The 113,722-nt window shown below is 65.3% G+C and carries 104 protein-coding genes, 1 tRNA gene and 1 riboswitch (2 of these 106 cut by a window edge); of the genes, 42 read left to right on the top strand and 63 right to left on the bottom strand.

What is annotated here, in order from left to right:
* Positions 1-1,564 carry the 3' portion of a CocE/NonD family hydrolase gene (locus DX905_RS12070; protein ID WP_116091561.1) on the top strand. Its footprint begins 362 nt before the window's first position, so the window shows 1,564 of its 1,926 coding nt (coding positions 363-1,926); the start codon falls outside the window, past its left edge; it ends in the stop codon at positions 1,562-1,564.
* A 172-nt stretch (positions 1,565-1,736) separates the two neighbouring features.
* Here the strand turns inward: DX905_RS12070 and DX905_RS12065 are convergent, their stop codons facing one another.
* The 3 genes from DX905_RS12065 to DX905_RS12055 all read right to left on the bottom strand — a co-directional run bounded on the left by DX905_RS12065 (position 1,737) and on the right by DX905_RS12055 (position 4,553).
* On the bottom strand, positions 1,737-2,216 hold the full coding sequence (locus tag DX905_RS12065; protein WP_116091560.1) for a metal-dependent hydrolase: 480 nt from the start codon (positions 2,214-2,216) through the stop codon (positions 1,737-1,739).
* Between the two features lie 168 nt (positions 2,217-2,384).
* On the bottom strand, positions 2,385-3,254 hold the full coding sequence (locus DX905_RS12060) for an alpha/beta hydrolase family protein (protein ID WP_116091559.1): 870 nt from the start codon (positions 3,252-3,254) through the stop codon (positions 2,385-2,387).
* 45 nt (positions 3,255-3,299) lie between these two features.
* Entirely contained in the window at positions 3,300-4,553 is a 1,254-nt protein-coding gene (locus DX905_RS12055) for a serine hydrolase domain-containing protein (RefSeq protein WP_116091558.1), read from the bottom strand.
* A 41-nt stretch (positions 4,554-4,594) separates the two neighbouring features.
* On the opposite strand from DX905_RS12055, the gene DX905_RS12050 reads away from it, so the two are divergent.
* The 3 genes from DX905_RS12050 to DX905_RS12040 are packed head-to-tail and all read left to right on the top strand — an operon-like array spanning position 4,595 to position 6,183.
* The gene (locus tag DX905_RS12050; RefSeq protein WP_162875588.1) at positions 4,595-5,086 is read left to right on the top strand and encodes a cupin domain-containing protein; all 492 of its coding nucleotides are present in this window, start codon (positions 4,595-4,597) and stop codon (positions 5,084-5,086) included.
* 49 nt (positions 5,087-5,135) lie between these two features.
* Entirely contained in the window at positions 5,136-5,618 is a 483-nt protein-coding gene (locus DX905_RS12045) for a cupin domain-containing protein (RefSeq protein WP_116091556.1), read from the top strand.
* A gap of 49 nt (positions 5,619-5,667) precedes the next feature.
* Positions 5,668-6,183, top strand: coding sequence for a hypothetical protein (locus DX905_RS12040; RefSeq protein ID WP_116091555.1), 516 nt, complete (start codon positions 5,668-5,670; stop codon positions 6,181-6,183).
* Positions 6,184-6,352: 169 nt separating this feature from the next.
* Here DX905_RS12040 and DX905_RS12035 read toward each other — a convergent pair whose 3' ends face one another.
* The gene (locus DX905_RS12035; protein ID WP_116091554.1) at positions 6,353-6,607 is read right to left on the bottom strand and encodes a hypothetical protein; all 255 of its coding nucleotides are present in this window, start codon (positions 6,605-6,607) and stop codon (positions 6,353-6,355) included.
* Positions 6,608-6,854: 247 nt separating this feature from the next.
* On the opposite strand from DX905_RS12035, the gene DX905_RS12030 reads away from it, so the two are divergent.
* On the top strand, positions 6,855-7,328 hold the full coding sequence (locus DX905_RS12030) for a cupin domain-containing protein (protein WP_116091553.1): 474 nt from the start codon (positions 6,855-6,857) through the stop codon (positions 7,326-7,328).
* Here DX905_RS12030 and DX905_RS12025 read toward each other — a convergent pair.
* Together DX905_RS12025 and DX905_RS12020 are read right to left on the bottom strand one after the other, a co-directional pair.
* On the bottom strand, positions 7,300-7,824 hold the full coding sequence (locus DX905_RS12025) for a rhomboid family intramembrane serine protease (protein WP_162875587.1): 525 nt from the start codon (positions 7,822-7,824) through the stop codon (positions 7,300-7,302). The two genes, DX905_RS12030 and DX905_RS12025, sit on opposite strands and share 29 nt — an antisense overlap.
* Positions 7,825-7,925: 101 nt before the next feature.
* Positions 7,926-9,719, bottom strand: a complete 1,794-nt coding sequence (locus tag DX905_RS12020) for an ABC transporter transmembrane domain-containing protein (RefSeq protein WP_116091552.1) — start codon at positions 9,717-9,719, stop codon at positions 7,926-7,928.
* Positions 9,720-9,827: 108 nt separating this feature from the next.
* Between DX905_RS12020 and DX905_RS12015 the strand changes: the two genes are divergently transcribed.
* Positions 9,828-11,066 (top strand): polyhydroxyalkanoate depolymerase, encoded by a 1,239-nt coding sequence (locus DX905_RS12015; protein ID WP_116091551.1) that lies wholly within the window; start codon positions 9,828-9,830, stop codon positions 11,064-11,066.
* 69 nt (positions 11,067-11,135) lie between these two features.
* Here DX905_RS12015 and DX905_RS12010 read toward each other — a convergent pair whose 3' ends face one another.
* The 4 genes from DX905_RS12010 to DX905_RS11995 are packed head-to-tail and all read right to left on the bottom strand — an operon-like array spanning position 11,136 to position 14,080.
* The gene (locus DX905_RS12010; RefSeq protein ID WP_116091550.1) at positions 11,136-11,621 is read right to left on the bottom strand and encodes a pyridoxamine 5'-phosphate oxidase family protein; all 486 of its coding nucleotides are present in this window, start codon (positions 11,619-11,621) and stop codon (positions 11,136-11,138) included.
* Between the two features lie 34 nt (positions 11,622-11,655).
* Positions 11,656-12,822, bottom strand: coding sequence for a mechanosensitive ion channel family protein (locus DX905_RS12005; RefSeq protein WP_162875586.1), 1,167 nt, complete (start codon positions 12,820-12,822; stop codon positions 11,656-11,658).
* Between the two features lies 1 nt (position 12,823).
* Complete coding sequence (locus DX905_RS12000) at positions 12,824-13,846, bottom strand: DNA topoisomerase IB (RefSeq protein ID WP_116091548.1); 1,023 nt, start codon at positions 13,844-13,846, stop codon at positions 12,824-12,826.
* A 54-nt stretch (positions 13,847-13,900) separates the two neighbouring features.
* The gene (locus DX905_RS11995) at positions 13,901-14,080 is read right to left on the bottom strand and encodes a hypothetical protein (RefSeq protein ID WP_116091547.1); all 180 of its coding nucleotides are present in this window, start codon (positions 14,078-14,080) and stop codon (positions 13,901-13,903) included.
* 210 nt (positions 14,081-14,290) lie between these two features.
* Between DX905_RS11995 and DX905_RS11990 the strand changes: the two genes are divergently transcribed.
* Together DX905_RS11990 and DX905_RS11985 are read left to right on the top strand one after the other, a co-directional pair.
* Positions 14,291-16,180: an autotransporter assembly complex protein TamA gene (locus DX905_RS11990; protein ID WP_240320835.1), complete on the top strand. Its 1,890-nt coding sequence runs from the start codon at positions 14,291-14,293 to the stop codon at positions 16,178-16,180.
* Positions 16,180-20,370, top strand: a complete 4,191-nt coding sequence (locus DX905_RS11985) for a translocation/assembly module TamB domain-containing protein (protein WP_116091545.1) — start codon at positions 16,180-16,182, stop codon at positions 20,368-20,370. The genes DX905_RS11990 and DX905_RS11985 overlap by 1 nt, the downstream gene beginning before the upstream one ends.
* A gap of 136 nt (positions 20,371-20,506) precedes the next feature.
* On the opposite strand, the gene DX905_RS11980 is transcribed toward DX905_RS11985, so the two are convergent.
* Both DX905_RS11980 and DX905_RS11975 read right to left on the bottom strand, forming a co-directional pair.
* A complete protein-coding gene (locus tag DX905_RS11980; protein ID WP_240320834.1) occupies positions 20,507-21,778 on the bottom strand; it encodes a multidrug effflux MFS transporter in 1,272 nt (423 codons plus the stop codon).
* Positions 21,779-21,883: 105 nt separating this feature from the next.
* Complete coding sequence (locus DX905_RS11975) at positions 21,884-22,324, bottom strand: Ros/MucR family transcriptional regulator (protein ID WP_116091543.1); 441 nt, start codon at positions 22,322-22,324, stop codon at positions 21,884-21,886.
* Positions 22,325-22,512: 188 nt separating this feature from the next.
* On the opposite strand from DX905_RS11975, the gene hslV reads away from it, so the two are divergent.
* The 4 genes from hslV to DX905_RS11955 all read left to right on the top strand — a co-directional run bounded on the left by hslV (position 22,513) and on the right by DX905_RS11955 (position 25,785).
* The gene (gene hslV / locus DX905_RS11970) at positions 22,513-23,067 is read left to right on the top strand and encodes an ATP-dependent protease subunit HslV (protein ID WP_116091542.1); all 555 of its coding nucleotides are present in this window, start codon (positions 22,513-22,515) and stop codon (positions 23,065-23,067) included.
* A 66-nt stretch (positions 23,068-23,133) separates the two neighbouring features.
* Positions 23,134-24,432, top strand: coding sequence for an ATP-dependent protease ATPase subunit HslU (hslU, locus tag DX905_RS11965; RefSeq protein ID WP_116091541.1), 1,299 nt, complete (start codon positions 23,134-23,136; stop codon positions 24,430-24,432).
* A 327-nt stretch (positions 24,433-24,759) separates the two neighbouring features.
* On the top strand, positions 24,760-25,107 hold the full coding sequence (locus DX905_RS16085) for a TlpA family protein disulfide reductase (protein ID WP_162875585.1): 348 nt from the start codon (positions 24,760-24,762) through the stop codon (positions 25,105-25,107).
* A 42-nt stretch (positions 25,108-25,149) separates the two neighbouring features.
* On the top strand, positions 25,150-25,785 hold the full coding sequence (locus tag DX905_RS11955; protein ID WP_116091539.1) for a DedA family protein: 636 nt from the start codon (positions 25,150-25,152) through the stop codon (positions 25,783-25,785).
* Here DX905_RS11955 and DX905_RS11950 read toward each other — a convergent pair.
* Complete coding sequence (locus DX905_RS11950) at positions 25,782-26,324, bottom strand: 2'-5' RNA ligase family protein (RefSeq protein WP_116091538.1); 543 nt, start codon at positions 26,322-26,324, stop codon at positions 25,782-25,784. The two genes, DX905_RS11955 and DX905_RS11950, sit on opposite strands and share 4 nt — an antisense overlap.
* Before the next feature lie 168 nt (positions 26,325-26,492).
* Here DX905_RS11950 and ung point away from each other — a divergent pair, with 168 nt between their 5' ends.
* The gene (gene ung / locus DX905_RS11945) at positions 26,493-27,191 is read left to right on the top strand and encodes a uracil-DNA glycosylase (RefSeq protein WP_116092526.1); all 699 of its coding nucleotides are present in this window, start codon (positions 26,493-26,495) and stop codon (positions 27,189-27,191) included.
* Here the strand turns inward: ung and DX905_RS11940 are convergent.
* A complete protein-coding gene (locus tag DX905_RS11940; RefSeq protein WP_116091537.1) occupies positions 27,188-27,370 on the bottom strand; it encodes a hypothetical protein in 183 nt (60 codons plus the stop codon). The two genes, ung and DX905_RS11940, sit on opposite strands and share 4 nt — an antisense overlap.
* A 141-nt stretch (positions 27,371-27,511) precedes the next feature.
* Here DX905_RS11940 and hemC point away from each other — a divergent pair, with 141 nt between their 5' ends.
* The 6 genes from hemC to DX905_RS11915 all read left to right on the top strand — a co-directional run bounded on the left by hemC (position 27,512) and on the right by DX905_RS11915 (position 32,893).
* Complete coding sequence (hemC, locus tag DX905_RS11935) at positions 27,512-28,420, top strand: hydroxymethylbilane synthase (RefSeq protein WP_116091536.1); 909 nt, start codon at positions 27,512-27,514, stop codon at positions 28,418-28,420.
* Positions 28,417-29,094, top strand: a complete 678-nt coding sequence (locus DX905_RS11930) for a uroporphyrinogen-III synthase (RefSeq protein WP_116091535.1) — start codon at positions 28,417-28,419, stop codon at positions 29,092-29,094. The genes hemC and DX905_RS11930 overlap by 4 nt, the downstream gene beginning before the upstream one ends.
* A complete protein-coding gene (locus DX905_RS11925; protein ID WP_116091534.1) occupies positions 29,091-29,918 on the top strand; it encodes a COG4223 family protein in 828 nt (275 codons plus the stop codon). The genes DX905_RS11930 and DX905_RS11925 overlap by 4 nt, the downstream gene beginning before the upstream one ends.
* A gap of 88 nt (positions 29,919-30,006) precedes the next feature.
* Positions 30,007-30,119, top strand: a riboswitch (TPP riboswitch).
* Positions 30,120-30,183: 64 nt separating this feature from the next.
* Entirely contained in the window at positions 30,184-32,145 is a 1,962-nt protein-coding gene (gene thiC / locus DX905_RS11920) for a phosphomethylpyrimidine synthase ThiC (protein WP_116092525.1), read from the top strand.
* Between the two features lie 191 nt (positions 32,146-32,336).
* Positions 32,337-32,498, top strand: coding sequence for a hypothetical protein (locus tag DX905_RS16080; protein ID WP_162875584.1), 162 nt, complete (start codon positions 32,337-32,339; stop codon positions 32,496-32,498).
* A complete protein-coding gene (locus DX905_RS11915) occupies positions 32,495-32,893 on the top strand; it encodes a GFA family protein (protein ID WP_116091533.1) in 399 nt (132 codons plus the stop codon). Before DX905_RS16080 ends, DX905_RS11915 begins: the two co-directional genes overlap by 4 nt.
* 192 nt (positions 32,894-33,085) lie before the next feature.
* On the opposite strand, the gene DX905_RS11910 is transcribed toward DX905_RS11915, so the two are convergent.
* Complete coding sequence (locus tag DX905_RS11910) at positions 33,086-33,811, bottom strand: SDR family NAD(P)-dependent oxidoreductase (protein ID WP_116091532.1); 726 nt, start codon at positions 33,809-33,811, stop codon at positions 33,086-33,088.
* A gap of 96 nt (positions 33,812-33,907) precedes the next feature.
* Between DX905_RS11910 and DX905_RS11905 the strand changes: the two genes are divergently transcribed.
* The 4 genes from DX905_RS11905 to DX905_RS11890 all read left to right on the top strand — a co-directional run bounded on the left by DX905_RS11905 (position 33,908) and on the right by DX905_RS11890 (position 39,381).
* Positions 33,908-34,285 carry a winged helix-turn-helix transcriptional regulator gene (locus DX905_RS11905; protein WP_116091531.1) on the top strand — a complete coding sequence of 126 codons (378 nt, stop codon included), beginning with the start codon at positions 33,908-33,910 and terminating at the stop codon, positions 34,283-34,285.
* A gap of 212 nt (positions 34,286-34,497) precedes the next feature.
* On the top strand, positions 34,498-35,484 hold the full coding sequence (locus DX905_RS11900; protein WP_116091530.1) for an aldo/keto reductase: 987 nt from the start codon (positions 34,498-34,500) through the stop codon (positions 35,482-35,484).
* 907 nt (positions 35,485-36,391) lie between these two features.
* Positions 36,392-37,939, top strand: a complete 1,548-nt coding sequence (locus DX905_RS11895) for an amidase (protein WP_116091529.1) — start codon at positions 36,392-36,394, stop codon at positions 37,937-37,939.
* Positions 37,939-39,381: an amidase gene (locus tag DX905_RS11890; RefSeq protein ID WP_116091528.1), complete on the top strand. Its 1,443-nt coding sequence runs from the start codon at positions 37,939-37,941 to the stop codon at positions 39,379-39,381. Before DX905_RS11895 ends, DX905_RS11890 begins: the two co-directional genes overlap by 1 nt.
* Before the next feature lie 358 nt (positions 39,382-39,739).
* On the opposite strand, the gene DX905_RS11885 is transcribed toward DX905_RS11890, so the two are convergent.
* A complete protein-coding gene (locus tag DX905_RS11885) occupies positions 39,740-40,048 on the bottom strand; it encodes a zinc ribbon domain-containing protein YjdM (protein ID WP_116091527.1) in 309 nt (102 codons plus the stop codon).
* A gap of 295 nt (positions 40,049-40,343) precedes the next feature.
* A complete protein-coding gene (locus tag DX905_RS16295; RefSeq protein WP_116091526.1) occupies positions 40,344-40,931 on the bottom strand; it encodes a YdeI/OmpD-associated family protein in 588 nt (195 codons plus the stop codon).
* 213 nt (positions 40,932-41,144) lie between these two features.
* Between DX905_RS16295 and DX905_RS11875 the strand changes: the two genes are divergently transcribed.
* Positions 41,145-44,183 carry a TonB-dependent receptor domain-containing protein gene (locus DX905_RS11875; protein WP_116091525.1) on the top strand — a complete coding sequence of 1,013 codons (3,039 nt, stop codon included), beginning with the start codon at positions 41,145-41,147 and terminating at the stop codon, positions 44,181-44,183.
* Positions 44,184-44,289: 106 nt separating this feature from the next.
* On the opposite strand, the gene DX905_RS16395 is transcribed toward DX905_RS11875, so the two are convergent.
* Positions 44,290-44,412 carry a hypothetical protein gene (locus DX905_RS16395; RefSeq protein ID WP_275896071.1) on the bottom strand — a complete coding sequence of 41 codons (123 nt, stop codon included), beginning with the start codon at positions 44,410-44,412 and terminating at the stop codon, positions 44,290-44,292.
* A gap of 148 nt (positions 44,413-44,560) precedes the next feature.
* On the opposite strand from DX905_RS16395, the gene DX905_RS11870 reads away from it, so the two are divergent.
* Positions 44,561-44,646: transfer RNA gene (locus DX905_RS11870), tRNA-Tyr, on the top strand.
* A 234-nt stretch (positions 44,647-44,880) separates the two neighbouring features.
* Here the strand turns inward: DX905_RS11870 and DX905_RS11865 are convergent.
* Positions 44,881-45,699, bottom strand: coding sequence for a hypothetical protein (locus DX905_RS11865; RefSeq protein ID WP_116091524.1), 819 nt, complete (start codon positions 45,697-45,699; stop codon positions 44,881-44,883).
* A 229-nt stretch (positions 45,700-45,928) separates the two neighbouring features.
* Here DX905_RS11865 and DX905_RS11860 point away from each other — a divergent pair, with 229 nt between their 5' ends.
* Entirely contained in the window at positions 45,929-46,675 is a 747-nt protein-coding gene (locus DX905_RS11860; protein WP_116091523.1) for a TrmH family RNA methyltransferase, read from the top strand.
* Entirely contained in the window at positions 46,672-47,817 is a 1,146-nt protein-coding gene (locus DX905_RS11855; RefSeq protein WP_162875583.1) for a glycosyltransferase 61 family protein, read from the top strand. The genes DX905_RS11860 and DX905_RS11855 overlap by 4 nt, the downstream gene beginning before the upstream one ends.
* A 4-nt stretch (positions 47,818-47,821) precedes the next feature.
* Here DX905_RS11855 and DX905_RS11850 read toward each other — a convergent pair whose 3' ends face one another.
* The gene (locus DX905_RS11850; RefSeq protein ID WP_116091521.1) at positions 47,822-48,139 is read right to left on the bottom strand and encodes a 2Fe-2S iron-sulfur cluster-binding protein; all 318 of its coding nucleotides are present in this window, start codon (positions 48,137-48,139) and stop codon (positions 47,822-47,824) included.
* A gap of 74 nt (positions 48,140-48,213) precedes the next feature.
* Between DX905_RS11850 and DX905_RS11845 the strand changes: the two genes are divergently transcribed.
* Positions 48,214-48,867 carry a DNA-3-methyladenine glycosylase family protein gene (locus tag DX905_RS11845; RefSeq protein ID WP_116092524.1) on the top strand — a complete coding sequence of 218 codons (654 nt, stop codon included), beginning with the start codon at positions 48,214-48,216 and terminating at the stop codon, positions 48,865-48,867.
* Here the strand turns inward: DX905_RS11845 and mobA are convergent.
* Both mobA and DX905_RS11835 read right to left on the bottom strand, forming a co-directional pair.
* Entirely contained in the window at positions 48,864-49,640 is a 777-nt protein-coding gene (gene mobA, locus DX905_RS11840; RefSeq protein ID WP_240320833.1) for a molybdenum cofactor guanylyltransferase, read from the bottom strand. The two genes, DX905_RS11845 and mobA, sit on opposite strands and share 4 nt — an antisense overlap.
* A gap of 5 nt (positions 49,641-49,645) precedes the next feature.
* Positions 49,646-50,281, bottom strand: a complete 636-nt coding sequence (locus DX905_RS11835) for a TetR/AcrR family transcriptional regulator (protein ID WP_116091520.1) — start codon at positions 50,279-50,281, stop codon at positions 49,646-49,648.
* A 90-nt stretch (positions 50,282-50,371) separates the two neighbouring features.
* Here DX905_RS11835 and DX905_RS11830 point away from each other — a divergent pair, with 90 nt between their 5' ends.
* From DX905_RS11830 to DX905_RS11810, 5 genes are all read left to right on the top strand, one after another.
* Positions 50,372-51,784: an efflux transporter outer membrane subunit gene (locus DX905_RS11830; RefSeq protein WP_116091519.1), complete on the top strand. Its 1,413-nt coding sequence runs from the start codon at positions 50,372-50,374 to the stop codon at positions 51,782-51,784.
* A 17-nt stretch (positions 51,785-51,801) separates the two neighbouring features.
* Positions 51,802-52,956: an HlyD family secretion protein gene (locus DX905_RS11825; RefSeq protein ID WP_116091518.1), complete on the top strand. Its 1,155-nt coding sequence runs from the start codon at positions 51,802-51,804 to the stop codon at positions 52,954-52,956.
* A gap of 19 nt (positions 52,957-52,975) precedes the next feature.
* A complete protein-coding gene (locus DX905_RS11820; protein ID WP_205412318.1) occupies positions 52,976-54,517 on the top strand; it encodes a DHA2 family efflux MFS transporter permease subunit in 1,542 nt (513 codons plus the stop codon).
* Positions 54,518-54,582: 65 nt separating this feature from the next.
* Positions 54,583-55,356, top strand: a complete 774-nt coding sequence (locus DX905_RS11815; RefSeq protein WP_240320959.1) for a sterol desaturase family protein — start codon at positions 54,583-54,585, stop codon at positions 55,354-55,356.
* 7 nt (positions 55,357-55,363) lie between these two features.
* Positions 55,364-56,533 (top strand): N-acetyltransferase, encoded by a 1,170-nt coding sequence (locus DX905_RS11810; protein ID WP_116091516.1) that lies wholly within the window; start codon positions 55,364-55,366, stop codon positions 56,531-56,533.
* 17 nt (positions 56,534-56,550) lie between these two features.
* On the opposite strand, the gene DX905_RS11805 is transcribed toward DX905_RS11810, so the two are convergent.
* The 9 genes from DX905_RS11805 to DX905_RS11765 all read right to left on the bottom strand — a co-directional run bounded on the left by DX905_RS11805 (position 56,551) and on the right by DX905_RS11765 (position 66,449).
* Entirely contained in the window at positions 56,551-58,383 is a 1,833-nt protein-coding gene (locus DX905_RS11805; RefSeq protein WP_116091515.1) for a putative bifunctional diguanylate cyclase/phosphodiesterase, read from the bottom strand.
* Positions 58,384-58,481: 98 nt separating this feature from the next.
* The gene (xth, locus tag DX905_RS11800; protein WP_116091514.1) at positions 58,482-59,264 is read right to left on the bottom strand and encodes an exodeoxyribonuclease III; all 783 of its coding nucleotides are present in this window, start codon (positions 59,262-59,264) and stop codon (positions 58,482-58,484) included.
* 23 nt (positions 59,265-59,287) lie between these two features.
* Complete coding sequence (gene erpA / locus DX905_RS11795; protein WP_116091513.1) at positions 59,288-59,614, bottom strand: iron-sulfur cluster insertion protein ErpA; 327 nt, start codon at positions 59,612-59,614, stop codon at positions 59,288-59,290.
* Between the two features lie 45 nt (positions 59,615-59,659).
* Positions 59,660-60,373: a peptidoglycan DD-metalloendopeptidase family protein gene (locus DX905_RS11790; protein WP_116091512.1), complete on the bottom strand. Its 714-nt coding sequence runs from the start codon at positions 60,371-60,373 to the stop codon at positions 59,660-59,662.
* A gap of 55 nt (positions 60,374-60,428) precedes the next feature.
* Positions 60,429-61,253 carry a ferritin-like domain-containing protein gene (locus tag DX905_RS11785; protein WP_240320832.1) on the bottom strand — a complete coding sequence of 275 codons (825 nt, stop codon included), beginning with the start codon at positions 61,251-61,253 and terminating at the stop codon, positions 60,429-60,431.
* Positions 61,254-61,279: 26 nt separating this feature from the next.
* A complete protein-coding gene (locus tag DX905_RS11780; protein ID WP_116091511.1) occupies positions 61,280-61,756 on the bottom strand; it encodes a peroxiredoxin in 477 nt (158 codons plus the stop codon).
* Positions 61,757-61,787: 31 nt separating this feature from the next.
* The gene (locus DX905_RS11775) at positions 61,788-64,463 is read right to left on the bottom strand and encodes a bifunctional [glutamine synthetase] adenylyltransferase/[glutamine synthetase]-adenylyl-L-tyrosine phosphorylase (RefSeq protein WP_116091510.1); all 2,676 of its coding nucleotides are present in this window, start codon (positions 64,461-64,463) and stop codon (positions 61,788-61,790) included.
* A 254-nt stretch (positions 64,464-64,717) separates the two neighbouring features.
* Entirely contained in the window at positions 64,718-65,359 is a 642-nt protein-coding gene (locus DX905_RS11770) for a sigma-70 family RNA polymerase sigma factor (protein ID WP_116092520.1), read from the bottom strand.
* A gap of 295 nt (positions 65,360-65,654) precedes the next feature.
* On the bottom strand, positions 65,655-66,449 hold the full coding sequence (locus DX905_RS11765; protein WP_116091509.1) for a response regulator: 795 nt from the start codon (positions 66,447-66,449) through the stop codon (positions 65,655-65,657).
* Positions 66,450-66,710: 261 nt separating this feature from the next.
* Here DX905_RS11765 and DX905_RS11760 point away from each other — a divergent pair, with 261 nt between their 5' ends.
* The 3 genes from DX905_RS11760 to DX905_RS11750 all read left to right on the top strand — a co-directional run bounded on the left by DX905_RS11760 (position 66,711) and on the right by DX905_RS11750 (position 68,915).
* Positions 66,711-66,929: a NepR family anti-sigma factor gene (locus tag DX905_RS11760; RefSeq protein ID WP_240320831.1), complete on the top strand. Its 219-nt coding sequence runs from the start codon at positions 66,711-66,713 to the stop codon at positions 66,927-66,929.
* A gap of 14 nt (positions 66,930-66,943) precedes the next feature.
* Positions 66,944-68,533 (top strand): sensor histidine kinase, encoded by a 1,590-nt coding sequence (locus DX905_RS11755; protein ID WP_116091508.1) that lies wholly within the window; start codon positions 66,944-66,946, stop codon positions 68,531-68,533.
* 244 nt (positions 68,534-68,777) lie between these two features.
* Positions 68,778-68,915 (top strand): entericidin A/B family lipoprotein, encoded by a 138-nt coding sequence (locus tag DX905_RS11750; RefSeq protein WP_116091507.1) that lies wholly within the window; start codon positions 68,778-68,780, stop codon positions 68,913-68,915.
* Between the two features lie 51 nt (positions 68,916-68,966).
* On the opposite strand, the gene tatC is transcribed toward DX905_RS11750, so the two are convergent.
* The 5 genes from tatC to DX905_RS11725 are packed head-to-tail and all read right to left on the bottom strand — an operon-like array spanning position 68,967 to position 71,814.
* Positions 68,967-69,752 (bottom strand): twin-arginine translocase subunit TatC, encoded by a 786-nt coding sequence (gene tatC / locus DX905_RS11745; RefSeq protein WP_116091506.1) that lies wholly within the window; start codon positions 69,750-69,752, stop codon positions 68,967-68,969.
* Positions 69,749-70,204, bottom strand: coding sequence for a Sec-independent protein translocase protein TatB (tatB, locus tag DX905_RS16290; RefSeq protein WP_240320830.1), 456 nt, complete (start codon positions 70,202-70,204; stop codon positions 69,749-69,751). Before tatB ends, tatC begins: the two co-directional genes overlap by 4 nt.
* A gap of 11 nt (positions 70,205-70,215) precedes the next feature.
* Complete coding sequence (locus DX905_RS11735) at positions 70,216-70,461, bottom strand: twin-arginine translocase TatA/TatE family subunit (RefSeq protein WP_116091505.1); 246 nt, start codon at positions 70,459-70,461, stop codon at positions 70,216-70,218.
* Positions 70,462-70,492: 31 nt separating this feature from the next.
* Positions 70,493-71,065, bottom strand: coding sequence for an SMC-Scp complex subunit ScpB (scpB, locus tag DX905_RS11730; RefSeq protein ID WP_116091504.1), 573 nt, complete (start codon positions 71,063-71,065; stop codon positions 70,493-70,495).
* Positions 71,062-71,814, bottom strand: a complete 753-nt coding sequence (locus DX905_RS11725; protein WP_116091503.1) for a segregation and condensation protein A — start codon at positions 71,812-71,814, stop codon at positions 71,062-71,064. The genes scpB and DX905_RS11725 overlap by 4 nt, the downstream gene beginning before the upstream one ends.
* Before the next feature lie 129 nt (positions 71,815-71,943).
* On the opposite strand from DX905_RS11725, the gene DX905_RS11720 reads away from it, so the two are divergent.
* Complete coding sequence (locus DX905_RS11720; protein ID WP_240320829.1) at positions 71,944-73,104, top strand: acyltransferase family protein; 1,161 nt, start codon at positions 71,944-71,946, stop codon at positions 73,102-73,104.
* 99 nt (positions 73,105-73,203) lie between these two features.
* Here DX905_RS11720 and DX905_RS11715 read toward each other — a convergent pair whose 3' ends face one another.
* A complete protein-coding gene (locus DX905_RS11715; protein WP_116091501.1) occupies positions 73,204-74,334 on the bottom strand; it encodes an FAD-dependent oxidoreductase in 1,131 nt (376 codons plus the stop codon).
* Positions 74,335-74,388: 54 nt separating this feature from the next.
* On the opposite strand from DX905_RS11715, the gene DX905_RS11710 reads away from it, so the two are divergent.
* A complete protein-coding gene (locus DX905_RS11710) occupies positions 74,389-74,835 on the top strand; it encodes a MarR family winged helix-turn-helix transcriptional regulator (RefSeq protein ID WP_116091500.1) in 447 nt (148 codons plus the stop codon).
* Positions 74,836-74,892: 57 nt separating this feature from the next.
* Here DX905_RS11710 and DX905_RS11705 read toward each other — a convergent pair whose 3' ends face one another.
* The 7 genes from DX905_RS11705 to DX905_RS11670 form a co-directional block, all read right to left on the bottom strand.
* Positions 74,893-76,215, bottom strand: coding sequence for a glycoside hydrolase family 1 protein (locus DX905_RS11705; RefSeq protein ID WP_116091499.1), 1,323 nt, complete (start codon positions 76,213-76,215; stop codon positions 74,893-74,895).
* A gap of 201 nt (positions 76,216-76,416) precedes the next feature.
* Positions 76,417-77,139: a glutathione S-transferase gene (locus DX905_RS11700; protein ID WP_116091498.1), complete on the bottom strand. Its 723-nt coding sequence runs from the start codon at positions 77,137-77,139 to the stop codon at positions 76,417-76,419.
* A gap of 113 nt (positions 77,140-77,252) precedes the next feature.
* A complete protein-coding gene (locus tag DX905_RS11695; RefSeq protein WP_240320828.1) occupies positions 77,253-77,918 on the bottom strand; it encodes a CDP-alcohol phosphatidyltransferase family protein in 666 nt (221 codons plus the stop codon).
* Positions 77,919-78,008: 90 nt separating this feature from the next.
* Positions 78,009-79,064 carry a beta-N-acetylhexosaminidase gene (nagZ, locus tag DX905_RS11690; protein ID WP_116091497.1) on the bottom strand — a complete coding sequence of 352 codons (1,056 nt, stop codon included), beginning with the start codon at positions 79,062-79,064 and terminating at the stop codon, positions 78,009-78,011.
* Positions 79,064-79,903 (bottom strand): SPOR domain-containing protein, encoded by an 840-nt coding sequence (locus DX905_RS11685; protein ID WP_116091496.1) that lies wholly within the window; start codon positions 79,901-79,903, stop codon positions 79,064-79,066. Before DX905_RS11685 ends, nagZ begins: the two co-directional genes overlap by 1 nt.
* Before the next feature lie 3 nt (positions 79,904-79,906).
* Positions 79,907-81,634, bottom strand: a complete 1,728-nt coding sequence (gene argS, locus DX905_RS11680; RefSeq protein ID WP_240320827.1) for an arginine--tRNA ligase — start codon at positions 81,632-81,634, stop codon at positions 79,907-79,909.
* A 695-nt stretch (positions 81,635-82,329) separates the two neighbouring features.
* Positions 82,330-83,565 (bottom strand): DUF3089 domain-containing protein, encoded by a 1,236-nt coding sequence (locus DX905_RS11670; protein ID WP_116091494.1) that lies wholly within the window; start codon positions 83,563-83,565, stop codon positions 82,330-82,332.
* A gap of 356 nt (positions 83,566-83,921) precedes the next feature.
* Between DX905_RS11670 and DX905_RS11665 the strand changes: the two genes are divergently transcribed.
* Positions 83,922-86,741, top strand: a complete 2,820-nt coding sequence (locus DX905_RS11665; protein ID WP_116091493.1) for a TonB-dependent receptor domain-containing protein — start codon at positions 83,922-83,924, stop codon at positions 86,739-86,741.
* Between the two features lie 52 nt (positions 86,742-86,793).
* Here the strand turns inward: DX905_RS11665 and DX905_RS11660 are convergent, their stop codons facing one another.
* The gene (locus tag DX905_RS11660; protein WP_162875581.1) at positions 86,794-87,822 is read right to left on the bottom strand and encodes a hypothetical protein; all 1,029 of its coding nucleotides are present in this window, start codon (positions 87,820-87,822) and stop codon (positions 86,794-86,796) included.
* 277 nt (positions 87,823-88,099) lie between these two features.
* On the opposite strand from DX905_RS11660, the gene DX905_RS11655 reads away from it, so the two are divergent.
* Together DX905_RS11655 and DX905_RS11650 are read left to right on the top strand one after the other, a co-directional pair.
* Positions 88,100-88,615 carry a CcdC protein domain-containing protein gene (locus tag DX905_RS11655; protein ID WP_116091491.1) on the top strand — a complete coding sequence of 172 codons (516 nt, stop codon included), beginning with the start codon at positions 88,100-88,102 and terminating at the stop codon, positions 88,613-88,615.
* 171 nt (positions 88,616-88,786) lie between these two features.
* The gene (locus DX905_RS11650) at positions 88,787-89,863 is read left to right on the top strand and encodes a glycoside hydrolase family 43 protein (protein ID WP_116091490.1); all 1,077 of its coding nucleotides are present in this window, start codon (positions 88,787-88,789) and stop codon (positions 89,861-89,863) included.
* Between the two features lie 91 nt (positions 89,864-89,954).
* On the opposite strand, the gene DX905_RS11645 is transcribed toward DX905_RS11650, so the two are convergent.
* On the bottom strand, positions 89,955-91,571 hold the full coding sequence (locus DX905_RS11645; RefSeq protein ID WP_116092517.1) for a M20/M25/M40 family metallo-hydrolase: 1,617 nt from the start codon (positions 91,569-91,571) through the stop codon (positions 89,955-89,957).
* Between the two features lie 167 nt (positions 91,572-91,738).
* Here DX905_RS11645 and DX905_RS11640 point away from each other — a divergent pair, with 167 nt between their 5' ends.
* The gene (locus DX905_RS11640; protein WP_116091489.1) at positions 91,739-93,229 is read left to right on the top strand and encodes a family 8 glycosyl hydrolase; all 1,491 of its coding nucleotides are present in this window, start codon (positions 91,739-91,741) and stop codon (positions 93,227-93,229) included.
* Here the strand turns inward: DX905_RS11640 and DX905_RS11635 are convergent.
* From DX905_RS11635 to DX905_RS11555, 17 genes are all read right to left on the bottom strand, one after another.
* Positions 93,226-94,212: a hypothetical protein gene (locus DX905_RS11635; RefSeq protein WP_162875580.1), complete on the bottom strand. Its 987-nt coding sequence runs from the start codon at positions 94,210-94,212 to the stop codon at positions 93,226-93,228. The genes DX905_RS11640 and DX905_RS11635 overlap by 4 nt on opposite strands.
* A 54-nt stretch (positions 94,213-94,266) precedes the next feature.
* On the bottom strand, positions 94,267-95,430 hold the full coding sequence (locus tag DX905_RS11630; protein ID WP_116091487.1) for a deoxyguanosinetriphosphate triphosphohydrolase: 1,164 nt from the start codon (positions 95,428-95,430) through the stop codon (positions 94,267-94,269).
* A gap of 37 nt (positions 95,431-95,467) precedes the next feature.
* Positions 95,468-96,967, bottom strand: a complete 1,500-nt coding sequence (locus DX905_RS11625; protein WP_162875579.1) for an SPOR domain-containing protein — start codon at positions 96,965-96,967, stop codon at positions 95,468-95,470.
* A gap of 169 nt (positions 96,968-97,136) precedes the next feature.
* Positions 97,137-98,594 carry a cell division protein FtsZ gene (gene ftsZ, locus DX905_RS11620; RefSeq protein WP_116091485.1) on the bottom strand — a complete coding sequence of 486 codons (1,458 nt, stop codon included), beginning with the start codon at positions 98,592-98,594 and terminating at the stop codon, positions 97,137-97,139.
* 113 nt (positions 98,595-98,707) lie between these two features.
* Positions 98,708-99,955: a cell division protein FtsA gene (ftsA, locus tag DX905_RS11615; protein WP_116091484.1), complete on the bottom strand. Its 1,248-nt coding sequence runs from the start codon at positions 99,953-99,955 to the stop codon at positions 98,708-98,710.
* Positions 99,956-99,964: 9 nt separating this feature from the next.
* The gene (locus DX905_RS11610) at positions 99,965-100,876 is read right to left on the bottom strand and encodes a cell division protein FtsQ/DivIB (protein ID WP_116091483.1); all 912 of its coding nucleotides are present in this window, start codon (positions 100,874-100,876) and stop codon (positions 99,965-99,967) included.
* The gene (locus DX905_RS11605; protein ID WP_116091482.1) at positions 100,873-101,790 is read right to left on the bottom strand and encodes a D-alanine--D-alanine ligase; all 918 of its coding nucleotides are present in this window, start codon (positions 101,788-101,790) and stop codon (positions 100,873-100,875) included. The genes DX905_RS11610 and DX905_RS11605 overlap by 4 nt, the downstream gene beginning before the upstream one ends.
* Before the next feature lie 124 nt (positions 101,791-101,914).
* The gene (gene murB / locus DX905_RS11600) at positions 101,915-102,814 is read right to left on the bottom strand and encodes a UDP-N-acetylmuramate dehydrogenase (RefSeq protein ID WP_116091481.1); all 900 of its coding nucleotides are present in this window, start codon (positions 102,812-102,814) and stop codon (positions 101,915-101,917) included.
* Between the two features lie 106 nt (positions 102,815-102,920).
* Positions 102,921-104,342, bottom strand: coding sequence for a UDP-N-acetylmuramate--L-alanine ligase (murC, locus tag DX905_RS11595; RefSeq protein WP_116091480.1), 1,422 nt, complete (start codon positions 104,340-104,342; stop codon positions 102,921-102,923).
* Positions 104,339-105,517 carry an undecaprenyldiphospho-muramoylpentapeptide beta-N-acetylglucosaminyltransferase gene (gene murG, locus DX905_RS11590; RefSeq protein ID WP_116091479.1) on the bottom strand — a complete coding sequence of 393 codons (1,179 nt, stop codon included), beginning with the start codon at positions 105,515-105,517 and terminating at the stop codon, positions 104,339-104,341. The genes murC and murG overlap by 4 nt, the downstream gene beginning before the upstream one ends.
* Positions 105,514-106,761 carry a peptidoglycan glycosyltransferase FtsW gene (locus DX905_RS11585; protein WP_116092516.1) on the bottom strand — a complete coding sequence of 416 codons (1,248 nt, stop codon included), beginning with the start codon at positions 106,759-106,761 and terminating at the stop codon, positions 105,514-105,516. The genes murG and DX905_RS11585 overlap by 4 nt, the downstream gene beginning before the upstream one ends.
* 9 nt (positions 106,762-106,770) lie before the next feature.
* Positions 106,771-108,084 carry a UDP-N-acetylmuramoyl-L-alanine--D-glutamate ligase gene (gene murD / locus DX905_RS11580; RefSeq protein ID WP_116091478.1) on the bottom strand — a complete coding sequence of 438 codons (1,314 nt, stop codon included), beginning with the start codon at positions 108,082-108,084 and terminating at the stop codon, positions 106,771-106,773.
* Positions 108,081-109,151, bottom strand: a complete 1,071-nt coding sequence (gene mraY / locus DX905_RS11575; RefSeq protein ID WP_116091477.1) for a phospho-N-acetylmuramoyl-pentapeptide-transferase — start codon at positions 109,149-109,151, stop codon at positions 108,081-108,083. Before mraY ends, murD begins: the two co-directional genes overlap by 4 nt.
* 4 nt (positions 109,152-109,155) lie before the next feature.
* A complete protein-coding gene (locus DX905_RS11570) occupies positions 109,156-110,520 on the bottom strand; it encodes a UDP-N-acetylmuramoyl-tripeptide--D-alanyl-D-alanine ligase (protein ID WP_116092515.1) in 1,365 nt (454 codons plus the stop codon).
* Entirely contained in the window at positions 110,517-111,941 is a 1,425-nt protein-coding gene (locus DX905_RS11565) for a UDP-N-acetylmuramoyl-L-alanyl-D-glutamate--2,6-diaminopimelate ligase (protein WP_116091476.1), read from the bottom strand. Before DX905_RS11565 ends, DX905_RS11570 begins: the two co-directional genes overlap by 4 nt.
* Positions 111,928-113,661, bottom strand: coding sequence for a peptidoglycan D,D-transpeptidase FtsI family protein (locus DX905_RS11560; RefSeq protein ID WP_240320826.1), 1,734 nt, complete (start codon positions 113,659-113,661; stop codon positions 111,928-111,930). The genes DX905_RS11565 and DX905_RS11560 overlap by 14 nt, the downstream gene beginning before the upstream one ends.
* Positions 113,658-113,722 carry the end of a hypothetical protein gene (locus DX905_RS11555; RefSeq protein ID WP_116091475.1) on the bottom strand. It continues 622 nt past the right edge of the window, so 65 of the gene's 687 nt are visible here — the last part of the coding sequence; the start codon falls outside the window, past its right edge; it ends in the stop codon at positions 113,658-113,660. The genes DX905_RS11560 and DX905_RS11555 overlap by 4 nt, the downstream gene beginning before the upstream one ends.

Below are 113,722 nucleotides of genomic sequence, written 5' to 3'. Positions count from 1 at the left end.
CCTCCACGGTTCGGAAGGCGGCTATGTCATGACGCGCCCGCCGATCGGCCCGCTCAACCCGACCAAGGTCGACAATACCACCGACGCCTATGACGCGATCGACTGGCTCGTAAAGAATTTGCCGGAGAGCAACGGCCGCGTCGGCATGATCGGCTCCTCCTATGAAGGCCACACCGTCGTGATGGCGCTGCTCGATCCGCATCCCGCGCTCAAGGTCGCCGCGCCGGAAAGCCCGATGGTCGACGGCTGGATGGGCGACGATTGGTTCCACTATGGCGCCTACCGCCAGGGCAGCTTCCCGTACATCGTCGGTCAGGAGAGCCCTAAGAAGCAGAAAGCCAGCCTGATCACGTCGAACGCCGACGAATATGACGCCTATCTGAAGGCGGGCTCCGCCGGCGACTTCGCCAAGGCGCACGGCATCGACCAGTTCGGAATGTGGCGCCGGATGGCCGAGCATCCCGCTTATGACAGCTATTGGCAGGGTCAGGCGCTCGACAAGGCCGTCGTCGCCCGCCCCTCGACCGTGCCGACCATGTGGCTGCAGGGCCTGTGGGATCAGGAGGATATGTGGGGCGCGATCCATAGCTGGGAAGCGCTCAAGGCCGCCGGCCACCTCGACAATAATTATCTGGTGATGGGCCCGTGGATGCACAGCCAGGTCAATCGCGCCGGCTACATGCTCGGGCCGCTAAAATGGGCCGGCGACACCACCACCGATTTCCGCCGCAACGTCATCCTGCCCTTCTTCAACCAATATCTGAAGGATGGCGCGCCCAGGTTCGATATGCCGCGCGTGCAGATCTACAATACCGGCGAAAATCATTGGGACCGCTTCGCCAATTGGCCGCTCGCTTGTCAGCAGGGCTGCGCCAAGCCGCTCACGCCGATCTACCTCACCGGCAATTTCAGCCTGAGCTTCGACAAGCCGTCGGCGGGCAAGGCGGGCGATTCCTATGTGTCCGATCCGGCCCACCCGGTACCGTACGTCCAGCGCCCGACCAGCTTCAGCAATCGCGACCAATGGGGCCCGTGGCTGGTCAGCGACCAGCGCCATGCCAATGCCCGGCCGGACGTGCTGAGCTATACCACGGACGTGCTCGACAAGCCGGTGCGGATCAGCGGCGCGGCCGTGGCGGATTTGTTCGCCTCCACCACGGGTACGGACGGCGATTTCGTGGTCAAGCTGATCGACGTCTATCCCGACGAGATGGCCGACCAGCCCGAGCTCGGCGGCTATCAGCTGGCGGTGGCGATGGACATCTTCCGCGGCCGCTATCGCGAAAGCTTCGAGCATCCGAGCGCGATCCCGGCCAACAAGACGGTCGAATATAAATTCGCGTTGCCGACCACCAACCATGTCTTCCAGCCGGGCCACCGCATCATGGTGCAGGTGCAGTCGAGCCAATTCCCGCTCTACGACCGCAACCCGCAGAAATACGTTCCGAACATCTTCTTCGCCAAGCCCGGCGATTACCAGAAGGCGACGGTCACCTTGTCGCGCTCGGCGAGTCAGCCAAGCGCGGTGTGGCTGCCGCTGGTAGATGTGGCGCAGGGCGGCTGAGAGCCGGCAGCGAGTCGAGCGTTCATGGTCCCCTGACTCCTTCGCCCCGGCCCTGAGCCGGGGCCCCGCTTCGTCTTTCTCAGTCATGCTGAACGCGTTTCAGCATCCATGACGAGGGTGGTGCCGGGCCAAATTGCCTCGGGAACGTCTGCCAACCGTTACCGGTCGGCCCTCAGACGTCGCGTAAAGCGCGCGCGGCGAGAAGGCCGCCGCCCAGCAGACCCGACATCATGCACAGAAGGTGTAGCGCTTCGACGGAGATGAGATGCAGGAGCAGGTTCCCGTCGGCGATCGGCCAGAGCGGGCGCATATCTGCGTGCATCACGGCATCGAGCGCAATGTGGGAATAGGTGCCGACCAACGCGCTGAACAGCGCAACGCGCCAGCCGATCGGGGGAACGACCAAACCCGCGATGCGGATCGCCGCGTTGCCGGACGCTGGACCAACCGCCGCTGCCACAAGCGCCACCACCAACGCCCCGGATATGGTGTGGCTGATGCCGTGAACAACCGCGTCGCCACGGATCATTCGCACCAGGGGCTCGGCGTCCATCAGGATCTGGGAGCCGGCGAAGATAGTGAAGCTGAACCGGTCGCCGCCAAGGGCCTTGAAAAGCGCGCCAGGGCCTAGGTGGAAGGGCGTGAATGGCACCGGTCGTTCCCGCGTGTCTCTGGGTGAGCAGACGTTACGCTATCAGTGAGTTCGGCGGCCTTCCACTATCCCTGCCGGTAGGCAGACCCTCGTTACGAGCATTCCTGCTCGTTCGGTGGCGCGCTCGCTGGGTACCGCTTCCTGCCTCGATCGGGACGAAGCGCTCAGTCAAGGCCGCGCGAAATTCCGCATGAGCCAGTCCAGCACCGTCGTCGCCAGCGCCACGCGCTGGTCGTTGAAACTATGATCGGTCGTCATGTGGACGATCATTGCCTTGGGCCCGCCCGCGGCCGACGCCGCTTGTGCAGCCGCCTCCCCGACCGGCGCCAGCCCGTCGTCGGACGTAAGCACCAGTACCGGCCGACCCTTCATTTGGCCGGCCCGCTTGGCCCAATCCCATTGCGCCCCATGTGTACGAACGTCGGCGGTAACACTGTCCAGTGTTGCATTGATGGAAACCGCGCTCTGCGCAAAGCCGGCGCGCGCCTTTTGCGTGACGGGCGCCGAAAACAATTTGGTCACGTCCGCCGGCGAGATCAGCACATAGCCGGCGAGTTGCGCATCGTCGCCCAGCATCGCTGCGTCGAAGCCGCCCATGCTGTGACCCACCACCACGATCCGCTTGGTATCGACGCCGAACTCGGCCGCCGCCGGCGAGCGTAGCCAGGCGATCGCGGCATGCGCATCCTCGATCGTGTTGCCAAAACTGAATGGGCCGGGCGAACCCCACATGCCACGATAATGGATTGCCAGCACATTCCAGCCGGAGCGCTGCAGGACCCGTGCGAGATCGAGGTTCAGCTCCGTTCCGGGAAAGCCATGCAGCAGCAGCACGGTCGGGTGCGGCCCGGCGCCCGCGGCAATGAACAGGCGCGCCGGCACTTGAACGCCGCCGGTCGGGTAACGGACCTGCTCGAGCCGCGCCGGATGCGCGGCGTCGCGCGGCATATCCGCGACGATCGGATTGGCCGCACTCTGCGCCATGACCGGGGCGGCCATGGCGAACGATGCGCCGATCACGAAAAGGCGACCTAACATAGCAATCCCCTGCCGCAGGATGCCGGGTCGGCACCGTCCTGTCGATCATTCCCGATCTGTGGGATCAATGCCAGCGGTGGATGATCGTCGAGCTGCCGCCGGGTCGACGAGCTGCGGCCGCGAACCAGCCGGCCATGCATGCACATCCAGTGCGATGGCCTTGAGCGCCCCCTCCGTGCCCGCACAGCTGTCATTGCCCAGCAGCACATAGGCCTCGCGCGCATCCGGATAGAGCACCAGCTGGCTGGTCATGCCGAACGTGCCGCCGCCATGCCACAAGAGCCGTGCGCCCCGGTCCACGCCGACATTCCAAATCAGCGCCGCTCCGTCACTGGCGCTGCCCGCCAACCGCCGGTGGGCACGGCGGATGACGGGATCCTGTTCGCTGAGCTGCCAGCGTGCATAGCGCGCCATGTCGCCCGCGGTCGAGTATAGCCCGTAGGCCGCGCCCGCATTGGCGAGATGATAAGGCTGCTCCAAACCGTCGCGCCCATATCCTTTCGCCAGCCGCGCCCGCTTGGTTGTGGGAACGTCGAAGCCTGTGTCTTTCATCTGCAATGGCTGCAGGATGAAGCGCGTCATCAAGGTTGCGAACGGCAGGCGGTAGGCCGTTTCCAGTCCGAAGCCGATCACCTTCATCGCAATGTTGGAATAAACGAACCTGGCGCCGGGCGAGCTACGCAGCGCTATGCTGTGCAGATCGGCCAGATAGCGTTTCCGGTCATAGCCTTTCTCGGCCGCGATCAGATCCCGCGTGATCGTGTCGAAATCGTGCCGGGCGAAGATCGGATCCGTGTCGGGGATGTCGCGCGGCAGCCCCGAGCGATGCGTTGCCAGCGTCCGCAAGGTAATCGGCCGGCCGTGCCACGACAGGTTGGGATAGGCGCCGGGCAGATACGCGCGGAAATCGCCATCGAGCGTGACCTTGCCGTCGGCGATAGCCTTGGCCGCCAGCGCGCCGGTGAAGCTCTTGGTGACTGATGCGATTTCGTAGATCGTATCCGGCCGCGGCAGGCTGGCACCCCCGCGCGACCTCTCGCCGTAATTGTAGAATTGCGCACGGCCGCCCTGCACGACCGCCAGCGACAGCCCCACATGGCACGGGCCGCCGAAAGATTTGGCAAGGGATGCCTCCACCGCCTGGTCCAGCGCCGAACTATGGGGATTGTCGCTTGGAAGCGCCGCCGGGGCCGCACTCGCAAATAGCAGCCCGATCGCCAAGGTCACATGTCGCATGCGTCTTTGTGCCACCATCATCGCGACGCGCCAACGCCACAGCTGGATCGGCAAGGTTTCCATGATTGAACGGCCGGTTTAGCCTGCTGGGAAAGGAGGCACGGATGCGCGTGATCGCACTGGGAATGGCATGGGCTCTGGCAGCGGCGGCACCGGCCATGGCGGAGTTTCCCGCTGACTCTATGACCTTCGCCACGTCCGCCGACGTCCTGGCGCTGATCGCCAAGGCCAAGGCGGCCATGAAACCGGGCCAGGCAAACCTGGTCCAGCCGTTGCTGCGCCTCGCGCCCTACCGCGCCTTGCTGGAGTATCGCGTCGCCGCGACCCCGGCCAACGCCCATATCCACGATGCCGAGCTGGTCTATATCGTTCAGGGCAGCGGCACGGTGATATTGGGCGGCACGCTGGTGGGTGCCAACACGATCGGCAACAATATCGTCGGCACCGGGATCGCGGGCGGCACCGTCCGTCGTCTGATTGCGGGTGACGTCTTCCTCTTGCTGGCCAACACGCCGCATTGGTTCAATCAGATCGATGGCGTGATGGTGACGCTGGCGATGCACCTGCCGCCGTCGTCGGAGGTGCCGCGCTTGTGAGGGGGCGCGGCGGGAGATAACGTCGCTTTCAAATTTCGGGGAGGATGAGATGCGGCTGTTTGTGCTTGGGGTTGCCGGCCTCGCCAGCGTCGCTCAAGCGCAGACGCCGCCCGATCCAACCGCCTTCGCCCGTTCCGCCGAAGTGCGGACGATGATCGCCAGCATGGCGCATGACATCAAACCTGACCAGGAGATGCTCTACCGTCCGCTCCTCGCTTTGCCGCCTTACACGGTCGCGGTCGAATATTGGGTGCGGCCCAAGCAGGCCGCCGCGCACCTCACCGAAGCCGAGTTCGTGATCGTGCTCGCGGGCTCGGGCACGCTGGTTTCGGGCGGCGCGCTCGCCGACGCCAAGCATTGGTATGGCGACACCAATGGCGGTCGGATCGTCGGCGGCACTAGCCGCCCGCTCAAGCCGGGGGACACCTTCTTTGTCCCCGAAGGAACGCCGCACTGGTTCGGCATCGATGGCGGCAAGCTCGTCATGTTGACCATGCACGTCCCCCGCCCATTACCCGCGGCCGCCCGCTAATGCCCCTTCGTCGATCTTCTAGCGCCGGCGCAGATCGAAAGGGACTGACATGCTCTTGACGATCATCGGCGCGCTGCTCGCCGCGGCACCCGCCACCGGCGCCAATCCTATCGCGCCTGCTCTAGCCGGTCAGGTGGAATGCCAGAGGCCGAACGAACAAGCGAAGACCTGCCGGTCGATGGCGACCTATCGGCCGCTCGGCGGCGCACGATACAGCAATAGCGCGCTCATCCTGCTGTCGCCCCAAGGGCCGGTGACATTACGGGTCACGAGCGATGTGGAAGTGAAGCATGGCGCCGTGTGCGGGCTGCTACGCCGCGAGGACCTCGACAAGGGCACTCTGATGGTTGGCGATCATGTGCTCGGTGCCAAGGAAGCCGCCCCCGGCCTGGGCCAGGTCGCGCAGGCGATGGCATCGTTGCTCGGCAAGGAGATATGCACGACCTACGAATCCACGGCTTCGGGACTGGTCGGCCGGCTTGCGGTCGATGGCGTCGCCCGCCCGGAATTCGATGTGCCGGTTAAACTGGTAGGCCCGGGGGATGGATATAAAGTCGCGCCCTGATCGGGCTGCACGACTACCGGCGTAAGATCCGTCGGCCCCTCTTCTCAATGGTGTCCCTTCTTGCCCGGATCTGGACAGAAGGCGGCGTCGTCCACCGATCGTCCGGTTCCGAACGGAAACCGGACGATCGGGGGCCGCCCGCGGGCCCCCGGCCGCGGGCGTGGCGCGGTCACTTTTGCGCCAGCGTCGTGTCCTGCGCCTTCTTGGCGTCGGCGAAGAAAGCGCCCTCTTGGGCCCACTCGGCCTTGGTACGGCAATCACGCACCGGGATGCGCTGGCCGGTGATCTGCTGGGAAACGCAATATTTGTCGCGCTTTGCGTCGTAAGTTGCCTTGAGCTTGGCCGTCTCGCCACCGGCGGCGGCGAAAGCGGGAACGGCGACAGCGCTAAGCATTGCAGCGGCGATGATAGCGGAAATTTTCATGATGAGGTTCCTCCCTCTTAAGCAGTGGCCGGCGCCTTGCCGGTCACGTCGAAGGGAGTTGCAGGAGCCGTGCCAAGTCGTGCTCCTCCCTGAACATGATCGAATTTGCGCAGACTGCCGCTATTTTTCCCAAGATATGGCGGGGCGCGCTCATCAATGGAAAACTACGCGGAAAATGGCGAAGCCGCTTTGATTTGACGGCACCGGCGGGAGATGCTCACTCGGGCTATTCGCTGGAAGGATTCCGATGAAGTTCGCCTCAGCCTTGTTGCTCGCCGCCGCCGCTCCGCTCTCGGCCCAGGTGGCGGAGCCTGCCGGCTTCGCTACCCCCGCCGACGTTCAGGCGCTCGTCGAACGTATCGGTGCCGCGATGAAGCCCGGCCAGCTGTTCGCCATGGCGCCGCTGGTGCGCGCAGGCGTGTCGGTCGCCTCGGTCGAATATTGGAAGGGCCCCGGACGCCCGGCGGTCCACCCCACCGACGCCGAATATGCGGTCGTCGTCGCCGGCGCCGGAACGCTCGTCTCGGGCGGGACGATGACCGATCCGGAAGTCACCAATCCCGGCTTGACCCAGGGCGGTAAAATCGAGGGCGGCATTTCGCGTCCGCTGGCGCCCGGCGATGTCATCATGATCCCCGCCGGCATGCCGCACTGGTTCGGCGTCAGCGGCGGCAAGCTTGCTCTGCTTGGCATCAAGCTGCCTCAGCCCGCACGGCCCTGAACCCGCGCAAGCGGGACAGAAGCAGGCCCAGCACGGCGCCAAGCAGCAACGCCGCGCCATGAATATCGCGGTTCCATGCCAGCACGATGCCGGCGCATAAGCCGATCGCCTGGGCCGCGCGCAGGAGCAACGGCCGCTCGGGCACCCCCGACTTTACTAGCAAGCCGCCGGCCAGTCCGAAGCAGGCGATCGAATTGCCGGCGCCGACTGGCTGCCACCGCAGCGCAAGCGTTTCGATTGCCAGCCCCGGGCCGAAATAGAGGACCAGCCAGCCGCGCCGTGTCCACAGCATCTCCGCGAGCGAGCCCACGATTAGCAGGATCGTCAGGTTGAACGCGGCACCAACCAATCCGCCGTCCTGGAACCACAGCGCGGTGAACAACCGATAATATTCGCCCCGTGCGATCGCCGCCGCGTCACGCTCGAACTGCGGCACAAGCGCGGGTGCGGCGATTTGCGCGGCAAATGCCAAGGCGAGCAAAAGAGTTACACTCACCGTGAGCCAGGGTCGTGCGGACGCTACAGCTGGCAGTTGCAGCCGGCCTGCGAGCGCGGCAGCGGTTACGGCGGTCAGCCAGAAGATCGCCTGAAAAGCGATCAGGCCGCCTCGCCCTCGAACTGGAGCTGCGCCAGCCGCGCATAGAGCCCTGCCTTGGCCACCAGCTCGTCGTGGCGACCCTGCTCGACGATACGGCCGCCATCCATCACGATGATGCGGTCGGCCGCGCGGACGGTGGCAAGGCGGTGGGCGATGACCAAAGTCGTGCGCTTCTTCATCAGCCGCTCGAGCGCATTCTGCACCAGCCGCTCGCTCTCCGCGTCCAGCGCCGAGGTCGCTTCGTCGAGCAGCAGCAAGGGCGCATCGCGGAGCAAGGCGCGTGCGATCGCGATCCGCTGGCGCTGCCCGCCCGACAAGCGCGCCCCTCCCTCGCCCAGGAACGTGTCGAGGCCCTCGGGCAATTCCTGCAGGAACTTGGCGGCATTGGCATTCTCGGCCGCCGCCCACAAAGCCGCGTCGTCCGCCTCCCATCGCCCGTAGCGCAGATTGTCGCGCGCCGAGGCGGCGAAGATCACGGTCTCCTGCGGCACCACCGCGATCCGCGCGCGCACCGCCGCCGGATCGGCTTGGGTCAGCGCGATCCCGTCCATCCGCACCGTGCCGACCTGCGGGTCGTAGAAACGCTGGGCAAGCTGGAAGAGCGTCGTCTTGCCCGCGCCCGAGGGGCCGACGATAGCCACCCGTTCGCCCGGTGACACGGTCAGGCTGAAATCGTGCAGCGCCGCCACTTCGGGCCGCGTGGGGTAGCGGAACTCGACATGGTCGAACGCGATCGTACCGCGCGGCGGCACGGGCAGCGCCTGCGGCTTGGCGGGCGGCGCGATCTCCGGCTTCTCGGCCAGCAATTCGCCCAGCCGTCCGGCTGCGCCCGCGCCGCGCAGCAGATCGCCATACACCTCCGTCAACGCGCCGAACGCCCCCGCGACGAAGCCGCCGGTCAGCACGAATGCCGCGATCGATCCGCCGCTCATCCGTCCTGCGGCGACGTCGGTCGCGCCCTGCCACAGCACCATCGTGATCGAACCAAAGATCAGCCCGATCACGACCGCGGTCATGATCGCGCGCACCGTGAAGCGGCGGCGGCCGACCGCGAACGCATGCTCGACCGCGACGCCGAAGCGCTCCGCCTCACGGCTTTCCTGGCCGAACGCCTGCACGATCTTCATCGCGCCGAGCGTTTCCGCCACCATCGATCCAACCTCGGCGATGCTGTCCTGCGACGAGCGGCTGAAGCCGCGCACGCGGCGCCCAAGCACGATCACCGGCCCCATGATCAACGGGATACCGAGCAACAGCATCCCCGCCAGCTTGGGCGACAGGGTGAACAGATAGACGATGCCGCCGATGCCGGTGAAGCTGTTGCGCAAAGCGATCGAGACGGTCGAGCCGACGATCTGTTCGATGATCGCCGTGTCCGACGTCAGCCGCGACGCAATCTCGGACGGGCGGTTCTCCTCGAAGAAGCGCGGCGCGAGCGTCAGCAGATTGCCCTGCACCCGGCGGCGCAAATCGGCGACCACCCGCTCGCCCAGCCACGACACGAAATAGAAGCGGCAAGCGGTCGCTATCGCCAGCACCACCACGATCATCAGCAAATAGCGGAAGGAGTCGTTCACGCTCGCCGCCGATCCGCCGCCGGCGATGAAGCCCCGATCGATCACGCGCTTGAAGCCATAAGGAATGGCCAGCGTCCCCGCCGATGCCACGACCAGCGCGGCAAGGGCGCTGGCGATCCGCCCCGGATAGCGCGCCGCCATCCCCCAGATCAGGCGCAGCTCGCCGATACGGCGGCGTTCCTTCGGGGAAGGCAATGGTGTCGGAGCTTTGGCCATATATACGCTGTAGCAAGCGATCGACGCTCAACCAATCGCACTTTCGGACGTTTGTTGCATTGCGGGGTCAATGCCTCCATCTAGTTGCTCCCAAGGGAGGCGTGTCGCTTGCTGTACGAAGCTTATGAAATGCAGCGGAGCCTGCTGGCGGGCGCCAGCGCCATGGCCGAAATGGGTTCCGAATGGATGGCCCACCCCGCAAATCCCTTCGCCCGCACCCAATTCGGTTCGATGATGGCGTCAGGGCTCGATGTCTTCGCCCACGCGTCCGCGCCACATGGCAAACCCGAATTCGGCCTGCCCTTCACGCTGATCGACGGCAAGGAAGTGCTGGTCGAGGAAGTGATCGAGGCACGCAAGCCGTTCGGCCAGCTTATTCATTTCACCCGCCCCGACGCGCCCACGGATCAGCCCAAGCTGCTGATCGTCGCACCGATGTCGGGCCATTATGCCACTCTGCTGCGCGGCACGGTCGAGCGGATGCTGCCGGGCCATGACGTGTGGATCACCGACTGGCGCGATGCGCGGCTGGTGCCGCTCGCCGACGGCGAATTCCACCTCGACGATTATATCGACTATCTCATCGGCTGGCTGGAGCATATCGGTCCCGGCGCGCATGTGCTGGCGGTATGCCAGCCGGCCGTTCCCGCCTTCGCCGCCGCCTGTATCATGTCGAGCGACAAGAACCCGGCGCGGCCGCGTTCGCTCACCATGATGGGCGGGCCGATCGACACGCGCGAAGCGCCGACCCAGGTCAACACCACCGCCACCCAGCGCCCCCACAGCTGGTTCGAACAGAACGTGATCGCGACCGTGCCCTTCTATTATCCCGGCAACGGGCGGAAGGTATATCCCGGCTTCCTGCAGCTCACCGGCTTCATGGCGATGAACTGGGGCAATCATCTCGTCAGCCACTGGCAGATGTTCCGCCATCTGGTCGACGGCGACCAGGAAAGCGCCGAGGGCACCAAGGCGTTCTACGACGAATATCGCTCGGTGTGCGACATGACCGCCGAATTCTATCTCGAGACGATCGATGTCGTGTTCCAGCGTCACCTTCTGCCCAAGGGGGAGATGATGTTCCGCGGCCGCAAGGTCGATCCCGGCGCGATCACCGATATCGCCATCCTCGCGATCGAGGGCGAGAAGGACGATATTTCAGGCGTCGGCCAGACCCGTGCCGCGCTCAAGATCACGCCCAACCTGCCGGACAAGCTGAAACATTATCTGCTCGCAAAGTCGGTCGGCCATTACGGCATCTTCAACGGCCGCCGCTGGCGCAACGAGATCGCGCCGGTGCTGGAAGGCTTCATCGCCGACGCGGACAAGCGAGCCGCCCAGGCCTGATCCGCAACCAATGCTCCGTCGTCATGCCGAACATTCCGGCATGACGACGCAAGCGCATGCTTGGCGAGGCTAGAGCGTCACCTCAGCCACATTGTCCTTATAGCTGTCCTTGGGATCCTTCCCCAGCAGCCGCGTCAGCATCGCCCCGATCGAACTCCCGCCGAGCCACAATTCCGCTTTCTCGGTATCGAGCCGCAACAGGGTCAGCTTCGGATCGTTGCGGCCGCCCTCGAACCATGCCTCGACATGCGGGTTCCACAGCCGGTCGATCGTCGCTTCGTCCTGATCGACGTTCAGCGTTCCATGGATACTGGCGAACAAATCGTGGCCTTTGCCCGTATAGGTCGCGATCGCCCGGTGCGACGATCCCCCGAGCCCGGCGATCAGCCCATTGTCCTTGGTCGTGAAGAAATAGAGCGGTCCGCCGTTCCTTTCGAACTGCGCCGTCATCGGTTGCGTATGACCGTCGCGGGCGTCGATCAGGCCGAGCATCACGAACGGCGCGGCTTTCAAGTCTTTCCAGAAACGGGCTTCGATTTCGGCGTCGTCGGCCATGCTGTATCTCCTCAGGTTCGGAGACAGAATGGTGTCAGGCGCGCGCGGTTCCGTCGTCGGGATCGGCCGGACCGCCAGCGGCGCCCGGTGGAGGCGCATTGACCGGCGGGGTGATCGACTTGCCGTCAGGGCCGGCGAATTCGATCGCCGCCTGCTCGAATGCGTCGAGCAGCGCGATCGCAACTTCGTGCCGCGCCTGGAACACCTTGTCCCAATTCTCGCTCTGCACATCGAACTGCACCTGCACTTCGATCACCGGCAGCGCGAGATCCGAAATGCCGCAGCGGACGAGCTTGCACTTGTCCTGCGCCTCGACCACCGCCTTGATCATATCCTGCACGCGGCGAAGCACGTCCGCCGGCGTATGATAGGCGATATGCAGCGTGAGCTCGACGCGGCGGCGTTTGAGCCGCGCCATATTGTGCAATTCCTTGTTGAGCAGGTTGGTGTTGGAGATCACCACCTGCTCGCCCGTGACCGCGCGGATGCGCGTGGTCTTGAGCCCGATCGCTTCGACCGTGCCGCTGGTCTTGTCCCACTTGATCGAATCGCCGCGTTGGAACGGCCGGTCGAAGATGATCGACAAAGCGGAGAACAGATCGTCGAATATGCCCTTGGCGGCGAGACCGATGGCGATGCCGCCGATGCCGAGGCCCGCGATCAGCCCGGTGACGTTCACGCCAAGATTGTCGAGGATCAGCACGATCGCGATCGCGAACAGCGTGATCGTGACAAGCAGGCGGATGATGCCGATCGCCGAGCCGAGCGCGCCGGGCTCCTCTCCGCCCGCGCGATATTCGACCACGCCGAGGATCGCTTCCCGCACCCACAAGGCGCCCTGGAGGGCGGCAGCGACCGTGAACATCACCGTGATCGTCTGCGTGACGAGCGGCGGCGGGAAAGCATAACCCGAAACCAGTTTGGCAGCGAACAGGACGATGAACCAAAGCCGCGTCGCCGCGAACACCCGGCCGATCGTCTGCGGCCAGTGCGCGCCGCCCAGCTGACGGCGGCATAGCCTCTCACCCAGCAGCCGGACGCCGTAGAGAATGGCCGCGATCGCCACGCCCGCGCCAAGCGCGATCGCGATCTGGAGATAATGGCTCAGGATCCAGGCGATGCTCTCGTTCCAGAGCAATTGGATGGTGCTGCCCGAGACGCGCAGCGGCGCTGCGGTCGCGACGTTCGAAGAGACTGGCATATCAGGCCGCCTTTGCCTGCTTTTTGCCTTCCTTCGCAAGCTCGTCGAGGAAAGCGATGAGCGCGCGTTCATGGCTGTCCAGCCATTGCGTCGCCCGGGGCAATTTCAGCGTGCACAATTCGCTCGCGTCCCCGCCGCGGCACAGCTCGATCAGGGCGGGGTGGACATAGGATTTGCGGCTGATCGCCGGCGTATTGCCAAGCGCGGCCGCGACCGCTTCCAACATGGCCTTGAGGCCAGGCCTGCCGTCCTTGGCGGTACTCAGGATATGCTCGAAGGCGAGCAGGCTCGCGCCCCAGGTCCGGAAATGCTTCGCGGTGAAGTCGCCGCCCGTGGCATCGCGGATATAATCGTTGACCTCGGCCGATCCGACCGGCTGGGGCGCGCCGTCATCGTCGAGATATTCGAACAGATGCTGGCCCGGCAGATCCTGCGTACGGCGCACGATCGCTGCCAGCCGCCGATCCTCGATCGTCAGCCGCTGCTTCTTGCCCGACTTGCCGATATATTCCAGCCGCAGCTTGCCGCCCGTGACCTTCGCATGCCGGTTGCGCAGGGTGGTGGCGCCGAAGCTCTTATTCTCCTTGGCATAGGCCTCGTTACCGACGCGGATATGGCCGAGGTCGAGCAACCGCACCACTGCCGCGATGACCGTATCCCGCGCCAGCTTGCGGCCGGCGAGATCGGCGTCGACCTTGGCCCGCAATTTCGGCAGCGCCCGCCCGAAATCGGCGCAGCGTTCATATTTGTCGGCCTCCTGCGCCGCGCGGAAATCGACGTGATAACGATATTGCTTGCGCCCGCGCGCATCGATGCCGGTCGCCTGGATATGCCCGTTGGCGAAAGGGCAATACCACGCGTTGGTATAAGCCGGCGGCAGGGCGATCGCGTTGAGCCGATCGATCTCGTCGCGATTGGTGATGCGCTCGCCCGAGGAGGCGAAATAGGCCCAGCCATGGCCTGCGCGCTTACGAGTTATACCGGCTGTCTTGTCGTCGACATGACGCAATCTGGATGATGACATGAGGCGTGAACGTGATCCGCCTTGCGTCGTTCCGCCTACGGCTGCCGATGTCCCTTAATGGCCGATCCGTCGGCGGTCGCGCAGCCAGATCCACACCGCGCAGGCGATGCCAGTCGCGGCGCCGGCCAGCACGCCGACCGTCGGCTGTCCGCTGAGGGCGCCGGCGATCGCTCCGACAAGGATGGCGAGCGCGATGAAGGCGCCGCCGGCGGCGCTTTGGGGTTCAGTGGCCATGTGGCTTTCCTGCCAGTTCCCCGAACTTTCCGCCAGCTGCGCATGACGGGCGCAAAACAAATCGGGCAAAGGAAGCTGGCGGCACGGCCAGTCAGCCTTTAGGACGAATATATGGTTCCGGTTTTGCCGCGGCACGCTCTGCGTCTATCGGTCGCGGCCGCCCTCCTCCTCCCGCCGAAGGCCGTCCTGGGCCAGGATGCGGCCCCGAGCGTGACGGTGCCCGCTGCACCGGCGCCCCCGCCCGCACCTGTCGCGGACAGCGCGGCGGATCTCGCTCCGATGCCCGATCTGGGCGTCGACTGGCCGGATCCGGCCAAGATCGACGCCGCACCCACGGCCGGCCCGACCGAAGTCAAAGGCATCGCGGCGGACCGGTTGCAGCATTATCGGGTCGTACTCGAAGGCGCCGATGCGCTGGGATCGGACTTCCGAACGCGCTTCGACGAATTGTCCGCGCTCGTCACGAACCAGGGCAAGCCCGCCAATGCGGCGCAGATCAACCGCCGCGCGCGCGACGACGAGGAACTTGTTCGCCAACTGCTTGCCGCCGAGGGTCATTATGATGGCCGCGTTGTCGCGACCGTGAATTCGACGCCGGACAGCGGGCAGACGATCGTCCGGGTCACGGTGACCCCGAGCGATGCCTATCAGTTCAGTTCGGTGACGCTGCCGGGGATCGAGGGCGCAGGTGCCGAAGCGCCGGCGCTGGCCAAGCAATTTGCCATCAAGGAAGGCGACGCGGTCGATGCCGACGCGGTGCTGGCCGCCGTCACCGCTTTCAAGGTCGCGCTCGGCCGCGAAGGCTATCCGTTCGCCAAGGTCGGCGAGCCGCAGGTCGCGATCGATCACCAGCTCAACAAAGCCACGCTCACGCTTGCGGTCACACCCGGCGCCCGCGCCCGCTTCGGCCGGATAATACCCACAGGTCCCAAGCGCACTTTCTCGGCCGAGCATCTGGCGACGATCGCGCGCTTCCACCCCGGGCAGCAATATGATGCCGCCCGGATCGACGATTTCCGCCGCGCCCTGATCGCCACGGGACTCGTGTCGGCGGTGACGATCACGCCGACGCCGACATCCGATCGCAATGTGGTCGATATCGCGGTCCATATCGATCGCGCGCCGCCGCATACGATCGCGGGCGAACTCGGCTACGGCACCGGCGAAGGCGTGCGCGCGGAGGCGTCGTGGCAGCATCGCAACCTGATCAAGCCCGAGGGCGCGGTCACCTTCCGCGGCGTCGCCGGCACGCGCGAGCAATCGCTCGGCGCGGTGCTGCGCCAAAGCAACTTCCACGCCCGCGACCGCATCCTCAATGCGCAGATCGTCGCATCGCACAGCAATTTCGATGCGTATGATGCCAAGACCTTCACGATCGGCGCGAGCATCGAACGCCAGACCAATATCATCTGGCAGAAGACCTGGACCTGGTCGCTCGGGTCCGAATTCGTGGCCACGGACGAGAAAGACACGGTCGTCGCGACCGGCGCTCCTCGCCGCCGCACGTTCCTGGTCGCAGCCGCGCCGACCAGCCTGGGTTATGACGGCTCCGACGATCTGCTCAACCCGACGCGTGGCTTCCGCCTGTCGGGCCGGCTTTCGCCCGAACTTTCGCTGCAGGCGGGCACGCATGCTTATGTGAAGATGCAGATCGACGCGAGCGGCTATCAGCCGTTCGGCGAGCGGGTCGTCGTCGCCGGGCGCGTGCGGTTCGGGTCGATCGATGGCGTGTCGCGCGACAGTATCGCGCCGTCGCGGCGCTTCTATTCCGGCGGTGGCGGATCGGTGCGCGGCTATGGCTATCAGAAGATCGGGCCGGTCGACGTCGATGGCGATCCCGTCGGCGGGCGTTCGCTCAGCGAATTCTCGCTCGAGGCGCGCGTGCGCTTCGGCGCCTTCGGCGTCGTCCCATTCCTCGACGCGGGCAATCTGTATGAGGGGGGCCTGCCGAAGATATCGGGCCTGCGCTACGGCACGGGTCTGGGCGTGCGCTATTATTCCAGCTTCGGTCCGATCCGCGTCGATGTCGGCACGCCGCTCAATCGCCGCTCGGGTGAATCGCGCGTTGCGGTCTACGTCTCGCTCGGTCAGGCCTTCTGATGGCCGACGACGTCACCACCGACGTTGCGGTCGAAACCGAACCGCGCGTGCCGCGCCGCCGTTGGCGCGTCCTGCGCGCGCTCGGAATCGGCTTCCTCGCCCTGGTGGCGCTTTTCCTCATCGCCTTGTGGAGCATCGACACCCAACCGGGCCACCGCCTGATCGCGGATCGCATCGCCGCGATGCGCCCGACGAGCGGGCTGCGCATCAAGATCGGTCGGATCGAAGGCTCGATCTGGCGCCGCGCCACCCTGCGCGACGTGCGGCTTTACGATCTGAAGGGGCAATTCTTCGAGGCTCCGGAGATCCGGCTGGACTGGCACCCCCTGGATTGGGCGCATAACCTGCTCAATATCGAGCAGCTATCGGCGCCATTGGTCATTCTCGACCGCCTGCCCGCGCTCAGGAGTAAACCCGGCAGCCCGATCCTGCCCGGCTTCGACATCCACATCGGCGCGTTGCAGGTCGATCGGCTCAAGCTTGGCCGCGCCGTCGCCGGCCACGCCGAGATCGTGCGCCTGGCAGGCAAGGCCGATATCCACGGCCGCCGTGCCATGATCGGCCTGCGCGCAACGAGCACCGGGCGCGACCGCCTGCTGCTCGATCTCGATGCCGAGCCCGATGGCGACAAGTTCCGGCTGAAAGCGGAACTGGATGGACCCGCCGGCGGGGTGGTCGCTGGGCTTGCCGGCTTGCGTGAAGGGACCACGCTGCGTGTCGGCGGCCATGGCACATGGCACGCCTGGGACGGGGCGATGCGCGGCACGCTTGGCGGTAAGGATGTCGCAGACCTGGGCCTGGGGGTCCGCAATGGGCGCTATAGCCTTGCGGGCACGGTCGCGCCCTCCTTCTTCCTGGCCGGGAAACTCCAGCGGCTGACTGCGCCGAGGATCAAGGTCGCGGGCGCCGCGACGCTCGCCGACCGCAAACTCGACGGCCGCATCAACCTCGCCTCGCCCGCCTTGCAATTCGCCGCGGCCGGCGGGATCGACCTCGGCGGCTCCGCTTTCTCGAACCTCTCGATCGACGCCAGATTGCTCAGGCCGCCAGCGCTGTTCCCGAACATGACCGGGCGCGACGTCCATCTCCATGCGCTACTCGACGGGCCCTTCCGTACGACGGCTTTCCGCTATTCGCTGTCGAGCCCGCACATCGCATTCGATACGACCGGCTTCGACAATATCCGCGCAGTCGGTGAGGGCCGCTGGTCGCACGCGCCGGTATCGGTTCCGATCAGGCTGCAGGCGACGCAGGTCACCGGGCTCGGCACGGTCGCGGGCGGCATATTGCGCAACCTGTCCGTCGCGGGCGTGCTCAAGGTCGATCCCAAGACCGTGGTCGGCAACGATCTTTCCCTCAATTCCGACAAGCTCAAGGGCAAGCTCCAGCTGCGGCTCGACCTTGTCTCCGGTCGCTATGACATCGCCGTCGCCGGCGGGCTCGCGCGCTATCTGATCCCCGGCCTCGGCATCGTCGATGTGCAGACGAAGGTCAGCGTATTGCCCGGACCCAATGGCGTCGGCACGATCGTGTCCGGCACCGGCCAGGCGATCGTGCGGCGCTTCGACAACGCCTTCCTCGCAAGCCTTGCCGGGGGCAATCCGCGCATCGACACGCGGCTCGTGCGGACGCCGGATGGCGTGATGCATTTCTCGAACACGCTGCTGACCGGTCCCGCCATCCGCATCCTTGGCGCCGGCATCCGGCGTCGTGACGGCACGTTCCAGTTTGCCGGAGCAGGCACGCAGACCAGTTACGGGCCCTTCAGGATCCAGCTCGACGGGGCGATCGATCATCCCAAGGTACAATTGCAGCTCGACCGCCCGGTCGAGGCGCTCGGCCTCACCCAGGTTGCTCTCAATCTCGATCCGGTGCCGGAAGGCTTCCAGTTCCGCGCGGCGGGCGGATCGCTGGCCGGTCCGTTCCAGGCACATGGTCTGATCCGCACCGGGCCCAATCAACCGACGATGATCGAGATCGCCGATCTCGCAGTCTCCGGCACCCACGCCAAGGGCGTTCTGACCTCGGGAACCGGGGGCTTCACCGGCCGGCTCGATCTGGCCGGAGGCGGGATTGGCGGCTCGATCAGCTTTGCGCCGCAAGGTGCACTGCAGCGGATCGAACCGCATCTTACATTTGCCGGCGCGTCGATCGCGGCAGCCCAGCCGATCAGGGTGCGGCGCGGCCGCGCCGACGGGGCCGTCCTGCTCGATCCCGCCGGTACCGTCATCGATGGCAGCCTGCGCGCGATCGGGCTTGCGCGCAGCGGCGTTTCGCTGGCCCGTATCGGTGCCGAGGCACATCTCAAGGCAGGACAAGGCACGGTTGCGATTACCGCGGCGGGGACACGCCGCCGCGCCTTCGATATCGCCGCCACCGCGACGCTGACGCCAGGCCACATGTCGGTGACGGGCAAGGGCAATGTCGAAGGCAAGCCGCTGACCCTGGCCGGGCCGGTCGAACTGACCATGACCGACGATGCCTGGACGCTGGCCCCCGCCCGTATCGCTTATGCGGGTGGCGAGGCGACGCTCTCCGGCCGTTTTGGCCGCAATTCGGCCAGTATCGATGCCGGCCTGGAACATATGCCGCTGGCCTTGCTCGACATCTTCAACCCCAATCTCGGTCTGGGCGGCTATGCCAGCGGCAAGTTCAGCTTCCGTCACGACGCCGGCGGCGCCCCGACCGGCCGCATCGACGTCGCGGTGCGCGGTATCACGCGCTCGGGACTGGTACTGAGTTCGCAGCCGGTCGATCTCGGCCTGGCGGCGGTGTTGACTGAGCGGGGCCTGGCGGGCCGCGCGGTCGTCGTCAGCAACGGCAAGACGCTCGGGCGGGGACAAGCGCGCATCGCGCCGCTGCCGCCGGGCAACGACATCCTGGCACGCCTGCTCCACGCACCTTTGTTCGCGCAAATCCGCTATGCCGGTCCCGCCGACACATTGTGGCGGCTGATCGGAGTCGAGACGATCGACCTGTCGGGCCCGCTCTCGGTTGCGGCCGACATCGGCGGCACGCCCGCCGACCCCAAGATCAGCGGGCGGTTGGCCAGCGACGGCGCGCGGATCGAAAGCGCGGTCACCGGCACGGTGATCGATGGCATCAAGGCATCGGGCAGCTTCGACGGCTCGCGCCTCAACATCGATCAGATGACGGGACGGGCGGGCAGCGGCGGCACCGTCAGGGGCCGCGGCAGCTTCGATTTCGGCGCCGGCAAGGGCCTTGGCATAGATCTCGCGATCCAGGCGCAGAATGCCGTGCTGCTCAATCGCGACGATATCGGTGCGACCGTCACCGGCCCGCTCACCCTGAAATCGAACGGCGTCAGCGGCACGATCGCGGGCGATCTGCAGATCGAAAAGGGCCGCTTCAAGATGGGCAGCGCTGCCGCCGCGCAGGTTCCGCGTCTCAAGGTGGTGGAGCTCAATCGTCCCGACGACGATGACGATGACGATTATGCTCCGGTGCCGTGGACGCTCGACCTGAAGGCGCACGCCCCCAGCCGCCTCATGGTGACCGGCATGGGATTGGACAGCGAATGGCGCGCGGATCTGACCATCAAGGGTGCGGTCGACAATCCGGCAATCGGCGGCCGCGCCGATCTCGTGCGCGGCGGTTATCAATTCGCCGGCCGCCGCTTCAATCTCGACCGCGGTTCGATCCGCTTCACCGGCGAGGCGCCCGCCGATCCGGTGCTCGACATCACCGCGCTGGCCGACATTCAGGGGCTGAACGCGACCATCCACGTCACCGGCACCGGGCTCCACCCGGATATCGCCTTCCAGAGCACGCCCGCTTTGCCCGAGGATGAGCTGCTGTCGCGGCTGCTGTTCGGCACTTCGATCACCAACCTGTCCGCACCCGAAGCGCTGCAATTGGCGGCGGCCGTGGCCGGCCTGCGCGGCGGAAGCGGCGGCGGGCTCAATCTCGATCCGATCAACGCGATCCGCAAGGCGGTCCACCTCGATCGGCTGCGCATCCTGCCGGCGGACGTCACCACCGGCCAGAAGAGCGCGATTGCCGCGGGCAAGAATGTCGGGCGGCGCACCTATGTGGAGCTGATCACCGACGGCGCCGGCTATTCAGCCACCAGCGTGGAATTCCGCATCACCCGCTGGCTGTCGGTGCTGTCGACCATCTCGACCATCGGCCGGCAGAGCGTCAATCTGCGCGTTTCGAAGGATTATTGATAGGTTCGCCGATCGCCTTCCGTTCCCAATATCCTGCTCAAGCGGGACACCGCTTCGCCTATGTTACCGAGGGCGACAAAGACGCGGCTTTCCGCCTCAGCGGTAATGACGGGGTAGGTTCAGCGCAGCGACCGCCTTAGTGTAAGGCCGGCTCCGTCGCCCGCGCCGCATGATGCGCCCGGAACAGCTTGCCGCGCTCCGTGATTAGCACTACCCCCAGTGCGGCCAGCCCGAGCAGGAAGAAGCCCAGCGCCAAAGGCACGACGGTGCCGTTGAAAGCCTGGCCGATCGCCAGTCCCAGCAGGGCGCCGCCGCAAGTCGAGACGAAGCCCTGGACCGACGACGCGGTACCGGCGATCTCGCCGACATTCTCCATCGCCATAGATCCGAAGTTCGAACCGATCAGGCCGAAGCAGAACATCGTGGCCCATTGCAGGATCGCGAAGCTCAGCATGGTCTCGTGCCGGGTCATCGCAACGACGACATGGACGGCGCTGACCCCGATCAGGCCCAGCAGCGCCGTGTGCGAGACCTTGCGCGTGCCGAAACGCTCGACGATGCGCGAGTTGATGAAGGCCGACACCGCCATCGACAGGCCTACGCCCGCGAACACCGCCGGAAACCATTTCGGCGCATGGAAAATGTCGGCGAAGATCTGCTGGACGGAATTGATGAAGCCCATCAGCGACCCGAAGATGAGCGTCATCGCGAGCATGTAGCCCAAAGCGGTCCGCTCGCGCAGCGTCTGCGCGATTCCCTGCCCGATCGCGCGTGCCGACAAGGGCCGCCGATATTCGGGATGCAATGTCTCGTGCATCAGAAAGCCCGAGATGATCACGACCACGCCGGCGAAACCCGCCAGGAAGAAGAAGATCAGCCGCCAGCTGCCGAGCAGCATGATCAACTGGCCGATGCTCGGCGCCATGATCGGCACCGCCAGGAAGATCATGAAGGAGATCGACATGACCCGCGCCATCTGGCGTCCGGAGAAGCAATCGCGCACGATCGACACCGTCAAGACGCGCCCCGACGCGCCGGCAATGCCCTGGAACAGGCGCGCCGCCAACAATGCCTCGAAGCTTTGGGACAGGCCGGCGATGATGCTCATCGTGCTGAACAGCAGCAGGCTGACGACGAGGATCGGCTTGCGCCCATAGCTGTCCGACAGCGGCCCGTAGACGATCTGCGCTGCACCGAAACCGAACACGTAAATCGCGATCACCCATTGTTGGTGATTTTCGGTGGCGATATTGAGCGAACGCCCGATCTCGGGCAGCGCCGGCAACATCGAATCGATACCGAGCGGGGTGACCGCCATCAGCGATGCGATCAGCGCGACGAACAGCCCGAACGCCATGCCGGGCCCGGCGCCCTGGGACGCGGGTTTTGGATCGATTTGTGTGGGCATGGAAGCCTCTATGCCGCCTTTGCTGCGGTGCGGCAAGGATCAGGCAAAGAAAAACGGCCGCAAACCAGGTTGGTCTGCGGCCGCCTTTAAGAATGTCGTTGAAGCTTAGACCGTGGCCTTCGGCTTGCGGCCGGGCTTGGCGCCACCCGTGCGCGGCTTGCGGCCGAGCCCGATCTTGTGCGCCAGCGCGCGGCGCTGCTCGGCATAATTGGACGCGACCATCGGATAATCGCGCGCAAGGCCAAAGGCTTCGCGATAGGTTTCCGGGGTGTAGCCATGCTGCGAGATGTGGCGGCGAAGCATCTTATACTGCTTCCCGTCGATCATGCTCACGAGATAATCGGGCTTGACCGATGCGCGGGCGGAAACTGCGCCCTTGGGCTTTTCAGCCTGCGGCTCGGGGGCGCCGGTGCCGACCTGCTGGAGCGCAGTATAAACGCTCTGGATCAGGCTACCCACTTCGGCGGTGGGAACGCTGTTGTTGCTGACGTGAGCTGCAACAATGTCGGCCGTGAGGGTAATCAATTCCTGATTGTCAGTCGCCACTTTAATACTCCTTGGGGAAACGGCGCATATAGGAGGCGATTTCTGCCTCCGCCAGCTATAGCTAAGGCTTAACTGTAATTTATCCCCGATTAATGCACGATTGATCGTGGCGCGGCGATCCTGACGGGCGCGCGTTGCACAAGCCTTTTCGCCTTCCCATATCCCGGCCACAACTTACGGGACGGGCAATGAGCGAAGACAAGATCGGCTGGCATGGAACGACAATCCTGTCGGTGAGAAAGAATGGTAAGGTGATCGTGGCTGGCGACGGCCAGGTCAGCCTCGGCAATACGGTGATCAAGCCCAATGCGCGCAAGGTGCGTAGGCTGGGCAATGGCGAGGTGATCGGCGGTTTCGCCGGCGCCACCGCCGATGCTTTCACCCTGTTCGAACGGCTCGAGCGCAAGCTGGAACAGCATCGCGGTCAATTGCTGCGGGCGGCGGTCGAACTCGCCAAGGATTGGCGCACGGACAAATATCTCCGCAACCTCGAAGCCATGATGATCGTCGCCGACAAGGAAGTTACTTTGATCCTAACCGGTAATGGCGATGTGCTTGAGCCCGAAGCAGGCGTCGCCGCGATCGGATCGGGCGGCAATTATGCGCTCGCCGCGGCCCGCGCGCTGGTCGATTACGAAGACGATGCGGAAACGATCGCGCGCAAGGCGATGCAGATCGCAAGCGAGGTCTGTGTCTTCACTAATGGCAACCTGACGATCGAGACGCTGGACAGCGCGACCTAATTCGCACCGTCCGCTTCGACCCCTCCTTTTCCGCCCTCCCCGCGCGGGAGGAAGATAGAGTATCCAATGAACGACGCACTTACCCCCAAGGCCATTGTTGCTGCGCTCAACGAGCACATTATCGGCCAGGACGACGCCAAGCGCGCGGTCGCGGTCGCGATGCGCAACCGCTGGCGCCGGCAGAAACTCGCGCCGGAACTGCGCGACGAGGTCAGCCCCAAGAACATCCTCATGATCGGGCCCACCGGCTGCGGCAAGACCGAGATCAGCCGCCGCCTCGCCAAGCTTGCCGATGCCCCGTTCGTGAAGGTCGAAGCGACCAAGTTCACCGAGGTCGGCTATGTCGGCCGCGACGTCGAGCAGATCGCCCGCGACCTCGTTGAGGAAGCGATCCGGCTCGAGAAGGAACGCCGCCGCGCCGCGGTGAAGGACAAGGCCGAGGAAGCGGCGATGGCCCGCCTGGTCGACGCCTTGGTTGGCAAGGACGCCTCGGAAGCGACCCGCGCGTCGTTCCGGCAGCGCTTCCAGGACGGCCATCTCGACGACAGGGAAATCGAGATCGAGGTTGAGGATAGCGGCAACGGCACGATGGAGATTCCCGGCGTGCCCGGCCAGGTCAGCATGCTCAATCTGTCCGAGATCATGGGCAAATTGGGCGGCGGTCGCATGAAGAAGCGCAAGCTGCCGGTGCGCTCCGCCTGGACCAAATTGGTCGAGGAAGAAGCCGACAAGCGCCTCGATCAGGAGGACGTCGCTCGGGTGGCGCTGGCGGACGCCGAAGCCAACGGCATCGTCTTCCTCGACGAGATCGACAAGATCGCGGTCAGCGACGTGCGCGGCGGATCGGTCAGCCGCGAAGGCGTGCAGCGCGATCTGCTGCCGCTGATCGAGGGCACGACGGTCGCGACCAAATATGGGCCGATGAAGACCGACCATATCCTGTTCATCGCGTCGGGCGCGTTCCACGTCGCCAAGCCAAGCGATCTGCTGCCCGAGCTGCAGGGTCGCCTGCCGATCCGGGTCGAGCTGAAGCCGCTGACCGAACAGGATTTCGTGCGCATCCTGTCGGATACGCGCGCCAGCCTGACCACCCAATATCGTGCACTGCTCGGCACCGAGCAGGTCGAACTGACCTTCACCGAAGACGGCATCGCCGCGATCGCGCGGACCGCCGCCCAGGTGAATGACAGCGTCGAGAATATCGGCGCCCGCCGCTTGCAGACGATGATGGAGAAGCTGCTCGAGGATGTGAGCTTTCACGCCGAGGATCGCGGCGGCACCACGCTCACGATCGACGGGGCCTATGTGGATTCGCAGCTGGCGGCGGTCGCGCGCGACACCGACCTCAGCAAATATGTCCTGTAGCGTGCAGCGGCCTGCGCGTGGAGAGCGAGGTTAAGGCTCTTCCGCCGCTCGAAGCACGCACGGGACTTGGGTGGGTGCGCTGCCATTCCCCCGATTGACTCGACGGAGGATCGCGGCGACCCTTGCCCAAGGGGGGCGTCGCGTGAGACCATCATTGCCGATTGCAATCGCGGCCGCGGTGCTGGCGACGCCCGCCCTTCATGCCGTGAAGGCGAAGATCGGCCAGTTCGCGCCCGACTTTCGCGTGACGACCGTCAGAAAAGACAAGATCGATCTCGCGTCGCTCCGCGGCAAGGTGGTGATCGTCAATCGTTGGGCGACCTGTGCGTGCCATGCCGCGCCGAATTCATCCTGTTCGAGCAATATACGCCATTACGCGCGAAATATGGCTTCACCGTCATCGCGATCGAGACCGGCGGTGCCGAAGCGAACAAGGCGATGCGCGAGGTCGCCAATATGGTGCATTTCCCCGTGGTGTTGGGTGATCGTGCGCATGCCGACGCCTATCCGATCATCGATAACGGCGTCCCGACCAACTATGTGATCGATCGCGCCGGCGTGGTGCGCTACGCCAAGGCCGGGGCCTTCGAACTGGACGAACTGGAAAAGGTCATCGTCCCGCTGCTCAACCAGCCCGCCCCTGCCGACGCCCCCGCGGCCGCACCGGCCCGGTAACGCCCGCTCGACAGCGGGCGCGGGCCTTGCCACAGCAGCCTGATGTCCCTCACCGAACGCATTCTCGCCCCCATCGCCGCCTGGATCATCGCCGTGATCTCCGCCGGCGGCTATGCCGGCATCGCCTTCCTGATGGCGATCGAGAGCGCCTGTATCCCGCTCCCGTCCGAGATCATCATGCCCTTCTCGGGGTATCTGGTCTCGACCGGCCGCTTCAATCTGTATCTGGTCGCGACCGCCGGCGCGATCGGCTGCAATCTCGGCTCGATTGTCGCCTACGAGGTCGGCAAGCATGGCGGCCGCGCCTTCGTCGCGCGCTGGGGCCGCTACGTGCTGCTCAACATGGACCATCTCGACCAGGCGGAGCGCTTCTTCGCCCGCTGGGGCAGCATCACCGTGCTGGTGTGTCGCCTGCTGCCGTTCGTGCGCTCCTTCATCGCCTTTCCCGCCGGCGTCGCCCGCATGCCGCTGCTCCGCTTTCACATCTATACCTTCATCGGCTCGTGGCCGTGGTGCTTCGCGCTGGCGTGGGTCGGCATGAAGCTGGGCGCCGCCTGGGCGACCGATCCGCGCCTGTCGCACATCCTCCACGGCGCCGATGCCGCCGTCGTCGCCGCTCTCGCCGCCGGCATTGTCTGGTTCGTGTGGCGCGAAATCAAGAAGCGTAAGGCGCGCTAGGCCCGCAACGGCCAACGCCCCACCTCGACATGCTTCGTCTGCCCCACGAAGCTATCGATCAGCACGAAATCCTCCACGGTCCAGACGATCGGGTCGATCTCCGTCTCGAACGTCAGTTCGTTGCCGTAAAGCAATGTGATGTGCGGCCGGAAGCGCCGCTCCAGCCGGACATCCATGCCCGCCCGGATCAGTCGAAGGCCGAGCCGTTCGCGAAACAGGCGAAGGTGATCGAGCGGCTCGCCCGGCAACAGTACGATCGATGTGGCCCCGCCGGCCAGCCGATCGAACATGACCGGGAACGGGCTTGCCTCCATATCTGTGACAGCCTCCGCGGCTTCTTCCCGCAAACCCTCCGGCAAGGCGCCTTCGTGCACCAGGTTCAAAGTACTGATGTGCAGCCGATCGGCACCCACCGGTTTGCCACCCACAGGCAGCAATGCGGTCGCCTTGGCCAGACGCAGGCGAATGTCTTTCGGCGGCTGAATTGCAAAGAACAGATTGTGCACCGCAAGCTGCGGCGACGAAGCCGATCGGGGCATCGCGAACTCCGATAAATGACCAGGATTTGTTCTTCCTATGTTCTTCCTGCAATCGGCTGCAACCGCGATCCGGTCCGGATCGGACCTTCGCCCATGGTCAAGGCTGGAGGAGAGCGGCAGCGATTGACCGTGGTAATCGCCTCGGACATTCGGAGCGGGGAGGAATCGATGGGCGAGATCAGGCTGCATCCAAGCTGGCTCGAACCGCTGAAGGGCGAGTTTGACGATCCCTACATGCAGGCCCTGCGCAGCTTCCTGCTGCGCGAGAAGCAGGCGGGCAAGCGCATCTTCCCGAAACCCGCCGACTGGTTCCGCGCGCTCGATCTGACCCCGCTGGAGGACGTGCGCGTCGTCATCCTCGGCCAGGATCCCTATCACGGCGAAGGCCAGGCGCATGGCCTGTGCTTCTCGGTCCAGCCGGGGGTCCGCACGCCGCCGAGCCTCGTCAACATCTACAAGGAAATGGAACGCGACCTCGGCATCCCGCCCGCGCGCCACGGCTTCCTCGAACATTGGGCCAGGCAGGGCGTGCTGCTGCTCAACGCGGTGCTGACCGTGCAGATGAGCATGGCCGCATCGCATCAAGGCCGCGGCTGGGAACGCTTCACCGACGCCATCATCCGCCTGGTCAATGCGCGGCCCGAGCCGGTCGTGTTCATGCTGTGGGGCAATTACGCGCAGAAGAAGGCGGCGTTCGTGGACAGTATCGACAAGGGCGGGCGCCACCTCGTGCTCAAGGCCGCCCACCCCTCGCCCTTGTCCGCGCATAGCGGCTTCTTCGGCTGCAACCATTTCTCGAAGGCGAATGCCTTCCTCACGGCCCATGGCCGGCAGCCGATCGACTGGCAGCTGCCCGCGCCGGGTTAGGCGTCGCGCTTGGTCGCGGGAATGAAAGCGACCAGCCGATTGTCGCACCACAATTCGCAATCGACTTCATTGGTCTCGGCGCGCGCCGCCTCGATCGCAGCGACGTCATCGGCCGCGTCGAACGTGGCCGTGCTGGAAACGCGGTCATCCCGGAGGCGGTAGAGCCTGTAGCTGATCATCGCCGCTCCCCCGACCCCTCCGCCAAGCGCAACGGATCGTTACGGGGACGTTATAGTCTTTCGTGGGCCGCGCCACCACCCTTTTGCGGCACGATCCGGGCGCCGCATTGGCTTTCGGTTCGGCTTGGCTAGAAGGCGCGCATGACACGCACCCTTCGTCTCGGCACGCGCGGCTCGCCGCTTGCTTTGTGGCAGGCGAATATGGTCGCGGCTGCCCTGCGCGCCGCGCACGATTGGAACGAAGCCGCGATCGAGATCGTGCCGATCCGCACCACCGGGGATCGGGTGCAGGATCGCGCGCTGGCGGACATTGGCGGCAAGGCGCTGTGGACCAAGGAGCTCGACCGCGCCCTGCTCGCCGGCGACATCGATTTCGCGGTCCACTCTATGAAGGATGTCGAGACGATCCGTCCCGCCGAGATCGTTATCGCCGCGATGCCGCCGCGCGCCGACACGCGCGACCGGCTGATCGGGGCGGACAGCATCGCCGCGCTTCCCCAAAACGCGCGCGTCGGCACCTCGTCGCCGCGCCGGGCCGCCCAGATCCGCCGCGCCCGCCCGGACGCACAGATCCTCTTGTTCCGCGGCAACGTCGACACCCGCCTGCGCAAGCTGGCCGAGGGCGAGGCCGACGCCACTCTGCTGGCCGCCGCCGGTCTCGACCGGCTCGGCCGCGGCGATATCGGCACGCCGCTCGACTTCCTCCCCGCGCCTGCTCAGGGGGCGGTGGGCGTCGAGGCGCGGGCGGGCGATGCCGCGACGCGGGCGTTGCTCGCCGCGATCGACGATGCCGCGACCAGCCGCTGCGTGCTGGCCGAGCGCGCCTTGCTTGCCGCATTGGGCGCCGATTGCCGCTCCCCCGTCGCCGCGCTGGCCTGCGTCGAGGGCGACGCGATCCTGCTCCGCGCCGAAATATTGAGCGAAGATGGCGCCCTGTGGGAAAGCGGGGAGGCTCGCTTCGCCATCGCCGACGCCGCCGGGCCGGCTGCATTGGCCCGCACCCTGCTCGATCGCGCGCCGCCGCCGCTGCGCGCTTTGTTCGCCGCATGAGGCCGGTGCTGGTTCTGCGGCCCGAGCCGGGCGCGTCCGCCACCTTCGCGCGCGCCACCGCGGCCGGCCTCCAGGCGATCCCCGCACCGATCTTCACGCTCAAATCGGTGGCGTGGGACGCACCCGCTCCGCGCGAGCATGATGCATTGATGCTGACCAGCGCCAATGCCGTGCGCCACGCCGGCGCCGCGCTCGATCTCTATCGCGCCCTGCCCGCCTACGCCGTCGGCGAAGCCACCGCCGTCGCCGCGAGCGCCGCCGGCTTCGCCGATGTCCGCGTCGGCGCGAGCGATGCCGCCGCGTTGATCGGGCTGATGGCGCGGGATGGCGTGGCCCGCCCGCTTCACCTCGCCGGCCGCGATCGCAAGTCCGGGGCCGCGCCCTTCCCCATCGCGCGGCGGATCGTCTATGCCGCCGATCCGGTCGCGGCCCTCCCCGGCGCCGCCCGCGCCGCGCTGGGCCGTGGCGCAGTCACCCTGGTCCACTCGCCGCGCGCCGGCAGGCTGTTCGCCAGCCTGCTTGCCGCCGCCGAACTAAGCCCCCTCACCGTCTCGATCGCCGCGATCAGCGCGGACGCGGCATCGGGCAGCTGGAAAGAGGCCGCGATCGCCGCCACGCCCGATGATGCGGCACTGTTGGCGGCGGCCCTGTCTCTGTGCGACAAGGCGCCATGACCCAGACCGACTATTACGGGACGACCAGGCGGCGGGGGCGTTATGGCCTCTTGCTGATCGCATTCGTCGCATTCGTGCTCGGCGTCGGTGCCACGATCCTCGCCGTCCGCAATTGGGATCGGCTCGCGGGCCTCATCCGCCCGGCTGCCAAGGTCGCCGCAATCGTGCCCGCGCCGGCCCAGCCGGTCGTCCGCCCGATGCCGCCGCCCAGTGATCCGGCGCTCGATGAGCGGCTCGCCGCGATCGAATCGCGCGTCAACATGCTGGATGCCCGCGCGGCCGAGGCGTCGGGCGACGCCGATCGCGCCGAGGCGTTGCTGATCGCTTTCGCCGCCCGCCGCGCGCTCGATCGCGGCCAGCCGCTCGGCTATATCGAAGGGCTGCTGCGCGACCGCTTCGGTAGCAGCGACGCCCCCTCGGTCGTCCAGATCATCGCCGCCGCGCAGCGCCCGGTCACGCTCGCCCAGCTGCGCGACGGCCTGGAAGCGCTGCGCCCCACGCTCGTGACGCGCGGTTCGGATCAGGCCTGGTGGCCGGGCTTCAAGCATGAGCTGTCCAGCCTGTTCGTGGTGCGCCGCGCCGACCAGCCCTCGACCGTCCCGGCCGATCGCCTGACCCGTGCCGAGCACGCGCTCGAGGAGGGCCAGGTCGACGCCGCCGCCGCCGAGGTCGCGCGCATGCCCGGTGCCGCGCGCGCCAATGACTGGCTGGCCCAGGCGCGCCGTTACGTGCTCGCCCGCAACGCGCTCGACCGGATCGAAAGCGCCGCCTTGCTCAAGCCCAAGGCGAGCCCCGCGGTCGTCCCGGCGGCGATCGTCGACTGACGCCTCAAACCCGAGCCTTGCTCTCCTCGCCCATATTCTGCCGCAGCGCATTGAGCGCTTCCCGGCGCCGGGCGATCGGTCTACGATGCGCGTATCCCCGGGGGGCCGCGAGACTCGTGCGGCTGAGAGGCGAGGCGTTCCTCGCGACCCGTCGAACCTGATCCGGCTGACACCGGCGTAGGGAGGGGCGAAGGCGCGCAAAACCGGTCCGGGGGATTGGCGGGCGCCCAAGCAGGCCTCCCTCGAACATGAGGAAGACCGAAGCATGGCCGACATTCCCGCCCGCACCGAACTCGCCGTCACTACCGGGCCGATCCGCGGCTCGCGCAAGATCCATGTCGGCCCGCTCGGCGTGAAGATGCGCGAAATCGTGCTCGAGCCGAGCGCCAATGAGTCGCCGCTGCGCGTCTACGACACGTCCGGCCCCTATACCGATCCCAATGCCCGCATCGACATCATGGCAGGCCTCACCGAGCTGCGCCGCGACTGGATCCGCGGCCGCGGCGATGTCGAGGAGGTCGATCAGCGCGAGCTCAAGCCCGAGGATAACGGCCAGTTGGGCCCTGACCGCTCCGGCGGCGTCCAGCCCTTCCCCAATGTCCGCCGCCGCGTGCTGCGCGCCAAGCCGGGCATGAACGTCAGCCAGATGCACTATGCCCGCAAAGGCATCATCACGCCCGAGATGGAATATGTCGCTGAGCGCGAGAATCTCGGCCGCGAGCGGATGATCAGCCTGAACCGCGACGGCGAGGATTGGGGCGCGTCCATTCCCGATTTCGTCACCCCCGAATTCGTCCGCGACGAGGTCGCGCGCGGCCGCGCGATCATCCCGAGCAACATCAACCATCCCGAGAGCGAGCCGATGGCGATCGGGCGCAACTTCCTGGTCAAGATCAACGCCAATATCGGCAATTCAGCCGTGGCATCCGACGTCGCCGCCGAGGTCGACAAGATGGTGTGGTCGATCCGCTGGGGCGCGGACACGGTCATGGACCTCTCCACCGGCCGCAACATCCACGACACGCGCGAATGGATCGTGCGCAACTCGCCCGTCCCGATCGGCACCGTGCCGATCTATCAGGCGCTGGAAAAGGTCGGCGGCATCGCCGAGGAGCTGACCTGGGAGATTTTCCGCGACACTTTGATCGAGCAGGCCGAGCAGGGCGTCGATTATTTCACGATCCACGCCGGCGTGCGCCTGCCCTATATCCCCATGACCGCCAAGCGCGTCACCGGCATCGTCAGCCGCGGCGGATCGATCATGGCCAAATGGTGCCTGTCGCATCACCGCGAGAGCTTCCTCTACGAGCGGTTCGACGAGATCACCGAGATCATGAAGGCCTATGACATCGCCTATTCGTTGGGCGACGGCCTGCGCCCGGGCTCGATCGCGGACGCCAATGACGAGGCCCAGTTCGCCGAGCTCTATACGCTGGGCGAGCTCACCAAGCGCGCCTGGGAACAGGACGTGCAGGTGATGATCGAGGGCCCCGGCCACGTGCCGATGCACAAGATTAAGCAGAATATGGAAAAGCAGCTCGAGGCCTGCGGCGAGGCGCCCTTCTACACATTGGGGCCGCTTACCACCGATATCGCGCCGGGCTATGATCATATCACCAGCGGCATCGGCGCGGCGATGATCGGTTGGTACGGCACGGCGATGCTCTGCTACGTCACGCCCAAGGAGCATCTCGGCCTGCCCGACCGAGACGACGTCAAGGTCGGCGTCGTCACCTACAAGCTGGCCGCCCACGCCGCCGATCTCGCCAAGGGCCACCCCGCCGCCAAGCTGCGCGACGACGCCCTGTCGCGCGCCCGCTTCGAATTCCGCTGGCGCGATCAGTTCCATCTGTCGCTGGATCCGGACACGGCCGAGAAATATCACGACCAGACGCTCCCGGCCGAAGGTGCCAAGACCGCGCATTTCTGCTCGATGTGCGGCCCCAAATTCTGCTCGATGAAGATCACGCAGGAAGTGCGTGACTTCGCCGCCGGCAGGGCGGCTAACAGCGATCTGCTGGGAGCAGATCGCGATCCCGAACCTCGGCAGCTTGCCGAGGGGCAAGATGCCGCAAGGGATTTCGCCGCCAAGCAGAATGCCCCGGCCGACACCTTCATCGCCGCCAATGCCGAGGAGGCGGAGGCGGGCATGCAGAAGATGAGCCAGCTCTACAACGAGACCGGCCGCGAGCTCTACATGGGCGCGGGCGACCGCGAGCACGATTGAGCCATCGCCGGCGCGTTGCCCGGACTTGGTGGGTGACGTGCCGACATCTCTATCGTCACCCCGGACTTGATCCGGGGTCCAGCTTGCTTAAGCTCACGGCCGCCAGCGGACATCGCCCGCCGGCAGCGGAGTAACCAGCCATCTCCCGCATCGTCGAAAGCCTGACCGAACGTCAAACCGCCCGCGCCAGCATGCGCATCGGCAGCTTCGAAAGCGAGGCAAGCCTGACGGTGACGCCGGTTGGTCTGCTCGCCGTCGGCGGGCTGATGGCCGCGATCCTGCTTTCGAGCGCTGCCATAGTCCGCGCCGCGCGCCAGCGGATCGCGCCGCCCGATCTGCCGAGGCTGCCATGATCGAAGGCGGCTGCCTGTGCGGCCAGGTCCGCTATCGCGTCGCGGACAAGGCAGTGGCGCAGACCCTGTGCCACTGCATATCCTGCCGCCGCGCCACCGGCGGCGTCAGCGTCGCGTGGGCGGTGTTCGCGGAGGAGGATTTCGCGCTGCTGCAAGGCGAGGTGCGCGAATATTCCTCCTCGCCCGGCATCTTCTGGGGTTCATGCGCGACTTGTGGCAGCCTCGTCACCTACCGCCGTGATTCCCGCCCCGGCCATCGCGACGTCACCACCGCGACGCTGGATGACCCAGAAGCCTTCCCGCCGACGGTGGAGATTTGGACCGGAGAAAGGATCGGCTGGGAAATGCTCAATCCCGATCTGCCGCACAAGCTGCGGAGCAGCCTCAACGAATAGGCCGCGATCCGTGGCGATGGTATTGGGAAGATAGTTTATGACTGATCCACGCCGGGAAGCCGATCCGCTGGACAACGCGATCCCCCGCCCCAGGGCCGGGCATTAAGCCACACGCTTCCAGGCCTGCCTTCCCAAAAACAAACGCCGCCGAGCCTCGCAAGGGTCGCGCAGTCGCCTTGGCGGAAGGCCAGGTCAGACCTGCGCCATGCCGCCGTCCACCGGCAGTTCGGCGCCCGTGATGAAGCTGCTTTCATCGCTGGCGAGGAACAAAGCGGCCGAGGCTACTTCGTCGCCACGCGCCATCCGGCCGAGCGGGATCAGCTTCGTCAGCGTCTCGCGCACCTCGTCGGACGCTGCCGCCATCATGGCGGTGTCGGTCGGTCCCGGTGCCACGACGTTGACGCGGATGTTGCGGGGCGCCAGCTCGTTGGCCCAGGTCCGCGCGAACGAGCGCACCGCGGCCTTGGTGGCCCCATAGACGCCATAGCCCTTGGTTCCGATGGCGTCGGCGATCGAGCCCACCAGCACGACCGAGCCGCCATCCGGCATGATCGCCGTCGCAGCCTTGGCGGCGAACAGCAGCGCGCGCACGTTGAGGTCGAACGTCCGGTCGAAATGATCCTCGCTGATGGCGTCGAGCGTCGCGAATTGGGAGATGCCGGCATTGACGGCGAGCACGTCCACCCGTCCGGCCTCGCTGTGCACCGCCGCGAAGAAGGCGGCGAGCGCCGCCAGATCGGAAGCATCGACGCGGCGCGCGCGCAGCCGGCCGGCGCCCCGCTCGACCTCACCCTCTTCGGCGCCACGGCTGGTTGCGTAAACCGTGGCGCCTTCCGCGGCGAACCGCTCTGCGATCGCGCCACCGATGCCGCCATGGCCACCGATCACGACCGCGATTTTTCCTGAAAGCCTGCTCATACGTCCTCACATCGCTGGTGATGACGACTAGGTATAGTTCCTATATCTAATCACAAGAACGCACCCAGTGGTGCCTAGATATCGAGGCGTATATCCATGACCAAGGACGTGCTCGATCTACCGCTCGATGTCACCGCGGCGCGGCCCATCCTCGAACATATCGCCAACAAGTGGACCGTGCTGATCCTGAGCGTCCTCTGCACGCAGCCGGCGCGGTTCAACGACCTCAAGCGCCGCCTCGACGGTATCACGCACAAGGCTTTGTCCGAAGCGTTGAAGCGTCTCGAACGCAACGGCCTTGTCAGTCGCAAGGTGCTGCCGACGCAGCCGATCGGGGTCGAATATACAATTACCGACCTTGGCTGCTCGCTCCGCGAACCCTTCGCTGCCCTGTATAGCTGGTCGCTCGCCAACGGCCCCGCGATGGAAACAGCACAGCGTGCCTATGACACGTCGAGAAGAAACGAAGAGTAGGAGGAGGAGGTTTAGCCACCGGAGGAACTCCGCCTCGCCGCATCGTCCCACATCACGATCGATTTCGGGACAGCTGCGACATGACGCGCGACACCCCCGGCTGGTCGATGGACCTGCAACCTTGATCGCGCACGGGCATTGGAGGGCGGAACGTCGATCGACAATCACCCGCGCTCGGCTTCTCAGCCAGGCGGCATCAACGGAACCGAAAAATGGAAATGCGCAAGCTCGGCTCGCAAGGCCTCGAAGTCTCCGCCCTCGGCCTCGGCTGCATGGGTATGTCCGAATTCTATGCGGGCCGTGACGACGCGGAGTCGGTCGCCACGATCAACCGCGCGCTCGATCTCGGCGTCACCTTCCTCGACACGGCCGACATGTATGGCGTCGGCGCCAATGAGGAGCTGGTCGGTCGCGTCGTGCGCGAGCGGCGTGAATGGGTGGTGGTCGCCACCAAGTTTGGGAACGTCCGCGGCGCGGACGGCAGCTTCCAGGGTGTCAGCGGCCGGCCCGATTATGTCCGCCAGGCATGCGACGCCAGCTTGAAGCGGCTCGGGATCGACGTGATCGACCTCTATTATCAGCACCGCGTCGATCCGAACGTGCCGATCGAGGAGACGGTCGGCGCGATGGCCGAGCTCGTGACCGCGGGCAAAGTGAAATATCTCGGACTGTCGGAGGCGGCACCCGCCACGATCCGGCGCGCCCATGCAACGCATCCGATCAGCGCGCTCCAGACCGAATATTCGCTCTGGAGCCGCGATCCGGAAGCCGAGATTCTACCGACGATCCGCGAGCTCGGCATCGGCTTTGTGCCCTACAGCCCGCTCGGGCGCGGCTTTCTCACCGGCCAGTTCAAGAGCCCGGACGACCTGCCGGCAGATGATTATCGGCGAAATGCGCCACGCTTCCAGGGCGAAGCCTTCCAGAAGAATCTCGATCTGGTCAGCGAGATCGAGCGGCTAGCCGCCGAGAAGGGCTGCACCCCTGCCCAGCTCGCGCTCGCCTGGGTGCTGGCACAGGGTGAGGACGTGGTCCCGATCCCGGGCACCAAGCGCCGCAAATATCTTGAGGACAATCTTGGCGCACTGGACGTGACGCTGAGTGCAGCGGATCTCGCCCGCATCGACGAGGTGCTGCCGCCCGGCGCCGCCGAGGGCACGCGCTATGCCGCTCCCCAGATGGCGGCGCTGAACCTGTAACGAGGCTCCGTCAGCGGCGCTGCCCCAAGCGCAGCGCGGACCACCGCCCGCGCGACTATAGTGTTGATCGTGAGGATCGGCTGAAGCGCCGGAGGGTAAGATCCGCATATCATTGCGAGCGATAGTCACTCCTGCTACCCCGCACACCATGGAGGGTCAGCATCGAACAATCGGCAGCCGTTAATGCTGGCGTCGGCGTCGGTTTCATCCTGGCACTTCTGCTGGTCTATGGCGGGATAATCGCCATCGGCTTTTTTATCTCGCGATGGCTTACGCGAAAACGCCATGATGGACGCAAGGTGCGATGGCCGTTGTGGATCGCAGTAGCTTTCGTCTTGCTGATCGCGTTGGGGCAATTGGCATCGCTGGCCCAAACCCAACAGCTTTCATCGGCCACCGTGGCCGCTGAAGTCGAGCGAAGGAGCGGAGACTGGCATGACGAGCTCGAGGGTAGAACGGATCGCCCGCCTCCTCTGCCAGCACGATCTGGCCCCCCTGCGCGCGCGTCGAACGTAAGGACTGCCTCGAGCAGGCCCTCAGCTCGACTGGCCTGTGCTTGCAAACACCCGCCGCCTACGGCCCAGTTGCGGACGTTATGCAGCCTAGGAGCGGCTGCCAATCGCAGGAGGGCATGTGCTTCGCCACGTTCTGGAAGAACGCAACTCTCTGATTTTCAGTCCAGAGCGCCTTGAAGCCCAACGATATCACAGTCCCTCGCAAGTGCCGTCCAAAGCCGCTTAGTGAAGCAGCTCCGCTATCAGGGCGCTTTCACCATCCGTTGGACAATCAACTGAGCCGCCATTACTCGTCGTCGCAACGGGCTGTAACCGATTACATTGACGTGTGAGGCCCGGCTGATGATGCGGAGCCGCAGGACTTTAGGGAGAATGAGGTGGGCGCTCGGTGGATGTTGACCGTGATAGCATTCTGCTCGTTCACACATATGCCAGGCGTTCGCACTCAACCGCGGTTTGATCCGGCAGTAGCAACAGTCGCCCAGATCAATGCAGCGTTCCAGGCCGGCAGCCTCTCCTCCGAGCAGCTGGTCCGCCTCTCATTGGCCCGAATCCGGGCATATGATCCCACTCTCCATGCCATGCTGGCGATCAATCCCACGGCGATTGCCGAGGCGAAGGCGCTCGACGCCGAGCGGAGAAGCAAGGGACCCCGCTCCGCTCTGCATGGCGTCCCCATCCTGCTTAAGGACAATATCGACACGCATGATATGCCGACGACGCTTGGCTTTTACGGCTTCAGGGGCGCGCTACCCTATGCCGACGCCACGGTGGTTCGGCGGCTCCGCGCAGCAGGCGCCATCATCCTCGGCAAGACGAACCTCAGCGAACTGGCGTCAGGCCCTCCCCTGAGTTCGATGGGTGGCCAGACCCGCAATCCGAACGCATTGGAGTTCAGCCCAGCGGGATCATCCAACGGAACCGCCGTCGGGGTTGCGGCGGGCTATGCCCCGGTCGGAATAGCTACGGACACGACCGGCTCGGCGCGTTGGCCGGCAGCGACGAACGGTGTCGTCGGCATGCGCCCGACCACCGGCGCGATCAGCTATGCCGGTATCCAGCCCAACGCCCCCACCCTGGACAGCGTAGGCGCGATCTCACGCCACGTCGAAGATGCCGGTCTGGTGCTGGCAGTGCTCGAGGGAGATTCACCGCCGAGGCTCGACCCCGTAGCGCTACGCGGCGCGCGCGTCGGCTTTCCGCGTGTGGAATTCTCGGGCGATGACCCTGCGGTGGACGCGGCGATGACCGCCGCCATTGCGGCGCTGAAGGCCGCGGGCGCTACCGTGATCGACGTCGACCTGCCCGTGGGGCTGATCGACCTGAGTGATCGCCTCCAGGCGACGATCGTTCAGACCGAAGCCGTACCGAGCCTCGACGGATATTTGTCGAGCGCCTTTCCGCCTCGCTTTCCGCGCAGCCATGCCGAGATCACGGCACTCAGCCAGAAGCTCGTCGATGCGCCCATGCCAGGGGCGACGCCGAACCCCGGACGGCTTTCAGGGTACAAATGGGAAGCCGGCGCACCCCCGCTGACCGACGCCGGCTATCAAGCGGCGAAGACAGAGGGGCGGCAGTATCTGCGCGCCGCGCTGCGCTCGGTCTTCCTCGATCATCACCTGGATGCCTTGGTCTATCCAACGCAGACGATCCGCATCAATCGGCTCGGCGAGGACCCACGCCGCGATGCGCGTGGCCGGTTCGGCAACTTCGGACCGGTCCTCGCCAGCCTCGCCGGCTGGCCCGACATCAGCATTCCCGCGGGTGCGACGGCGGACGGGCTGCCATTCGGGATCTCGCTCCTCGGACAGGAGAACAGCGACCGCCAGCTCCTGAACTATGCCTATGCGTTCGAACAGCGTGTGGGTGCATCCAAGCTGCCGGTCGCGGCGCCGGAGCTTTCGGAACGACGGATTGAGCGAAAGCGGGAGACAAAGTGATGAGGCGTGCGCATGTCCTGACGCTATTCTGCGCAGCATCAGCGGCGCTCGTTAGGCTTTCGCCGGCAGCTGCAGCGCCTCGCGGCGAGGCGTTTGGTGCTCCGCTGGTTAAGCCAGCGCAGGCTGCGAAGCACGCGATCATCGCATGGGCACATCCTCGCCGGGTGGTGCGCTGGAATGGCCGCGGCATCGCCGGCATGCCGATCCTGATCAAGGACAATATCGAGACACGCGATATGCCGACCACGGCGGGTTCGCTCGCGTTGCTCCACAACGCGCCCGGCCGCGATGCGCCGCTGGTTGCCGGCCTTCGCCGTGCAGGTGCGGTGATCCTCGGGAAAACCAACCTTACCGAATGGGCAAACTTCAGATCGACGAGTGCAGTGCCCGGCTGGAGCGCCGTCGGCGGGCAGACCTTGAACGCTTATGATCCAGCCCGCACGCCGTGCGGGTCCTCATCGGGGAGTGCGGTGGCGGTGGCCATAGGGTTGGCGCCAGCGGCGGTGGGCACCGAGACCGACGGCTCTATCGTTTGCCCAGCCTCCGTCAACGGCGTGGTCGGCTTCAAGCCCACCGTTGGCCTCGTCAGCCGGACGCATGTCATTCCGATCAGCCACCATTTCGACACGCCAGGGCCGATCGCGAGGAATGTCCGGGATGCGGCGCGGGTGCTAACGGCCATGGCGGGCAGCGATCCTGCGGACCCCGCCACCGCCGACGCCGACGGGCACACCATCGATTTCGCTGCAGCGCTTGACCTTCATGCCCTGCGGGGCGCGCGCATCGGCGTTCTACGCTACTCGCTTCCGTCCTATCCCGCAGAGACCCGGGCCTTGTTCGAGCAGGCCGTACGGCGGATGCGCGCTGCGGGCGCTGAGATCGTTGATATCGACACGCCGCCGCCACAACGCGATCTGATCGGCGGCTGGGAAGGCACGGTGATGGTCACCGACTTCAAGCAGGATCTCAACGCCTATCTCGCCAGCACCCGGCGCAGCCAAGTGCCGTGGCGCACGCTGGCCGCTCTGATCACCTTCAATCAGAGCGAGCCTCGCGAGATGCGCTATTTCAAGCAGGAGTCCTTCGAAAACGCCGAAAGGGCGATCGGACCTGACGATCCGGCCTACGCGACGGCCGCTGTCAACGCAGCCCGCGCCGCCGGGCCGGAGGGCATCGACCGAATGCTGTCCGCGAACCATGTCGACATCCTCGTGGCGCCGACCACCTCCCGCGCAGGCACCCTCGACCGCACCGACGACGATCGGATGCAAGGATCCGCGGGTCAGCTGCCGGCCGTCGCCGGCTACCCGCATTTGACCGTCCCGATGGCGCTTGATCGCGGTATGCCGGTCGGCCTGAGCTTTATCGGCACTAAGTGGGACGATGCTCGCGTGCTCTCGGTGGGCTTTGCCTACGAGCAGCTTGGAAGGCCGCTTCGGTGAACTCGAAGAGCAAACTTGGACTGGCTGTTGGCCTTTGGCGTCCGTCTCGCACCTCTGCGGCGCTCGACGATGCAGGCTATCTCGCAACGCCCGTACTTCTGCGCGGCCTCCACTCCGCCCGGCCGGACCGCCGCCTCCGCCCTTCGGCTATCTGCTCCGGCGCGCGGGCACGGTTCTTGTCAGCCCATTGCCGCCCCGCTTGCGCGGCCTAAGGCGGATCGGCCGGCTCGTCTCGTCTCGTCATCGGGAAGTACCCAAGGATCCAATCGTAGCACGACGTCGCCTCGACCGCCTCGACCCGGGAAGACTAGTAATACCCGATCCTTTTTGGTGCGCCGATGCCGGTGCCGCGTAAGCGCTACCGCTTCTTCACGAACTCCGCCCGGAGCACCAGGCCCTTGATCCCCTCATAGCGGCAGTCGATTTCCTGCGCGTCGCCGGTCAGGCGGATCGACTTGATCACGGTCCCGCGCTTGAGCGTCTGGCCCGCGCCTTTCACCGTCAGATCCTTGATCAACGTCACCTGATCGCCGTCGGCCAAGATGTTGCCGACCGCGTCGCGCACCACGACTGTGTCATCCTCATCCGCGGCGACAGCGCCGTTGCCCGTCGGCACCCACTCACCGCTAGCCTCGTCATAGACATAGTCTTCGTCGTCAGCCGCCATCTGCTTGTCCTTCGTTACGCGCCTCGGGCCATCAAAGCTTGACAGTTGTACGCATTTAACGTACGCCCGTCGCGTTTTGCGCGGCCACGTGCGGCTTTCGGCTCTTTCTCAAGTTTGACAATCTCTCGACGACTTTTCGGATCGAGAAGATCACTGAATGTGCCGGCACCTGCGTCCGCTACGCGCGTGCCAAGGCAACCGCGCATGCCGGATCATCAAGTTCGTTTCTGGTGTTTTTTGTTTTTACCCTCGGCTTTCGCGCGGAGCTGAGAGCGCCCGCTGGTTCGCCGCAGGCTCAGTGCAAGGTCTCGCCGCGCGCCAGCATCGCCACATAATGCGCGATCTTGCGTGCCCGCGTCTCCGCCTTCTTCACCGCGCCGATGCGATAGAGGATGGCATAGCGGTTCGCGCCGGTCAGCGTCGCGAAGAAGGCAGCGGCGGCAGGGTCGGCGTCCAGCGCCGCCTGCAGATCGGGCGGCACTTCCGCCGTGCTCGCCGGCGCATAGGCCGCCTCCCAGCGCCCGTCCTTTTGCGCCGCCTCCACCTCCGCCATGCCGGACGGCTGCATCCGCCCCTGCGCGATCAATTCCAGCGCGCGCGTCCGGTTCTTCTCGGACCATTTGCTGCCCCGCTTGCGCGGCGTGAAGCGGATCAGCCAGCACGCCTCGTCATAGGGATGCAGCTGGCCGTCGATCCAGCCGTGACACAAGGCAACGTGGATCGCCTCGGCTTTCGACAGGCTGGCGATGTTCGATCCCCGTTTGGCCAGCTTCAGCCACAGGCCGGCCGATCCGGCGGGCTGCGCCGCCAGCCAAGCTGCGAAAGCGGACGCATCCGCAAAGCCAAGGATCAGCAGGCCGGCGCGCGTTTCGGCTGTGGTCATCACGGCTTTATGCACAGGCTGTGCAGCCGCGTCAGCCGGTGTTCCGCCGCCCAACGCATCTTACCCTTCACAATAGTGTGGCGAAAAAGCCGCACTTGTGGCGCTTTGCAACAAGCTGCACTTTACCCGCCTAAAGGTTCCGTTACGGTCCCAACATCCACCGAGCGGGGGCTCGGGGTACAATCGGCGCTGCGGCGTCCTGGGGGCTTATCAATGATGAACTTGTCCAGCCGGCTTTGCGCCGGCTCTGCGCTGTCGGCTATCCTGATCGCACTCGCCTCGCCGGCTTCGGCGCAGGTTTCGGGCGCGACGCCCGCCCCGACGCCGCCCGCGGCGACCAATAACGGCCCCAACACGCCCGCCGGCGTGGACGTTGCGGCCGCGACCGATTCCGAGGAAGTGGTCGTCACCGGCTCGCTGTTCCGCCGCACCAACACCGAAACGCCCTCGCCCGTTACCGTGCTGACCGCCGACACCCTCGCCAAAGCCGGCCTCACCACCGCGTCCGAAGCGATCCGCTCGATCTCGGCCGACAGCGGCGGCTCGATCGGCATCGGCTTCCAGAGCGGCTTTTCGGCCGGCGGTTCGGCGGTTTCGCTGCGCGGCCTCGGCGTTTCGTCGACGCTCGTGCTGGTCGACGGCCTGCGCTCCACCAACTTCCCGATCAACGACGACGGCCATAACGCCTATGTCGATCTCAACTCGATCCCGTTCAGCCTGATCGACCGCGTCGAAGTGCTCAAGGACGGCGCCTCGTCGACCTACGGCGCGGACGCGATCGGCGGCGTGGTTAATCTCATCCTCAAGAAGCAGTTCACCGGGGTCGCCGGCACTGTAGAGGGCGGCATCAGCAATCTCGGCGATGCGGCCCGGCAGCGCGGTAACCTGACGATCGGCTACGGCGACTATGCCGAAAAGGGCTTCAACATCTACCTGAACGGCGAATTCCAGCAGGACGGCCGCGTCAGCAATCACAGCCGCGGCTTTCCGTACAATAATCGCGATCTGACCTCGATCGGCGGCAACGATAATAACGGCGCCGACAGTTCGCTCACCACCGCGACGCCGAATGCCGTGGTCGTGCGCACGACCCAGTCCAACCTCAACAACCCGCTGAGCGGCGGCACGAGCTTGTTCAACAACAACTACACCACGCTCAACCTGACCAATTGCGCAAACGGCACCTACACCCAGACCGGCACCGGCGCCCTCGGCGTGGGCTGCAAGCACAATATCGAAGACGAATATTTCCAGATCGCGCCGAAGCAGCGTAAATATTCGTTCAACGGCCGCGTCAGCGTCCGCCTGTCGGATAATGTCGAAGGCTATATCACCGGCAGCTATTCCAATAGCTATGTCAGCATCCTCAACGCCCCGCGCGCGCTGCGCAACACGCAGCCTTATGGCGGTGCCCCGAGCCTGGCATCGAGCAACCCCGGCATCGTCCTGCCGGTCTATGTCTGTTCGGCGGGCATCAACTGCGCCACCGCGGCCGACCGCCGCCTCAACCCGAACAATCCCTATGCAGCGGCGTTCGCGGCGAACCCGACCCAGGGCGCGGCGCGCATCTATTATCTGTTCGGCGACATCAAGGCCGGCAGCGACCGCACCAACGAAGTCTATCGTTTCGCGAGCGGCCTGCACGGGACGATCGGCGACGACTGGACCTGGAAGGTCGACGGCGTCTACGCCCGCGACAATCTCAAGATCGTTCAGCACGGCTTCCTGAACATCGCCAACATCCTGAACGCGATCAACACGGGCGCCTACAACTTCGTCAATCCGTCGCAGAATACGGCAGCGGTGCGTGACTTCGTGGCGCCCGACAAGATCACGCCGTCCCATTCGCAGATGTATTCGCTCGATGGCGCGATCACCAAGCAGCTGTTCGATCTCCCGGGCGGCCCGCTGATGGTCGCGATCGGCGGCCAGGTCCGGCGCGAATCGCTGGTCAACAACAACCAGAATGCGGCCCTCGACACCTATAACCTCACCACCTCGTCGGCGTTCGGCAAGCACACCGTCTCGGCGGGCTATTTCGAAATCCAGGCGCCGATCCTGAACATTCTCGAGGTCAACGGCTCGGGCCGCTACGATCATTATTCGGAAGGCTTCGGCCGCTTCTCGCCGAAGATCGGCGTGAAGTTCACCCCGTTCCGTCAGCTTGCGCTGCGCGGCACCTATTCGCAGGGTTTCCGCGCACCGACCTTCGCCGAATCCGGCCCGCGGTCGCAATATGCGGGCTTCGTCACGACCCAGCCCCCGGGCAATTTCTGCGCGGCCCATGGCGGCTCGGCCACGGCGACCAATACCTGCGTAAACGGCGGCAATCCGTACAATCTGTCCTATTCGGTCGGCCGCGGCTTCGTCGGCAATCCCGATCTGAAGCCGGAAACGTCGCGCAGCTTCACCGGCGGCGTGATCTTCGAGCCGGTCCGCTGGTTCAGCGCGACGGTGGACTATTATAACGTCAAGAAGTCGAACCTGATCGCTAATGGCCCGCTCGCCGGCGATGCGATCGTCGCTTACTACAAGCAGTCGAACCTGGCGGCTGCGACCGCGGCGGTGGCGGCGGTCGGGCCGGGCTATTCGGTCAACACGATCGACGGCGTCGATCCGGCCTTCCCGAATGCGCTGCCCCGGCTGTTGATCATCAATGCGCCGTTCGTCAACGTGAACTCCGACAAGACCTCGGGACTCGATTTCTCGGCGACCGCGCGCATCCCGCTGGGTGACGGCATCCGCTTCACCAGCCGCGTGGAGGCGACCTATATCATTCAATATGATCGCCACACCGCGCAGGGCGTGCAGAAATATGCCGGCACGATGGGGCCGTATGATCTGTCGTCCGGCAACGGCACGCCGAACTGGCGCGGCAACTGGCAGAACACGCTCGACGTGGGCAAGCTGTCGGTGAGCGGTACCGCTTATTATGTCGGCAAGATCAAGGCGGTTGCCACCGACCAGGGCAATTTGAGCACGTCGTGCGCAGCCAGCCTCTACAAGTCGTCGCAGGCCGGCGTCCCGGTCGAGCGGTTCTGCTACGTCAAGAAGTTCATCAACGTCGACCTGAATGCGTCATATGAAGTGAGCGAGCATTTCTCGTTCTTCGGCAATATCGGCAACGCCTTCAACGCGCATGCGCCGATCGCGCCGGCCTCCTATGCCAGCTCGCCCAATTATCTGACCACCTGGCATTATGCCGGTCTGATCGGGCGGACGTTCCGCGCAGGCGCCAACTTCAGCTTCTGATCCTGGGGGGGATCAGCGTAGGAGGGCGGCTTCGGCAACGAAGCCGCCCTCTTATAGTGTGGGAAGCGGCTCGTCGGCGCGCGTGGCCGGCGGTGCCCTATGCCGTTCAGTCTTTGAGATTGACCAGGCCTACCGGTCCCTTGGCGGACGGGTTGGACGCATTCGTCTTCACCTTCTCCGCCTTCGGCTTGCGCGCTTCCTTGTTGGATTTCTTCTGACCCTTGGCCATCTTCGCTTCCTCGTCGGACGAATTGCCCAGCCTTGCTTACCCCATCGAATGCGCAAAGGGACAGACATTCGCGACGGCAGGATCGGCCCACGTTGACAGGCCGCACCCGCTTCGCCAAAGACGCGCCTCCCCGCCGGGGCACGCCTATGGACAGGTGGCCGAGTGGTTAAAGGCAGCAGACTGTAAATCTGCCCGTGCAAGCGTACGCTGGTTCGAATCCAGCCCTGTCCACCATCCCTCCCTGCTAATGCCCAAGGCAAACGAGCGCGCCCTATGGCAGCGCGGCATCGCTCCGTTTCAGAGACATCGGTTTACTTCCGGCCACCGCGCTGCAATGGCGGGAGCGGGCGTCCCATTGCGTCTTGAAGCGTAGTGGGGCGCCTACCGCCGGCCTAAGAGGCGGAGCAGGCTCGTCGCTCCATCCAATCGCGGGCTCAGGCATGATTCCTGTTTGCCGCCCGAAGCTGCCTAGAAGCGCAAGGATGGGCCGAGGATCAGGCCTTCGACGAGGACGATCGCCACCGCCGCTGCGATCCAAACCCAGCTGCGCGCGACCACCAGCGGCGGCGCGGCGGGCGATCCGGCGCGGATATAATTGGGTGCCCACAGCAGGCCCGACGGCCCGCCGAATGATGATGCCACCGCCGATGCCAGCAACACGAACAGGCCGACCGGGTTGATCAGCCCAATGACGAAGGCGCTGCCGCCGATCGTCCAATAGGCAAATGCCGCTAGCCGCCGAGCCTGATGCCGCCCCTCCTCATCCGCGCCCGTCAGCCCGGCAAGCCGCCGGACGCACCACACCGCCCACCGCCAGTAGAGCAGCCCGCCGCCGACCGCGAGCAATGCGCGCCATACCGGCCAATGGTCGACAAGGTGGAAAACCCCCTCCTCGCCCGCACCCCAGTCGCCGATCCCGCTGATGCCCGAGAACAAGAAATAGCCGGCCCACTGCATGCCGCTGACCGCCATCAGCAACCACCAAAAGAAGCGCGCACGCGGCCACGAGACGGGCGTTATCCGCAACGCCGCGAAGGCGAAGATGGCGGTCCACAGGTTCATCGTGCTCCCCGCGGCCGCGACCAGCCGGCCGATGATCGGCGGCGACGAGTGTGTATCGCAATCGAGATAGAAGGCGCCCCATTCGCGCACATGGCGGCCGAGCGCGATGCAGGCGCCACCATGGCCGACCGCTTCGTGCAATTGTGTCGCCACGACGCCCGCCACCGCGGCGATGGCGATCACCGTCGGGATGTCAGTTCGCGCCCGTTCTGCCGCATTCGCCATGTCATTCTCCCCCGATCAGTCTCGAAGAAGCGGGAAGGAGGGTCAAGCTCCCCACGGCCGGAATTGCCGGGCTGGTTGGTCGGTGCCGGCGATGCTGATGGGTCGTCGGCGTCCAATGAAGGGCAGGCCCGTGAGAATGCAGCATTGCTGCGGGCGGCGGGCCTGTTCGGGTTGTGATGGTTGAGCGGCGGTACTGGGCATGGGCGGGCGATCGCATTAGGAGGCGCGGATGCGCAAAGGCCACCGACCCTCCCAAGCTCCTTCGAACCGCCCCCGCTTCTGGGGCCGCCACGCTGTGTCGGCGGCGCTGGCCAATCCGGAGCGCACCGTGCGCCGCGTATGGGGCACGCGGGAAGCGCTTGCTGCCTTCGGCGGCTTTCCCTCCGACCTGCCGGTCACCTATGCCGAAGTCGCCGATCTGGGACGGCTGGTGCCGCAGGATGCGCCTCATCAGGGCGTGGTAATCGAAGTCGATCCGCTGCCGGAAATCTGGCTGGGCGATCTGCTGGACCAGGGCGCGGATGACCAGCGGCCGCTGCTGGTGCTCGATCAGGTGACCGATCCGCATAACGTCGGCGCGGTATTGCGCTCGGCGGCGGCGTTCAACGCACTCGGCCTCGTCACGCAGGATCGCCATGCGCCGCCGGAATCGGGTGCGCTTGCACGATCGGCTTCGGGCGCGCTCGAAATCGTGCCGTGGGTTCGGGTGGTCAATCTTGCCCGCGCGCTGGACGAAATCGGCGAGGCGGGCTTCTGGCGGATCGGCCTCACCGGCAGTGCGCCACGCCTATTGGGTGAAGCAATCGCCGGAGCCCGGATCGCACTTGTTTTGGGTGCGGAAGGCGAGGGCATGCGCCAGAATACCGAGGCGCATTGCGACGAACTCGCCAAGCTACCGATCAGCCCGCGGGTCGAGAGCCTCAACGTCTCGAATGCTGCAGCGATCGCGCTCTACGCGGTCGCGACGCGCGCGTGACTTTGCCTGAGCCGCACCGGGTTTCCGATGCCGTGCTCGGGCCGCTTGTTCCGGCAACGCATCCCTCGGCCATCGGCTGTATCGCGGACACACCCGGCACCACGCTGACCCACATCCGCGCGGACACCCCGGAGGGCCCGGTCAACCGGCTCGAGGTCCATGAAGCCGTCAGAAGCGCGGATATGGCTCAGATCACTGGGCCGACCCTCTACGCCGGGCCGTACCTGGCGCATTTCGGGCACATGATCGCGGAGTGCATTCACCGGCTGTGGGCGGCGCATGCCTTTCCGCACCTCGCCAATGTCCGCATCGCATTCCAGGCAAGCCCACAGGCGCCGCGCCCGCCCTGGTTCGACGCGGTGCTGGATCTTTGCGGTATCGCGCCCGAACGCGTCCTGCTGGTTGAACAGCCCATTGCCTTTCAGACGCTCTACATTCCCGCCCAGGGCCGTGCCCTCGGGGGCGCAGTGCTGCTGCCGGGCTACGTCGATCTGTTTCCGCTGACTGCCATCGCACCGCCGCCCGAACCGGCGCGGCGCCTTTACATTTCCCGCTCGCACCATATCCGCAGCGGAACCTATCTCGGCGAGACCCTGATCGAGCATTTGCTGGCGGAGGCCGGCTTCACCATCGTCCGGCCGGAAGAGATGCCTCTGCGCGTGCTCGCGGGCCTGTTGCGGACGGCGGAGCAGATCGTGTTCGCGGAAGGCAGCGCGATCCATAATCTGGAATTGTGCGGACCGGTCCAGGCGCGGATCCTCGTCATCGGCCGCCGGCCAGGGACCAAGCGGCGTTTCGGCGCCTTGCTCGCTTCACTGTCTCGCGACGTCGAGATCTTTAGCGGAGCACGGGGCGCGGCCTCCCTCGGCTGGGATGCCCTCCACGACATGCCGCGGCTCGGCACCGCCTGCTCGTTCCTGCCAATCGGCAAGCTGGTGGATATGCTCTCGGCCTTCAGCGGCATTGCATTGCCGCAGCCGGATGCAAACACGATTTTGGACGCGGTAAGCCGGGACCTGCTGCGTTACCTGCTCGACCCCCGCAGCGGCGTGGACGCGAGCGATGCCGAGCTGGGCCGCGCCTTACGGGCCTTGCGTACCGATCCCGCCGTGGAAGAAGTTCGAAGCATGTTGACGCGTTAAGGGGTCAGTCTTCCGCGGCGATCGTGACCTTCATCCCGTCCAGCGCGTCCGAAAAGTCGATCTGACAGGACAGGCGCGATGTTTCGTCGCGGTCATCGGAAATGGCGAGCAGCTCATTCTCATCGTCGCTCATTACCGGCAGCCGGTCGGCAAAAGCCGGATCGACGTGAACGTGGCAGGTCGCACATGAGCAGCAACCTCCGCATAAGGCGAGCAACTCGTCGATCCCGGCATCGCGGATTACCTCCATCACCGACAGGCCGACATCGCCCTCAATTTCGCGCTCCTCGCCTTCGCGGGTGACGACGATCAGCTTGGGCATTATCGAACCTTTCGAAAGAGACGCTGACGGGGCCTATGTCGCGGCCCGGCGCCAAGCGCAATTGGGAGCAGCTGGTGGGCTTGAGCGCTGAACAACTGAAACGCAGCCTGGATGCACTGGCGGCGATCGAGCCGGCCTTCGTTGCGGGGCTTGATCGCTACGGCTATCCCGAACCGCGGCTGCGCGACCGCGGCCATGTGACATTGCTGCGTACCATCATCGGCCAACAGGTGAGCGTCTCATCGGCGAACGCGATCTGGAGCCGCCTTGAGCAGACAGTCGGCGCCAATCTCGACCCCCCCGTGCTTGCGGCGGCGCCTGAAGAGGCGCTGCGTGCAGCCGGGCTGTCGCGCCAGAAAATCTCCTACGTGAAGAGCTTAGGCCAATTGATCGCCAGCGGTGAACTCGATCTGCTCGCCTTGCCGGCCGACGATGAGGAGGCGATCGCAGCACTCACGCGGATCAAGGGCATTGGCCGCTGGTCGGCGGAGATTTATCTGCTGTTCGCCGAAGCACGCGGAGACGTGTGGCCCGCAGGCGATCTCGCCGTTCAAGAAGAGGTCGGGCAATTGCTTGGCCTGCCCGAGCGGCCGTCGGAGAAGATGGTACGTAGCCTGGCGGATCGATGGCGACCCCACAGAGGGGCCGCGGCGATCTTCACCTGGCACCATTACACGCGCCGCCTGAATGCAGGGAAAGCCGAAAAAGCCGGGAAGGCGCCCGTCTAGGCCCGTGCGGCCAATATCTGCTCGGCCAGCGCGTGATCGCTCGGCTTGTCGACATCGATGCCGGCCTCCGCAAAAGGCAAGGCGATTGGCCGGACCACCGCGCCCAGCGTCCGACCCGCCTTCGAAAGCGCGCCGGCGAGGGTAATGGTGCGGGTTATCGCACGCACGGCCAACCATGGGCCGAAATGCCAGATCAGCTTCAGCGCTTTCTTACGATCGCGTTCGACCTCGCTCCAGGCGAGCAATGCTGGTCGTGCGCGCTCCGATGCTAGGGCGAAAAGGTTAGCGCCGGTCCAGGCCCCTCGCGCGAACTTCAGCCAGGTGCGGCGATTGTCCGGATAGGCGGTGAGCAGCACGTCGCTGGAGACAACCCCAACGGCTACGTCAGCATCGCCTACGCCCGCGATCATCGCTTCGACCATCGCCGGGGTGAGCAACGGATGATCGGCGGTGGTCACCAACACGGGCCAACTCGCCGCCTTCGTGCCGGCAAGGCCTGCAATGCTGACGGCGATGCCGCTGACCGAAACAGCGGACGAAATACGCGGCTCGTCCGCGAGCCAGGCGCAATCGCCGACGAACAGGTGATCCGGTCGTTGAGCGACAACCACCACATGCGTGATGGACGGACTGGCGAGCAATGTCTTTGCCACGCGTGACAGCATCGCTTCGCCGGCAACCGGAACCAACGATTTCCATTGCTGACCGAACGCCTCTGCCAGCGGATCGACGCCCGGTCGCTGGCCTGCGAGCAACAACGCCGTCCACGGCATTCCGCTCACTTCGCGGTCGGGCCCCAAGCCCGCATGAAGGTCTCGATCGCGGACGCCACATCGCCGTCAATATCGGTGTTAGGCGCGCGCGCGGGACGCCACAGCCGGTCGAGATAGCAGCCGGCCTGCAGCAGGGCGACGAACTGCCGTGCGGCAGTGATCGGCTCTCCTTGGCGCAGGCGCCCCGCTGCCATTTCCTCTTCCATGTAACGGCACAGCCGCGAGCGGACGCGATCCGGACCGCGCGCGGCGAAGGTCTCGCCCATCGCGGGGAAACGTTCGGCCTCTGCGACGATCAGGCGGTGAAGCGCGATCGACGAAGGTGACAATATCTTGTTAAGGAAAACATGCCCGAAGCGCGACAATGCCCCAGTCGTCCCCCCCGTCGGAATGAGCGCTTCGTCGAGTGCAGTTCGAAAACTCTCGATCTTCGAATCGAGCACTGCCGCGAATAGGTCATCCTTGGACGGAAAATAGCTCCACAAGGTAGTCTTGGAACCACCCAGTTCGGCAGCGATTGTGGACATCGACGTATCGGCGAAACCGCGTTCCAGGAACGATCGCTCGGCCACCTCGAGAATGGTGCGCCTACGATCGGCCTTGCGGACCTCGCGCCGGCCGGGGGGCGTGCTCAATTCCATAACGATACTATAGGGTACATTTTGCGGTTGACAAGGCGCCGTCGCCGTCCCATCTCCTTCGCGTACGCAACGGTACGGATTCACGACCTCATGGTTTTTCGGGTAGCAAAGCTGCTGATGCTTGGCGCGTTCGTGCCACTGGCGGCGTGTGTGCCGAACTTGGGCGACAAGCCCGTTCCGCGCGCGGCGTCCAGTCTTGCGGCACAGCGCAGCCTCCCGGATCAAGGTGGCCAATGGCCAGGCGATGGCTGGTGGCAGGCTTATGGCGATCCACAGCTCGACCAGCTGATTGCAGAGGGCGTGGCCGGATCTCCCGACATTGCTGCCGCCGCCGCGCGGCTCGCACGCGCCGAAGGTGTCGCCCGGACGAGCCGCGCGCCTTTGGGACCGACGATCGGGGCCGAAGGCAGCGCCGGTAAGGTAAAGCAGAGCTACAATAACGGCTTTCCAAGGGAATTCCTGCCCAAGGGCTGGAAGGATACGGGCAATGTCGACACCCGTTTCAGCCTCGATCTCGATCTTTGGGGCCGTAACCGCGCGCAACTTCGCGCCGCGCTTGCCGAGCGCGATGCCGCACGGGTCGAGCGCGCCCAGGCGCGGTTGACGATCGCCACCTCGATTGCGGCATCTTATGCCGACCTTGCTCGTCTATTTGCGGAACGCGACGTCGCCGAGGAGGCGCTGCGCATTCAGCAGGATACTGCCAGCCTGGTTGCCGACCGCGTACGCAACGGCGTCGATACGCAGGGCCAGTTGCGCCAGGCGGCGGCCGCCGTTCCCGCGGCGCGGGCCGACCTCGGCGCGATCGACGAGCAGATCGCGCTGACGCGCAATCAGCTTGCTGCTTTGACCGGCGCCGGTCCGGATCGGGGCCTGGCCATCACCCGGCCGAAATCCGCCGCTCTGGCTACGCTTGCCCTGCCCGCGTCGGCCGGCATCGACCTCGTAGGACGTCGGCCGGACATCGTCGCCGCCCGTGCGCGGGTGGAGGCCCAGGCGGAGCGCGTCAAGGCTGCGCGCGCCGCTTTCTATCCCGACATCAGCCTGAGCGGGCTGGTCGGGCTGCAGGCGCTCGGCTTCGGTAACGTGCTAAAGTCGGGATCCACCTACGGTAATTTCGGACCGGCGTTCACCTTGCCGATCTTCGATAGCGGCCGGCGATCAGGCGATTACCGCGTGGCTCGCGCCGATTATGATGCAGCTGTGGCGGACTATGACCGCACGTTGATCAACGCCCTGCAGGATGTCGCCGATGCGGTCGCCAGCCGCAGCGCGCTTGGCCAACAGGCAAGCGATGCCCGCGCCTCGCTTGCCGACAGTCAGAAAGCCTTTGAAATCGCCCGGCTGCGTTACCGCGCCGGCTTGTCGACCTACCTCGATGTGCTTACCGCGGAACAGGCGCTGATTGTCGCCCGCCGCCGCGATGCCGACCTATCCGCAAGAGCTTTCACGCTGGACGTCGCACTCGTGCGCGCGCTTGGCGGCGGCTTTAGCGGCGTCTGATACTCAGGAGCAGCCCGATGGCCGATCAACCCAATCCGCAAATGGCCGCTTCGAGCCCGGCCGCCGACGAAGCGCCGACGCGCACGCTCGCCCAGCGCCGCAGGAAGTGGCTCACGATCCTCGCCGCCGTGGTCGTCGGCATCGCACTTCTCTTCACGCTGTATCACTTCCTCATCGGCGTGCGGCACGTCTCGACCGACAATGCCTATGTTGGCGCCGATACCGCGCAGATAACTCCATTGGTGGCTGGCGCGGTTGAGAGCGTTCGGGTGGCTAACACCCAGATCGTGCACAAGGGCGATATCCTGGTGACGATCGACCCGGCCGACGCGAAGATCGCAGTTGAGCGGGCAGCGGCCGATCTGGCGCAAGCCGAACATGAGTTCGTTCAGAGCCGCGCTACGGGCGGTGCGCTCCAGGCGCAGATCGGCGCGCGCAGCAGCGACATCGACCGCGCTCGGGCCGAGATGATTGCCGCGCAAGCGTCCTACGACAAGGCGCGGGTGGATCTCGCCCGCCGCCAGAGCCTTGCCAGATCGGGCGCCGTCTCCGGCGATGAGCTGACTAGCGCAACCAACGCCTTTGCCGCCGCCCAGGCGCAACTCGCCGTCGCGCGTTCCGGAATTGCCCAGGCACAGGCCAACCGTGTCGCGGCTTCGGAGAATTACAACGCCAATCAGGCGCTGGTGCAGGGCTCGATGGCGAGCAATCCGGACGTCGCTGCCGCCCGCTCGCGGCTCGACGCCGCCAAGCTCGACCTCTCGCGCACAATCATCAAAGCGCCCTTTGACGGAGTAATCGCACAGCGCAACGTCCAGATCGGACAGCGGATCGCGGCGGGCACGCCGATCATGACGGTGGTGCCGGTCACCCGCATGTACGTCGATGCGAATTACAAGGAAGGCCAGCTCAAGAAGGTCAAGGTCGGGCAGAAAGCGCGGCTGACGTCGGATCTCTACGGCGGCAGCGTCGTCTTTCATGGCACGGTAACCGGCCTCGCCGGTGGCACCGGATCCGCCTTCGCGATCATCCCGGCACAGAATGCCACCGGCAATTGGATCAAGGTGGTGCAGCGCTTGCCGGTGCGCATCATGCTCGACCCGGCCGAGCTACAGCAGCATCCGTTGCGCGTCGGGCTGTCGATGGACGCGACGATCGACGTCGGAGGCTAAGGCGGTGGCGAGCAGGGCCATGGCGGCGAACCCCGCCCCGAGCCGGGACGGCTGCGCACTTTCCGGCCCGACGATGTGGCTCGCCGGAGGCGTGCTCGCGCTCAGCAATTTCATGGTGGTGCTCGATACGTCGATCGCCAACGTGTCCGTACCGCATATTGCTGGCAGCCTGGCTATCTCGCCGGATCAGGGTACGTGGGTGATCACGTCCTACTCGGTCGCGGAGGCGATCTGCGTTCCGCTCACCGGCTGGCTTGCGATGCGTTTCGGGACCGTGAAAGTCTATCTGGCCGCGATGGCCGGCTTCGGCCTGTTTTCGATCCTGTGCGGCATGTCCCCGACGCTCGGCGCGCTCGTTGCCGCCCGTATCGGGCAAGGCATTTGCGGCGGCCCGATCATGCCGCTGACGCAGACGTTGTTGCTGCGGGTCTTCCCTTCCGAGAAACGCGGCCAGGCTATGGGATTATGGGCGATGACGACCGTCGTCGCGCCGATCGCCGGGCCGGTGCTCGGCGGCACGATCAGCGACAATTGGTCGTGGCATTGGATCTTCTTCATCAACATTCCGATCGCGATCACCTGCGTGGTCGGCAGCTATATGCTGGTGCGCCGCTGCGAGACCGCACAGGTCCGCGCCCGCATCGATGCCGGCGGCATGGCCCTGCTTGTGCTGTGGGTCGGCGCGCTCCAGATCATGCTCGACCTCGGCCGTGACCGCGACTGGTTTCATTCCACCTTCATCGTTGCGCTCGCGTGCATCGCGGCAGTGGGTTTCGTGACCTTCCTGATCTGGGAATTGACGCAGGACAATCCCGCGGTCGATCTACGCGTGTTCCGACATCGCGGGTTCAGCGCAAGCGTGATCGCTCTCGCGGTGACCTATGGCACATTCTTCTCGGCCGTCGTGGTCACCCCGCAATGGTTGCAGGGAGCAATGGGTTATACAGCCCAATGGTCCGGATATGTCACCGCCTGGCAGGGCCTGCTCGCGGTGGTTTTCTCGCTGATCGTAGGCAAGCTCAGCGGCAAGTTCGATCCGCGGCTGCTGGTATCCTTCGGCATGTGCTGGATGGCCGGCAGCATCTTCGTCCGCTCCGGCTGGACCTCGTCGACTGACTATTGGACGCTCGCCCTGCCCCATCTCGCCATGGGTCTTGGTATGCCCTTCTTCTTCGTACCGCTGACCATCCTGTCGCTCGGCTCGGTCCAGCCCAAGGAGACCGCGTCGGCCGCCGGCCTCTCCAGCTTCATGCGAACTTTGTCGGGCGCCGTGGGAACATCGGTGGCGACCACCATATGGGCGAACGGCGCGGTCCGGACCCATGCCGAACTGGTCGGATCGATCAATCCGTCCCCCGGGTTGGTGGCCCAGCTGGAAAGCAGCGGCTATAGCCCGGCGCAGGTGCGGGCGATGGTCGAAAATCTGCTTACACAGGAAAGCTTGGTCATTTCTCTCGACCATATGTTCGAAATTGCGACCGCCCTGCTGCTGCTCTCGGCGGCCCTGATCTGGCTCGTGCCCAAGCCGCGCAAGGCAGTCGATACATCTCAGGCCCATTAATCGCCCACAAAGCGCCGCATTGCGGGGCCACAGGTGAGCCATTAAATCGGTGCATCATTCCGAGGATTAACAGCGTGACGAGTATTTCGGTCAAACCCAGCTTCTGGCGGCGAGAGCATCATCTTGATCGCATGAACTTGAAGCAATTGGTGGTCGCCTATTTCCAGTATCCGGCGGTGATCGCTTATCTGCTGCTGGCAGCGGCCTCGATCGGCGTGTGGTTTGCCTATCCCGCGTCGGCGCTGGCGACTGTCGCGTCGGCCGCGGTCGCCGTCCTGCTATACCCGCTCGTCTGGTACACGCTGCATCGTTTCGTGCTGCACAGCCGCTGGATGTTCAAGGTTCCGATGCTGGCTGCGACCTGGAAGCGCATCCACTACGATCACCATCAAGATCCCAACCGGCTCGAAATCCTGTTCGGCGCGCTTCACACGACGCTGCCGCCGATCATGCTTGCGACCATGCCGATCGGGTACCTGTTCGGCGGTATCGGCGGAGCGGCGGCGGGCCTTGCCTCAGGCCTGCTTACGACGGCCTTCTATGAATTCTGCCACTGCATTCAGCATCTAGCTTACACGCCGAAACATCCTTTGCTCGTGAAGATGAAGCAGCGTCACATGGCGCATCATTTCCACGACGAGACCGGCAATTTCGGCATCACCAATTTCTTTTGGGATCGCCTGTTCGGCACCAGCTATGCCAAAGTGAGCGAGCGCAAGAAGAGCCCAACCGTCTTCAATCTTGGCTACACGCCTGAGGTAGCGAAGGTCTATCCGAAGGTTGCCGAGCTTTCCGGTGGCGTCGCCACGGGACATCCATCCACCCGTATCAGGGGATAAGGCCTACATGCCGAACGGGATCACGATCCGCCCGGTTCTCACCAAGGCGGACCGCAAGGCTTTCGTCGACCTCCCGTTCCGGCTCTATGCCGACAATCCGGCCTGGGTGCCGCCGCTCAAGGACGAGGCCTACGGGCTGATTACGCCCGGCAAGAATCCCTTTTTCGAGCACGCCGAGGCGCAGCTCTATCTGGCGGAGCGGGCGGGCAAAGTCGTCGGCCGTATCTCTGCCTCGATCGATCATATGTGGACGCCGATGCCGCCGGAAAAAGGCGGCGGCGCCGATAGCGGGAATTGGGGCTATCTCGATGCCGAGGACAAGGCCGTCGCCGACCTGCTGATCGGACAGGCGGAGGAGTGGCTCCGCACGCATGGCGTCAAGCGCTCGATCGGGCCGATTTCGATGTCGATCTGGGAAGAGCCTGGTCTGCTGATCAAAGGTCACGATCATCCACCCACGGTGATGATGGGCTATGACGACGCGCGCTATGAGGCATGGGTGGAGAGCTGGGGCTATGCCAAGGTCAAGGATCTCCACACGTGGGATCTGGACATCACCAAGGACTTCCCGCCCCTCATCGCGCGGATCGTGCAATCCGGTCAGAAAAATTCGCGGATTCGCGTCCGCGACGTCAACAAGAAGAAGTTCGCCGCCGAGGCGGCGATCATCCTCAATATCCTCAACGACGCATGGAGCGGGAATTGGGGCTTCGTACCCTTCACCGAGAGCGAGATCGCGTTCGCGGGGAAGAAAATGAAGCCGATCATCTTCAACGATCTCGTCAAGATCGCCGAATATGACGGCGAGCCGGTCGCCTTCATGATGACCTGGCCCGATCTCAACGAGATGCAGGCCGATCTCAACGGCAATCTGTTTCCGTTCGGCTTCATCAAATTACTATGGCGCCTGAACGGCGGCCTGACCGGCATACCCAAGGTCCGGACTACACGCGTTCCCCTGATGGGCGTCGTGAAGCATCTTCAGGCCAGCCGGCTGGCGAGCCAGCTAGCTTTCATGATGATCGAAGATACGCGTCAGGCCGCACTTAAATTCTATGGCTCGACACATAGCGAGATCGGCTGGATTTTGGAGGACAATCAGGGGATGAATTCCATCGCCTCGACGATCGAGAGCCGGATCAACAAGACGTACCGCATCTACGAAAAGGCGATCTGACGCCGGCGGCACGCGCTTCAGGCGGCGCGCGTCTGCACCCTGCGTCGGATGCCGCGCGAGCGGATCGAAGTAGGAAGCGGTGTCGAAGGCAGCCGCGCCGGCATGGTCCGCATGAGGGTGCCGACCGCCGCGCTGTCGAGCGCCCCGGAATAGAGGTGGCCTTGGCCAAGACGGCAACCAAGGCCTACCAGCCGCTCCCGCTGTTCCACCGTCTCGACGCCTTCCGCCACCACCTCCACGCCAAGCTTTTCCGCGATACGCATCAGGCCGTTGATCACGGCACCGCCGGTCTGCTCGTCATTGTTGAGATGATCGACGAAAGATTTGTCGACCTTGAGCGTATCTACCGGCGTGAACAGAAGATGGGTGAGCGAAGCGTAGCCGGTGCCGAAATCGTCCAGTGCCAATTTGATGCCCAGGCTTCGCAACGCCTCCATCTGACGTTGCACGAGCAGCTCGCGGCGGCCGAGATAAACCGATTCGGTGATCTCGAGCGCGAGCCGGTCGAGCGGCACGCCAGCGGCGACAAAGATTTCCTGAACCTCCTCGACCAAATGTCCATGCGCGAAGTCGGCGGGTGCCAGATTGACCGCCACCCGCCCGACCGCGATGCCCGCATCCAGCCAGGAGCGCAGATCCGCCGAGACCGCGCGCAGCATCGCGCGCGTCGCGTCGGACGCATTGCGGGCGTCGGCAAAGGCATCCTGGAAATCGGCAGCCGCGACGATCCGTCCATCGCGCTCGCGAATGCGCGCCAACGCCTCAAAGCCGGTGACCGCTCCGCTGTCGAGCCGCACGATCGGTTGATAACGTGCTTCGATCCGGCCCTCCGCCAGCGCCCTTCGCAACTGATCGATCGCGCGTAACCGGCGGTTCATGCGGGTGCGCAACTCAGGCGCGTACAGAACCAGGCTGCCGCGTCCGCCGTCATCCTTGCCGTGGTATAAAGCGAGATCGGCATTTTGACGCATGATCATGCCGCTTTTGTCGTCGATCGCCCGGATCGCCGCACCGATGGTCATGCTCGGCACCAACATGTGGCCCGCACAATCGGCAGCTTGTCCCAATCTATCCAGAATGCGGTGGGCCAAAGGCACTACATCCTCTGCCGCCGCCAGGACCGCCAGTTCGTCCCCCCCGATTCGGAAGGCGCGATAGGGAGCCGCCGCCTCGGCGAGGCGCTGGGCAATCGTTCGAATCAAGCTGTCGCCCGTATTGTGGCCAAAGGTATCGTTGACGGTTTTAAGGCCATCGATGTCGACCAGCAGCAATGCGGATCCACCGGTGGAAGGCGGCTCCATCAGCGCCTCTTCGAAGCAGGCCCGATTATGGAGGCCGGTTAGCGAGTCGGTGTAGAGCAGCCGCTGGTTGGCGCGCAGGGCAAAATCGCGTTCGAACGCGATCCGGCAAAGCTCGATACCGACCGCAGCGATTTCTCGCTCGAGATCGGTCGCCACCCGTTGCTCGGGAAAAAAGAATGTCAGCGCCCCGACCAGCTTCCCGGCCGACCGAATCGGAGCCGACCAGCGAGCGCCGACACCAGGCGGCAGCGCTACCGCAGAAAGGAAATCGGCTGCGGGATCGCCTATGGCCTTACTGCCGTCGCCAGGCTCGCCGCCGCCGGGAGCTTCGCTTGGCCTAATGCCCAGACTATCGAAAACTGCCTGGTAATCCTCGGGCAGACTAGGGGCCGCAATCAAGCGCATTGTCGCGTCCGGCTCGCCTCCGACAATCGAGCAGACCACGCCGGGCGCCAGCCGCTCCATCTCGCGGCACAGCCTTTCCGCCGTCGCCGCCAGCACTTCGCCGCGGGCGATCATTTCGAGGATCAGCTTCTGAAGATCAACCACGTCCCTAGGCCCATAACGATCGGCCAAGGTTTCTAGGAATGAAGGGCATTACAACTGCCGATTGGGCCGAAATGCGTATTGCCCTTGAATCCAGCGGGTTAGGATCCCCTGATTTTGATCCAAGTTGGCGCGTGATCGCTCGCCTTTTCCCGTCCACGAAACTGTTTGTCGACACCCGCATCGATCAGACGGTCCGCCGCTGCGGGTGTGAGCATCAGATGATCGATGCGAAAGCCGGCGTCGCGCGTCCAGGCGTTCATGGTATAGTCCCAGAACGTGTACATCTGCTCATCGGCGTGAATGGCGCGGAGCGCGTCGGTCCAGCCGGCATGGTTCAGTCGAAAGAAGCAGGCGCGACTCTCCGGTTGCATCAGGGCATCGGCAGACATGCGGCTGGCTGAGAAGACGTCGAGCTTGCTGTCTGTTGGGATCACGTTCCAGTCGCCCGCTAGCACGACCGGCCGTTCCGTCAGGAACAGCGTGCGGGCATGGGCAAGCAAGGCTTCGAACCAGGCAATCTTATAATCGAACTTTGGGCCCGGAACGGGATTGCCATTGGGCAAATAAAGCCCGCCGACAACGACCCCGCCGACTTCGGCTTCAATATAGCGACTGTGACTGTCATCGGGATCATTGGGCAGACCCTTACGCCTGAGCTCGATGTCCATGCCGCGCGCGAGGATGGCGACGCCGTTCCAGCTCTTCTGTCCATGCCAGACCGCATTATAACCAAGCGCCGAGATTTCCGCCTCGGGGAAACGCTCGTCGGGGGCCTTCAATTCCTGAAGGCAGACGATGTCCGTCTGGGTCTCATCAAGCCATTCCAGCAGCCGCGGCAGCCGCGCACCGATGCCGTTGACGTTGTAAGTCGCGATCCTCATGCGCCTGACTTAGGGCAGGCAGGTCAGATCGAGAAGCTGGTTCCGCACCCGCAGCCGGAGGCTGCGTTGGGATTGGTGACGCGGAATGCCGCGCCTCCCATATTCTCGACATAGTCGACGGCACTGCCGCGGACGAGGTCGAGGCTAATGGCATCGACGACCAGCCGAACGCCATCGCGCTCGGCGACGACGTCGTCGGATCCGACGGCATCGGCCATTTCGAACTTATATTGGAAGCCGGCACAACCGCCGCCGTCGACCGCGAGGCGCAAAATGGCCGGCTTGCCCTGCTTGCCCGCAATCGCCGCAACTCGCGCGGCTGCCGAAGAGGTGATATCGACGTCGCTCATGAGCGAGAGATAGGAGCGCCAAGCGCCGCCGACAATGACCCGGGCTTAATCCTGGTCGTCGTTGGCATCGTTAGGACCACCGAGCGCGAGACCCGCAGCGGTGCGAGCCTCCATCGCGGTCACATAGTCGGCCGACTGCAAGAACGGCACCGGGTTCACCGCATGGCCGTCGATACGAACTTCGTAATGAAGGTGGCTACCGGTCGAGCGGCCGGTCGAGCCCATAAGTGCGATCAACTGGCCGCGTACTACGCGATCCCCGGAATGAACCAGAACGCGCGAGAGGTGGCCGAACCGAGTCTGCAGGCCCTTGCCATGATCGATTTCGACCAGGTTGCCGTAACCGCCCGACCATTCGGCACGATCGACGACACCATCGGCCGTTGCATAGACCGCGGTGCCCATTGGCGCTGCCAGATCGATGCCGGCGTGCATCGCCGCGCTGCCGCGGAAAGGATCGGAGCGGACGCCATAGCCCGACGTATAGGTCGCGGTCTGAACCGGCTTGGAGGACGGCACCGAAATCGCGCCCGGGGAAGAGATCGCATCCGCCTTTTTCCATGACAGGAACAGGCTGTGAAAGCGGCTGTCGCCGGCGGCGCTGGCCGGAAGCAACGGGCCCCCGCTAGGCTGGATCTTGTCGCCTCTCTGGGGAGCGGGGAGCCCGGCTGCCAGCACCGGCTGCGAAAGCATCATGACAGCGGCGGCGGCCAGACCGAAAGCGCGCAGGGCGCGGATGGCGACGGTTGAAGCGATCATTGTCTCTCCGGCGGTATGTGGGCCGCGCGGAATTCCCCCCCGCACGGTTTGAAAATTAACCGGCCGCCTTCGAGAATTGCCCCTCCCGCGACGACGGGAACTTTTGTGGAAGATATGCGTGCGACTCTGCAACAGCTTGATAGAAATCAATCGTCAGACCGGCAGCAGCGCGCGCTGAGTCGTTGAATGGAGGCTTCAACGACCCGCCAAAATGCTGCGCGACCAGCTGCCGCCATGCTTCTTGGGGAGAATCACTACCGCCCATACAGGCTTGCCGGAACCAGCGGACGCCGGCCGACACATGGCGCACCTCATCGTGCAGGATGCGGTCCAGCATTCGCGCCGATCGAACGTCTCCGGCGGCATCGAAACGCGCGATCATCTGTGGCGTGACGTCGAGACCGCGCGCCTCCAGCACCATCGGCACGATCGCCAACCGGGCAAGCGCATCATGCGCGGTCGCCTCGGCCGCTTCCCACAGCCCGTCATGCGCCGGCAAGGCGCCGTAGAAGCTGCCGGAACTGCGCAGGCGCCGCTTGAGCAGCGCAAAATGCATCGCCTCCTCTGCGCCGACCTGCATCCAATCGTCAGCGAAAGCGCGCGGAAACAGGCTGCCGAACCGGCCGACGAGGTCGAAGGCAAGGTCGATCGCGACATATTCGATATGCGCGATCGCATGGAGCAACGCGATCCGGTTGGCTGCATTGCCTCCCTTGCCCCGCCGCGGCATCCGGTTGGCCGGCAGAAGCTCAGGTCGACCCTCCCGCGCGGGCCGGTCGGGCATCATGACGTCGAAGCGCCATTCCAGCCGACCCAGTCGCCAATCGCGCGCAGCTTTGCGTGCTGCCTTGATCTTGGCTGTCGGCTCGGCAGTTTCCAAAACGTGCCGTGCGGCCAGTGCCAGCGTCAGGATGACGGGTCCGCTTTTAGCGAGCGTGCCGCTGCAAGAACGTTCTGGGCATGTCCAGGGACGGCCACCTTGCGCCACGCGCGGATCACCCGATCATCTTGCCCGATCAGGAAGGTCGCGCGCTCGATCCCCATATATTTGCGGCCATACATGCTTTTTTCGACCCACACGCCGAACGCATTGGTAACCGATCCGTCGGGGTCGGTCGCAAGCGGTACCTTCAGATCATATTTGGCAGTGAATTTGGCGTGGTCTTTGGGGCTGTTTTTGGAAACCCCCAATAGCGACGTTCCTTCCGACTGGAACGTGCCGGCAAGGTCGGAAAAGTCCTTGGCCTCGGCGGTGCAGCCGGACGTGTCGTCCTTGGGATAGAAATACAGCACCAACGGCCGCGGAAGCTGTGACAGAGGCATCGCGCTGCCGTCCCCCATCTCCAGCGTCACATCGGGTACGGCATCGCCTTCCCTGACCATTTTCCGTTCTCCAGCTTTAATCGGAGCGGCCCTAGCCCAGGCTCGCCACACGGCGCCACTCCCGTGTGATCAGGGCCCGCGCCTCGCCATATGCGTCGAGCAAGGCCGGCCAATCGTCATACCCGCATCGCTGCGCGACCAGCGCCTGCGAAGCGAGCGGCGGTTCCGTCGATTGCGGCGCGACCAGGCGCAACGTTACGAGCATGCGCGTCAGCAGCGCGAAGGCTTTGGCAAAATCTGGATCGATCAGGCCAGCCGTCGCCAGCACGTTGATCGCGTGCGTGAGGTCCGGATGAAGACCGACCTTTTCCCGCAGTTGCAGGAGGTGGATCGTAAATTCCGCATCGACCAATCCCCCATCGATCAGCTTGACGTCGAGCGGGCCGGCCGGCGGTTTGTGGGTGGCAATGTCGTTGCGCATCTTGGCAACGTCGGCCGCCAAGCCCTCCGGATCGCTTTGCCGGCGCAATGTCCTATCGATAATTGCCTGAACGCTCGCACGGGCCTCATCGCTTCCGAATACGGGCCGCGCGCGCGTGAGAGCCATATGCTCCCACGTCCACGCACTCTCGGCCTGATAGCGAGCGAAGCTGTCGGTAGAGACCGCGAGCAGCCCCTGGTTGCCGGAAGGTCGAAGGCGCGTGTCGAGCTCATAAAGCGGCCCGGCGGCCGTCGGTACCGACAATGCCGCGCTCACCCGCTGGGCGAGGCGATTGAAATAGGTCGTTGCACCAAGGGGCTTCCTACCGTCGGATTCGGCCAGGAAGTCGCCGGTGAAAAGATAGATCAGATCAAGATCGGAAGCGTCCGTCAACACGCCCCCGCCCATCCGGCCGAGAGCCAGGATCACGAGCTCTCCTCCGTAGATCCGGCCGTGGATTGTTTCGAACTCCGTCGCGGTCGCCGCTGCGACGACGTCCAGCGCTGCCTCGGCGACACGCGCATAGCCCCGGCCGACGTCGATCGGGTCGGCCGCACCTATGATCAGTTGCGCGCCAAGTTGAAAACGCCGCTCGCCGACAGCGATCCGCACCCGATCGAGTAACGCCTGATAATCGTCACCGCGCTCTCCTTTCGCCCACGCCTCTGTCAACTCGACGACGGGCGGTGGCGGCTCGAGCGCACTGATGTCGATCAGCCCGTCAAGCAGGCTTGCGCGCCGGGACAGCGCCGCAGCCAATGTCGGCGCGTGGCTCAATATTGCGGCAAGTTGTCCAATCAACGCCGGCCGCGCCTCAAGCAGGCGGAACAGATTCACGGCGCTCGGCAGGCGGGCAACCAGATCGTCGAAGCGGTTCAGGGCGAGGTCCGGATCCGGGGCGTTGCCGAGCGCTGCGATAAGCGCGGGCAGTACCGCCTCGAGCGCGGCGCGGGCGGCGGCGCTGCGGGTGGTACGGGTCCGGCCCTCGCGCCATCCCTCGATCCGCGCCCGAACCGCCTCGCGATCGCCAAAGCCGGCCTGCTGAACGACGCTGTCGAGCGCCGGACCTTCGCCGCTCTCGGGTTGATCGAGCGCGTCATAGCGTTGCCCGACGCTTTCGACCTGAGGCTCCAGAGCGGCGATCAAGGCCTGCCCATCGGCAAGGCCGGCGAGCCTGGCAACATTGTCGAGCCCCTGCGCATCGGGCGGCAAGCGATGGGTTTGCTGGTCATCCACCATCTGCAGGCGATGCTCGATCGTGCGAAGCGCCCGATAGGCATTACCAAGGAGCGTCGCGTCAGTCCGATCGACGATCCCCGCCTCCGCCAAAGCCGAAAGTGCATCGAGCGTCGCCGGCGTGCGCAAAGACGGCAGCCGCCCGCCATGAATGAGCTGGTGTATCTGCGCGAAGAACTCGATCTCGCGTATGCCGCCCCGGCCGCGCTTGACGTCATAGCCGGGGCCGATGCGCTGGCCCTGAGCATGGTAATCGCGGATGCGGCGCGAAAGTGCTCGGATCTCGCGTATCGCGCCAAAATCGAGCGCGCGCCGCCAGACGAAGGGACGGATGTGATCCAGGAAGGCGTTGCCTAAGGCAATATCGCCGCCAGAGGCCCGTGCACGAATGAACGCTGCGCGTTCCCAAGGAAGCGCGCTGGCTTCATAGTGGGCGATCGCAAGGTCGATCGGCACTGCCAGCGGTGTCGCCTCGGCGGCCGGCCGCAACCGCAGATCGACCCGCAGCACATAGCCGTCGGCGGTGCGTTCCTGCAGCAGGGCGACCACGCGCCGTGCGATGCGGACCGCCGCTTCGACCGGCTCCTCGCGCGATCGGTGCGGTAGGGTTCGCGGATCGAACAGCAGGATCGGATCGATGTCGGAGGAGTAGTTGAGCTCTCCGCTGCCCTGCTTGCCGAGGGCGATCGCAACGAAACCTGTCGGCGGTGCATCGGTACGTTCGGAGATTGCCGCTCTGATGGCCCGATCCAATGCGCGGTCGGCAAACGCCGTCAGTGCTTGGGTCACGGCCTCGAACGAAGCGCCGGCAAGGTCGGCGAGTGCCACTCCTAAGCTGACCGCCTGCCGCTCCCGGCGTAACGCGCGCATCGTATCGGTATCGGTCCCAGCGTCCGCCGCGGCGGATGCAAGCAGCGCCGCCAAACCGTCACGCGCGAGCTTCTCCACCAATTCTGGGCGGCGGCGCATCAATTGACGCAAGAAAGGAGAAAAGGTCTCGGCCCGCTCGATTGCCGAGCTTAGTGCTGAAGCTTCAATCTGCTCGGTCATAGATCAATCAGCCCACGAGATATCGTTCGCAACTCTATTAGGGGCTGCGGCGTTCTAACCTATATGAGTATTCTGAGTAATCCATGCGGGCCGGGCCAAGGCAATAAGGAGCATACTCCGGAGGCTGTCGCCGTTCCGCCACCGCATGAGGGGGTCCGTCGCGCATTGCTGGGCAGCTTCGGGTCGTTTCCGGCAATGCCTGAGGATTTCGCCCGGCTGCTCGAACGCCTGCGCTAACCGAAAAGGCTGATACGTCAGCGGCCGCGGCTTAATTCGTCCACTTCGCCCATGATATCATGAAGAGGACTATGCCCGGTATTCTCGTCATCCCGGCGTGACGGCAATTTACCGCCGGCCATGAGCTGTTCGAGCGCTACCCGGCCGCGCGCCACACGACTCTTGATTGTACCAACGGCACAGCCGCAAATTTCGGCCGCCTCTTCGTAAGCGAAGCCGCCCGCCCCGACCAAGATCAACGCTTCGCGCTGCGGCTGAGGCAGATGAAGCAACGCACGTTGCAGGTCGCCGAGGTCAACATGCCGCTCCTGACTGGCCGGCGCGGCGAGGATCTTGCTGGCAGTGAGGTCGTCCCACTCGCCTTTGAAGCGCGCACGCCGCATCTGGCTGAGGAACAGGTTACGCAGAATGATGAAAGTCCACGCGCGCATGTTGGTACCAGCTTGGAAACGCTTGCGCGCCGCCCAGGCCTTCAGCAACGTTTCCTGCACCAGATCGTCGGCTAGGTCGCGATTTCCGGACAATGACCGTCCGAATGCGCGAAGGTGCGGAATTACCCGACCAAGCTCGTCGCGAAACTCGTCGTCCGAGAGCGAGACATGCTCGACCGGCTCGGCGACAACCTCCAAATCGTCATCATCCGCAATCGGATCAGTCAACAAATTTCTCCGTAAGCGGGAATCGCCGGCGCATGCCCCCAAAGATGGGGGCACTCCATCGAGCTACAATAGGACATGATGCCCCGCTGCTCAGTGCCAGACTAAAACGATAACGATGAACAAGATCACAACAATCCCGAGCGATGCGGGAAGAATGTAGCGCGTCATATGGTTAGACTGTCCGGCCCGCGCTTCGGTCCGTGACAGATGTGTCTCTTCTTCGGCCATAGCCCAAGCCCCGTAATCGTTACACTCTGCCAACGGACGCGATGTCGCCGGGTTCCATTAGGGCCGATCAGGCCGGAACGGTTGCCGCATCGAAGAATAACGCCTGGCTGATTGCCGCCTTGACCGTCGAACGCTGAAACGGTTTGGTTATCAGGAACGTCGGTTCGGGACGCTCTCCCGTGAGCAGGCGCTCGGGAAATGCGGTGATAAAGATTACCGGCACCTGGAACTCCGCAAGGATGTCCTTGACTGCGTCGATCCCTGAACTGTCGTCGGCAAGCTGGATGTCCGCAAGGACCAGGCCGGGCCGATGGGCACGCGCCTGCGCGACCGCTTCATCCCGCGTAACCGCGACGCCGGTCACGTTATGGCCAAGATCGCGCACGATCGTTTCGAGATCCATCGCGATGATCGGCTCATCTTCGATAATCAACACGTCGGCGTGCGTCTGGCGTTCGATCTCGGCGATCGCTTCCGCGACCAGCGCCTCAACTTCAGCCGCGGTCGTCTCCATCAGATAGCCGGCATCCTCAGGTGTGAAACCTTCAAGTTGCGTGAGTAGCAAAGCCTGGCGCGACCGCGGCGTGATGCGGGCGAGGCGTGCATCGGCAACATTGGCGGCATCGCCGCCGGCATCGTCGTCGGCGCGCTCGTCCTCATTGGTCGATTGCCAGATCCGCTGGAAGGTACGGTAGAGACCCAGCCGAACGTCTACGTCGCGAGGAAATTCGTGTGGCGCAGCGACGATCGCCTCGAGCGCCGTACGCACATAGGCGTCGCCATGTTTCTGATTGCCGGTAAGCGCGCGGGCATAGCGGCGCAGGAAAGGAAGGTGAGGTGCGAGATCCTGGCCGAGCGACATGAGTTTCAACAGCTCCTGTAAGACTTGTGTATTGTGGGCATGCGCCGCCACCTATGCAACCGAAAGCACTCCGTCTTTGCCGACGAAAACCCCCAGCGCGGGCGGCGCCTGATTCTTTGCCCGGGATAGGGAACAAACATGCGGTGTTTTGGTTTCACGGTTAGCGCGGGACTTTCCGGCGAGACGATTATTCGGATCGCATCCAATGGCTCTTCAAGGGCCTTGGCCTCCCGAGTTTGATGTTGAGGGCAGGCAAATAGAGTGCGGCTGGACGATGATATTCTGCGGGGGGCGTTCGGTTTGACGGCGGACAAAACATCCAAAGTGACCGGGCGCGATAAACAGGCTTCTGGAACGGCTAAACGCGTTGCGCGCGGACCTGATCCGCATGTCGCGCACGCACTTCGTAACGCCTATGAAGAGGCGATCAGCGAAGACGTGCCGCAGGAGTTTCTCGATCTGCTCGGCAAGCTTAACTGACGGGCATTAGCCCGATGGCATCCACCCCCTCGGCGGCTCCATTCTTCGCGCGTCTCGCCCCCGCTCACTTTTCTACCGGCACGAAGATGCTGTTAATCCTGACCGCGGCGTTGCTGCCGCTCGGTCTGATCGCTCTCTTCGCCTCGATCCAATCTGCACATGCCAAACAAACGCAGCGCGAGGCCGACGCCCGCGTCGTTGCGATTGCCGAGGCGCGGCAGATCGATATTCTACTGCTGCGGGGCGCTTCGCTGATCCGCTCCAACCTGGGCGGCGCGATAGTCAATGACCGCGTCTGCCGGTCGATGCTCACACGCGATCAGGCAACGCTTAACGCGCCCCTCAAACTGGCATTATACAATGGCGATGGCTCTCTCGCGTGCGCGACGCCCGGCTTTGCCGCCGCCCGCCTGCCCCGTCCCCGATCCGCCACGCTGACCGCGACCCTACTTCCCGGTGACGACGGACTGCGGTTCACCGTTCCCGCGGCCAATGGCATGTACGGCATCGGCGAGATACCTCGCAACCACCTCCACACCGTGCTCGCGACCGATCGCAGCCAGGGCATCACCCTCATCCAGGGCGATGCCCGGCTCGACATCTCCAGCATCGGGCAGGTGTCGCCCTTTGTCCGGCGCGTCGAAGTGGCGACTCCGGCAGCGTCAGGGCAAATTCGGCTCCTGCTGACGGTCGCTGCCAGCCGCATCAGCGCTGTCGAAATATTGCTGGTGCTGCTGCCATTGCTAATGTGGGCGGCGGCGGCGGCGATCTGCTGGATCGTGCTCGATCAGTTGCTGGTCCGGCCGCTTCGCCAGATGCAAAGTGCGATTGCCCTTTATCAGCCTGGCGACGGCCCACTCATCCTGCCGCGCATCACTACCCCGGCGGAGGAGATACGCTCCCTCGGCGAAGCGTTGGAGTCGACCGCCTCGCAGTTGGTGGCACGCGAATTGGAACTGGAGGAGGGACTGAACCGGCAGGTCCGGCTGACGCGGGAGGTCCATCATCGCGTCAAGAACAACCTTCAGGTGGTCGCAAGCCTCATCAATCTGCATGCACGCGGCACCGAGGGCGACGTCGCCGCAGCTTATGCTTCGATCCAGCGCCGCGTCGACGCATTGGCGGTGGTTCACCGCAATCATTATGCGGAACTCGAAGAGAATCGCGGCGTCGCGCTGCGTTCGATCGTCGCCGAGCTGACGGCCAACCTGCGCGCCACCGCACCGGCCAGCGCCGCACACATGACCATCACGCTCGACATGATTTCGGCTTTCATTACCCAGGACGTCGCGGTTCCCGTCGCATTCCTGGTTACCGAAATCGTGGAAATGGTCATGACTTGCGATCCCACGGGCAGCATCGCACTGACCCTGCTGCCTGGTGATACGCCCGACCGCGCGGTGCTTTCGATGGAGGCGAGCGGCCTGACGGCATCGGCGTGCGCGGGAAATATCGGCCGGGGACGCTTCGAGCGCATCATCACGGGCCTGGCGCGCCAGCTCCGCTCAACGCTTCACTATGATGAGACGCGCGGACGTTACGAAATAGCTATCGCGGTCACGCCGGATCTCGAACGCGAAGACCAAGTTGCAAAAAAAATCTGAAAAATGCCGCGGGTGACGGAACCCATATAATTCAAGGCCGTTTTACACCTCGGATAGCGACCTTTTGCCCCCCCGCTCTCGCTGTCCGAACACATGGGCCCGAACGCGCCGATCCTCCCCCCCGGTGGCGCCTTCGGGCCCAAATTGTATCTGCGCCAGATCGGACCGCTGCCGGAACTATTGTTCGACAGCGGCATTGGTTTCAGGCACCGCGCCGCGGGGCGCACAAACATGGAGCATCATCATGGTTCGCAAGGTACTGGAAGCTACCCTAATCGCCGGCACGCTGCTGCTGGCCGCTTGCAACACCGTTTCGGGTGCAGGCAAGGACGTTTCGTCGGCCGGCAAGGCCGTGAGCAACGCTGCCGACGGCGCCAAGTAAGCGCCTCGTTAAATGATTGAGGGCGTCGCTCCTATGGAGCGGCGCCCTTTCTTATGCCCGGGGAGCTGGCAGCGTTTCTGCGGATTCGCGCTTGCGCTTGCGTTCGGTGAACCAGATGCCGACAATCGCGAGCTCGTAGAGCAGCACCAGCGGCACCGCCATCAGGAACATCGAGCCCGCGTCCGGCGGGCTAAGCACCATCGCGATGCCGAAATTGACGACGATTGCGTAGCGCCGGAACTTGATCAGCTGGCCGCGCGTCACGATGCCGGCCCGCTCGAGCAGCATCAGCAGCACCGGCAGCAAAAATGCCGCGCCGAAGCCAAACAGAAACTGCATCACGAAGCTCAGATAATTGGCTAGCTCAGGCAATGCCTCCTGTTGGACGCCGCCGAGGTCGCCGGAAAAGCCGAGCAGATATTTGAGCGCGAGCGGGATCGCGATGAAATAAGCGAGGCTTGCGCCAAGCAGGAAAAGAACGGGTGTGGCCAGGAGAAATGGCAGCAGCGCCTTTTTCTCTTTGCGGTAGAGGCCGGGCGCGACGAACTGCCAAAGCTGGTTGGCGATGACCGGAAATGAAATCATCAACCCCGCGAAGAAGGCGACCTTTACCTCCGTCAGGAACGCGCCGAACACCTGCGTGTAGATGATCTTGTCCTGCCCCGCCGCCTTGAGCGGGTGGACGAGGAAAGAAAGTATGGGGCGCGCGAAATAAAGGCAGACGGCAAAACACAGCCCGAGTGTAGCAAACGACCAGATCAAGCGCTTTCGCAGCTCGATCAGATGATCCATCAGCGGCGCGCGGCTGTCGTCTATCTCGTCATGCTCTTCGGTCATTGCTTGGGCGGCAGACCGAGAGGGAGTTCAGGACCAAGGTCATCCACGGATGCGGGGTTGCCCGCGGGCACGGACGGCGGCAGCTCCGTGCCGTTTTCCGCTGCAAGCGGCGCGGGAACGTCTTCCGCGATCATGCCGGCGACGGGGTCCGAAGCGGCAGGTGCAGGTAGCGCGGCCAATTCCTCCGGTTCGTCGGGATGCTCAATCGCGTCATGCAGCGGATGCTCACGCATGATACGTTCGTTCTCCTCGCGCCATTTCTTCTCGATCTCGTCGAGCTCCGACTGGCGGATCATCTCGTCGATACCGGAGCGGAAATGGCGCGCCATGCCGCGCGCCTTGCCGATCCACTGTCCGGCAAAGCGCATCGCACGCGGGAGATCCTTGGGCGGAATGACGGCAACCGCCACCGCACCGATCAGCAGCAATTCCGTAGGGGCAACGTCAAACATGCGGGCCTTACTTACTGCGCCGGACGATCGTCCTTCATCGGCTGCAGATTCTGGTCGGGATTGGGATCGACCGGCGGCTGAACGTGAAGGCGCGGGGCGGGTTTGGTGGAGGCGTCGTCATCCTCCGACATGCCCTTCTTGAACTGTTTCACGCCCTTGGCGACATCGCCCATCATGTTGGAGAAGCGGCCGCCCCCCAACAACAGGATCGCGATGACCGCGAAAATGAGGACGTGGACGATCGAAAACGAGCCCATTTGAACTCTCCAAAGACTTACCGGTGCCTCTCTAGTCCTCAACCTCGTCCTTTTCCACCGATAGCTGCGTCTCGAGCGCCAAATCGATCGGATCGAGCAGCCCGGCAGCGCGCAAATCGTCTATTCCGGGCAGATCCTTGCGCGAGGCGAGGCCAAAATGATCGAGGAAGCCGGGGGTGGTGGCGTAGGTCAGCGGCCGCCCCGGCGTCTCGCGACGGCCCGCCGGGCGGACCCATGCCGCTTCGATCAGGGCATCGAGCGTGCCCTTGGAAATCTGCACGCCGCGGATTGCCTCGATCTCGGCGCGGCTGACGGGCTCGTGATACGCGATAATCGCGAGCGTCTCGATCGCGGCGCGACTGAGCTTGCGCGGCTCCTCGCGCTCACGGCGCAATATGTGGGCGAGGTCGGGGGCGGTCTGCAATAGCCAGCGGCCGCCGCGTTCGACCAGTTCGATCCCGCGTCCTTCGTAGAGCGTGGCGAGTTCGGTCAGCGCCGCCCTGGGTTCGTCGATGCCGGTCGCGGCGCTGATATCGGCCGGCGTCATCGGCATGTCCGCCGCGAACAGCGCCGCTTCGAGCGCGCGCAGATGATGGTCGATCATGCCGCCTTCACCATCAAGGGCGCAAACGCGGCATCCTGCGCCAGCTGCAATTTGCCCTGGCGGGCAAGCTCGAGTGCGGCGACGAAGCTTGAAGCGACGGCCGAGCGGCGATGATCGGGGGCGAGGTCTGGCGGCAGGAAGCTTTCGAGGCTCGCCCAATCGAGCTTCTGGCCGATCATGCGCGCGACCAGATCAAGCGCCTCCTCTAGCGTCATCACCGCGCGGCGGGCGACGACGTGGAAAGCAGGCTGGGAGCGAGCCTTGACCACGCCATAAGCGGCGATCAGCTCATAGAGCGATGCCTCCCATCGGGGACGACGGACGACGCGCAGGCCTTCGGGCGCGCCGCGCAGGAAGACATCGCGGCCGATGCGGTCGCGGCCCATCAGCCGCGCACCGGCGTCGCGCATCGCGTCAAGCCTTTGGAGGCGCAGTTGCAGCCGCAGCGCGAGTTCCTCGGGCGAAGGTTCGACCTCCGGGTCGCGCGGTAGCAGCAACGCCGATTTGAGGTAAGCGAGCCAGGCGGCCATCACTAGATAATCGGCGGCAAGTTCCAGCTTGAGCGCGCGGGCTTCGTTGATGAAGGCGATATATTGGTCGACCAGCGCCAGGATCGAGATCTGCTTGAGATCGACCTTCTGCGTGCGCGCCAGCGTTAGCAGCAGATCGAGCGGGCCCTCCCAGCCGTCGATCGCGATCGTCAGCGCCTCGGGCTCGGCAGGGCGGAGATCGAATTCGTCTTCATCCATCACGGCCGAGACTAGCGCCTTCCTGTTCAACAGGGAATCTTTCCTTCTCTGCCCCAATAATGGGGAGGAATTACGCTGAACAACAGACGCGCGAATCCCAGATCGTTGTCGAAACGGATCCGACATGACATGAACTGTGCCAAGCGGCGCAAGCCGGGTGGGGGAGCGAACATGGCGGGCGAGACGACGGCCGAGGCGATCGTGCATCCGGATAGAACCGGAACGGGCAAGCCGCATTTTGAGGTGCTGGATGGACTACGCGGGACCGCCGCCGTGATGGTCGTGCTGTTCCACATCATGGGCATGCCGATCGCTTGGGCGGACCAGGGTCAATATCTGCATCATGCCGCAATGGCGGTGGATTTCTTCTTCGCGCTATCGGGCTTCGTGGTCGCTTATGCTTATGACGCGCGCTGGGATAGAATGTCGGTCTGGCAATTCTGCACGCTCCGCCTGATCCGTTTGCATCCGCTCGTGCTGCTGGGAGCAGTGCTGGGGCTGATCAGCTTTCTGGTCGATCCGTTCGCGCCGAACCAGAAATTGGTGCCGCTCGGCGAGGTGCTGCGCGTTTTCGCCCTCTCCTGCCTATTATTGCCTTCGGCGACGCTACCCAATCGCTGGACCGACACGCACAGCCTCAATAGCCCCGCCTGGTCGCTACTTCAGGAATATATCGGTAACCTCGCCTATGCTCTCGTGCTGCGCCGGCTGCGAACGCGCGCGCTGGGGGTCGTGTTGGCGTTCACAGCGGCTTGGCTGCTGTGGCTGCTATGGCGCCGTAACAGCATCGACATGGGTTCGGATTGGTTGACCTGGTGGGGCGCGCCCGCGCGGATGGCGTTTTCGTTTACGCTGGGCTTGTGGTTGTATCGGGTGCGGGGCCGTGCGCCGAAAGTGCGGCTGGGCTGGGTCGTGCTGAGTGCGATATTGGTGCTCGCCTTCGCGGCGCCGCTCGTGCCGAAGTCCGTTCCGCATGGCAACGGCCTGCTCGAAGCGGTCTTCGCGATGCTGTTATTCCCGGCGATCATCCTCTGCGGGGCGCATTCCGAGATCGGCCGGATCGAGCTCGCTTTATGCAAATTTGCGGGCCGCATTTCCTATCCGCTCTACATCCTGCACTATCCTTTCCTGTTGATTTACATGAACTTCGCCTTGTTCCGCAAACCGCCTGCATCGACGCTTTACCTAGCCGGCGCGGGATCGTTCGTCCTAGTGGTCGCGGCCAGCTGGCTTGCGCTGAAACTGTATGACGAGCCGGTGCGGGCGTGGCTTAGACGGGCATTTGGGTAGCGCCTCCCGTTCAAAGTCCGGTCATTGCGAGCGAAGCGTAGCAATCCAGCGCCGGACTGGCCGCGGCGCTTTCCGCGCTTGGCGATGACGGCGAAGGCTTCAGGCGGCCGCCTGAGCCGCTTCCAGCCGCTCGCGATAATGGCCGAGCACCGGCGCAGCACCGTTTGGCGACAAAGTGACCTTACCACCGATGTGCGCTTCCTCGGCGGCGGGGGCGGCGCGGGCGACAATAGACGCCTCGTAGCGCGCGACCGCGGGCCAGCCCTCGCCTGAGGTAAGCGCATCGGCGAGATCGGCGGCATCGGCCAGCGCGAGGTTGACCCCCTCGCCCGCGAACGGCGCCATCAGATGCGCGGCGTCGCCGAGCAGGGTTACGCCGGGGCGGGTTTGCCAGCTATGGCCGATCGGCAGCGCATAGAGCGAGCGCACCGCGATGAAGTCGCCCACGCCGATCATCCGCGTGAGCGACGGCGCCCAGCCGGCGAAGGCCGCGCCCATTACGGCGCGCACGTCGTCGGGCGCCAGCGTTTCAAGCCGGCGCGCTTCCGCTTCGGGAATGCGTAGCGCGACATAGCCGCGGATATGATCATGACCGTTGCGCTGCGTGACGAGCGCGCGATTGTTGCCGATCGCGAACATCTTGCCGCGCCCGGCGAGCGCGTCGACCTCCGGGTGGCGGCGCGCGTCATAGCCGAGCTCGACGAAAGTGATGCCTTCGTAGATCGGCTGCGCTTCCGACAGCAAAGGCCGCACGCGCGACCAGGCCCCGTCGGCCCCGACGACGATGTCGAATTCGTACGCGCGGCCGTCGGCCATGACGCGCCAGCCGTCATTGTGCGGGACGACCGCCTCGACCTTGCTGCTCCAGCGCACGATCCCCGGCGTCAGCGCATCGAGCAATATGCGGCGGAGCGCGCTGCGATCAATTTCGGGCCGGCCACCGCCCTCCCCGTCATGATCGAACAATAGCCTCCCGTCGGAATCGTAGAGCCGATCGCCCTGGTCCTCGGGCCGAGCATGCGCCAGGAACGCCTCTTCGAGCCCGGCCATGCGGATCGCGCGCAGCCCGGTATCGCCGTGCAGATCCAGCGAGCCGCCCTGCGGCCGCTCGCCGGCATGGGTATCGCGCTCAAAGACGACGGGCGCGAGGCCACGCTCCTGAAGCAATCGGGCCAGCATCAGGCCGCCCGGCCCACCCCCAATGATTGCAACGCGAGAAACGGTTGTCATGGCTGATTCCTCCCTTACATAGGTACCTATACATTAAACATAGGATGCTATGCAATGGCAGTCGACGAATGGCATGCAGACAAGATGCCGGGCCATTATTTCAGCCGGATCGCGCGCGGCATCGCCCGCGTCGGCGACGGGCGGCTGCGCACGCTAGGCTTCGCTACCGCGCAATTGCCGGTGCTGACCGCACTCAAGGACGGCGGGAAATTGTCGCAGGGCGATCTGGCGCGCCGGGCTAAAGTGGAGCAGCCGACCATGGCACAATTGCTGGCGCGGATGGAGCGCGATGGGATCGTCCGGCGCGAGCCCGATCCGGCGGACCGGCGCAGCAGCCTCATCTCCCTGACGGACCAAGCGCGGGCGCGATTACCGGCAGGGCGGCAGATATTGATCGAGGGCAATAAGGAAATCGTGCGGGGCCTGTCGGAGAGCGAGGTGGCGACCTTGCTGGCGCTGTTGGAGCGGGTGCTGGCGAATGTGGAGGCGTTGGAGAGCTGACCCGCTGATGCGGAGAGCTGCTGAAACGAGTTCAGCAGGGCGGAGAAAGATGGCGGATTAGATCCGGTTGGCCTTGGCGATAGCACCGAGATGGAGTGCGCTTGGGCGCAGCGTGCGGGCGAAGGTCTGGCGATCGACCGCGGCCAGGCCGAACGGCACGCCGTAGCCGGAGGTCCACTCGAAATTGTCGAGCAGCGACCAATAAAGGTAGCTGTGCACGGGAATTCCTTCATCGAGGCATTCGCGCAGGCCGGCGAGGGCCTCGTCGATGAAAGCGATGCGGCGGGCATCGTCGCGGGTGGCGATGCCGTTTTCGGTGACGTAGATCGGCTTGGCGATGGTCGCGTGCGCCCAGCGGATCGTGTTGGCGAGCGCGCGCGGATAATATTCATAGCCGGACAACGTCAGCTCCGCGCCCGGTGGCGGGCCGACCGGACCGGTCGCATCGACCAGAATGCGGGTATAGGCCTGCACGCCGATGAAGTCGGCATGGCTGCGCGCCACCTCCACCCAGCTGCCGTAGAGGCGTTCGCGATAGGTGTCGGCCAATGATTCCGGCCCGACCGGCTGGACATCCTGGGTGGTGAGGGTTAGCCCGACCGACAGCGCCGGCCGCGCCGCCTTGATCGCATCGTAGCCCTGGCGGTGCGCCGCCTGCATCAGCGGCGTGGCGATTGCCGGATCGGCATAAGCCAGGCGCGAGAATCTGGAGGAACCCGTCGCCTTGGCCGCCGCCGCGATCATGGGACGCGCAGCGGCCTGCGCCCCGCTCATGCCGGGCATCACCTGGATCAACTGCTGGATATTGGCTTCGTTGAAGGTCGTCGCTAGATGCATCAGCCCGCCGAGCTGCTCGGCCAGCTTGCCGCAATAGCGTGCGAACAGATCGGGCGAGTCGGACATCTCGAAACCGCCGCGGGCGGCGAACCAGATCGGGGTGGTGAAGTGGTTGAAGGTGACAACCGGCTTCAACCCACTGGCGTGACATGCCTCCAGCATGCGCTTGTAATGGTCGAGCTCGGCATAAGAAAAATGGCCGTCGCTCGGCTCGATCCGCGCCCATTCGATCCCGAAGCGATAGCAGTTGAACCCGAGCCGCGCGGCGATCGCGATATCCTGCGGATAGCGGTGATAGCTGTCGCACGCGTCGCCCGATCGTTCCTTGAACAAGGTCGGGCGGACATTCTCCGCGATCCAGGCGTCGCTGTTGGTATTATTGCCCTCGCTTTGGTAGGCAGAGATCGCCGTGCCCCAAAGGAAATCGGGCGGAAGCAGGCGCCGCCGCGGCGGTATGGAGTCCGCGGCGCCGGCATAGCCGATGGTAGCGGCAGCGCCGGCAATCAGAGTGCGGCGAGATATTTCGGATGCCCATTCCGCCATCGAGTGCCTCTCCTCTGCCGGGCCGTCGTTGTGCCGTCACGATGGGGAATGCAATAGCAGTAACTCACTAGATAGTTAGCATTGCAACGTCGGCAGGTGCCTAGCGGCATCCTGACTGCCGGCTCATTGTACGAGCGCATGCATCGGCCAACCGCCGCCACCGTCCGCAAGCGGTGCGCCGATTTGGCCGAGGCCACCTTATCAGCTGCTTTCCGGCGTAAGCGACGCTCCGAGCACCTTACGCAGCGACTCCTCTATCTGGCCGCCGCAATAGGCATCGCCATATTCGGCCCGTGAGCGTCTAGCCAGTTCGGCCAGCGGCGGCAGGCTCGAGACGCTCTGGGTAAGGGCCATGGTCATCGGGGCGGTTTCGCGGAGGATCGTGTCAATCGCCGCGAAGCGGTCTGCCATGGTCGACCATAAGGTGGCGGTGACGATGTCGGCGACGCCCGGGGCATTGCTACCAAGGAGGAAGCCTGACTGTGCCTGGAGCCCATGGCGGCGCCCGGTCTCCTCCCACAGCGAGATCCATTTCTGAAGGCGGGGGATGAATTCCTGCCAGCTCTGCTCGGTCCACATCTCGCGCCCACCGTCGCGCGTGAGTTCGTCGATCACATCGTTGGCGTCGTTGACGATCTTCATGGTGAGCGCCCGCAAGGCGGCCGTGCCCGGCAGCAGACCCAGCGTCTCGCCGAGGTAAAGGATGATCGCCGGCATCTCGGCGACGGCGAAACCGGCGTGATTGTCAACCAGCACCGGCGGGCCCATGAATGGCACCGGCATGTCCGCCACCGGTCCATCCATCAGCTGCGCGATGGCCGCGTCGCCAGGCTCGGTCCAGCTTTTGCCGGCATAGGCAAGCAGTGCGCGGACGAACTGACCCCGGAAGGGCACCGACCAATAATAGAGGTCGTAGTCGGACATAGAGAGCTCCGGTGATGCGGCCGACAACGCCCTGGCCGGCCTTTCGTTCAGGGATCGTCACTGCGAACCTGCTCAGCGCGTCCATGCCGGTGCCGCCCACGAAGGCGCCGCGTCTATTTTCCAGCTCTCGCAAGCTGACGGGCGACTTTCGCAGTGTGGGAAACAAACAGCACGAGCAAGATCGTCGCGACGGCACCGACGAAGATATCGAAGCCGGAAACCGGCCCGAACGCGCCGGGACCGGGCCCCAGCAGCAGCATCGCCACGGTCAGCCCGACCAGCAGCAGCCGCAACTCGGTCGGCCCGGCCGCGAGATAGGTGAGATTGAGTTGATCGGTGACCTTGGCACTGAGAAAAGCGTGCACCGACAGCAGCAAATATCCGACGAGCGCGGTGAGCGCCACATCGAGCCGGATATAGGGGCTCAGGCCCAACCCGCCGAGGATCAGCAGAACGGTGATGCCGTCGCAACTATGATCCAGGAAGTAGCCATAGGAAGGGCGCTCGATATGGCGGAAGCGGGCGAGGCTTCCATCCATCGAATCCCCGAACCATTGCAGGACATAGCCACCCAGCGACAATACGAGCCAACCCGCTGCCCAATTGCTGGCGGCGTAGCCGGCAAAGATCATCAGCGAGCCGACCATGCCCAGCGCGGTCAGCCTGTCTGGATTGATCCAGGACGGCATGGCCGCACATAATTTGTCGAGCAGGCGCCGTTCGCCTGCCGCCAAGACGTTCTGTTGGACGCGCGTCAGCGAGATTGTTGGCGCTTTCATGCCGCTGCCGGCTTGTGCGGGTTCCATGGCGGGACAACGCGTGTGAAGCTCGACGGCTGCAAGGCCGGGCCTCACTATGAGGCCGACCGATCATCGGTCATAGCGCTGCGCCGGAGGGACACTCATCGCTCCGGCCGGCATGCCCTGCGCCAGCAGCGCGTCCCGCTTGGCGGTCAGGGCCTCCAAGGACGCATCTTCGGCATCCCCGGCGATCGTCGCCATCGCGGCCAGCAGGCGCTCGTGTGCGCGCGGGGCGATCTCGCCAACACCGGCCGCGCAGGCCTGCATCTCGGCCATGTCGCCCGAGCAGTGGAGCGCGATGTCGCAGCCTGCGGCGATCACGCCCGCCGCACGATCGGTGAAGCTGCCCTTCAAGGCATGCATGCCGAGATCGTCGGACATAAGCAGATTGTCGAAGCCGATGCGGCCGCGGACGATGTCGCCGATCACCGTCGGCGACAGGCTGGCGGGTCGCTCGGCATCCCAGGCGGTGAAGATCACGTGCGCGGTCATCGCCATCGGCGCCCAGTTGAGGGTGGCGAAGGGGCGCAGATCGGTTTCGAGATCTTCGGCCGATGCATCGACAACGGGTAATTCGATATGGCTGTCGGCAAGCGCGCGGCCATGGCCAGGCACGTGCTTGACCACGCCGACGGCGCCGCCCGCCCTCAGCCCGTCAAGCGTGGCGCGGCCGAGCGCAGCGACGCGGAGCGGCTCCGACCCCAGCGCGCGATCGCCGATAATGTCGTGGGCGCCGGGCTGCCGCACGTCGAGCAAGGGCAGGCAATCGACGTTGATGCCGACCTCGCGCAGCATTACCGCCAGCGCCTGGGCGTTGACGCGCATCGCCTCGATCGCCGACATCGGCGCGGTGTCGTAGAGCGCGTCGAAGGCGCCGCCGGGCGGGAAAGCGGGCCATTGGGGCGGCTGCATGCGGGCGACGCGGCCGCCTTCCTGGTCGATTAGGATCGGCACATCGGCGCGGCCGGAGAGCGCGCGCAGTTCGTCGGTCAGCGCCTTCACCTGCGCGCGATCGATCACGTTGCGCCTGAACAGGATAAAGCCGGCCGGATCGACGTCGCGGAAGAAGGCGCGCTCATCACCGGTCAGGGTCGGGCCGGCGAGCCCGAAGATCAAAGGCGTCATCAGTCGACGACGTTGCAGGATTCGCCGGCGACCTTGAGCTGGGCGCACAATCTGCGCGCGTCCCCACCGCTCGCGCGCAGGCGGTAGAGCGTGTTGTCGCCGACCTTGACCGGCGTGATCGACATGGCGAGCGGCGCCAGTGCGCTGAAGCGGGTGGAAAGGCTTTTCCACACGGCGCGTGCCTTGGCCTCGCTCGCAAGCGCGCCGAGCTGGATCGTGTTGCCGCCCACCGATGGCGGCGGCGGCGTGACGATCGCGGCCGGGGGTGTCTTCACCGGCAGCGGTTTGGGCGGCGCCTTTACCACCGGGGCGGAGGCGACGATCGGCGGCGCGGATGCGGTCGCAGGCTTGGCGGCGACGTTGCCGGCCGGCGCGGGCGCAGCGGCTGGCCGCGCGCCCGGCTGGGTCGCGGCGGGCGCGACCGCAGGCGGTGTGGCGCTCGGATCGCTGCCCGGACCGGTGACCGGCTGCTCGGGCAAGCGCGAGAGATCGATCGGGCTGTCGATATCGTTGCCGGTGCCCATCCGCTCCGCGATCACGCCGCTTTCGTCCACGGCGAGGCCGCCCGGATTGGCCGGCTTTTCCTTATAGGGGCCGGGTGGCGCATGGATGATTTCGCCGAGATCGGCGCGCGCCGCGCGATGGCGCTGCCACACGATAAAGGCGCCGAACAGGATGGCGGCCGCGACCAGCGCGATCACGATCCACAAAGCGGCGCGGCCACCGCCGCCCCCGCCGGCGGTATCCGGATAATCGTCCTCGTCCTCGACCGGCTCGAGCCATGGCAGGCGCTCATTGCCGAACCCTTCACCGCCGAAGCCGCGCCGGATTTCCGCCATCGCCTACATCTCCTCCGCGGCCGCGACGCCCATTACGCCGAGCCCGTTGCGCAATACCTGCCCGATCGCATCGGCCAGCGCCAGACGTGCGGCCGTAATCGCGCCATCCTCGGCCACCAGAAAACGACGTCCCGGATCATCGTTGCCGCGGTGCCACAGTGCGTGGAAGGCGGCGGCAAGATCGTAGAGGTAGAAGGCGATGCGGTGCGGCTCATGCGTGTTGGCGGCGCTTTCGATCACGCGCGGGAACTGGGCCGCCAGTTTCACCAGCGCCAGCTCCTCGCCATGGAGCAGCGACAGGTCCGCAGCCTCGGGCAGCGCGATCCCAGCCTCGATCGCACGGCGATGGAGCGAGGCGATGCGGGCATGGGCATATTGGACGTAGAAGACCGGATTGTCCTTCGACGCCTCGACCACCTTGGCGAAATCGAAATCCATCTGCGCGTCGGCCTTGCGCGCCAGCATGGTGAAGCGGACCGAATCCTTGCCGACCTCCTCGACCATGTCGGCGATGGTGATGAACTTGCCCGAGCGCTTGGACATCTTGACCGGCTCGCCGGCGCGCATCAGGCGGACCATCTGGACGAGCTTCACGTCGAACGGCTTTTTGCCGTGGGTCAGCGCCCTCACCGCCGCCTGGATGCGCTTGACCGTGCCGGCATGGTCCGCGCCCCAGATGTCGATCAGCATGTCGGCGGTTTCCGCCTTCTGCGCATGGTAAGCGAGATCAGTGCCGAAATAGGTGAGCCCGCCGCCGGCCTTGCGCACCGGGCGATCCTGATCGTCGCCGAACTGGGTCGAGCGGAACAGAGTCATCTCGGTCGGCTCCCAATCGTCGGGTAGCTCGCCCTTGGGCGCCTCGAGCACGCCTTCGTAGATCAGGCCTTCCTTGCGGAGCTGCGCGAACGCCTTTTCGACCTTGCCCGCATCCTGCACCGCCGCCTCGGACGCGAACACATCGTGGTGGATGCCGAGAAGTGAGAGATCGGCGCGGATCATGTCCATCATCGCCGCGACCGCGCGCGTGCGGAACAGGTCGAGCCATTCGCTTTCGGGCTTGCCGACATAGGCAGGGCCGAACTCGGCGGCGAGGCTCTGTCCGATCGGGATCAGATAATCGCCGGGGTAGAAGCCTTCGGGGATCTCGATCGTCTCGCCGAGCGCCTCGCGGTAGCGCAGGTGGACCGAGCGGGCGAGCGTCTGCACCTGGGCGCCGGCATCGTTGATATAATATTCGCGGACGACCTTGTGACCGGCATATTCGAGCAAGGTTGCGAGCGCGTCGCCGACAATGGCGCCGCGTGCATGCCCCATGTGCATCGGCCCGGTCGGATTGGCCGAGACATATTCGACGTTGACGGTGATGCCATGGCCCATCGCCGAGCGGCCATAATCGCCGGCTTCGACAAGGATGTTGGCAAGCTCGTCACGCCACGTCTGGTCCGACAGGCGCACGTTGAGGAAGCCCGGCCCGGCGATCGCGACCGAGGTGACGTAGTCCAGCGCCGCCAGCCTGGGCTCGATCAAGGCCGCCAGCGCGCGCGGGTTCGTACCCGCAGGCTTGGCGAGCACCATCGCGGCGTTGGTGGCGAGATCCCCGTGGCTGGTATCGCGCGGCGGCTCGACCGTGACGTTGCGGCGATCGAGCCCGGACGGCAGCGCGCCCTCCCCTTCCAGCGCATCGAGCGCGGCAGCGAGATCGGCGGCGAAACGGGCATGAAGCGTCGGCAAGGTCTGCGGGTCCAATGCTAAGAGAAGCGGCGCTGTTAGCGGATCAATCATCGTGCGTCACGCCCGGGGGCGTGTCCGCTGGCGAGCGGCGGGGAGGCCTCGCGCCGAAGGGAAAAACAAAAAAACACCAGAAACGAACTTGATGATTGCGCTTTGCCTGCCGCGCCGGCGCATCGTGATGCGACCTCGGAAGGACGTCGCTCCGGCACGAACGGCCGACACTTCCTGGAGCATTTGTGCCCTTTGCCAACGGGGAGAGGAAAGGTTCGTAATTCGAAAGGACACAATCTGCATCACCGCACGTGTACGCTTTATACGTACATTTGTCAACTGGGATAAGGCCGACTTGTGGCCTTGCGGCTACAACGAACACGAGGTGGGGTTCAGCGGCCTTCGTCTGCTGCCACAGGCGGACGTCGGCCCCGCCTCGTGGCTGCCCGCGAGAGAAACGACGCTCTCGCATAGCCGCGACGGGGCATCGATCATGCCTTGCGGTCGGCTTCGAGCACGCCCGGCCAATCGGCTCGGTCGTGCGCGTCCATTTGGCGGGCGAGGGCCTTGCCCACGGCGAACGCAAGACGAGCGGCTTTCACCGCCTCGGCATGGTCGGATTGGTCGCTTCCTTGAGGTCCACGAGCGCGTGGTCGGAGCGGCCTTTATGTTTGGAAGCGGCGGTGCTTGTGAACGTGTCGAGATCAGCGGCGATCCGCGAGACGGGCTTGCGTCTGAGCCCGAATTGCGTCGATCAGGTTCCCGATCGTCAGGTTGACGTCGATGCGGTGCAGCCCCCAGTCGGGCAGCCTCCGCCCGTCAATCACGACGTCGCCTACGATCGCGTTGGTGCGCCGCCCGCGGGGATCCGGATGCAGGGTAATCGCCAGGAAATTGTGGTTCGCCTCGCTGCGGCATTCCGCGCTGAGCAGCCCCGGCACCTTGACGAACGGCTCGCGAACGGTCGTCGGCGGGTTGGTCCACGGGCCCTGCTGCTCGCCGCTGGCGGTCACCATCTCGGCGCCCGAGCCAAGGTAAGCGTGGAGCGGGGCGGCGCCCCCGGCCAGGGATGCGGGATTAACGCATGCCGCTTCGAGCCCTGGCCCTGCCGACGCTCCGAACACCCGCCCGTCGGGCGGCGGGGGGCTGTCGGCGCGGAACGAGGCGAAGGTGATGACACAACCGGTCTGCTGAGCGGCGCGGCAGAGTGGGATCGCCTTGAATTCGCCGCCGACGGCCTTGCCCACAGGGACCTGCAGCCGGTATCCGGCGAGTATCACCGACAGCAGGCGGTCTTGCACCGGCTTCCCCTCGATCTCGTTCTTGATCAGTTGAGCGAGGAGCGCGGAACCCTGAGAGTGACCGATCAGGACGACTGCCCGGCCTTGATTGTCGTGAGCCAGGTAATAGTCCCAGGCGCGCTTCACGTCTTCATAGGCCATGGCACGGTCGGTAGGAATCGGTGCGCCGCGCATATTGGCGTGCAACGCCGCCAGCGTTACCTGGCGGTACAGCGGCGCATAGCGGCGGCAGACCGCGCCAAACCGAGCGAACTGCTGATTGACGACGGCCACCTCCTCCCGCCCGACATGCATGGTCGCGTTCCCGCCGGGATCGAGTGACACCGTGGGGTACACGTAGAAGCAGTCGACCGGAGCCTGTGGATCAGCCCGAAAATGCTCCACGCGTGTCGACCCGTCGGCGCGAATGACCAGTGCGTCTTGGTTGGAACGTCCACAGACGTCAGACGCCGCAGGCCGGTCGGGGCGACAGAGCCAAGCATCCGGCCGGCTATAATCCGGGGAGGCGACGGGAGCCGGCGTGGCGCTGGCCGGGGAAGACAGCAGCGTGACGATCGCGAAGGCCGCTCCTGCCAGTCCCCGCGAAGCGCGGTTCACGACATTACGGGCCGGATAGCGGACCCCCTTCGGGTGATGCATCGCGCCGCTCCTTGGTCATATGTTCTTCGCAGGGTTGTGGCATTCTCCGCTTCGCCCTGTCAAATTCACTATGCAGAGAGATAATATCTTGATGCTTTTCCGACGGCGGGCGGCGCACGGCCGCGCACGTCCGCACCGAGCTCGGGCGCTATGGCGCTCGCTCTTATAGCTCCAAACGAAGCTCATATCTGGTCACGACCGCGCGCAAATGTGGTCGCCTGACTATAGTGAAGATGGGTAAGCCCCCGATTACCCATGTGATTCACTCTCGCGTGAAATAATGATTGCAATTGCGGGGGCGGCGCATCTACATTTTTCTCATCGTGCCGAAGAGCGCGTTGGGTGGAGGATGTGCGATGTTAAAGGCAGTATTGTTATGCGGTGCCGCGTCGATTGCCCTGCCGTCGGCGGCATTCGGTCAAGCCACAACGACCACGGCGACGGCCGCTAATCCGTCCGTCGTCGGCCAGGCTTCTCCCGATCAGGCGCTTGATGGCGCGCAGCAGGACACCGATGGCGAGGTCGTCGTGACCGGGTCGCGCATTGCCGCGAACGGCTTCCGGCAGCCGACTCCGGTGACGGTCGTGGGTCAAGCGGAGATCACGCGGCAAGCCCCGCCGACCATCGCAACCTACCTGAACCAGCTGCCGTCGTTCGGTAATGCCACGTCTGCCCGCAACCCGGCGATCAACGTCGCGGGGGGCGGCGCAGAATTCGTCAATCTCCGCAACCTGGGCGCCACACGGACGCTCGTCCTGCTCGATAACCGGCGCGTGGTTGAATCGACCACCGCTGGCGGCGTCGACACCGTGACGCTGCCCTTCGGTCTGATCAAACGGGTCGAGGTCGTCACCGGTGGCGCCTCGGCGGCGTGGGGTTCGGACGCGGTCGCAGGCGTCGTGAACTTCGTGCTCGACCGCGATTACAAGGGCCTCGGCATCAACGTCGAGAGCAGCATCACGCAGCGCGGCGACGCGAGCTATGTGAAGGCGAATCTGACCGCGGGTCACAGCGTCGCCGAGGGCAGAGGCCATTTCGTCGCCGAAATCGATTACTTCAATCAGCGCGATGGCGTCGATCTGATCGACCGCGATTTCTTCAAGAGCCGGGCCGTGGTGAACAACCCGGCCTATACCGCCACCAACGGGCAGCCCCGGCAGATCACGATCAGCAACGCCGGCCCGTCAAACGTGTCGCCGGGCGGCGTGATCACGTCCGGAGCCCTGCGCGGCATCCAGTTTCTCGGGTCGTCCGGCACCCCCGCGCCCTATAATTTCGGCACTCAGTCGGGCCTCGTCCAATATGGCGGGGATTTCGACAATACGGTTGGTCTCGCGCGGTCGATCTCGACGCCGCTCAATTACACAAACGCCTTCGCGCATGTCGACTATGACGTGCTGTCGAACGTGAAAGCCTATGTCGAGGGGTTCTACGGAAAGACGAATTATGACGAGAACGGTTACCTGAATTATTTGCGCCAGGGCAACATCACGATCAATTCCGACAATGCGTATCTCGATCCGACGCTGCGCAGCCGCCTGCTCGCGGCCGGACAAACGTCGTTCAGCCTAGGCAAGGACACGGTCGATTTCGGCCCCCCAAGGTCGCACAATGCGCGCGAGGTGTGGCGGGTGGTCGCCGGCCTGGACGGGCAGATCGGTTCGACCTGGAAGTGGCATGGTTACTATACGCACGGCGGATCGACGACCAACCTGTACGCCTATAACGACACCATCATCGCCAATTTCAACAATGCGGTGGATGCGGTCCGCAATCCGGCCACGAACGCGATCGTCTGCCGCTCGACGCTGACCAACCCCGGCAACGGCTGCGTGCCGCTCAATCTCTTCGGCGTCGGCGTGGCGTCCCCGGGAGCGATCGCCTATACGCACGGCACGGCGTTCCAGCATTCGGTGGTGAAGCTCGACGTCCTTTCGGCGGACGCGTCGGGAACGCTGTTTGCCCTGCCTGCGGGCGACGTGTCGGTCGCGTTCGGCGGCGACTATATCAAGAACCAGGCTTATTCCACACAGGACGAATTGGCGCGCGCGCGGGCCTATGCCGTGCAGAATTTCCAGCCCTTTTCGGGGCAGCGCAACATCAAGGAAGGGTTCGTGGAAGCGGTCGTTCCGCTCATTCACGACACGCCGCTGGCCCAAAAGCTGGAGTTGAACGCAGCCGGCCGCATCACCCATTACAGCACCAGCGGCAGTGTGAAGACCTGGAAGGTCGGCATTTCCGATCAGGTGTTCAGCGACCTGCGTGTGCGCGCGACGCTTTCGCGCGATATCCGCGCGCCGACCCTCACCGACCTTTTCTCGGGCGGCACACTTACGCAGCAGCCCGTGTTCGACACGCTGACCAACAAGACCTATCCGCAATATACCAATGCGACCGGGAACCCTGCCCTCAGGCCTGAACTGGCGGACACGGTGACGGCCGGCATCATCTACAGCCCCAGCTTCGTGCCGGGCTTGCAGCTCTCGATCGATTATTACCGTATCAGTTTGAAGGGTGCGATCACGTCGATCAGCGCGGGGCAGGAACTGGCTTTCTGCAATGCCGGACAAACGCAATATTGCCAGTATGTGCACCGCGACGCGAGCCAGGCCATCCTCTCGATCGACACGGTCCCGTTCAACGCGGCCAGCCTGAAGACGCACGGTTGGGATTTCGAGGCCGATTACCGGCACGGTCTCGGCCAGGGTCAGATCATCCTGCGGGGACTGGCATCCTACGTGCCGGTGTTGCGGCAGGTCGATGCGCTCGGCAACGTGACCGACCTGGCCGGTCAGGTCGCGGACCTCAATCCCGGCGAGCCGAAGTTCAAGGCGAACGCGTTCGCCACCGTCGAGCAGGGGCCGTATTCGCTAACGCTGAACTGGCGCTATGTCGGCCCCGCAAAATTGCAGAACAATTGGGTTAGCGGTGTCGACGTCGACGATAACCGCGTGAAGAGCTTCATGACGTTCGGCCTCACCGGCATCGTACGTCTCGACGGGCGCGGGGCCTATGCGCTGACCTTCGGCATCGATAATCTGTTCGACCGCGATCCCATCGATCTGCCGGTGATACCTGCGACCGTGCAATATTCCGCGCCTGGCCTGGGCGGGCGGTTCGACCTGTACGATCCGATCGGACGAAGCTTCCGCATCGGCGTCCGCGTCAAGTTCTAGGCCGAATCGAGGAATCCAGCCCTGGGGCGACGGGATCTGATGCGCCACGCCATCAACAATCACTCCCAGCGGTGATCGATCGGATCAGAAGGCGGCCGCCCGTGGGAATGAGCCTGACGACGGCGCTTCCGTTGCAGCGGATGCCGGCACCGGCATAATGATAGGTGACGCGATAGCTGTTACCCGACAGCGCTGAAACGCCGGTCAGCTGCAGCGGCGTCGAGAGTCGTCCATAAAAGCGCGAGATGGCATCCGGAGAATAGGCCCGGCTGGACCGCTTGGCGGGGACGACCTGCGCGGACGCGAGTTCGCCATTGCCGGCGCCAAGCGCATTGTAAAAGGTGCGCACGGTGTCTTCGCCCCGCGAACCCTCAGGCGGCCCGCCTGCCGCGGGTGCGGCCACCGGGAACTGCCGCGCGACGGTTCGCCTTGCCTCGACCGCAGGCATCGGCAGCGGACGCCTATCCGTGTCCGGGGCCTGGCGAAACGTCGCGGCGGTTTCCACCGGGGTAGAGCCAGCCTCTCCATCGGAACCGGTTGCGGTCGGAGCGTCCACGTCGACAGCTGGTAACGGCCGAAAGCTGGCATCGGCGAGGTTGAACGCGGCCAGCTTGCCGACAATCGGTTCTGCGCCCTGAATTGCGTAGACGAGCCCGCTTGCATCCGCTGCGCCCTGGGCCGTGTAGGTGATGTCGGCCTGCAGCCGGTGCTCGCCGCCAAAAGCCGGCGCCGAGCCGGGTGGAACATCGAGAATGAAGCGGCCGCGACAGTGCGTCAGATCCAGCGTCGGCTCAAAGCCAGTAACCACCGGATCCTCCATCCGGACGAACGCAAACTCCTCCAGAGTCGCCAGACGGGTCGGGTGACTGACACCTTGTCGACTGGCCTGACTAAAGATCGCGCGCTTCATGCGATCATACGCAATGGTGGAGGCGCAAGCGTCCTTGTGCCGCTTGGCTTCAGCGCGTGTTCGTGCCGTTTCGGCAGGCGCTTGCGGCTGAACCTTGCTGCACGCGCCGACTGCCAGGCCAAGCGCCAATGTGCCAACCGCCCCGCCCGACAGAGCCAATTGTCTGAGCATACTCTGCCTCCACGATCACGATCGGTCTTAACCCGGCACGGCTGCGAATGTTCAGATAGAGGCGGCAGCAAGCGCGGGGCGGGAAGGATCATGCGTTGATGGGCTAGGCCAGTGGCTGGCACTGGGGAGCGTGACGGTCAGTATGAACTCGGCGTCTGGTCGGGCTGCGCGCTCACCATGGCACCCGCCGCGCGCGCGTGGGCATCCTTCAGCCGCGCAACAGACAATCGACAGCCATTTCGGCCGCCGTTAAAGGACAACGAAATACGGGGGCTATATGCAGCAGGGAAATCCGGGCGCCTGGGTCGGCTACGCCGTCTCCGCGATCATCATCTGCGTGGTGTTGTTCTTCCGCTTCCGATCAATGCGGCGTGTGCAGAAGTTGCGGCTCGAACGGCTGTGGGTAGTGCCGGCACTTTATGCGCTCGTGACCGCGACCGTCTTGTACCAGTCAATGCCCAAGGGCGTGCAGTGGCTCTATGTGATGATCGCGCTGGGCTTCGGCGCGCTGCTCGGCTGGCGGCGCGGCGCGCTGATGCGGATCAATGTCGATCCCGAAACGCATGAGCTCAACCAGCAGGCCTCGCCCGCGGCGATGCTGTTCATCCTGGTGCTGATCATCATCCGGCAAGGGCTGCGGATGGAAGCCTCTACCATGGGCTTCAACCTCGCCTTCGTGACCGACCTGCTGGTCGTGTTCGCGCTCGGCCTGTTCGCGGCGACGCGGCTGGAGATGTTCCTGCGCGCGCGTCGCCTGCTCGACCAGGCGCGTGCCGGCGCTTTCAAAGCATGATCATGGCCGGACGTGCCCGATGGGCGATCGACCCGGCGGAGCCCGCATTACTGCGCACGCCGCATCGCTTCGGCCAAGGCGAAGGATCCGAACCTTCCGACGCCGGCCCGGCGCGGCGATGACCAACGGTAAGCGCGCGGTGCGGTTCGGCAGCACGCGGTTGCCCGGCAAATGAAGACGCTGACAATCCTGGCGACCGTCGCGCTCGTCGTCGCCGCGGCAGCCTCCAAGGCCCAAGAAACCTTCACCAATCCGTTGCTGCCTGGCGGGCCGGACCCCTGGATCGTGCAGGATGGCGGCATTTATTATTACCTCAACACACTGGGCAACCGGATCGACATCTGGAAGACGCGAGACATTACGAAGCTGGCGCAGGCCGAACGCAAGACGATTTGGACCCCGCCCGCCACCGGACCAAACTCAATCTCGATCTGGGCGCCGGAGCTGCACCGCATCGACGGTCGCTGGTACCTCTATTACACCGCCGCCGAGCGTGGGCATGACGATGACGATCATCGCGGCATCTTCGTGCTGGAAAATGATGGCGTCGATCCGACCACCGGCACGTGGATCGACCGGGGCCGGCTGAGCACACGCTATCACGGCATCGACGGCACCACCTTTGCGTATGAGGGCAAGCGCTATTTCGTCTATTCGCCCTATGTCGGACCGGACAGCGACCTGGCCATCGCGCCGATGACCAATCCATACACGCTTGGCACCCCGGAGGTGATCATCGCCCGCCCCGACAAGGATTGGGAAAAGCAAGGCGGCCGCCAGATCCTGGAGGGCCCGGAATTCCTGTTGGGGCCGAAGGGCGACCTGTTCCTGACCTATTCGGCCAGCGCCTGCTGGTCCGACGATTATGCGCTGGGGCTGCTGTCGGCTCGGCCCGGCGCCGATCCGCTCGATCCCGACGCCTGGACCAAGGCTGCGCGACCAATATTGGCCCAGTCGGCGCGTACCGGCGTCTACGCTCCCGGTCACAACGGGTTCTTCACCTCGCGTGACGGCAAGGAGCATTGGATCGTCTATCACGGCAATTCCGCCGCCGGGATGAAGTGCACCGCTGCGCGGGCGCCGCGCATACAGAGATTTGACTTCGATGCGGACGGCCGCCCCTATTTCGGTGAGCCGCTGATCGGCCCGCTGGCCAAGCCGAGCGGTACGCCGCGCGCGACCGGGAATAAGCCGAGTTCAGGTCGTACGCCGGTGGGACGGATGCGGCGCGCAGAAATTGAAGGATGAAAGCAACGTGCGAAAGCTACGCGTTCATCCGTAAGTGATCTGTCATGCTAAATGTGTCGGCGTCGGAATGCCCGCGTTCCGTCGCCAACCCCTAGCGATCCTCGTCCGGGTCCTTGTAGGCGAAGGGGTCGTTCGGCTCGGGCTTGGTCGGGAGCGTCTGGCGCGGCAGCGGCTGATCGCGATTGGCGGCCTCCAGCAGCATGCCGGCGAGCACGACCGCGCCCTGGCGCATGTCGTCGGCCTTGAGATGATCGTAGGTGTCGATGCTGGAATGGTGGACGCGGCTGCCATAATCGAGCGGGTCCTGGATATATTGGAAGGCGGGCAATCCCACCGCGGCGAAGAATTCGTGATCTGTGCCGCCGGTGTTGCCGGCGACAACCTTCTCGACGCCGAGCGCGCGGAACGGCGCGATCATGTCGTTGAGCGCGGGAACGGCGGCCAGATTGCCCTGCGCATAGACGCCGCGCAATTTGCCGGAGCCGTTGTCGATGTTGAAGTAAGCGGCGAGCTTGTCATAGTCGGCAAGCTTGGTGACCGGATAGCGGCGGAAGGCGAAGTAATAATCCTCCAGCCCCGTGGTGCCGGCCGGCGCGGGCGGGCGCGCGGCGATATGCTGCTCGACATAGGCCTTGGAGCCGAGCAGCCCCTGCTCCTCGCCCGACCATAAGGCGAAGCGGATCGTGCGGCGGGGACGGACGCCGGTGGCGCTGAGGATGCGCGCCGCCTCCATGATCATCGCTGTGCCCGCGCCATTGTCGGCGGCGCCATCGGCGGCGGCCCAGCTGTCGAGATGCGCGCCGGCCATGACATAACCCGCGGCGGGATCGCTGCCGGGAATGTCGGCGATGATGTTATAGGCCTTGCGATCGCCGTCGTGGAAATGGGTGCGGCTGTCGATCTCGACCGTGACATTGCCGGTCTTGGCGAGGCGGGCGAGACGACGATAATCCTCCGCCGCGAGCTCGATGCCGGGCAATGAAGTGCCCTCGGCAAATTGATAGCCCTCGCCGTGGAGCAGATAGCCGTCGGAATAGGATTCACGCACGCGTGCCACCGCGCCTTCGGCCTTGAGGAAGGCATCGATCGTGGCCTGCAGCCGGACCGACTTCATCCATTTGGGCAAAGCTTCCGGCCCATGATCGGGCTGCTCGAACGTGTCGAGCTTGGCGATCTCCTCGCCGGTATAACGACGGAAGGCGGGCTTGGCCGGCTCCGAGCCGGTACCGGGCAGATCGACCAGCACGATCTTGCCGGCGAGCTTGCCGCGCCAGGCGGCGAGATCGGCCTCGCGCTTGACCGGCGCGACCACGATCTGCGCGGTGACCGGGCCGGCGGTGGCGGGCGTCCAGGCGATCGGGATGGCGCGCAGCGGCAGCACGCGCGGCTCGATCATGCGCACGCTGACCGCCTCGATCGTCCAGCCGCGGCCGAAATCATAGCCTTCGGCATGGACGTTGGTGAGGCCCCATTCGCGATATTTCTGCTGGGTCCAGGCCTCGGCCGCGCGCATTCCGGGCGAGCCGGTCATGCGCGAACCGATATGATCGTCGAGCCATTGCGCGGTGACCATGATGCGCGAATGGTTGAAGCCCTCATCCATGATGCGATCGATCGCAGCGGCATCGTCGCGATGGGGCGCAGGCTTGGCGTGGAGCGGCGCCAGCAAGGTCGTCGCGAGCAGGAACGTGGTGAGGGAAGCGCGCATGGAAGCTCCACCAGAGAGGGCCGCGAGCGGCCGATTGGCGAGGTTATGCATGGATAATCGGCACCGTCCAGCCGAGCGCCGAGCCGCAGCCCGGCGAATGGGCGCCGCGCACCCGGGACTTGCGCCGCGAGCCGCTTCCGTCGCAGTTGGCGCACAGGGAGAGCGAGATGATGACGGGCGGAAAATGGGTTACCGGCCTGGCGGCGGGCTTCTTGGTGGCGATCGCGCCGACTTCGGCGCCGAGCCAGACCAGCGCATCGTCTCGCGCCGCGGGCGGCGAGGGTCCATCGGCCAATCCGATCACCCGCTTCCCCGGCGATGGCGACGGCGCCTATGCCACGCGCCGCTATCGCAACCTGTTCGCCGAACAGCTCGGCCGCAGCCCGGCGGAGAGCAAGGCCAAGATCGCACACGCCTTCCAGCAATTCTTCCACGGCGATGGCCAGGAGCAGCGCGTCTATTTCGAGACCGGCGCGAACGAGCATGGCACGCTCGCCTACGTCACCGACTGGGCCAATAACGACGCACGCAGCGAGGGCATGAGCTATGGCATGATGATCGCCGTGCAGCTCGACAAGAAGCGCGAATTCGACGCGCTGTGGAACTGGTCCAAGACCTATATGCTCACCACCGACCCGAAGAATCCGTCGATCGGTTATTTTGCCTGGTCGATGGGCACGGACGGCTCGCCGCGCTCGACCGGAGCCGCGCCCGACGGCGAGGAATATTATGCGATGGCGCTGTATTTCGCCGCCAATCGCTGGGGCAACGGCAAGGGCATCTACAATTACCGCGCCGAGGCCGACACGATATTGCGCGGCATGCGCCATCGTGCGGTCATGACCGCCACCCCGCCCTTCCGCATCCACCCGCAGGACCGGCCTTTCGTCGAGCCCGACACGCCCTGGCCGAGCCCCAACAACCGCGCCGCGCAGGCCGAGGCCGAGAAGGCGGGCAAGCCGTGGCCGCCCCGTCGCCCCCCGCGCACGCCAAGGCCGGTGACGGTCGGTCCGATGGTCGACGAGGCCAGCACCATGATCCGCTTCGTGCCGGAAACGAGCATCGGCGGCACCGATGCCTCCTACCATCTGCCGGCATTTTACGAGCTGTGGGCGCGCTGGGGCCCGGTCGAGGACCGCGCTTTCTGGGCGCGGGCCGCCGACGTCAGCCGGGACTTCTTCGTGAAAGTCGCCGATCCGAGGACCGGCCTCGCGCCCGACCGTAGCCATTTCGACGGGCGGCCGATGCCGGGCTGGGACGGCGAGCCGGGGTCGTTCGCCTATGACAGCTGGCGCACCGCCAGCAATTGGTCGGTCGACCATGCCTGGTGGGGCAAGGATGCGCGCCAGCGCCTGTTGAGCGACCGCATCCAGAGCTTCCTCCATGGTCAGGGCATCAAGCGTTTCGCGGATCGCTACACGCTCGACGGCAAGCCGCTGTCGACCCGCCATTCGGCCGGCATGGTGGCCGCGACCGCGGTCGGCAGCTTCGCCGCGACGCCGGGCGCGGTATCCAAGGCCTTCCTGCAGGAATTGTGGGACATGCCCGTGCCGGCGGGCGAGCAAAGATATTTCGACGGCATGCTCTACCTGATGAGCATGATGCATTGCGCGGGCGAGTTCCGGATCATCGGGCCGTCGGGGCGGATACCGGGCTAGCCAAGCAGGGCGCGCGCATCTCCGATCAGGCGATCGACGGCCGCGTCCCAAGCGCCATCGGCGCCGCCCCGGTAAAGGACATGATTCGGGTACCAAGGGGAATCGATCCGGTCGCGCATCCAACGCCAGTCGGTGTCGACGCCCGACAGCAGCAGGAAGCATCTCTTGCCCATCGCGCCCGCCAGATGGGCCGCGGCGGTATCGACGGCGACGACGAGGTCGAGCCCGTCGACGACGGCGGCGGTCTCGGCAAAGTCGCGCGCTCCGGTCGCGTCGGGAAGCAGGCCGAAGACCCGGCCGGGCAGGCCGTCTCGGAGACGATCCGCGACCGCGTCCGGCAAGGAGCGCCACCGATCCCGCTCATTATTGGGATTGCCCTTCGTCACCAGCCCCACCTTCGGCCCTTCCGGGACGTTGGCCCATCGGCCTGGCGGCGTCAGATAAGGTGCAGCCGGGATCGTGTTGAGCGTCACGCCGAGGCGGCCGGGAAGATCGACCAGGGTCAGCCAGTAATCCGGATCGGCAAAATCGACGGCGCCGTCGGCAGGAAAAATCTGCACATCCGGGAAATTGTGCCGGAACAGCCGCACCAGCAGCGGCGGCGCGAGCAAGGTGATCCGCGCGCCGAAAGCTGCGAGAGCGGGCAGGAAGCGGATGAACTGGATCTGGTCACCCCAGCCTTGTTCCGGGAAGATAGTGACGTGCCTTCCCGCCAGATCCTCGCCCTGCCAACGCGGGAACGGAAAATCGCGCGGGAGACCGTCGGTCAGCCAGGGCACCGCGATCCGTGCTTCGTAGAACGGCCAGGCTTCGGCATAGCGCCCCTGGGTGAGCAGGTTGAGGCCGAGCACCCGGCGCAGATCGGGCAGGTCGGGATGGGCCGCGACCGCGCTGCGTAAAATCGCCTCGCCCGCTGCCAAGTGGCCGGTGCGGGTGCATTCTATCCCCTGCTTGAGAAGCGCCGCCGCCGAGCCTTCATCCATCCCGCACCCCGTATCGTGCCTGACTAACATTGCCGGCACAGCGGATGCCAGCGGCTAGACGCCCTCGGGCATGTCGATCGGCCCGACCACTTCGCGATAGCGGGCGACCGCATAGCGATCGGTCATGCCGGCGATGAAGTCACCGATATGGCGCGTGCGGGCCGGCTCTTCCGTGGGCAGGCGGCCACGCCAGTCATCCGGCAGCGCCTGCGGCTCGGCGATATAGGCTGCGGCAAGCCCGGCAACGATCCTGTGCGCCTGCTCGGCCACCAGCATCTGCTGCGGGTGATGATAGAGTTTGGCATACATGAAGCGCTTCAGCGCGCGTTCGGCGGCGGCCATTTCCGGAGAGAAGGCGATCAAGGGCGCGGGCGCCGCGCGAATATCGCCGATCGAGCGCGGCGTGGCGGCCGCGATCCGGCGACGGCTCTCGTCGAGCAGGTCGGCCACCATCCGCCCGATCTGGTCGCGAATGAGTTCGCCCAGCAAATCGGCGTCGCTGCAATCGGCCCAACGGGCGCGGGCCGCATCCCAGCCTTGCGCGACGAGCGGCACGCTGCGCGCCTCTTCGATCGAGAGCAGGCCGGCGCGGATGCCGTCGTCGATGTCGTGATTGTCGTAGGCGATATCGTCGGCGAGTGCCGCCACCTGCGCCTCGAGCAACGGCTGACCATTGAGATGGAGCGACCAATCGGCATCGATTTCCGCCAGCGCCCACGGCGGATCGGCGACCGGTCCATTATGCTTGGCGAGACCCTCCAGCATTTCCCAGCTGAGGTTGAGGCCCGGATGGTGGAGGTAGGGCGATTCCAGCCGCGTCAGCACGCGCAACGTATGGGCATTGTGGTCGAAGCCGCCGGCATCGGCCATCGCCTCCTTCAGTGCGTCCTCGCCGGCATGGCCGAACGGCGGATGGCCGATATCGTGGGCGAGGCAGAGCGCCTCGGTCAGATCCTCGTTCAGGCCGAGCGCGCGGGCGATGGTGCGGCCGATCTGCGCGACCTCGAGACTGTGGGTCAGCCGGACGCGGAAATGGTCGCCATCCGGCGCCACGAATACCTGCGTCTTGTGGCGCAGCCGCCGGAAGGCGATGGAATGGACGATGCGATCACGATCGCGCTGATATTCGTCGCGCTGGCCGCGGCCGCTGGCCGAGGACAAGGGATGGCGACGGCCGCGGCTTCGGGCGGGATCGGCAGCGAAGGGGGCGAGCGCCATGCGCGGCAGATGGCGTGGCCACCGACGAATGTCGAGGTCAGTCGACCCGCTCGACCGGATCTCCCGCGGCGGTTTCAACGCGGAAGGTGGCAAAGCCTTCCTTCTTGCGATCGCCCACCCAATCCTGCGCTGCGGCCGATGTCGCGAACGGGCCGATCAGCAAGCGATTGGTGAAGCGGTAGTGGGTCGTCCACGGCGAACGGCCGGCGAGTTGCGTCGGCCATTTCGCCTTGAGCTTGGCCCATTCCCTGCCGAGATCGGCCTTGTTGGCACCGCCCGCGACCTGGACCCAGTGACGTGCCGGATTCTTGCGCGCGACCGCGCGCTCCTCTTCTTCCTGTTCCCGCTTCGCCTTGGCGGCAGCAAGCGCATCGGCTTTGCGCTTCTCGGCCGCGCGCGCCTTCGCCTCCAGCTTGGCCTCGGCGGCGAGTTCGGCCCGTGTCGGGGCGGCAGGTGCCGCCGTCTGCGAGGCGCTCGGCATGTCCTCGGAGCGCGATGAACCTGGCGGGCGTTGGGCGCGTGATGGAGCGGGCGCTCGCTCGGCGCGGACTGGAAGCGCGGCCGCGGCCGTTTCGGGTGCAGGCGCGCGAGCCGGCGTCACCGGCGCCGGCGTTGTCGCTGCAGCCTTTACTTCGGCGAAGCTCTGCACGGGTGCGGCCGGTGTGAGCGTGGCGCGATCGACCTGGATCCTGGGTGCCGCAATCACGACCGGCTTGGGTTCGGGAGGCGTTTCGCCGGGGAAGCGGCCGAGATGGATCGCAGCAGCCTTGTCCGCCATCTTCAGCGCGGCGAGGCGGGGCAGATAGGGTCCAAGCGCCGCCACCTGATCGGCCGGCATGACCAGGGCCGCGTCCTGCTGCGCACTGGCGAGGTCGCCGGTGAGGGCATAAACGAACACGCGATCGCGCCAGGCGGGAACGTCCTGCTTGCGCAGCAGCGGATCGAGCGTGGCCAGTGCCGAGACGCGGTCGCCGGCAATGGCCTGGCTCAGGGCAAGCCTGCGGGTGGTTTCGTCGCTGGGGTGAAGGCGCAGGGCGAGCGCGTAATCCGCCTGTGCCCGTTTCGGTGCACCGCGCAGATCGTAGGCGAGGCCGCGATCGGCAGCGATTTCGGTCGGTGGCACGCCCAGCGCGACCGCATCGTTGAACAGCCGCAATGCGGCGCGGGCATTGCCGTTGGCCAGCATCGTGCTGCCAAGCCCCGCCTTGACCTGGCCATTGCGCGAATCGAGCACGTCGGCGCGCGAGAGGAAGCCTGCCGCGGCGTTGGTGTCGCCGACGGCGAGCGCCGCACGGCCGGCGCCGATCAGCGCATTCACATCGTCAGGCGTGGTGGCGAGAATGCGCAGGTAACGTGACAAGGCCTCGGCGGAATCGCCGCGGGCGGCCGCAGCCTGCGCCAGTTGCAACGCGTTGGGCGCCAAGGCCTGGGGCGCCTCAACGGGCTGCAATACCTCTTCCTGCGCCGCTACCGGGGCGGTCAGGGCCAGCATGCTCGCCACGAAAGCGAGCGCCAGGAACATCGAACGCGGGTGCACGCGCCCGCTCAAGCGCGTGGCGCAGCGGCTTGCAAGCATCGCAATTGGGTGCGTCGCCAAACCGTGGCGCGGCGGCGACGAAGCCGCCCTAGAGCCTGATCGTCGGCGGTCGAAGCGCTGTGCGCTTCCGCCGATGGCGTGAATCAGGCTCTATTCAATTGGTGCGACCTTACTGATTGTTCTGGCGGTTGAGGAAACGCGGGATGTCGAGCGGGTCACGCGGCCCTTCTTCCTGCTCCTCGTCGGTCGAGCCGATCTTGGCGGATCCGCGCGCCATGCTCGACATACGTTCGAACAGGGTGCCGCCGCGGGCCGGCGCCGGAGCGGCGGCAGGTGCGGCTTCTTCCTCATTGTCCTGCAGCCAGCGACGCGGGCCGGAACGAGCCGGCGGGGCGGCCGGCGCTTCGGGATCGAAGGCGGTAATCTGCTCATGCTCGGCCGGGGTCGCGCTGACCTGCGTGTCCTCGCCAAGAACCAACTCGTCCTCATCCGCAGCCGGCTCGGGCGCGGCGGCCGGCGCAGCAGGCTCCGCCAGATCGAACGTCGGCGCCGCGGCCGGCTGTGCAGCGGCGGATGGAGTCTCGCTGCCAGGGGCGCGTGCCTCGGTACGGCTGCGCGGCGGGAAGCTGAACGGCTTTGCCGGCTCGGGCATCGCGCCGGTCTCGGCCTCAATGCCAGTGGCGACGACCGACACGCGGATCTTGCCCTCCAGATCGTTGTTGAACGCCGAGCCCCAGATGATGTTGGCGTCGGGATCGACCAGATCCTTGATGTGGTTGGCCGCCTCGTCGACCTCGAGCAGGCGCATATCCTCGCCGCCGGTGATCGAGACGATCACGCCCTTGGCGCCCTTCATGCTGACGCCGTCGAGCAAGGGATTGGCGATCGCCTTTTCGGCGGCCTCGATCGCGCGATTGTCGCCCGACGCCTCGCCCGTGCCCATCATCGCCTTGCCCATCTCGCTCATCACCGAGCGGACATCGGCGAAGTCGAGATTGATCAGGCCCGGCATGACCATCAGGTCGGTGATGCCGCGTACGCCCTGCTGCAGCACCTGATCCGCCATCAGGAAAGCTTCCTTGAAGGTCGTGTTGGGGTTGGCGATCAGGAACAGATTCTGGTTCGGGATCACGATCAGCGTGTCGACATGCTTCTGCAGCTCGGTGATGCCGGCGTCGGCCGACTTCATCCGGCGCGAGCCTTCGAAGCTGAACGGCTTCGTGACGACGCCGACGGTAAGGATGCCCTTCTCGCGCGCCAGCTTGGCGATAACCGGCGCGGCGCCGGTGCCGGTGCCGCCACCCATGCCGGCGGCGATGAAGCACATGTGCGCGCCATCGAGCGCCTTTTCGACCTGCTCCATCGTCTCTTCAGCCGCCGCACGGCCGATTTCGGGACGCGAGCCGGCGCCGAGACCCTGCGTGATCTTCATGCCGAGCTGGATGCGGCTTTCCGCGGGGGAGGCATTGAGCGCCTGCGCATCGGTGTTAGCGACGATGAAGTCAACGCCCTGAACATCCGAGGCGATCATGTTGGCGATGGCGTTGCCGCCCGCCCCACCCACGCCGATCACGCTGATGCGCGGCTTCAGCTCATCGACCTCGGGCCGGAGGAATTCGATCGCCATGTCAGTCTCCAATTCACCGGCGTTACGCCGCATTTTGCCAAAGTGCCCCAAGTGATTCGCGGGTGCGAGAGCTTTTTGGGTTTGGGGCAATCTTTCCTGTTGATCGTTTTCGCTCAGTAGCCGCTGCGCACGGCCGCGATGAGCCTTTGCACCATGCCGGACGGCGACATGCGGGTGATCGATTGGGCATGCGGCACCTGCCTGAGATCGATCGGATCGGACGCCGCATAGAGCACCAGCCCCGCCAAGGTGGCGAAGCTCATGCCAGAATGCGCCTCCGGCATGCCGATCAGACCGCGCGGCCGCCCGACCCGCACCGCGCGACCGAGCACGCTCTGCGCATAATCGGCGATACCCTTCAATTCGGCGCCGCCGCCGGTGAGCACCAGCCGGCGTGCGATCGGTCCGGTGAAGCCCAGCGCCTTCAGCGCCTCCTCGACCGCGGCGAACCAATGTTCGAGCCGCTGGCGGATGACGGAGATCAATTGCGCGCGGCTGATGCGGAGCGGTTCGGCGCCGTCGGGGCCGCCCGCTACCTCGATCATCTCATGATTGTCGCGAGGGGATGTCTGGGCCGAGCCGTGGAAGCATTTAAGCCGTTCGGCCTGGGCGCGGCGCATGCCGAAGGTGGAAGCGATGTCGTCGGTGATCTCACCCGCGCCGATCGGCAGCGAGGCCAGGCCGACCAATAGTCCGCCGGCGAAGAGCGACACGTTGGTGACCCCCGCGCCGAGCTCGACCAGAGCCACGCCGAGTTCGCGTTCCTCCTCGCTCAGGCAGGACATCGCCGTCGCGATCGGCGAGGCGACGATCGATTTGACCGCGAGATGCGCCGAGCGGACGCACAGATCGAGATTGCGGACGGGGGACGGATCGGCCGAGACGACGTGGATATCCACGCCGAGCTTCTCGGCATGGAGACCGAGCGGCTGGCGGACGCCGTTCAATCCGTCCAGCGTGTAGAGCGCGGGCTGGGCATGGAGCACCAGCCGCCCCTCCGGATCGATCGAATTGCGCCCGGCATTGAGCAGTTCGTCGATATCGCGCTGCTCGATGCGCTGGCCGCCGAGCGCGACCTCGACCGAGGCGACATCGCTATAGAGGCCGCCGGCCGAGAAGCTGACCCACACTTCCTCGATATTGGTGCGCGCGATCCGTTCGGCCTGCTCGACGGCCTCGCGCACCGCATGTTCGGTGCGCTCCATGTCGGCGATAAAGCCATGCTTGACGCCGCGGCTCTCGCGCTGGCCGGTGCCGAGCACCTGCAATCCGCCCTCGACCGGCTGGGCGATCAGCGCCGCCACCTTGGACGAGCCGATATCGACGGCGGTGATCAGGCCTTCGGGGCGGGGTTGGGCCAAGCTTCGCTCCTAAGCCTGGGTGGCGCTGGGCGGCGCCGGATCGGTGATGCGGGTGCCGGGATCGCGCGAGGTGCGGATCACCATCTGCTTGGGATCGCGCATGTCGATGCGGACATAGCCTTGCCCAAGCAGGCGCGCTTCCTGATCCTTCTTCACGAACGTCGCCAGTGCCTGGCTCGCCGCGGCATCGCCTTCCGGCAGTGACAAGGTCTCGCCCGACTGGAAGCGGATATCCCAACGGCGCTGGCCGACCCAGGTGGCGCCCTCGATCAGCTGCTTGAGCGGCGCCTGGCTGGCGATCAAGGTACGCAGCGCGCCGATATGAGCCTCGACCCCATCGCCGATCACCAGCGGCAGCTGGACCGGCATGGTGTGCGCGTCGACCGGCGCGAGGATATGACCCTCCGCATCGATCAGCGACAGTTGCTGGTTACGCTGGAGCACGGCAGCGGGGACGCGCTCGACGAGATCGATCGCCAGCGTATCCGGCAGGCGGCGCGAGACACGGGCGTCGGCGATCCAGCCGAGCTGGAGCAATTGCTGGCGCACCTGTGCGAGATCGACCAGCGGCATATCCTGACCATGCTCTTCGGACACGATGCGATAGACGGTGTCGCGATCGACCTGCTTGAGGCCGGTGAGCTGGATGTTGCGCACGACGAAGCCCATGCGGCCCAGGCCGTGGGCGGCAGCCATGCCGGTCATCTGTGGCACGCCCATGACGATCAACCCGGCGACGACCGCCGCCAGGACGAAAAGACCGAGCGTCCAGTTGCGTATGGTGCGAACGAGGCCGGGGGGTAGCGGGATGCGCGGCAGATCGTTGGTCTTGGCGGGCGGGCGGCGGCGCGCGGGCTTGGCGGTACGCGCCGCCGCCGCGCGCCCGCTGCGCGCCGTCACCCGCGCGGGCGCGCGGCTCATGCCAGCGCCTCGTCGATGATTGCCTGGACCAGCCCCTCATAGGTCATGCCGACCAGCTTCGCCTGTTCCGGCACCAGGCTCAAGGGGGTCATGCCCGGTTGGGTGTTGACCTCGAGCAGATAGAGGCCGTCGACGCCCTGTTCGTCGTCCCAGCGGAAGTCGGAGCGCGACGTGCCCTTGCAGCCCAGCAACCTGTGCGCATCGAGCGCCATCTTCAGACAGGCCTGCTCAACCTCGGCGGGTATTTGGGCCGGGCAGATGTGCTCGGTCATGCCGGCCGTATATTTGGCATCGTAATCGTAGAAGCCGCTCTTGGGCCTGAGTTCGGTCACACCAAGCGCGCGATCACCAATTACGGCGGTGGTGAGTTCGCGCCCGCGGATGAAAGGCTCGGCCAGCAATTCGTCGAAATGCGCCCACGGGCCTTCGACGTCGCGGCCGATCGGGTTGCCGTAATTATTGTCGTCGGTGACTATGGCGATCCCGACCGAGGAGCCTTCGTTGACCGGCTTCACCACATAAGGCCGCGCGATCGGATCGCCTTCGAACAAGGTCGACGATTTGACGATCTTCCCCTCAGGCATGCGGATGCCGTGCGGAACGAGCTCGTTCTTGGTGAGCTGCTTGTCGATCGCGATGACGGACGTGGCGAGCCCGGAATGGGTGTAAGGAATGCCCATCAGCTCGAGCATGCCCTGGACCGTGCCGTCCTCGCCGGGCGTGCCGTGGAGCGCGTTGAACACGACATCGGGCCTGGCCTCGTGCAGGCGCAACGCGACGTCCCGATCCATGTCGATCCGGGTGACGCGATGGCCGAGGCTTTCGCACGCCTTGGCGACACCCTCGCCGGATACGAGACTGACCTCGCGCTCGGCCGACCAGCCGCCCATCAGGACCGCGACGTGGAGGCTCATCGGGCGCCCTCCCCCCAATCGTCACCCTGAATTTGTTTCAGGGTCCATTGTGCCACGAGCGACGGCGCCCGGGGCTGGATGGATGCTGAAACAAGTTCAGCATGACGGAGATATTCTGCCGCGCTCATGCGGGTTTCCCCACGCGCTGAATTTCCCATTCGAGCGTGACGCCGCTGCTGGCTTTGACCCGGCGGCGCACCTCCTCGCCCAGTTCCTCGATCTCGGCCGAAGACGCAGAACCGAGATTGAGCAGGAAGTTACAATGTTTCTCGGACACCTGCGCGTCGCCGATCTGCAGGCCGCGGCAACCGGCTTCGTCGATCAGCTGCCACGCCTTCTTGCCCTCCGGATTCTTGAAGGTCGAGCCGCCGGTGCGGCTGCGCAAAGGCTGGGAAGCTTCGCGTTCGGCAGCGATGCGGTCCATCTCCGCGCCGATGGCGGCTTTGTCGCCGGGGACGCCTTCGAACAAGGCCTCCACCACCACCGCCCCTTCGGGCAGATCGGAATGGCGATAGGAGTAGCCAAGCCGGGCCGCGGGCCAGGTTTCGATGCGGCCGTCGCGCAGCACCAAGGTCGCCTCGATCAATATGTCGCTGGCGTCGCGGCCATAGGCGCCGGCATTCATCCGCACCGCGCCGCCGACCGTGCCGGGAATGCCGCGCAGGAATTCGAGGCCGGCGATACCCGCGTCCCGTGCCGCACTGGCAACGGTGATGCCCATTGCCGCACCACCCGCGCGAACGCGGTTGCCCGGCTCGATCGCGGTTTTGGCGAAGGCCTTGGGCAGGCGCACGACCACTCCCGCAACGCCGCCGTCGCGCACGATCAGGTTCGAGCCGACGCCCACCGGCAGCACGGGCGTCGCACGATCGAGGCCCGCCATGAAGCCCGCAAGATCGTTCACGTCGCGCGGCCGCACCAGCCATTCGGCCGGCCCGCCGGTGCGAAACCAGATGAAGTCGGCGAGGCTGCCTTCATGCGTCACGTCGCCATGCAGCGGTGGCAGGGCTTCGCACACCGTCATCGCGACCGCGGTGGTAAAGATCCGTTCGTGCTGAGCGAAGTCGAAGCACGCGGCGCGACGAAGCGCCCTTCGATGTCGCTCAGGGCGAACGGTGAGGTCGGGTAGATCATCCCACGCGCGCCTTGGCGATGGCATCGGCAAGGCCGGCGGCCCATTTGGTGATATCGCCGGCACCCAGGCAGATGACCATGTCACCCGCCCTGACGACTTCCGCCAACTCCGCCGCCAGCGCATCGGCTCCGTCAATAACCTGGGCCGCGCGATGGCCGCGCATCTTGAGCCCCGTTACCAGAGCGGCGGCGTCGACACCCTCGATCGGCTGCTCGCCGGCCGGATAAACGGGCGCCACATAGACGATGTCGGCCTCGTTGAAGGCGGTCTGGAAGTCTTCCATCAGGTCGCGCAGGCGGGTGAAGCGATGCGGCTGGACGACCGCGATCACGCGCCCCTCTGCGCCCTCGCGCGCGGCGGCGAGCACGGCTTTGATCTCCACGGGATGGTGGCCGTAATCGTCGATGACGGTGACCACGCCGTTGTCCATCGCAACCTCACCGACCTTGGTGAAGCGCCGCTTGACCCCCCCGAACTTCGCGAAGCCGGTGCGGATGACATCATCCGGCACGCCGAGTTCGAGTGCGACGCCGATCGCGGCGAGGCTGTTCTGGACATTGTGGCGCCCGGGCATGGGCAGCTCGATCCCCTCGATCGAGCGGACCGTGCCGTCGCGCTTGCGGATGATGCATTCGAAGCGATTGCCGCCCGGGATTGGCGTGACATTGACGCCGCGCACGTCGGCCTGCGCGGAGAAGCCATAAGTGACGACGCGTCGATCGCGCACGCGCGGAATGATCGCCTGTACCTCGGGATGGTCGAGGCAGAGCAGGGCGGCGCCATAGAAAGGGACATTCTCGACGAACTCGACGAAGCTGTCCTTCACCTTTTCGAACGAGCCATAATGGTCGAGATGTTCGGGATCGATGTTGGTCACGACCGCGATCGTGCCGTCGAGCCGCAGGAAGCTGCCGTCGCTTTCGTCCGCCTCGACCACCATCCAGTCTGACGCGCCGAGACGGGCGTTCGAGCCGTAGCTGTTGATGATGCCGCCGTTGATCACCGTCGGATCGACGCCGCCCGCATCCAGCAAGGCCGCGACCATCGACGTGGTGGTGGTCTTGCCGTGCGTGCCGGCGACGGCGACGGTGGATTTCAGCCGCATCAATTCGGCCAGCATCTCGGCGCGGCGGACGACCGGCACGCGCTTTTCCAGCGCGAGCTCAACCTCGGGATTGCCGCGCTTGATCGCAGTCGAGGTAACGACCACCGCCGCATCGCCCAGATTCTCAGCCTTGTGGCCGATGGCGACGGGGATGCCGCGCTTACGCAGCCCCTCGATCACATAGCCTTCCGCAACGTCCGAGCCCTGCACGTTATAGCCGAGATTGTGCATCACCTCGGCAATGCCCGACATGCCGATCCCGCCGATCCCGATGAAGTGGATCGTGCCGATGTCGGTGGCGACGCCCCTCATGCCCGTGCACTCCCGATTGCAAGTGCGCCTGCCGGTTTGGACTTGCCCCGCTTCGTGTCGCCGATCGCGTCCATGACGGGTGTGCGGCCGAAGCCTTCGACAAGGTCGGCCAGGTCCTCGGTCGCGTTGGGCCGGCCACAGGCCTTGGCGTGCGCGGCGGCGGCAATCAGCGCCTCGGGCTCGCCGGTGAGGCTGAGGATCTCGGCGGCCAGCCGCTCGGGCGTGAACTGGGACTGCGGGATGGCGCGGGCACCGCCTTCGACCCCCATCTCATGCGCATTTGCGGTCTGATGATCGTCCATCGCGCTCGGCAGCGGCACGAGGATCGCGGGGCGACCGGCGACGGTAAGTTCGGCGATGGTCGAGGCGCCGGCACGGGCGATGACGAGATGCGATGCGGCAAGCACGGAGGGCAGATCTTCCAGATAGGTGGTGAGCTCGGCGGCGATGCCGAGCTTGTTATAGGTCGCGCGAACGGCCTCGATATCCTCGGGCCGGCATTGTTGCACGACCTTGATGCGCGCGCGCAGCGGTTCCGGCAGCAGGCCGAGGCCCGCCGGCACGACGCTCGACAATATGGTCGCGCCCTGGCTGCCACCGGTGACCAGCAGGTTGAGAGGTGTGTCCACGCCATATTCGGGAAAGCGCGCGCGACCGATCGCCTTGACTTCCTCCCGCACGGGATTGCCGACGAGATGGGTCTTGGCGGCATATCTGGGCTTGAGCCGCTGTACGTCGGGATAGGCGGTAGCGACCGCGTCGACCCGCCGGGCCAGCAATCGGTTGACGCGGCCGAGCACGGCATTCTGCTCGTGGACCGCCGTCACCACCCCGCTGTCGAGCGCGGCGAGCAGGGCCGGCAGGGCGGGATAGCCGCCGAAGCCGATCACCGCGGTCGGCCGCAAATCGCGATAGAGCTGCCGCGCCATTGCGCGGCCGGCGCGGATCCCGACCCAAGCCTTGAGCCAGCCGAGCGGCCCACCCGCGACACGGCCCGCCGGCATGACGTGCGTTTCGATATCGGCGAATAGGCCGGGGATGCGTTTGCCGCGCTCGTCCGTCACCAAAGCGACGCGATGACCCCGGCGCGCCAGCTCACGCCCGAGCGCATGCGCCGGAACCATATGCCCGCCGGTGCCGCCGGCGGCGAGGACGAAATGACGCTGAACCTTCATTTGGCGGCGCCCTGGGCTCCCCACGTCACCACGTAGGGCGAGCGCATCAGATATGGATTCTTGCGAGTGAAGGCGAGCAGCAGCCCGAACCCGATCGAGAGCGCGATCATCGACGAGCCGCCATAGGAAATGAACGGCAAGGTCATGCCCTTGGACGGCGCGAGGTGGACGTTGACCAGCATGTTGATCAGCGCCTGCAACCCGAATTGGGTGACGAGGCCGGCACTTGCGAAGAACAGGAAACGGTCTTCCTCGTGCAGCAATTTGACGAAGGTGCGCACGACGATGGCGAGAAAGATCAGGGCGATGGCGAGGCAGGCGATCAGCCCGAATTCCTCGCCGATCACCGAGAAGATATAATCCGTATGCGGCTCCGGCAGGCCGAACTTCATCGTGCCTGCGCCGGGCCCCGTGCCGATCAGGCCGCCATGGGTGATCGTGCGATAGGCCGAAATCATCTGGTAATCGTCAACCTGCTTGGACGCGTCGCCGATCTTGAGGAAGGCGTTGATCCGCATCGTCGCGACCGGATAGAAGAGATAGGCCATCACGATAGCACCGATGCCGGCGCCGCCGAGCGCGCCCAGCCACTTCATCGGCACGCCCGACAAGGTCAGCAGCACCAGCCAGACCGAGACGAAGATCACGGCTTCGCCAAAGTCCGGCTGCTTCATCAGGAAGACCGTGATCAGGGCCAGCAGCGCGAAGCTGATCGGTACGACCGGCAGCTTGGCGTCCTTCTCCTTGAGCGACAGCAGCCACGCAACCGCGACCACGAACAGGGGCTTGAGGAATTCCGATGGCTGAACCTGGAGCGGACCGAAGAAAATCCAGCGCTGCGCGCCATTGATCTGGGCGCCGCCCAGGATCGGCACCATGATCAGCATCAGCAGGAACAAGGCCGCGCCGACCAGCGCGAGACGGCGCGCCACGAGCTGCGGAAGCATGGACACGCCGATCATCACCGGCACCGCCAGCCCGGTCCAGACCAATTGCCGCCAGAAATAATAGCGCGCGGGCACGGTATGGACGGCATCGGAATAACGCTGCGCCGCTGCCGGTGCCGCCGCGGCGACCGCGATCAGACCGATGCCGATCAGCAATGTCACGAGCAACAGCAGGACGCGGTCAATCTCCCAGAACCAGGTGCCGAGCGCAGAGCGGTCGCCGCGTCCGAAACGCTCGCCGCGTCGCCGCGCACGCGCGCGCCGCCGCACTTCCGCCGGGTCCAACCTTGGTGCCATCGTCGCCATCTATAGCGCCCCCACCGCCGCGCGGAACGCTTCGCCCCGCGCCTCATAATCCTTGAACTGATCGAACGAGGCGCAGGCCGGCGACAACATCACCACCTCGCCCGGCTGCGCCGCCGCCGCCGCGTCGTTGACCGCCTGGGCGAGCGTGCCGCTTTCGGTCACCGGTTTGCCGGCCTGTCGCAAGATGTCGGCGAACATCGGCCCGGCCTGGCCGATCGTATAACCGGCGTGGACATGGCCGAAGAAGGGCGCGCAATCGTCGAGATCGTCGGTCTTGGGCAGGCCGCCGAGGATCCAGTGGATCGCCGGGTAGGCGGCGAGCGCGGGCGCGGTCGCGGTCGCGTTGGTCGCCTTGCTGTCGTTGACGTAGAGCACGCCGGCCTTTTCGGCGACGCGCTCCATGCGGTGGGGCAGGCCCGGGTAGGTACGCAGGCCTTTGGCGACGTTTGACTTCGAAACGCTCAGGTATCGGCAAGCTTCGACGGCAACTGCGGCATTTTCAAAGTTGTGCGGCCCCTGCAGAGCAGGCCAATCGGATTGCGGCCCAGTCCAGCCCTCTGCCTTATTGAGTGAGCCGATCGGGTCAGTTTCGAGCATACTCCATTCCCGATAGGGTTCAATTTCGTCAGCGATGTTCGAAACCGCACCATTGTCCGCCACCAGGATCGAGAGATGCCGGCTCGTTTGCATGTCGTAAAATAGCCGAGCCTTGCTCGCCGCATAGGCTTCGAAACCATCGTAGCGATCGAGATGATCCGGCGTAATGTTGGTGAGCACCGCGACATCGCAATCGAGGCTGAAGGTCAGGTCGATCTGATAGCTCGACAGTTCCAGCACATAGACGCCGCCTGCCGGAAGCGGATCCTGGCTCAAGATCGGCAGGCCGATATTTCCGCCCATCAAGGTGGGCACGCCGGCGGTTTCGAGGATGTGGTGGATCAGCGCCGTGGTGGTGGACTTGCCGTTGGTGCCGGTGATGCCGACCACCTTGTGCGGCGGCAGGCTCGGCCGGGCGAGCGCGAACAATTCGATATCGCCGATCACCGGCACGCCTGCGGCGCGCGCCTTGGCGGCGATTGGGTGTTTGTTGAGCGGCACGCCGGGCGAGACGACGACCCCGTCGAAGCCTGCCAGGTCGATCTCCAGCGGGTCGGCGAGCGTCACGCCGGAGACGGCGGCGCGCGCCTCCTCGCGGCTGTCCCACGCGACCACCGTCGCCCCGCTCGCCAGCAACGCCTCGACCACCGCCACGCCGGAGCGGGCGAGGCCGAGGACGGCGTAGCGTTTGCCGCGGAAGGCGGGGCTGGTGATCACCGGAGCTTGAGCGTCGCGAGGCCGATGAGCGCGAGCACGAAGCTGACGATCCAGAAGCGGATCACGACCGTCGGCTCGCTCCAGCCGATCTGTTCGAAATGATGGTGGATCGGCGCCATCTTGAAGATGCGCTTGCCGGTGCGCTTGAAGAAGAAGACCTGCAGGATCACCGACACCGCCTCGACCACGAACAGGCCGCCGACGATGCCGAGCACGATTTCGTGGTGGGTCGAAACCGCGATCGCGCCGAGCGCGCCGCCCAGCGCCAGGCTGCCCGTATCACCCATGAAGACGGCCGCGGGCGGCGCGTTGAACCACAGGAAAGCGAGACCCGCGCCGATGATCGCGGCGGTCAGCAGCACCAGATCGCCAGCGCCAGGAACGTGCGGAATGCCGAGATAATGGGCGAATTTGGCGTTGCCGACGAGGTAGGCGATGACGAAGAAGGCCAGGCTGGCGATGATAACCGGCATGGTTGCCAGCCCGTCCAGACCGTCGGTGAGGTTCACGGCATTGCCGAAAGCGACCATCGTGAACGCCGCGAACAGCACGTAAAACGGGCCGAGATCGATCACCGGGCCATTATAGAAGGGCAGATAGAGCGTCGTGCTGTTGCCCGAGACGATGATCCAGGCGGCGGCGCCGGCGACGATGAACTCCATCAGCAGGCGGACCTTGCCCGAAACGCCCTTGTGGCTGCGCTTGGTGACCTTGTCGTAATCGTCCATGAAACCGATCGCGCCGAAGCCGATCGTCACCAGCAGGCATGCCCAGACATAACGGTTGTTGAGGTTCATCCACAGCAGCATCGAGACGGCGACCGAAGTCAGGATCATCAGCCCGCCCATCGTCGGCGTACCGACCTTGGCGAGGTGGGTCTGCGGGCCGTCGCTGCGGATCGGCTGGCCCTTGCCCTGGCGGATGCGCAGCCAGCCGATGAAGCGCGGCCCGATGATCAGCCCGAGAAACAAGGACGTCAGTGCCGCCGCACCCGCGCGGAAGGTGATGTAGCGGATGAGGTTGAGGACGTGGGGAAAGCCGAGATGTTCGGCCAGCAGGTACAACATGTTTCTATCCCCCGGCCAAAGCGTCGACGACGCCGGCGAGCCCGACCGAATTCGATCCCTTGACGAGAACCGCGTCGCCCGGTGCGATCAGGCTGGAAGCCTGCGCGGCGGCGGCAGCGGCGTCGGGCACATGGACGAACTCGACACGTCCCTCAAGGGCTTCGGCGAGGGGTTTCATCTCGGTCCCGACGAGCAGTGCGAGTCCCACGCCGGCTGCCGCGATCGGCGCGGCGAGATCGGCGTGATGGCGCGCCTCCTCGGGCCCGAGCTCCCGCATCGCCCCGAGGATCGCGACCTTGCGCCCCCGCTCCTGCCCCAGCATCGCCAGCGTTGCGCGCATCGAGGCGGGATTGGCGTTGTAGCTTTCGTCGATCAGCAGGGCATCGCCGTCGGGCAGATGGATCGTGATGCGCTGGCCACGCCCCGGCAGGCCGGCCAGGTCCGCCAGCGCGAGACCGGCAGCCGCAAGATCGCCACCGGCCGCCTCCACCACCGCAAGCACCGCCAGCGCATTGGTAACCCAATGTTCGCCCGGCGGGCCGACGGTAAAACTAAGCTCCGCGCTGCGCAGCTTTGCGCGCACGAGCGTCCCGCGTGGACCGGAAACGCCGTCGCGCGCATGGACATCGGCCGCCGGATCGCGACCAAAGGTGACGATTTCGGCCGCATAAGGCCGGGCGGCAGCGATCAACCGATCGCGATGCGGGCTGTCATAGGGGATGATCGCGGTGCCGCCGGGCTCGAGCCCCTGGAAGATCTCACCCTTGGCGTCGGCGATCGCGCTTTCGTCGGCAAAGAAGGCGCCGTGCGCGAGCGCGACCGTGGTCACTAATGCGACATGAGGGCGGACGAGACGCGTCAGCGCCGCCAGCTCGCCGGCATGATTCATCCCCATTTCGAACACGCCGAAGCGCGTTTCGCGCGGCATGCGTGCCAGGCTGAGCGGCACGCCGACATGGTTGTTATAACTCTTGAGCGAGCGATGCGCCCGGCCCGGGGCGGCCCGGTCGAAGGCAGCGAACAGCGCCTCCTTGACACTGGTCTTGCCGACCGATCCGGTGACGCCAACCACCTTCGCCGCCGTACGCGCGCGCGACGCGACGCCGAGCGCGTCGAGCGCATTTGCCGTATCGGATACAAGCACGTGAGGACCGTCGACCGGCTGCGACGCGAGCACACCCGATGCGCCCTGGGAGAGAGCCTGACCGACGAAGCGGTGACCGTCGGTTGCTTCACCCTTGAGCGCGACGAACAGGTCACCGGGGCCGACCTCGCGTGAATCAAAGGCGACGCCGCGAGCTTCGAATTCCAATGAGGCACGGCCGTTGGTTGCGGCGGCGATCTCAGCGGAAGACCAGAGCGCCGTCATCCCGCGCATTCCCGCGCGACCTGCACGTCGTCGAACGGCAGGATACGGTCGCCGACGATCTGGCCCTGTTCGTGGCCTTTGCCTGCGAGCAAGACGATGTCGTGGGCGCCTGCTGCGGCGATGGCGGCCGCAATCGCCTCGCGGCGGCCCCCAATCTCGATCGCCTGCGGCGCGCCCGCGAGAACCTCACGGCGGATGAAGCTTGGGTCTTCCGAGCGGGGATTGTCGTCGGTGACGATAACATGATCGGCCAGCCGCGCGGCAACTTCGCCCATCAGCGGCCGCTTGCCGCGGTCGCGATCGCCGCCCGCGCCGAACAGGACGATCAGGCGGCCAACGGTATGTGGGCGCAGCGCCTCGATCGCGGCTTCCAGCCCGTCCGGCGTATGCGCATAATCGACGTAGATAGGCGCGCCGGCACGGCTGATCGCCGCGCGCTCAAGCCGGCCCCGCACCGGCTGGACCCGCGCCAGCCGCGCGAGGATGTCGCCAAGCTCGCCGCCCGTCGCCAATACCAGACCAGCGGCGGTGAGCGCGTTGGCGGCCTGGTAGGCGCCGATCAGCGGCAGGTTGAGGCTGTGCGTTTTGCCTTCGGCTTCGATCGTCAACGTCTGGCCAAGCTGGGTCGGCTGGCGCCCGACGATCTTCAGCGTCTCACCTTTTGCGCCAAGCGAGATCAGTCGCAGGCCGCGCTCGGACGCGATCTCGGCGACGCGGGTCGAAGCCGGATCGTCCATCCAGACGACTGCCGCACCATCGGGTTCGACCACTTCGCTGAACAGGCGCAGCTTGGCCTCCAGATAGGCCTCCATCGTGCCGTGATAATCGAGATGATCGCGCGACAGGTTGGTGAAGGCGGCAGCGTGGACCGGCAGGCCTTCGGTCCGGAATTGCGACAGGCCATGGCTCGATGCCTCGAACGCGGCATGGGTCACGCCCTCGCGGCGCAGGCCCGCCATGTTGGAAAGGAAGGTGGCGATATCCGGCGTGGTCAGGCCAGTCGAAACCGAATCGTCGGCGGTGGTGACGCCCAGCGTGCCGATCGAGGCAGCATGATAGCCGGCCATCCGCCACAGCTGGCGGGTCAGCTCGACGGTCGAGGTCTTGCCGTTGGTGCCGGTGACCGCGACGACATGCTCGGGAAAGGGGGCGAAGAATTTGGCGGCGGCATACGCGAAGGCGCGGCGCGGCTCCGGATCGGCGACGTGGACCGCGCCCTCAACGAGCGCCTCCGGCCGGGCGAAGACCGCGACCGCGCCGGCGGCGATGGCGTTGGCGATATAATCCTCGCCATTGGAGACGGTCCCGCGGAAGGCGCCGAACACCGTGCCGGGCGCGACTTTGCGGCTGTCGATCGCGAAGCCGGTGACGCGCGTGTCGACTCCTGTTTCCGTCTCGCCGATCAGCTCACTCAAGAACATTCTTACCGGGCACCTTCTTCTCGGCCAGCAAAGCCATCAGGTCGGACACATCGATGTCCTTGTCCAGTTCCGGCCTGATGCCGAGCAGAGGTCCGACGCGCGCAGTGATGCGGCGCATCAGGGGTGCGGTCATCCAGCCCGCCGTCTTGAAGCCATAGGTCGCCTTGCCGGCCTTGGCATCGTCGAGGATCGTGACCACGACATAGCGCGGATCGTCCATCGGGAAGGCGCCCGCGAATACGGTGATGTTGGCACTCTTGCTATAGCCACGTCCGACCACCTTTTCCGCAGTGCCGGTCTTGCCGCCGACCCGCAGCCCTGCCGCGTTGGCGTTGGTGCCGGTGCCTTGCAGCACGACCAGCCGCATGAATTCGCGCATCTTCGCGCTCGTCGCCTCGGAGATGACGCGCTTGCCCGGCACCTGAGCGCCGGCGGGCAGCTTGAGCAGGGTTGCGGGACGGAGGATGCCGCCATTGGCGAGCGCGGCATAGGCAGTGGCGAGATGGAGCGGCGTGACGGCGATGCCGTGACCATAAGCCGTGGTCATCACGGTAGTGCGCGCCCAGTAAGACGGGAATTGCGGAAAGCCGCGCTCGCGCAGCTCGATCGAGGGGCGCTGGTCGAACCCGAGCCTGCGGAAGAAAGCCTTGGTACGGTCGGCGCCGATCTGGTCGGCGATCTGCGCAGTGCCGATGTTCGATGAATACGTCATCACCTCCGGCACGGTCAGCGCCCGGTGCATCGGCTCATCGTCGTGGATGGTGTGGCCGCCGACGTGGAGCGGCGAGGACACGTCGAACTTCTGCGACATGTCACTCAGCACGCCAAGCTCGAGCGCATTGGCGAAAGTCAGCATCTTGAAGGTCGAGCCGAGCTCATAGGTCGACTGGGTGACCTTGTTCGACATGTTGGCCTGATCGCGCAGCGGCGCGTTGGGGTTGATGTCGGGCAAGGATGCCATCGCCAGCACCTCGCCGGTGTGAACATCGAGAATGACCCCCGCGCCGCCGACCGCCTGGGTCTCGGTCATCCGCTTTGCAATTTCGCTCTCGAGCGCCGCCTGGACGCGCGTGTCGATCGAGAGGGTGACGGATTTGCCGGCCTTCAGATCGTCGTCGAAATAGCGCTCGACACCGATCCCGGTGAGCTCTTCCTTGCGCGTGCGCGGATTTTCCACCTGCTGCGAATAGCCCAGCACATGGCCGGCCATAGCCGATTGCGGAAACAGGCGATGCGATTCGCTCAGCAATAGCATGCCCGGATCGCCCAGCGCATGGACGGCGGCGGCGAGTTCCGGGGGGGCGGGCTGGCGCAAATAGAGGAATTTGCGCTTGCCGAAGAGGATGCGGCGATATTCCAGCACCGACTTCTCGGGCATCAGCTGGTTGAGCTTCACCGCGAGCGCATTCTTGTCGCCCAGGATCTTCTGCGGGTTAACCGCAATCGCCCATAATTTGATGGTGGTAGCGAGCGGCTGGCCGTTGCGGTCGAGAATTTCGCCGCGCTCCGCCGCGGTCGCCGCGCCGGAGTTCGTATCCGCGCCGCCGAAGAGGCAGATCTGAACCAGACGCAGACCGATCACCGCCGTGACCAGCATGAACAGCAGCATGATGCCCATCAGGCGCTGCTGCGCGATCCCCAGCGGACCGGCGGCCGGCGCGGCATCGCGCAGCTCGACCCGCACGGCGCGGTCGAGGTTCAGTGCGGCGGGCGCGTTCACCGCGCCGCCTTGAGGCTGTCCTTGGACCCCGTTGCTTCACGCGCCGCCAGCAAGCCGATGT

Origin of the sequence: Sphingomonas crusticola (assembly GCF_003391115.1) — a bacterium.
Taxonomy (GTDB): Bacteria; Pseudomonadota; Alphaproteobacteria; order Sphingomonadales; family Sphingomonadaceae; genus Sphingomonas_I; species Sphingomonas_I crusticola.
This window is presented reverse-complemented; position numbering and strand designations above follow the sequence as displayed.

What these genes read in the sequence shown, in the direction of transcription:
- DX905_RS12060 (WP_116091559.1), bottom strand. Translation starts at nt 3,254, where the DNA reads ATGTTAGGTCGCCTTTTCGTGATCGGCGCATCGTTCGCCATGGCCGCC.
- DX905_RS12055 (WP_116091558.1), bottom strand. Translation starts at nt 4,553, where the DNA reads ATGGAAACCTTGCCGATCCAGCTGTGGCGTTGGCGCGTCGCGATGATG.
- DX905_RS12050 (WP_162875588.1), top strand. Translation starts at nt 4,595, where the DNA reads ATGCGCGTGATCGCACTGGGAATGGCATGGGCTCTGGCAGCGGCGGCA.
- DX905_RS12045 (WP_116091556.1), top strand. Translation starts at nt 5,136, where the DNA reads ATGCGGCTGTTTGTGCTTGGGGTTGCCGGCCTCGCCAGCGTCGCTCAA.
- DX905_RS12040 (WP_116091555.1), top strand. Translation starts at nt 5,668, where the DNA reads ATGCTCTTGACGATCATCGGCGCGCTGCTCGCCGCGGCACCCGCCACC.
- DX905_RS12035 (WP_116091554.1), bottom strand. Translation starts at nt 6,607, where the DNA reads ATGAAAATTTCCGCTATCATCGCCGCTGCAATGCTTAGCGCTGTCGCC.
- DX905_RS12030 (WP_116091553.1), top strand. Translation starts at nt 6,855, where the DNA reads ATGAAGTTCGCCTCAGCCTTGTTGCTCGCCGCCGCCGCTCCGCTCTCG.
- DX905_RS12020 (WP_116091552.1), bottom strand. Translation starts at nt 9,719, where the DNA reads ATGGCCAAAGCTCCGACACCATTGCCTTCCCCGAAGGAACGCCGCCGT.
- DX905_RS12010 (WP_116091550.1), bottom strand. Translation starts at nt 11,621, where the DNA reads ATGGCCGACGACGCCGAAATCGAAGCCCGTTTCTGGAAAGACTTGAAA.
- DX905_RS12005 (WP_162875586.1), bottom strand. Translation starts at nt 12,822, where the DNA reads ATGCCAGTCTCTTCGAACGTCGCGACCGCAGCGCCGCTGCGCGTCTCG.
- DX905_RS12000 (WP_116091548.1), bottom strand. Translation starts at nt 13,846, where the DNA reads ATGTCATCATCCAGATTGCGTCATGTCGACGACAAGACAGCCGGTATA.
- DX905_RS11995 (WP_116091547.1), bottom strand. Translation starts at nt 14,080, where the DNA reads ATGGCCACTGAACCCCAAAGCGCCGCCGGCGGCGCCTTCATCGCGCTC.
- DX905_RS11985 (WP_116091545.1), top strand. Translation starts at nt 16,180, where the DNA reads ATGGCCGACGACGTCACCACCGACGTTGCGGTCGAAACCGAACCGCGC.
- DX905_RS11980 (WP_240320834.1), bottom strand. Translation starts at nt 21,778, where the DNA reads ATGCCCACACAAATCGATCCAAAACCCGCGTCCCAGGGCGCCGGGCCC.
- hslV (WP_116091542.1), top strand. Translation starts at nt 22,513, where the DNA reads ATGAGCGAAGACAAGATCGGCTGGCATGGAACGACAATCCTGTCGGTG.
- hslU (WP_116091541.1), top strand. Translation starts at nt 23,134, where the DNA reads ATGAACGACGCACTTACCCCCAAGGCCATTGTTGCTGCGCTCAACGAG.
- DX905_RS11955 (WP_116091539.1), top strand. Translation starts at nt 25,150, where the DNA reads ATGTCCCTCACCGAACGCATTCTCGCCCCCATCGCCGCCTGGATCATC.
- DX905_RS11950 (WP_116091538.1), bottom strand. Translation starts at nt 26,324, where the DNA reads ATGCCCCGATCGGCTTCGTCGCCGCAGCTTGCGGTGCACAATCTGTTC.
- ung (WP_116092526.1), top strand. Translation starts at nt 26,493, where the DNA reads ATGGGCGAGATCAGGCTGCATCCAAGCTGGCTCGAACCGCTGAAGGGC.
- DX905_RS11940 (WP_116091537.1), bottom strand. Translation starts at nt 27,370, where the DNA reads ATGATCAGCTACAGGCTCTACCGCCTCCGGGATGACCGCGTTTCCAGC.
- hemC (WP_116091536.1), top strand. Translation starts at nt 27,512, where the DNA reads ATGACACGCACCCTTCGTCTCGGCACGCGCGGCTCGCCGCTTGCTTTG.
- DX905_RS11930 (WP_116091535.1), top strand. Translation starts at nt 28,417, where the DNA reads ATGAGGCCGGTGCTGGTTCTGCGGCCCGAGCCGGGCGCGTCCGCCACC.
- DX905_RS11925 (WP_116091534.1), top strand. Translation starts at nt 29,091, where the DNA reads ATGACCCAGACCGACTATTACGGGACGACCAGGCGGCGGGGGCGTTAT.
- thiC (WP_116092525.1), top strand. Translation starts at nt 30,184, where the DNA reads ATGGCCGACATTCCCGCCCGCACCGAACTCGCCGTCACTACCGGGCCG.
- DX905_RS16080 (WP_162875584.1), top strand. Translation starts at nt 32,337, where the DNA reads ATGCGCATCGGCAGCTTCGAAAGCGAGGCAAGCCTGACGGTGACGCCG.
- DX905_RS11915 (WP_116091533.1), top strand. Translation starts at nt 32,495, where the DNA reads ATGATCGAAGGCGGCTGCCTGTGCGGCCAGGTCCGCTATCGCGTCGCG.
- DX905_RS11910 (WP_116091532.1), bottom strand. Translation starts at nt 33,811, where the DNA reads ATGAGCAGGCTTTCAGGAAAAATCGCGGTCGTGATCGGTGGCCATGGC.
- DX905_RS11905 (WP_116091531.1), top strand. Translation starts at nt 33,908, where the DNA reads ATGACCAAGGACGTGCTCGATCTACCGCTCGATGTCACCGCGGCGCGG.
- DX905_RS11900 (WP_116091530.1), top strand. Translation starts at nt 34,498, where the DNA reads ATGGAAATGCGCAAGCTCGGCTCGCAAGGCCTCGAAGTCTCCGCCCTC.
- DX905_RS11895 (WP_116091529.1), top strand. Translation starts at nt 36,392, where the DNA reads ATGTTGACCGTGATAGCATTCTGCTCGTTCACACATATGCCAGGCGTT.
- DX905_RS11890 (WP_116091528.1), top strand. Translation starts at nt 37,939, where the DNA reads ATGAGGCGTGCGCATGTCCTGACGCTATTCTGCGCAGCATCAGCGGCG.
- DX905_RS11885 (WP_116091527.1), bottom strand. Translation starts at nt 40,048, where the DNA reads ATGGCGGCTGACGACGAAGACTATGTCTATGACGAGGCTAGCGGTGAG.
- DX905_RS16295 (WP_116091526.1), bottom strand. Translation starts at nt 40,931, where the DNA reads ATGACCACAGCCGAAACGCGCGCCGGCCTGCTGATCCTTGGCTTTGCG.
- DX905_RS11875 (WP_116091525.1), top strand. Translation starts at nt 41,145, where the DNA reads ATGATGAACTTGTCCAGCCGGCTTTGCGCCGGCTCTGCGCTGTCGGCT.
- DX905_RS16395 (WP_275896071.1), bottom strand. Translation starts at nt 44,412, where the DNA reads ATGGCCAAGGGTCAGAAGAAATCCAACAAGGAAGCGCGCAAGCCGAAG.
- DX905_RS11865 (WP_116091524.1), bottom strand. Translation starts at nt 45,699, where the DNA reads ATGGCGAATGCGGCAGAACGGGCGCGAACTGACATCCCGACGGTGATC.
- DX905_RS11860 (WP_116091523.1), top strand. Translation starts at nt 45,929, where the DNA reads ATGCGCAAAGGCCACCGACCCTCCCAAGCTCCTTCGAACCGCCCCCGC.
- DX905_RS11850 (WP_116091521.1), bottom strand. Translation starts at nt 48,139, where the DNA reads ATGCCCAAGCTGATCGTCGTCACCCGCGAAGGCGAGGAGCGCGAAATT.
- mobA (WP_240320833.1), bottom strand. Translation starts at nt 49,640, where the DNA reads ATGCCGTGGACGGCGTTGTTGCTCGCAGGCCAGCGACCGGGCGTCGAT.
- DX905_RS11835 (WP_116091520.1), bottom strand. Translation starts at nt 50,281, where the DNA reads ATGGAATTGAGCACGCCCCCCGGCCGGCGCGAGGTCCGCAAGGCCGAT.
- DX905_RS11830 (WP_116091519.1), top strand. Translation starts at nt 50,372, where the DNA reads ATGGTTTTTCGGGTAGCAAAGCTGCTGATGCTTGGCGCGTTCGTGCCA.
- DX905_RS11825 (WP_116091518.1), top strand. Translation starts at nt 51,802, where the DNA reads ATGGCCGATCAACCCAATCCGCAAATGGCCGCTTCGAGCCCGGCCGCC.
- DX905_RS11820 (WP_205412318.1), top strand. Translation starts at nt 52,976, where the DNA reads ATGGCGGCGAACCCCGCCCCGAGCCGGGACGGCTGCGCACTTTCCGGC.
- DX905_RS11810 (WP_116091516.1), top strand. Translation starts at nt 55,364, where the DNA reads ATGCCGAACGGGATCACGATCCGCCCGGTTCTCACCAAGGCGGACCGC.
- xth (WP_116091514.1), bottom strand. Translation starts at nt 59,264, where the DNA reads ATGAGGATCGCGACTTACAACGTCAACGGCATCGGTGCGCGGCTGCCG.
- erpA (WP_116091513.1), bottom strand. Translation starts at nt 59,614, where the DNA reads ATGAGCGACGTCGATATCACCTCTTCGGCAGCCGCGCGAGTTGCGGCG.
- DX905_RS11790 (WP_116091512.1), bottom strand. Translation starts at nt 60,373, where the DNA reads ATGATCGCTTCAACCGTCGCCATCCGCGCCCTGCGCGCTTTCGGTCTG.
- DX905_RS11780 (WP_116091511.1), bottom strand. Translation starts at nt 61,756, where the DNA reads ATGGTCAGGGAAGGCGATGCCGTACCCGATGTGACGCTGGAGATGGGG.
- DX905_RS11775 (WP_116091510.1), bottom strand. Translation starts at nt 64,463, where the DNA reads ATGACCGAGCAGATTGAAGCTTCAGCACTAAGCTCGGCAATCGAGCGG.
- DX905_RS11765 (WP_116091509.1), bottom strand. Translation starts at nt 66,449, where the DNA reads ATGTCGCTCGGCCAGGATCTCGCACCTCACCTTCCTTTCCTGCGCCGC.
- DX905_RS11755 (WP_116091508.1), top strand. Translation starts at nt 66,944, where the DNA reads ATGGCATCCACCCCCTCGGCGGCTCCATTCTTCGCGCGTCTCGCCCCC.
- DX905_RS11750 (WP_116091507.1), top strand. Translation starts at nt 68,778, where the DNA reads ATGGTTCGCAAGGTACTGGAAGCTACCCTAATCGCCGGCACGCTGCTG.
- tatC (WP_116091506.1), bottom strand. Translation starts at nt 69,752, where the DNA reads ATGACCGAAGAGCATGACGAGATAGACGACAGCCGCGCGCCGCTGATG.
- tatB (WP_240320830.1), bottom strand. Translation starts at nt 70,204, where the DNA reads ATGTTTGACGTTGCCCCTACGGAATTGCTGCTGATCGGTGCGGTGGCG.
- DX905_RS11735 (WP_116091505.1), bottom strand. Translation starts at nt 70,461, where the DNA reads ATGGGCTCGTTTTCGATCGTCCACGTCCTCATTTTCGCGGTCATCGCG.
- scpB (WP_116091504.1), bottom strand. Translation starts at nt 71,065, where the DNA reads ATGATCGACCATCATCTGCGCGCGCTCGAAGCGGCGCTGTTCGCGGCG.
- DX905_RS11725 (WP_116091503.1), bottom strand. Translation starts at nt 71,814, where the DNA reads ATGGATGAAGACGAATTCGATCTCCGCCCTGCCGAGCCCGAGGCGCTG.
- DX905_RS11720 (WP_240320829.1), top strand. Translation starts at nt 71,944, where the DNA reads ATGAACTGTGCCAAGCGGCGCAAGCCGGGTGGGGGAGCGAACATGGCG.
- DX905_RS11715 (WP_116091501.1), bottom strand. Translation starts at nt 74,334, where the DNA reads ATGACAACCGTTTCTCGCGTTGCAATCATTGGGGGTGGGCCGGGCGGC.
- DX905_RS11710 (WP_116091500.1), top strand. Translation starts at nt 74,389, where the DNA reads ATGGCAGTCGACGAATGGCATGCAGACAAGATGCCGGGCCATTATTTC.
- DX905_RS11705 (WP_116091499.1), bottom strand. Translation starts at nt 76,215, where the DNA reads ATGGCGGAATGGGCATCCGAAATATCTCGCCGCACTCTGATTGCCGGC.
- DX905_RS11700 (WP_116091498.1), bottom strand. Translation starts at nt 77,139, where the DNA reads ATGTCCGACTACGACCTCTATTATTGGTCGGTGCCCTTCCGGGGTCAG.
- DX905_RS11695 (WP_240320828.1), bottom strand. Translation starts at nt 77,918, where the DNA reads ATGAAAGCGCCAACAATCTCGCTGACGCGCGTCCAACAGAACGTCTTG.
- nagZ (WP_116091497.1), bottom strand. Translation starts at nt 79,064, where the DNA reads ATGACGCCTTTGATCTTCGGGCTCGCCGGCCCGACCCTGACCGGTGAT.
- DX905_RS11685 (WP_116091496.1), bottom strand. Translation starts at nt 79,903, where the DNA reads ATGGCGGAAATCCGGCGCGGCTTCGGCGGTGAAGGGTTCGGCAATGAG.
- DX905_RS11670 (WP_116091494.1), bottom strand. Translation starts at nt 83,565, where the DNA reads ATGCATCACCCGAAGGGGGTCCGCTATCCGGCCCGTAATGTCGTGAAC.
- DX905_RS11665 (WP_116091493.1), top strand. Translation starts at nt 83,922, where the DNA reads ATGTTAAAGGCAGTATTGTTATGCGGTGCCGCGTCGATTGCCCTGCCG.
- DX905_RS11660 (WP_162875581.1), bottom strand. Translation starts at nt 87,822, where the DNA reads ATGCTCAGACAATTGGCTCTGTCGGGCGGGGCGGTTGGCACATTGGCG.
- DX905_RS11655 (WP_116091491.1), top strand. Translation starts at nt 88,100, where the DNA reads ATGCAGCAGGGAAATCCGGGCGCCTGGGTCGGCTACGCCGTCTCCGCG.
- DX905_RS11650 (WP_116091490.1), top strand. Translation starts at nt 88,787, where the DNA reads ATGAAGACGCTGACAATCCTGGCGACCGTCGCGCTCGTCGTCGCCGCG.
- DX905_RS11645 (WP_116092517.1), bottom strand. Translation starts at nt 91,571, where the DNA reads ATGCGCGCTTCCCTCACCACGTTCCTGCTCGCGACGACCTTGCTGGCG.
- DX905_RS11640 (WP_116091489.1), top strand. Translation starts at nt 91,739, where the DNA reads ATGATGACGGGCGGAAAATGGGTTACCGGCCTGGCGGCGGGCTTCTTG.
- DX905_RS11635 (WP_162875580.1), bottom strand. Translation starts at nt 94,212, where the DNA reads ATGGATGAAGGCTCGGCGGCGGCGCTTCTCAAGCAGGGGATAGAATGC.
- DX905_RS11630 (WP_116091487.1), bottom strand. Translation starts at nt 95,430, where the DNA reads ATGGCGCTCGCCCCCTTCGCTGCCGATCCCGCCCGAAGCCGCGGCCGT.
- ftsZ (WP_116091485.1), bottom strand. Translation starts at nt 98,594, where the DNA reads ATGGCGATCGAATTCCTCCGGCCCGAGGTCGATGAGCTGAAGCCGCGC.
- DX905_RS11610 (WP_116091483.1), bottom strand. Translation starts at nt 100,876, where the DNA reads ATGAGCCGCGCGCCCGCGCGGGTGACGGCGCGCAGCGGGCGCGCGGCG.
- DX905_RS11605 (WP_116091482.1), bottom strand. Translation starts at nt 101,790, where the DNA reads ATGAGCCTCCACGTCGCGGTCCTGATGGGCGGCTGGTCGGCCGAGCGC.
- murB (WP_116091481.1), bottom strand. Translation starts at nt 102,814, where the DNA reads ATGACGGTGTGCGAAGCCCTGCCACCGCTGCATGGCGACGTGACGCAT.
- murC (WP_116091480.1), bottom strand. Translation starts at nt 104,342, where the DNA reads ATGAGGGGCGTCGCCACCGACATCGGCACGATCCACTTCATCGGGATC.
- murG (WP_116091479.1), bottom strand. Translation starts at nt 105,517, where the DNA reads ATGAAGGTTCAGCGTCATTTCGTCCTCGCCGCCGGCGGCACCGGCGGG.
- DX905_RS11585 (WP_116092516.1), bottom strand. Translation starts at nt 106,761, where the DNA reads ATGGCACCAAGGTTGGACCCGGCGGAAGTGCGGCGGCGCGCGCGTGCG.
- mraY (WP_116091477.1), bottom strand. Translation starts at nt 109,151, where the DNA reads ATGTTGTACCTGCTGGCCGAACATCTCGGCTTTCCCCACGTCCTCAAC.
- DX905_RS11570 (WP_116092515.1), bottom strand. Translation starts at nt 110,520, where the DNA reads ATGACGGCGCTCTGGTCTTCCGCTGAGATCGCCGCCGCAACCAACGGC.
- DX905_RS11565 (WP_116091476.1), bottom strand. Translation starts at nt 111,941, where the DNA reads ATGTTCTTGAGTGAGCTGATCGGCGAGACGGAAACAGGAGTCGACACG.